Origin of the sequence: Brucella lupini (assembly GCF_002252535.1) — a bacterium.
Lineage (GTDB): Bacteria > Pseudomonadota > Alphaproteobacteria > Rhizobiales > Rhizobiaceae > Brucella > Brucella anthropi.
Map to the genome: position 1 here is coordinate 1 of NZ_NNRN01000053.1, position 115,343 is coordinate 115,343.

Here is a 115,343-nt window from a genome sequence, read left to right on the forward strand (position 1 = left end):
ATATCAGGCCACGCTGGGTCAGTTCTCAGTGGCAATCAACAACAGCCAATACACCAAGTGCAAATGTCGTCATACCGACGACTGTGGATGTCACACTATAACGACGAAGGGATATGGCCTCTCTCATCTCAAAAAGCGCGAGTACTGCTGAAAAAATGCCAAAAAAGCCCGCGATGACCAGTCCGGTATGTCTTCCAGGACTATTTAGATATAACTCAATTGCACCGGATAGTCCGCCGAGCATGCCACATAGGGTAAATGTCCTTAGGCCAGCCGTTCTTTGCCCTGGCATTTCGTCGCGGTCGCGCCAATGGCGTTCCACGCCGACGATTGCACCAATCGCTATAGCAAGACCAAGACGTTCGAAGAGGACAATTGTATCCATTCCAGGGCGCCGGAGCACAAGTTGAAGTTGTTACGTTTATAGCATGAACTTCTGGTCCTGACGCGGAACAAGGCTTGTCCAGCCGAGTTGTCGTTCGATCCTGACCCGCAAGGCGTCAGATGCTTCAGGTTCCCCATGTACGATAAATATTCCTTTTGGCGCTCTTTTAAAACCAGATAGCCACCGTATCAACTCAGTTGCATCCGCGTGCGCCGATAGCATTTCCAATGAAACAACCTCCGCATTGATCGGGATCCAGGAGCCGTAAATCTTCAATTCTCTGCTGCCGTCTCTTAGTGACCGTCCCCGCGTTCCCGCTGCCTGGAAGCCTGCGAGTAAAATCGTATTTCTGGGGTCGGGCCCGAAAGATTTCAAATGATGAAGAACTCGTCCTCCCGTAGCCATTCCAGATGCGGAGATAACAATTTTTGGAAGAGAACTGGCTGTAATAGCTTTCGAACTGTCGACATCGTTGGTATAGCGTGCGATGCTAAAAGCTCTGCGGCAAGCCTGCGGGGACAACCGATGATCGGAAATATGGGCGCTCATCAACTCTGTCGCATCAATGGCCATGGGGCTGTCAAGATAGATCGGTATACCGGCAAGTCGTCCGCTTTCTTTCAATTTCCATAGATGGTAGAGTATTTCTTGGGCCCGACCTACAGCAAAAGCTGGTATAATTAATGTACCCCCACGTTTCAATGTTCGTTCTGCTACATCCCCCAGTGCATCAGTAGCATCAATTTCGGGATGACGACGATCACCGTAAGTGGATTCGATAATTACGTAATCAGCATCCGGAGGAGTCTCCGGGTCTCGCATTATTGGATCATTATATCGACCGATATCTCCCGAAAAAACTATCTTCTTGCCGCCCCAGTCAATCTGCACGTTTGCTGCGCCGAGGATATGGCCCGCATAGCGAAAATGAACTCGCGCACCGTGGTTAAGCAGAGCAGTTTGATTAAACTCAACCCTGGAAAAGTGTTGTAATGCCCTGACCGCGTCTTGCACGGTATAAAGGGGAAGAGCGGGCTTGTGTTTTGAAAGTGAATGTCGATTAAGAAGCTCGGCATCTTTTTCCTGGAGATGAGCGCTATCTTTTAATATTAACTCTGCAACGTCCCGGGTAGCAGGTGTCGAATAGATTTTGCCTCGAAATCCGTCATGAACGAGCTTGGGCAGATACCCACTATGATCCAGATGCGCATGCGTAAGGACCACCGCATCTATCGCGTCTGCGGGAAGGGGAAGGCTGGCCCAGTTAAGCTCGCGAAGATTTTTCACCCCTTGGAAGAGCCCGCAGTCAACAAGGAGGTTGTTGTGGTCGAATGTGAGCAGGAATTTTGAACCGGTAACTGTCCCCGCTCCACCCAAAAACTTCAAAGTTACCAACGATAAGCTCCCTCAATGAAGGGTTAATCGGATCCACTCTGGAAGGTGACCTGCTGTATCATTATGAGAAGATACAGGCCTTCCAATTTTCTCTGTCATGAAGAGAGCGTTAACTTAGAATTAACTCCATTCCGGTTTGTGATCGCCTTTCCAAGTCATCTGCATCGTATTGAACCGCATGAAAACATACCACCAGTCCGACAGAGCACACTTCCAACAGAGCTTTTCTTTTTCCATGCCAAATTCTTGAAAGAGTCGAATACTCCGGTTATCGCAGAACTAAGCTTGGAAAAATGTATTCCGGTACGTTACTTCGTTTTGCCATGAGTAACCTTGGTTTATGATCTCCATCAACGAATATCTTTCGCTAACTCATAACTTATTATTATCAAAGGTGGTCGAGGTGTTACACCACGGTGCCGACGCCTCGACCTGTCCCGTCCGATGGCGCCATTCGGTTTCGTACTACGGAACAAGGAAATGTTAGCAGAGTCCGCGTGAATGGCTTTGATGTGGATCAAAATTTTACCGTGATTTTTTTTGCGCAGTTATCGGTGATTGAAAGCAAGGCTGCTTCAATGCGGTCGAGGCTCCGCACTGGAAAGCAGACGCCTCGACCTACCCCGCCATAGGTACTCGGTGACTTTGCGAGGCAATGTTGAACTTAACAAAACTGAGAAATATGACTTTGACGTAGATCAAGACCGAATCGCTTGACCCGCCGCCATGTATTAGTTCAAGAGCGAAGACGTGGAAGACTTGTCCTCACTGTCGTCGAGCGCCGCTTTGGGCGCAATAATGTTCTGGAAAAGCCTATTTAGCGGCCTACCGATCTGGTTCAAGCTTCATCTCGAATGACGCCGTATTCCTCCTCGAAGTTACTGCAGTGGAACAGTGTTCCGTGCACCAGTGTGCAGACGGCAGCTCCACGCGAGATCCTGAGCCAGATGCTCTAACCTGAGAGCGTCCGCTTTCTAAAAAGGGCAGATCCAGCCGCGGTATGGAGCAAACTCAAAACTTCATAAAATTTCGGGCAAGGTCAGAGCCACAGTCCAATGCTATACATCAAATCATAGGCTCGTCTACTTCGCGAAATCAAATTCCGGGTTATCATTTATCTCTGTATGTCTTTTGTCCTTAGTGCCTCATCGCTGGCGGAAGTGTGGGGTCAGCTATAAGCCAAGGAATCCGGACCTGATCCGTTTCATGCATGCTCTCTCGCGCGCAATGGTATCGCGCCGGTCAGCCCCAACCGTAATGTACGGTATACTATAATCAATTTCATCTGTTAGGGATTGACTGGGATCAAGTCTGATTCAAGACTTTTGTGCAAAGATGAAATGCGAGGTTTTTTCGGTCGTGGAGCGACCATGGCGCCTGGGTGATCCGAGCAATTGACAAAAGTCGAGGTTCTAGTGATGTACACGCGTAATGCCTATATGCCTATAGCCACCTATCCCGAGGTAGTTGCGGACGGGGCGGTGCTGGCGGCTACGAGTTACGCAGCTGTGCTTGGAGGCACACTCCACGTCACGACGTTCGCGGTCGATATTCCTTATATGTCCTCGGGGTTGGGCGACTTTTTTGTCGACGTCCCGGGTCTGGCCCGTGCGGTCGAGCAGAAGAGCAAAGCCGAATGCCATCGTCTGCATGCCCTGGTTCAAGAGCATGCGGGAGAGAGGCTTGATGTTTACTGTACGACTAGAACGGCTGTGCTCGGCGGTGTGCTGGACGCAGCTGCCGGACAAGCACGATATTTCGACGTTGCGTTGCTTCCTTGGTCAGGGGAAACAATGGTTGCTCAAGATATGGCCCAGGCTGTCGTGTTCGGTTCGGGCCGACCGACCATCCTGGTACCGCCGTCCGCCCGCGCTGCTGCCCTTAAACATATCGCGATAGCCTGGGACGGAGGACGGGTCGCTGCACGTGCGCTCGGCGATGCTCTGGCACTGCTAGCTGAAGGCGGCCGCGTCTCAGTGCTGACGGTTCAGGACGAAAAGCCACTGAGTGGGTCAAATCTCGCTGGAACTCTGGCTTCCTCGCTGGAAAATAGGGGGATCCGCGCCAAGCCTATCACAATTACACTGGGCGAAAGATCCGTTGACGAGGCATTGCAGGACGCTGCCTTGACCGAAGGGGCACAGATTCTGGCGATGGGAGGCTTCGGCCATTCCCGTATACGCGACTTCATTCTTGGTGGCGCAACGAGGGGGATATTCACGCAGGTCAGACTTCCCGTTCTGCTTTCTCATTGAACACTGATTGCGAGCCTGAGGTGGTTACTCATGGATAACAGCAATCTAAGTGGGTGACGCAGTTCGGATTTACCTCTTCAACGAAACGCGCAGTATAGGTGATGCGGACTGCAAAAGCGAAACTCGCGAAAAGCAATCTGCGTCTCGATTGATCACGGCCGGAAACATTGCTGTGCGGTATGCCGCAGGCTGATATCCGTGGAACATCTGGCCGTCGGCGCGGGCCTTACTATTCTTTCATTGATCTGCGAGAGCTTGTGTCGCTATGCTTCAATAACTTGTGATCCGTCCAAATGCGCTCACTGGTCAGCCAGGTCTGTCCCGCGAGCAGCGGCAGCATACTGCATCCGATCGCTAACGCCCATCCTTTGGAACCAATGGGCGCAATTTGCAGAGCAGCAGCGAAGACAGGCAACACAACGGCCCCGAGTATGAGGCTGAGACAAAGCAGGAGCGCAAACCAGACGAGGCGGTTTCGTACCACTGCATTCCGCCATGGACCACTGTGGCTGTGGTGCATGTTAAAGACGTGCCAGAGCTGGGCAAACGCGATAGTGAGGAAGGAGATCGTCGTCGCCTCCTGCGCCTCAAAACTGAAGCCCTTGGTCGCGACGATGAGCGCGATTAATGTGCTTACCGCAATCGCCAGACCATAGCCAACGACCCTACGCCACTGTGCGGCCGAAAGCATCGGCTCTTTCGGTGGACGTGGCGGACGGGCCAGGACGTCCCCTTCTCCTTTACCTGTGGCGAGCGCGAAGGCCGGGAAGACATCGGTCAGCAGATTGAGGAATAATATCTGTAGCGGCGTCATTGGCAACGGCAGGCCGGCAAATATGGCAAGCACGATCACCAGCACCTCAGCGAGATTGCAGGAGAGCAGGTAGATCGAGAAGCGACGAATGTTGTCGAAAATGATCCGCCCCTCGCGAACCGCGTGGACAATGGTGCTGAAAGCATCATCGAGCAGCACCATGTCGGCCGCTTCGCGCGCCACGTCGGTACCTCTGCGGCCCATGGCGACGCCGATATTGGCTTTGGCTAGCGCTGGCGCATCGTTAACACCATCGCCGATCATGGCGACCACCTGGCCTTGGCGCTGAAACCGGTCGATCAGATTGAGTTTCTGCTCTGGAGTCACGCGCGCAAAGACGTTGCAGTTGACTTTTTTATCACCTCCGACTTCCGATGTTTCCTCAAGCTGAGGCAGTTCTGTCCCGATTGTCACAACTGCATCGGGTCCTGAAATGCCGACAGCACGGGCGATGCTGAGCGCTGTGCCGGGATGATCGCCGGTCGCCATCACGACGCGGATACCGGCACTGCGCAAGGCAGCCACAGCTTCCGCGATATCGTGCCGTGGAGGATCGCGAAAGGCCACAAGACCGAGAAAGGAGAGACCCCGGGCAACTGGTTTGTTCAGCTCTGCAACCGGATCAATGGCGACGGCGAGCACACGCAGGCCATCGGCCGCCAGACGCTCGGCACGAGCGAACCATACTGCCCGTGTAGTGTCATCCAGTGCCTCCACCTCGATACCGATCCGATCAGCTGACGCCAGCACTTCTTCCGGCGCACCTTTGACGGCTGCCAAGTGGCCATCGTCGTGGCGGTGTATAGTCGCCATTCTCTTTGTCGCCGTGTCGAAGGGTTCTTCAGCGACTTCCGGATAGTCGTCGAGCTGCTCGCTGCGATGGAGGCCTGCAAAACCCCCGGCACGCAGGAGTGCCACTTCCATCGGGTCTCCTGTGCCAGAAGCGCCATGGCGCTCATATTCTGCGTTCGAGCAGAGCACCCCAATCAGTAGTGCGCGCAGCAACCCCTGATCGTTGGCGGGATCGATCGGTTTCTCGTCTTTCAGAAAAATGGCGCGCGAGTGATCAATCATGAACTCGCCCGAAGGGGTTAAGACTCTCTCAACCTCCATCCGGTTCTCGGTCAGAGTACCCGTCTTGTCGGTAAGAATGAGCGTCGTGGAACCAAGCGTCTCCACTGCCGCCAGGTTCTCTACGATTGCGTTGTTTGCAGCCATTCGCAGCATGCCACGCGCAAGTGTCAGTGTGGCAACGATAGGCAGACCTTCTGGGATCGCCGCTACGGCGAGCGCTATCGCCGTTTCCACCATCACAAAGATGGGCTTCCCGGAATAGACCCCGGCCGCAGCCACTACGGTGGCAAGCACGAGTGTGAGCAAGATCAGATGACGGGAGAGGAGCGCCAGTTGTCCCTCCAGTGGGGATTCGCCACTCTCGGCCCCCTCGATAAGATCGGCGATACGTCCGATTTCGGTGGCCTGTCCTGTACCGGTAACAATGGCCACTCCGCTACCGCGCACGACATGCGTGCCTCTGAACAGCACGGCGCTCCGATCGGCGAGCACAGCCAATTCGGGATTGGCATCGACACCTTTGTCTACCGGGAGGGATTCACCGGTGAGTGCAGACTCGTCAACGCTTAATGCTGAACTGCTTGCGCATCGCATATCGGCCGGTACGACATCGCCAGCTTCGAGAATCACTACGTCACCGGGTACAAGCACGTCGGCGGGAACCTGACGGGATTGGCCATCCCTTCGCACGCGCGCGTTGCGTGTCACGAGTTGCCTCAGCGCTTCCATTGAACGCAAGGCCTGTCGCTCCATACAATAGCCTATAGCCGCATTGACCACGAGTACGGCGGCAATTGCCGCGGCCTGTTTCCATTCCGCATATACGAGCGAGAGCACCATCGCGCTCACGAGCAAGACCACAACGGAACTGGCAAACTGTCGCAATATCAGAGCCAAGTCGGTGACGGGCTTGCGCGCAGCAACTTTGTTCGACCCAAAAAGGTCAAGCCGCCGGTCTGCCTCCTCCTGAGTCAGGCCAACTGTCACGTCCACATCAAAATGGTCGGCAACAGCCGCTACCGGGAGGGCGTGCGATCGGAACGGCAGGGTGCCCGCCTTGACGGATACGGGTTCCATAAACAGCTCCACTTTTTGAGCATGGACGCTCGCGACATACTGAAATCCATGGGCCAGACTAACCTGCCTTGAAAGCGGGTTACCTTGACCTGGGTCAAGTGCCACATACCCGCGAACGCAGGCGAAATGATAGTGTCAAGTGTCTCCGGGTACGTACAAACCAGAGCTGAGTCGATGCCGGTCTGTTGAGGCACAGCACTGTAATCGGCGTGACACGGCAGCAATGCTGGCTTTCCCAGTTCTAATGCCACAGTTCGCAGACCCGGTGAATGAATTTGACCAAGCTTAATCCATTCTGTCGGTAAGCCTATTCTTGTCGGAGAGCGGTCGGCCTGTATTGGCGTTCAGAGTTGCACTGGGCTATCTGTTCTTTCCTGCATTTGAGCCAAATCAAGTCCCGATAGCCTTACATATGGAAAAATGCGGAACTGGGCCGTCTCGCGCAAGGAGGAAATGCCCTTGTCCCACATCGTTGTGCTCGGTGCCGGCCTTGGTGGCGTCATGGCCTATGAAATGAAGGAGAAGATGTCGTCGTCCGACAAACTGACGGTCGTCAATCTTGGTTCGGTTTATTCTTTTGTCCCGTCCAACCCACGGGTGGCTGCGGGTTGGCTTAACCCAGAGGTTGGGCGAAATATAGTTTCAATATCAGTCACTTCTACGTGGACAATCGAGCTTCAAATGCTGCCTCACGCTTGAGGGAAAGATATATTTCTGCTGATGTCGGGAAGCACGGCCTAGGAGTTCATTTGGAAAATATGAATTTTGCTTCAAAGCCGTCTTCCTTGCCAAATGCAGGGGAGAATAGTTCTAACCGACCGCCTGCTCCACCTGCAATTGTTCTGGCAATGGCAAGACCAAGCCCCGCACCACGCACCAGAGCCTGGCCGCGCTCGAACGGCTCGCTCAACCGAGCCAGTGTTTCGGGAGGCACGGTGGGGCCGGCATTGATAACACGTAAAACACCTTCGGCGGTTAGGAATACGCTGATCGGCATATTCTGTGCGCCGTGTTTGAGTGCGTTTTCGATCAGGTTTCGCGCCAGTATGGCAAAGGCATCCGCATCTATGCTCTTAAGCACCGGGTAATCAGGGAGAGCCAACTCAATGCGACCGACAGCATCGGTAGATCCGTTGAACTCGCCTACAACTAATCGAAGGATTGCAGCAATATTTACTGGCTTTTCGGCAAGGAGCCGTCCGCCCTCGGCTCTTGCCAACTGCATCAGCTTTTCTGTCAAGCGAGAGAGGCGGCGCAGCGCTGTTTCCATGTCGTGCGCACGTTCGCGCGTGGTGGCATCGGGCGCCTCGATGATCAGTCTTTGCGACTGAGCGAGCGCCGCTGCCAGTGGGGTGCGCAACTCGTGGGCCGACTTGGCCGCAAGACTGCGTTCGGCTTCCAGAGTCAGTTTCAAACGCTCCAACAGCCGATTTACTGCTTTGGCGACAGTGTCAATTTCGGAGGGAAGGCCATAGACGGCGACCGGATCAAGATCTCCGCTGCCACGTGCCTCGATCTGATCGCGAAAACTGCGCACCGGAGCCATGGAAAGACGTACGATGAGCCAGACACCGATCAAGCCAAGGGGGACGGCTAGGGCGAGAGGTACGGCAAGCGTGTATAATATGTGCATCGCCGTTTCGCGCCGGTGGGAGAGGGGTTCAGCGACAGTAATTGTGAGGCTACCCTGCATTGCGGCGTCGGAGTAGAGCCTGTGAGTTGGCGTGCTGCTGAAACCCATTATTGAATAGGGCGGAAAAATGGTCACATCCGCATTATGTGAACGCATCTGTACGGTTCCGGCTGCGTCACGGACCACATAAGTGAAATATTCGTCGTGCTGGCGCAGGGTGGCAACCCGCTGTTCGGTGTCGTCGGCATCGCGTCCCAGTATCTCAAGCGCTGCGACTGGCAGAATGCGCTGCGCCGTTTCTTCCAGGGCGCTGTCAAAGGCCATATTCAGTTCGTGGCGCAGAAGCTGCGCTGTCACAATGGTGGTAATGACCCACAGCAGGGTCGCACCGAGTCCGAGCCAGAGCGAAAGTCTCCATTGCAGGCTCTTCGGTTGTATCATTTCGCGTTTCCAAGCCGATAGCCGATGCCGCGAACCGTGTCGATGATCCCGTGCCCAAGCTTTTTACGGAGGCGGCTGACATGGACCTCAATCGTATTGCTCTCAACTTCCGAACCGAAGGCATAGAGCCGGTCTTCGAGTTGCGACTTGGTCAATGCAATGCCGGGTCGCTGCAAGAAGGTTTCCAGCAGCGCCCATTCGCGGCTGGTCAGTTCAATGGTGCGTCCTCCTTGCCTCACTGTCTTGGCGGCCAGATCGATCTGGAGGTCGCGCATTTCGACCAAAGGGTTGGGATTGCCGCTATAGCGTCGTGCAACAGCGTTCAGTCGCGACGAAAGCTCTGCCAGATCGAACGGTTTGATCAGGTAATCGTCGGCCCCGGCGTCGAGACCTTCGATCCGGTCGGAAATCTGATCCAGCGCCGTGAGAATAATGACTGGCGTGACGCTACCTTTGGCGCGAAGATTGCGCAAAAAATTGATACCCAGCCCGTCGGGAAGCATCAGGTCCAACAGGATTAGGTCGTAGACTGCCGAGCCGACATGCTCGGTTGCGTCGTCGAGGCGGGTCACCCAATCCACGGAATGGTTGACAGCGATATGGTCGCGAACGGCCTTGCCCAGGATTATATCGTCTTCGATCAACAGGACGCGCATCCAATAGCACCTTTTATTCGATAGAAAACGGGAACCCGTGTCGTCTGGTCAGATGCGAACATATTCTAACTGAAGCCGTAAGCTGTCATTCCTCTGACGTCATATCCTTGCCAGCTTCAGCTGTTCGTCAGAAATGGCTGGCATTGTTCTCTTCAAAGCGCATTGATCAGGAACAATGATATGATGGTAAATTACCTTGCGGCAATCTCCTTTTTATTGATCGCAGCAGGAAGCGGCGTGGCGCGAGCCGATGATGACTGCCATGTATCGATGGACAAGTGGCAATCCAGGGACGCGGTTCAGGCCATGGCTACTTCTCGCGGCTGGACCGTGGCGCGGATCAAAATCGATGACGGCTGTTATGAGGTCCGTGGCTCCGACAAAACCGGAATTGCTTTCAGGGCTAAAGTTGATCCGGCTACGCTTGCTATAGTCAAAATGAAACACAAGGATCGCGAATACGATCACGACGATGACCGCCACCGCAAATCAAGACATGACGAAGAACAGCGGTCAGGCGCTGTGCCGGACACGCCCTCCAGCCCCTTGCTCGAGAAAAACTCACTGCCAAATGTCGTCGTGAAATAAGCCATCGCGCTTACCATTGAGAGCGCCTTCATCCAAGGAAAGACTTGTGATGCCTCGCAGTCCTGATCGTTATTCAAAAAGCATGGTTGTGATTCACTGGCTCACCGCCGCGTTGATCCTCGGAGCATGGTTCACGTCGGTGGGTGGACGCAGTATGGCGGAGAATCCGCCTTTCTTGCATTTTTCTCTAGGGCTTGCCGTACTCGTGCTTGTGTTACCTCGTCTCTTTTTGCGGCTTTCCGGTGCAGCGCCGTCAGAATCTCCGGCGCAAGGCACACTTGCCCTTGCGGCAAAGGCGGGCCATGCAATCCTCTATTTGCTGCTGATCGCCTTGCCGCTAAGCGGCTGGTATGCCGCCTCGCGGATGGGAATAGCGATATCCTTCTTCGGTATTTCCGTGCCGGCCATTACGGCCCCAATGCAAGGCTCCCCCGGATTGATCGCCGAATTTCATGAGAATGCCGGCACCATTATTCTTTATCTGGCCGGCCTTCATGCGCTGATAGCGATATGGCACCAGTTCATTCTTCGCGACGGTACACTTAAGCGTATGTCGCTGCACCGATAGCTGGCGGATTTACTGTAAATGCTTGACGCGGCGGACCTGCTGGCAGGTCCGCCGTTTTCGTTTATCGCGGTTTGGAGCGGTTCATTTCTTACAAAGCGCTGAAGCAGAAACCGCATCGGTGTCAGGTGGTGTTCAGCTCTTCTTGCGAGAGTAGCGGGCATAAGCGCGGATCGATCGAGGTCCGCGTGCCGTTTCTTTGAAAGAGGCAGACTGGCATGAAAGCACTTCTTGCAGCATTGGCAATGACCACGGCGCTTACGCTTCCGGATATCGCAATGGCCCGGTCCGTAACACTGACAACGACGCTGAACAGTTATGGCGGTGACGGCGCGTATCTCGCTTATTACATCATGGATGCTGAGGGTAAATATGCCGGTAGCCTTTGGATGGCTGGCGGCAAATCCAAATATTACGAACACCTGTCCGGATGGTATCGTGCAACGGGTGGTAATACGAGCGAGATCAACGGTATCACCGGCGCGAGTGTCGGTGCGGGTCGTACGCTTGAAATCACAGTTGATTTGGCCGACGCGTTTTTTGATGCGGGCTACACATTGCACGTCGACGCTGCTGTGGAAGACATGCGCGACAGTCCCAATGAGGTGGTTATACCACTCACATCCGGCGGTGCGAAAGCTCCAGTCCAAGGACGGCGTTACATCGCAACAGCCGATTATTCTCTATAATCGGTGACCGCCATGTTCCGAGTTATCCATCGTTGGGCGGGACTTCTTCCCGCGTTGCTCCTGATTGTGCTCAGTATCAGCGGTGCAGCCCTGTCGATCTTTCCCGCTGTCGAAAGTGTCTCGTCTCCACAGGGGGAGTTGACACTTTCGACCGCCGATCTGGCGGCGCGTGTTCAAGCGGTCTATCCGCAAGTAGAGCAAATCCGGCGGACGCCGTCCGGCCGGATGACGGCCTATTGGTTTGATAACGGTGCGCCCCGGGCGACGGTCATTGACCCCTCTACTGGTCAGGGTGCCGCGTCCGCCGATCCCAATCCGGTCGAACGTTGGCTGACAAGTCTGCATCGTTCGCTCTTTCTCGATGATAGCGGCCGCATTGTCATGGCTGCTGGTGCTGCCGCCATGCTGGTGCTGAACCTGACCGGGGTGGCGCTTGTCGTACGACGGGTCGGAGGCTGGCAGCGCTGGTTTTCGCGCCTGCGTGGCCCGCTTTCCGGGCGTCTGCATGTTGAAATCGCTCGGCTGGCCGTAGCGGGACTTTTCCTTTCGTCTGCAACGGCCCTGTGGATGACGGCTTCCACCTTCGATCTCTTGCCGGACGGCGCGGTGTCGCCGGTCATGCAGACCGAGGCAAGCGGCCGGACCGGAGCGCTACCGGCTACGATGGAACCGTTGCGGCAGATTCAGGTTGCGCAATTGCGCAGCCTGTCATTCGCCGATCCGTCTGACCCCACGGACATTCTCACCCTCAAGACCGACCGGGGAACCGGTTATATCGATCAAGGCACGGGCGCGCTTCTCGGCTGGAGCGATCTGACTGGGTGGCGACGCCTGTCGGAAACAATCTATATGCTGCATACAGGACGGGGGGCTTCCGTTTTGGGGCTGCTCCTTGGCCTGATGGCTCTTGGCGTTCCGGTCATGGCGGGTACGGGCGTTTTTCTCTGGTCCGACGGGCGTCGCGGAAGGCCGCGCATTCACGAAAACTGTGCAGCAGGACGAGCGGAGACAATCATTCTCGTCGGCAGTGAAGGCGGTAGCACATGGGGTTTTGCAGCAACATTGCATGCGGCGCTGTCCAATTCTGGCCAGACGGTTCACGCTGCGCCGATGTCGGCCTTTGATCCAGGCCGTTATCGGCAGGTCCGGCGCATTATCATTTTGGCCGCTACCTATGGCGAAGGCGATGCGCCCGCTTCGGCCAAGGGGTTCGTTGAAAGGCTCTCGCTTCAGGCAGCGGATTCGGCAATTCCGCTGGTTGTGCTCGGGTTCGGCGACAGTAGCTTTCCTGCCTACTGCGGTTTCGCGCGGGCGGTGACGGAGACGGCGCATGCCGCCGGATGGAGAATGCTCATACCCTTTGACACAGTGGACCGTCAGTCGCCGCAGGCTTTTGCCCGATGGGGGCGGAAACTCGGTGCTGCGGTGGGCATAGACCTGGAACTCACGCACCAGGCCGTTCAACCCGCCGCCGTCCCGCTTACGCTTGTGTCGCGCCGTGATTATGGTGCCGAAGTGCAAGCGCCCGCAGCAATCCTGCGCTTTGCCTTGCCGAGGCTTTCCTTCTGGCAGCAATTGCGTGGCTGCGGACTGGGGCGCTTTGTGGCCGGCGATCTCCTCGCCATCGTTCCTTCGGGATCAACCGTTCCCCGGTTTTACTCACTGGCTTCTGGACGCAACGATGGCTTTGTCGAGATCGTCGTGAGAAAACATCCGGGAGGGCTATGCTCTTCCCAGCTCTTGGAACTGGAGCCTGGAGACACGATCAGCGCTTTCCTGCGTCGCAATCCAGATTTCCATGCGGAGGATAGAACACATACGCCCCTGATATTGATCGGTGCCGGAACCGGAATCGGGCCTTTGGCGGGCTTCATCCGCGCCAATACGCGGCATCGCCCGATCCATCTGTTCTTTGGAATGCGCCGGATGAATAGCGATTTTTTCTATGGCGACGAACTCCGCGAATGGAAGCAGAAGGGGCAAGTTGCGCAGATTAGCTCTTGTTGTTCACGCGGGAAAATGCCGCGCTATGTGCAGCATGCTCTTCGGGAGGAAGCCGATGAAGTCACTCGGCTGATTCAGGAGGGGGCGCGGATCATGGTGTGTGGCGGACGCGATATGGCCAACGGAGTCTCGTCGGTTCTTGTCGACATTCTGGGTTCCACAGGGCAGACATTGGCCAATCTCAAGGCGGAGGGACGTTATGTCGAAGACGTCTACTGAGATGCAACGTTACGCTTTGAGCGGGCCTACCATGGGTACACGTTGGTCGGCATTGTTCTCTCAAACAGCGGGGTTCGATCCCCAACCCGTTCGGGTCGCACTTCAGGCGGCAGTGGACGCAGTGGACGGTGCAATGTCCACGTGGAAGCCCGATAGCAGACTGATGCAGTTGAACGCCGCGCCGGTGGGACGCTGGATAAAGGTGCCGCAGCAACTGCTGGACGTTTTGCGCCTTGCGCTCGACATTGGCCGTGCATCAGGCGGCGCGTTTGATATTGGTATGGGCGACGCCGTGAGCGCTTGGGGTTTCGGGCCTTCGGAGGCTCACCGGGAGCAGATACGGGCAGCGCTTGAGCGCAAGCGCCGACCCGCTCATGAAATCCTGGAACTGGATATCGAGGCAGGAATGGTGCGAAAGACAGCTCCCGTTTCGCTCGATCTCAATGGAATTGCCAAGGGATATGGCGTGGATCGTCTGGCGGATGGGTTGCTGACTTTCGGGATTTCGTCCGGCCTCGTCGGAATCGATGGGGAGGTGCGGACGCTCGGGTTGCGTCCAGATGGCAGTCCTTGGTCGATTGCAGTAGAGGCTCCTGACTATGATCGTCGGGCAGCTCATTCGGTTCTCGCCCTTCAGGATGCGGCGGTCGCCACCTCGGGCGATTATCGGCATTGGATTAATGTCAACGATTACCGCCTGTCGCACACCATGGACCCAAGTCGCGGTGCTCCCTTGATGGGGCCTCCGGCGTCAGTCACCGTCGTGACAGGTACCTGTGCCGAAGCGGATGCATGGGCAACAGCGCTAATGGTGCTTGGTCCGAAGACCGGCGCGGTACTGGCAAGGCGGTTACGCTTCAATGCTCTGTTCTTATTGCGTGCTGGAGGAACAGCAATTCGGTGTGAAGCTGTAGGTGACTTATTCACCAGTTCACATTCTGATTTACCATGACGTCCATTTGCCGATGTTGGGTGAGATTCTCAACGCCCGAAGCGCATTGAGGATGACAGCGACGTCAATTATCTCCTGGAGCAATGCACCCTGAACAGGTTTTAGATAACCGAACGCTGCTACGATCATGGCGATTACAGAAAGACCAATCCCAACCACAACACTTTCGACAGCAATACGCCTTGATCGCTTGGCAATTTCTATCCCGGCGCGAAGTCTGTCTATTCTATCTACGAGAAGAACGACATCGGCCGCTTCTGCCGAGGCCGCCGTTCCCCTCGCACCCATGGCAACGCCGACATCAGCCGCTGCAAGTGCGGGCGCGTCGTTGACCCCGTCTCCGACCATCATCACGGGGCCGTTCTTACGCTCGCTGAGCACGGTCAGTACCTTTTGATCGGGTGAAAGCTCGGAGTAGATGGCATCAAGCCCCAAGCCCTTGGTAATGCGTTTGGCCACTGCAGCACGATCACCTGTCGCCAGCACTAATCGCTTTACGCCGTCCTTGCGTAAGCCGCGTAACGTATCGACCACTTCGCCGCGCAAGGGATCGGCCATAATGATATAACCCGCGATGCTGCCATCTATCGCGACTGCAATCAGTGCCGCTCCAGCTTCTGTATGGGGGATTTCACTCAGTTTCGCATTGACCTGTCTCTCAACGAAGCTGTTTCCGCCGACAACGACGCTTTTGCTATCAACCCTGCCAGCCACGCCATCTCCTGCCAGTTCGCTGACGTCGGTCGGCAATACAAGATTTATACCGCGCCGCTGAGCGGCCAGTACAAGAGCCTGCGCCATCGGATGTTTGGATACCTGGTCTAGGGAGGCGGCGAAACGCAGTAGATCATTTTCGCTCAATCCTGGCTGCGCGTTGATTGAAGTAATTTGTGGGCGGCCGTCTGTCAGTGTTCCAGTCTTGTCCAGCACCAACGTGTTGATACGAGTCATGTTCTCCAATGGACGAGCACCCTTCACCAGTACGCCGAAATGAGCGGCGCGCGATAGTCCGGCAACAAGAGCGACAGGTACCGCCAGGATGAGAGGACATGGCGTCGCCACGACGAGAACGGCGACCGACCTTATCGGGTCTCCCGTGAAAAACCATGCGCAGAAGGCGATTAAGACAGTCACTATCAGAAAGCCGATAGACCATTGGTCTGCCAGCCTCGACATTGGGGCTTTCGAATGCTGGGCCTCTTCTACGAGGCGAACGATGCCAGCGTAGGTGCTATCTTTTGCTTCGTGTCTGGCAACAATATCGAAGGCATCGCCAGCATTCACTGATCCGCTCAACACATCGGCTCCGGATGTAAGCGAAATCGGAAGTGACTCTCCCGTCAAAGCAGACGTGTTTACGAAAGCTTTTACTGAAGTTACACTTCCGTCAACGGGGATGACGTCTCCCTGACGGATCAAAAGGCGGTCACCCGGGCGAATAGTATCAACGGCAATCTCGTCGAGATGGTCATCGATATAACGCATTGTCGTTCGGGGTACACGAGACAGCAAAGCGTGCATCTCACGGCGTGCCCGTCCTTCGGCAAAGCTTTCAAGAAAGGCCCCGCCGGTATACATAAGGGCGACAATCGAAGCTGCCAGCATTTCCCCAAATGCCAGAGCGGCCGACATCGACATCGCCGCGACGATGTCCAGCCCGAACTCCTTTCGCAATAGACTTCGGAGAATTTCGACGAGCAAAGCCGCTAGCACAGGCAGAGTGGCTATAGTCCAACTTAGCCGTGCCCCGTATGAGTAACCGGAGAAATGCAAGCCAAGCCCGATCACAAGTCCGCACAAGGCAAAAATCAAAAGGATTGTCTTTGATCGATCTTCACCCAAGTACCGCATCTTTGTGGTCTTCCAAGCTACAGAATGAGCGTATTATAATGCGCATTGTCCGGCGTCTTGCCAACGATGATCATTCTTCTTGGTAAAACTCGATCCAAAAAGTTTGACAGCGATCATCAGACCGCTGTGCCGACCAGAGCCCCAATACCAGCCGTGATTGCCATGGCCAATGCGCCCCAAAAGGTGACGCGAACGGTTGCCTTAAGCATATTAGCTCCTCCCGCCTTGGCGCCGATAGCGCCTAGAAACGCCAGAAACAACAAGGAAGAGATAGCAACCGCGTAAAGCAAGATGGATGGAGGCGCGATGACCGCCATCAGTAAGGGTAGGGCGGCCCCGATCGAGAACGTGGCCGCTGAGGTCAGCGCGGCTTGCACAGGCCGTGCTTCCATGTGTTCGACAATTCCCAGCTCGTCACGGGCATGCGCTTCCAGAGCATTGCGTGAGGTCAGCTGTACTGCCACCAGCCGCGCCAGTTCCGGGGTTAGGCCGCGATCAATATAGGCTTGCATCAATTCATCGAGCTCTGCTTCGGGCTGAGTTTCGAGTTCCTTGCGTTCTCTGGCAAGATCTGCCAACTCCGTATCGGATTGAGAACTGACAGAAACATACTCACCCGCCGCCATGGACATCGCGCCTGCGACAAGGCCCGCGATGCCAGCGACCACTATCTGCGTCGTTCCCGTCGAAGCAGATGCGACGCCTATAATGAGGCTGGCCGTTGAGACAATACCATCATTGGCGCCGAGTACCGCTGCGCGAAGCCATCCGATCCGGGATACGAGATGGCTTTCTGTATGCAATCGGCTCATTGAGGTACCTCCGGACATTGGATGCATATCATCTTACCTCTATCGAGACCCTTTGCTAGTGGCCTGAAAATTTGAAGTTATAGAATTCTTCTCCGGCGATTGGGCTTTTGCCTTTTTCGTTAGAGTTTCTGCGCAGGTTTTGAGAATCTTCCTTTTCGAGGGAGGCTTGAAAAGCTTAATATTATACATTATAGTATATTATATAATATTAACGTCGGAGGTAGAGATGCCCGTCACCAAAATAACTGAGAAGCTGTCGGTGTCTTCGCAGCCAAACGCGCAAGAACTCAGTGTACTCGATCGAAGCGGCTTCAAAACGCTGATCAACAACCGTCCCGATAATGAAAGCGCAGACCAGCCCGGAAGCCAAGCGGAATGCGATGCAGCCCACCAATGCGATCTCTCTTATGCATATATTCCAGCCACAATGAATACGATCACTGAAGCCGATGTGCGTGCGTTTCAGGCGGCGGTCAGAAAATCTGACGGCCCCGTGCTGGCGCATTGCAAAACAGGTACGCGTTCGCTCAACCTTCATCTTATCGGAGAGGTGTTGGATGGACGCATGTCTGTTGAAGACGTCGTACCATTCGGACATCAGCTCGGCTTTGATACTAGTGTCGCAGCATCGTGGCTCCTACACTTTGCTGACCATCGACCGCAGGTAAAAGGCTTTTTCGACAAGAGAACCTCCAGCGTTCAGTACGTGGTGTCCGATCCGGCAACTGGTATGTGCGCAATAGTGGACCCCGTTCTCGATTTTGATGAAAAGTCGGGGTCAACGGCGACGATCAATGTCGATGCAATTCTCGATTACGTTCGCGATAACAGCCTGACTGTCGAATGGATTCTAGACACCCATCCACATGCCGATCATTTTTCTGCAGCCCAGTATCTGAAGGAGAGAACCGGCGCGAAAACAGCGATAGGTGAGCATGTAACCGACGTCCAGAAGCTGTGGAAGGGAATATATAACTGGCCCGAGCTTGCCACCGATGGCTCACAATGGGATCGGCTGTTTGCCGATGGCGAGACGTTCAGGATCGGTTCCATTGATGCCAGGGTTCTGTTCTCGCCGGGGCATACGCTCGCCTCCATCACTTACGTGGTGGGCGATGCCGCCTTTGTGCATGACACAATCTTCATGCCTGACAGCGGTACGGCACGTGCGGATTTTCCCGGCGGCGATGCGAGAGCACTTTGGAAGTCGATCCAGAACATCCTAGCACTTCCAGATGAGACACGGATATTCACCGGACATGATTACCAGCCGGGGGGGCGTGCGCCGCGTTGGGAAAGCACTGTGGCGGATCAAAAGAAGTACAATTCGCACCTGGCGGGCGCATCGGAAGAGGCCTTCGTTGCCTTACGGACCAAGCGCGACAAAACGCTGCCAATGCCAAAGCTCATCTTGCATGCGCTACAGGTAAACATACGCGGCGGACGACTGCCTGAGCCAGAAGCCAACGGCAAGCGCTACCTGAAGTTTCCACTGGATGCATTGGAAGGAGCTGTATGGGAATGACCAAAGACATAACGGTAATGATGAAGGCCGGACTATCTTCGGCAGAACTGTCCTTGCGGGCGGGCGAAGTGGCTGACTTGCTAAAGACATTGTCCCATCCAGCCCGTCTGATGATTGTCTGCAGCCTGGTGGAAGGCGAATATTCCGTTGGCGAGCTGGAGGAAAAAGTCGATGTTCATCAACCGCATCTATCGCAGCATTTAACAGTGCTACGCAGTTCCTCAATCGTTGAGACGCGTCGGGAAGGAAAGCAGATATTTTATCGGCTCACCGAAGACAAGGCGGCGCACCTGGTCGCCTCCCTTTACGACATCTTCTGCGTGGAGAAGGCAAAATGAGCACATACCTGTCTTCGCTTACTGGAGGAATGTTGATCGGCACTTCCGCCGCGATGCTTCTGATCCTCAATGGCAGGATTGCGGGAATAAGCGGAATTGTCGGACGCCTCGTACAGGGAAGTACACTGTCGACCAACCTCGCCTTTGTTCTGGGGCTCGTATTAGGGCCAATCATATATCTGATGGTGTTCGGTAATTGGCCAGCTGTTCAAACTACTGCCGGGTGGCCGCTGATCATCGTAGCCGGGCTTCTTGTCGGCTTTGGTTCGCGCATGGGATCTGGCTGCACCAGCGGTCATGGTGTCTTGGGGTTGGCTCGTCTGTCACCGCGATCCATGGTAGCGGTTACGACCTTTCTGACAACCGGGGTGATTGCTGTTACAGTGCTGAGAGGTCTGGGTCTATGAACCGCAAGATTTATCAATTCTGCGGGGCTCTTGCCTCAGGTGTTGTTTTCGGCTTCGGACTGTCGTTGTCCGGAATGCTCAACCCCGTCCGCGTCAAGGGCTTTCTCGACATTTTCGGCGCATGGGACCCAAGTCTTGCCTTTGTTCTCGGTGGAGCCGTCATCGTTGCCTTCGTTGGCGTTCAGATAACGAAACGAATGCGGCATCCTGCGTTCGACGACAGTTTTCATGTGCCAACGAACCGGCGTATCGACGCGCCTCTTATCATAGGCTCGGCGCTGTTCGGTCTGGGATGGGGCATTGGCGGCTTTTGTCCTGGTCCCGCTATTGCGTCGCTTGCGGTTGGGCTGCCACAAACCGTTCTGTTCGTCATCGCCATGCTGGTGGGGATGATCGTGCATGATAGAACTGGGAGCAGACGGAGTTGAGTAGCTCTTTCTTTACGGCAGTTGGCTCCGGAGGTGTTGTGGGCTTCATGCTGGGATTGCTCGGTGGCGGCGGCTCAATCCTGGCAACACCGCTACTCTTGTATGTTGTCGGTGTGAGCCAGCCCCATGTCGCCATCGGTACGGGTGCACTTGCTGTTTCGGTCAACGCGTTCGCGAATTTTACGAGCCATGCCCTGAAGGGGAACGTCTGGTGGCGCTGTGGCGCTGTCTTCTCTGCACTAGGCGTTATCGGGGCACTTATCGGTTCCAGTCTTGGAAAAGCTTTAGACGGTGATCGTCTCATCTTTCTGTTCGGCATCCTCATGATCGTCGTTGGACTGTTCATGTTGAAGCCCAAAAAGAGATTGGACGTCGAGCGCCGCCCGGTCGACCTAAGAATGTGTCTCGTTACAGCAGCTATAGCTCTTGCCTCTGGCGCGGCATCCGGATTCTTCGGTATCGGCGGGGGCTTCCTGATTGTGCCCGGTTTGATGTTGGCAACAGGTATGCCGATGATCAACGCAATCGGCACGTCCCTTCTCTCGGTGGGCGCTTTTGGACTGGCCACGGCTTTGAACTATGCCAGTTCCGGTCTAATCGACTGGTGGCTTGCAGCTGAGTTTATCGGAGGTGGCATTATAGGAGGGGTATTCGGAATGATGCTCGCCACGCGATTGAGTGCATACAAGAACGTCTTAAACCGAATATTCGCCACGATAATCTTCATTGTTGCGGCATATATCCTGTATCGCAACGGAGTCAGTTTCGGCTAACCGTATGGCAATTCTTGAAGGTCGGCGAAAAACACAAGGGCTCTTATGCGGCCAACGCCATCACTTTTGAATGAAAATGAACCAATAATCCCAATTGCGGAGACGCCGTGCTGGTCGTTGAAAGCCTTTCGCTACTACCTAACAACGAGCACTGATGTTCTCGCTTGCACAATGATTTCATTGGTTTGGCTGCCCAGAACAAGGCGTTGAACTCCCGAATAACCGTGAGTTGCAACCACAATTAGGTCACAGTGGAGCGAGTCAGCTGCCGTGCTTATTGCATCCGATGGAATGGGATTTATAAGATGCACAACATCGGTTTCAACCCGTAGATCGTTTGCTAAGTCCTTGGCGTGACCCAGAACCTTGGAGGCAAATTTTTCCCAGCTTTGATTATATCTAACGACAATATCCTCATCATCAAGCATACCTCCAAATATGCCCGAATTGCTATATGGTGCTGTTACAGTTACAATAGTTACTTTACATCGCAGGAATTGGGTTTACATCGCAGGAATTGGGCCAATGAGAGCCCTTGGACAACACATCGTTCTGCAAGTTCGGAGCCATCCGTCGCAATAAGAATATGTTTGAACATTCTAGTCTCCTTTAAGAGCGTATGCTTGGCCAACATTCGTTCAGTGAAGAACTGCTTAGAACCACTATAATAGATGCAACCAACGCTTTTCAACTCTATCAACCTGATAGGCTTTATTTTTGCCGCGTACGTTTATTCCAACATACTCGCGGATGCAGAAGCAGCTTCAGAACAGTTTGTCTCCGTTCTTAAGGAGCCAGAGGATTTAATCGTTCTTTGCTGCTTCCGTGGGCCGTTTTGAGGATGATTGGTTCATCTGGTGTAAGGCCATTTCCAATCTCTGATTTCCGGCATGTCCTCGCCATGCTCGCAAACGTATTTCTTATGCAATGTCAGTTTTTCCTCGAAGTTGGCAATCAGAGGTAGCGCTACCTCGTTATTTAATGGCAGACGTCTTATCGCCTCAATCGCCAGATGAAAGCGGTCCAGTTTGTTGAGAACTGCCATATCGAAAGGCGTTGTCGTTGCCCCCTTTTCGATGAAGCTTTGCACGTGGACGTTAGGGTGGTTGGCGGGCTTATAAATAAGCCTGTGAATTAGATAAGGATAGCCATGATAAGCAAAAAGGACAGGACAGTGGGTTGTGAAAATCTGATCAAAATGCTCATCGCAAATACCGTGCGGATGATGCGTAAGCGCGATTTTGGATGCGCATTGACGGCGGTGGCACCGCTAGAGCCGCCTCGCATCGGTAGCGATATCCGGCTCCGTTAGGCGGCGGAGGTTTTCGAGAATTGGCGCTGGTGTCGAGTTGGATGCCAAGCCAAGAGAGGCGTCGGCAAACCAAAGCGCGAATTTCTGGCTGATGTTCCCCAATTCCGGCAGTGAAAATGAGTGAGTCGAGACCGCCAAGAGTGGAAGCAAGACGGGCAATTTCACCAGCTATACGCAGAGTGAATACTTCAAGAGCCTCACAGGCCTGTGGTGTGTTGCATTCAAGGAGATCGCGCGTATCACCGCTTATTCCCGAAAGTTCGAAAAGGCCCGAGCGATGATAGTGCAAATCTGATAGCGCGTCTGGAAGCATGTTCTCTTGTTGCAGAAAATAAAGAAGCAAGCCCGGATCGAGTGCCCCGCAGCGGGTTGCCATCGGAATACCGTCCAGTGTTGGGAAGCTCATGCTTGTATCGATGCTTTTGCCGGCCTTGATGGCGCAAAGATTGGTTCCGCTGCCTAAATGTGCGACTACGATCCTTCCAACAGCAAGCTGTGGCTGTTTCTGGGAAAACTGCCGATTATCGACTTATAGGAGAGGCCATGAAAGCCATATCGCTTTAAATCACGCTCGTGGAATTCACGCGGAAGCGCGAAACGGCGAATGACTTCCGGGGTAGTTTGATCAAACGCGGTATCAAAGGATACGGTTTGCTTGACGTGCGGAAAGAGCTTTTGGATGCCTCTGATTAAAGCGACGCTTTTCGCTTGGTGCAACGGAGCAAAACTTGACAGTCTTTCAATTGCGTTGATGCGCTTATCATCGACCAAGATTGGCTGGATGAATTGGTCACCGCAGCATAAGCCTGAAGGACCAGTTTTGTAGAACGTATATCAAGAGGACTACCGGGACTCGGTCTAGGGTTCAGATGATAAGCCGCAGAACAATATGAGGCCCGGCGATTATTGGTCGCCGTTTCCCTCCCAAAAAATGTTCAACCTCTGCAAGTTTCATTTCGACTTGGCGATTCTTGAAAGCTTGTCAGAAAACGCTTGTCTGTTTCAGGGCTCGGCGGATATTGACTGCTTTGCGCTTTCAATTTGGACGTTCGCGCTTCCTCTTCGAAGGACTAAAAGCCGACGGTCCGCTTCACGGGTTGTCGCGTCCGGAACGCGACGCCCACAAGCGGACGGCGTTTCCAATCGCTCACTTCGCGCCCCCACTTGATTTGACCCCATCGCAAGGTAATGAAGATGAGCCGAATACAGCTAGACCACATCGTCCATAATCAGCGCGCGTCGCTTCTCCATCGCGTATTCTCCGTGCCCAGTTGCCCGCTTCCAAATGCGGGTTTCAATGTACCAAGCGAGCTTCGATCCATCAGGGGCGCGATGCGGAAGGTCCTTGAATTTTGCCTTCTCAAGTTCCGCGATTGCTCCACAACGCGTATGTCCTCCACCGACATACGAAGGCGTCCATACGTCATTCCAAATGCGCGTCCGTGAGAGTATCGCGTCCCTTGACGTAAGCTCCAAGGCTCCAGCCTTCGCCTGGATAATAGCTTCCTCGTTGAGGCAATACGGCGTCACGAGGGGGAGGCCTATAGCAAAGTAGTCAGAACTCCAGAACCCGTATGGCATCGGAAAAAGCGACGAGCATACTGGCACACACCAACCGGCCTTTCCGTCGCGCTTCATGTCATCGGCGTTGACGTCTCGCACCACACCGTCGATTGTTAGCGAGTTCGTTATGAGCGTGAAGTCCATCGGTTCAAACGGTCCGTGGTCTTCTCTCATCTCGAAACCGGGGGAAACGAAATAAGCGCCAACGGTTACGTCGCCGTACTTAGCCAGGTCTAAAGGAGTCGGAGTCTTGAAAGACACGGCAGGCATCTCGACGTTTCGGTTAGCTTCGACCCACTCGGCCAGCACGCCCTCCAGATCGCTTCCGTCTGCAGAAGCCTTTTTAGGTAGGTCGCGCAGGGCTTCGGGCTTTGGGTTTGGATCAAGATCGAATATTCCCCCGACTGCTGGAATATGCTCAAGCATGTAATCGCCTGCCAGCCTTAGCGGCATGCCCCATTCGGAAACTGCGAATGCGAAGGTGCGAATATGCGCGGAGCGAAAGATTTCCGTTTGCCGTTGCAGATACTGTCCCTTCACACCGGACTGAGTCTCGCCGTATTCGTCGAAATAATGCGCATACGACGTAAGACGGGTTCCAAGTCTTTCGCGTAGATTGTGCCACTCCCACGCCCATTGGTGTCTGAGAGGCAGGCCGGTCGAGCGCTCGATTTTTCCCAGCTCGTTGTAAAACGTGGGTGGGATATGCGCCCCTTTGTGATCAAGAAAATACTTGTCCGGCTCGAACCAGCCGGGCGCTTCGCCGGAGTGAGCGCTCTCCCAGCCGCCGAGCTTGGCACCGGGTCCGAACGTTTTCTCAATAAGTATGTCGGCGAGGATCGATGGGCATTTTACCCTTTCGACGACCTCGTCTCGACTCGGCCGGGCTTTGCTCTCGGTTAGGAAAAGCAAGCACAATACCGAGCATACGTCCGATTCCGTCGTGCAAAGATCCAGGAAGTTCAAGAGCTCCGCCGTCATGTCGGCACGCGTCTTGTCCGACTGGAGCAATCCTCTAATCTCGCGGGCCGCTCGCCATCGCACCATCGGCACCGGCCATTTTAGCCGCTGCATGAGGATAGCCATAGTGTGGCGTGCCGTTACCGAAGCCATGTTGCCTCCGGGATAGGCTGGTCTTCGGTCTCCTCTTTGAAAGTCGAAACGAATGCAGCCGTAACTTTCATCGCCTCGGCTATTTGCCCGGCGACCAGCAGATAACGGACTAAATGGTGAAAACCTATCGAGAAACTGGCGCCGCGCCTAGCGAAATATTCCTCCGGCGCCGATGTGTCGCGAATGAAGTCCTTCCAGCGGTCCGGATAAACGCGCGCGGCTGTCTTGAGACGGGCCTCAACTTCCTCATCGGAAGTGTAGTGGCTCGACCACCCATGACGGCGTGTATGAGCTAGGACCAGCCAGGGGTAAGCGGCATCCTTGCCTTCGACCTCCAAGCTCACCTCGAAGGCAACGTCGAGCAATTCATCGAGGCCATACGTCCTTTTCCCCGCGTCGAAATATGCCTTTATCGACGCAAGGGCGTCTCGAGACTTACCCTTGGCATGCCAATGGCGAAGCCAGCGGGAAAGAAAATCCTTCTTCTTGGAATAGTGAAAATGCAGCTCGCCCACGGCATTGGCTATCCCTGCGAAATCGTTCGAAGCGAATGCGGTTGGATCCTGCTCCGTTACCTTTTTCTCTTCAGGTGTCAGCTCTCTGTCAGGTGTCGAATAGCTCCGCTCCCGGGGGGTGTGTAAACCGCCTAGAAACGCCGTTTGCCGCTCCAGAAGCGCTTGCGCCGTGGCGGACGTTTGTGCGCGCTTGCTAAGTTCGTCGAGCGTTCCAGGATCGAGCAACGTCCCTGCGAGCGCAGCCGCTTCAGGACCCTCCAGGTCGGCGATATCAATGAAGCTCTCGAGGCTCTTGTCGGCCAAATACCATTCGTCGGCATCGAGGTGATGCACATAGAATTTCGGCAGCAAGTGCGGCTGCGTTTTCGCGACGACGTCGATGATCTCGCTACGCGCATGCCTTGTTTCGTCGCCGTCCGTGAAGTCGACTATGGCATCGACAATCGGGGCGAGCGTCCCAATCCAGCGTTCGGTTTCGCTCGGATCGTGTGCGTGCATGTCTCGAACGCTATGCAGGACTTCGAAGGCAAAAAGATCCTTACGGTATCCATATCCAAGCAAGCACGACGACGCTCGTTGCATTAGCAATCCTGGATCGCCCACCCTATAGAGATGCGATAGTGAGGCGTACTTGGTCCACCGATCCGCCCTCTCGTTGAACTCGGACAAAGTTTCCGAGAGATTTTGAGTCAACTCTTCTAGAAGGTCGTCAGCCGCTTCTGCGCTGAGATAGCGGATGCGATCTTCTGCATTCACATCGATCCAGACTTCGTCGATCCAGTGCACCGAGCCGCGCGCAGCCGCGAGCTCGTCCGGAGGTATGCCGGGAAAGTTCTTATCGGGTAGGCCCGCAAGATGCACATCCAAGGCGATTACATTGAGAGCACTCCGAAAACCTAGATAGTGAGCATGGACCGACTCGGTTCGACCCGCGAACGGTATGTTCGGAACGTCTGCAGCCATTAAGAATGGCGTCGAAAAGGTCCATGGCATCGCGCCGGAGACGAGACTTTTGGCGCAATCCTCGAGGCAGTCCAGCGCCGTATCTATGAACCCTAAGCCACCGCGTGTGAGACCAGGGTAAGTGAACGGTCCCCCCGGCGAGGCAATCTCGTCGCGAAGCGCGCTCCAGAAAAAGTCAATGTAGAGCCTTTGTAGATCGACGTTGTCAGCGGGTGTAGAACGCTCGCGAAGCGGATCCGCCGGAGGAGGCGGGATCTCGACTTCGCACTTATGTGTCGGAGCCTTGTAGGATAGCATTCCCGCGACGAAGGGAGATTGCTTAAAGCGGCCCTTCTTTATCATTTGCAGGGGGTCGGCGCCGACGAACAATGCGGACCGAAGAATGTGCTCTTGGATTTTTCGTCTGAGCGCTGCCCATCTAGCGCCCTCCAAGGAGTCGCCGACATCGCTCAGAGCTTCCAGGTTATGCACTCGCGCCAGCAGTTCTACGTATCGAGCGACGTAGGGTTCGGGCTTCTTGTAGCCGCGAATGAACTTCATCACCCGCGGCACGCGTTCTGCGCCGGCGAGCGCAGCGACTTCGAGAAATGCCCTCGTGAGCTTTTCGAAATCGTCAAAGGGACGATGACGAAGCACGATCCACGTATTTATTCGCCGGATCAGCTCCGTAAAACAGCCTTCGACAAGCTCATTGCGCAGAGCTCCGGGACCGTGACGAGCGAGCGCTGCCAATTCTTCGTTGGTTAGCTCCTCCAAGTTATCCAAAAGGTTGAGCGACTGTTGCCGATTATCCGCAATCGACAAGGCGGCCCCTCTAAAAGCCCCGAAGTCCCAGGCCTGGTATTCGCGGACGTTGCTCACGCGCGTTTTTAGCGAGCGCAGGCGAACGGTTGCTGCAAAATCGAAGGCTGCAAACGTCACCGCTTCTGCCGCGGCCAAGATGTTTTGAATCTGCGTTTCAGGCCAGCCGCAAGCGAGCGAGTTTACTGCCCAAGCTCTAGTGGTGCCTGTCAGAAGAGGGGTTGTGTTTCCCGCACGAGCCTGTGTGAGCCAAAGCCATCCCCATCTCCAGTACTCGGGGGCGTCTTTCTCGAGCCACGCGACGATTTTCGGCAAAAGGACTTCGTAGCTTTCTTTGTGATCGTCGCGCTCTCGAACCCAGGCAAAGATACTTCCATGGAAGGGAATTATTCCCGAGTTGTGCGGCTCCAGCAGAAAGGCGATCTCGCCGAATTCGCCTATACACTGACGGATGCCCACGCTTGGCCAGAAAAAGTCGGATCCTGCGAGCGCATGTAAAACGGCGCGCGATCGTTCACCGATCCGGATCCACAGACTCTTGTAATAGGTGCGGATATCTCCGTCCGGACAAGGGGGTAGCGCCAAGACGACCTCTTCGTCCAATGGTTCTCCGGACCGAACAAGTCCTTCGAAAGCATATATTAGATGAAGAGGGTGACCCTGGCTGATTTTGAAAAGTGCCGCGCCGATCTTGCCGATCTCTTCCGCGCGGCGGTCGCTCCAACGAACGGCGATCGGCCGGGATCCATCTTGCGTCTCGAGCCAACGCCGGACGGCAACTTCATCCATCCTGGGGATATCAATCCAGTCGGGTGGCGTGGCGTTGAGCAACAGCTTCGAAGGAAGCTGGTCGTCTGCAACCCGCTGCGTTCCGACGATCAACGCGAGATTGTCGGGCAGCGGAAACAGAGCGTTGAAAAGATGATTTAGTTGATCAGTGCGGTGCGTGTCGCGATAAACGTGGTCGAGACCGTCAACGATAAGATATAGACGCTTACCTTCGCGGGCCAGGTTATCGGCAGCGGTCGCAAGACCTTGCCTTAGATTGTTCGGATCCTCTGTCACGCCAGCCGTAGATTCGGGATACCGGCTGAGAAGCTGCTCGTACAGCGACATCGCTATATCGGTGTATGAGGTACGGTTTGCACTCGAGTCTTCCGCCGATAAGAAGTAATGGTGCCGAATGACCGCTTCGCCGGCGGTGTGCAATTCCTGCGAGAGATAGCTCAGGTACGTGCTTTTTCCGCGGCCCGGCGTGCCCCACAAAACTGTCAGCGGAGTGGCAGGATCTGCAACGCGTTTTCGCAGGTCGTTGTCGAAGGTCGGGCTTGGCGGCTCGTACCCTTCGGGCACGAAGAAGTCCTGCCGAAGCGGACGCGGCCTCTTCTTCGAAATTAGCCTAACGACATGCTCTCTTAGGATCTTGCCGTCTGGTGGAGGTTCGCGCTGCAAAATGGCCCAGCGTGTGACCTCATTTCGCAATAGTAGCCAGCCGGCGGAATCAGTGTCGGTCGGAACGAGGTGATCGCGCAGTTGAGCTTCGTAACGGTCTAAGTCGGGAAGGCTAGTATCGAAGGCGAACACATCGAAGAAGTCAGCAGCCGCCGATGCGCCTCCGCACTCGGCTTCGACTAATGCAAGAGTAGTTGTAGGCACTTTCGCAAGATCGATGCGCGGGCCGTTCATGCAACCCGCAAAATCGGGAGAAGGAATACGATTGGTCTTTAGCTGTGCGCTGTGAACGGGTCCGTTTGCCTTCGCGCGAGCGAACGACTTCGCCCACTTGGCCAACATGCTTGTGCCTTTTGCTTTCTTCGAAAGGAGGTAGTCCCAATCGAGTGCATATTCAGTAGGATCTACAGTAAACTTGACTTGAACGTATTCAACTGACCCATCCATGCGCTTGGCCACGACGTCGTCGAGCGATCTGACGCTCGGATCGTCGGATTCAAGTTGCACCCACTCGAATAAAGCTGGATCACGATAATGCCGAATGAGCATTTCGATGCCGACTAGGTCTTGGTACTCGTATCCAGCGCGCGTTATAGCGGTAAATTTTATCGTTCTATTCCCAGCCAAATCCTACCTCGGCGCATTATGCAAAAAAGCAAAATCTATGGAGAATTAAGCCCCCAACATGAGGCTAGTCCACTTGCATATCAATCATCGAAATACAAACTGGATGGCCGTTCCCTGCAAGAGACTTTCGCACGTTAAGCGCCCTTGTACGGGCGGCTTTCCGATCCGCCCGCCTCAAACCTGCCAGTCCGCACACGGCCCCAATCCGGTCATTCAAAACTAAGTGCGGATAGGATGCACGCCCGGCAATTTTTGAGCAGTGTCGTCGGAACACGAGATTCAGGCGTATAGCTTACGACTGCAGACTCCTATTCGGCAACTATACGCGCCGAATACCTGTAAGCAGTGGCTCCGAAATCTAGGTTAAGTGTAGTCCAGGTGTCTTTTTAGCTGACTCCTGTGGCTTGGCGGCGTCAACCAAACGATATCTGGAACAGTGGTTTAGCAGAAATTCGATCCAAGCTGCTTGACAGTATGATAGCTGTGGATAGATTAGTGGTAAGACCACGGTTTGGACACGCGATGACAGAAAAGAAATCAATCCGACGCGAAACGCAGGAAGCTGGTGCACATAACCGTGTCTCTGCATTCCTTCGCGACCAGTTGCTGTCTGGGGAATTGAAGGCTGGCGATTGCCTTTTGCCTGAGCGAGAACTCGCAGCCATGCTTAACGTCAGCCGGCCTGTGCTCAGGGAAGCCCTTCGCGCGCTTTCCATGATCGGCGCCGTTGAGATCAGGCATGGCGTCGGCACGATTGTTAAAAGGCCGGACGCATCGGCACTGGGCGATGTATTTAGCTTCATGCTCGCACATGGCTCGGATATCACGAGTGACATCATGGAGGCCAGAAAGGCCATCGAGCACCACGCCGTCCGTCTGGCGTGTCAGCGAGCGACAGAACAGGATTTTGCGAATATCGCAATTGCGTTGCGGCAAATCATCGAGACGATAGAGAATCCGGATGCGGGCGGCACTGCAGACTTCAAATTCCACGAGGCAATCGTCACTGCGTCACACTCGCCGACGCTGGTCACGATCTATGCCTCGATATCGCAGCTCATGATGCGCTCGCACCTGGAACGCCGCGAGAAGATAATTCAAGTCGAAGGAATCGAGGAGTTCCTGATTGATCATCATCGATTGATCCTCGAGGCCCTTGCCGCCCGCGATCGCGTTCAAGCCGATGATCTGCTGCATCAGCACTTCGAAATCGGAGCCGATTTTCGGCGCCGGGCGAGTCTGTACGAACTGGCAAAGGGAACCAGTGTTTCAGACTAGTTCATTCATTCATCAGGGAGGATATTCATGAATATTGTCGTTGGAAGCGACCATGCGGGCTTTCCGTTGAAAGCTGACGTGATTGAGGTTCTCAAAGAGCTCGGTCATCAGGTGGAAGACATTGGTAGCTTCACGCCGGATCCTGTCGATTTCCCTGACATAGCAGGCCTGCTCTGCAAGAAGGTGCGGGATGGTTCTGCCGAACGTGGCGTTCTTGTTTGCGGGACTGGCGTTGGCGCCGCCATCGCGGCAAACAAGATCAACGGCATCCGCGCAGCCGTCTGCCACGACGTCCATTCCGCGCACCAGAGCGTGGAGCATGATGACGTGAATGTCATGTGCATCGGCGCAAAAATCGTCGGGTCATGGCTCGCTCGCGACTTGGTCGTGTCCTATCTGAACGCTCGGTTCGACCGCAACGAAGATTTCGTCCGCCGTGTCGAAAAACTTTCCGCGTTGGAAAATGCGCATTCAGTCGCGTGACCGAAAGACTGGAGAGCAGACATGGGGACTAGCAACTTTCCAAAGATCGCGTTCATCGGGCTCGGCGTGATGGGTCGGGAGATGGTCCGTCATCTCATCACGGCTGGTTATCCGGTGAAAATCTATGACATTTCGTCAGATGCTGTCTCAGCACTTGCAAAGCAGGGGGGCATTGCTTCGGATAGTGTCGCCACCGCGGTATGCGATGCACAGATCGTAATCTCGATGCTTCCCAACACGCCTCAGGTTGAAGAAGTCGTATATCGGGACGGCATAATCGATCACATGCCTGGTGGGGGAATTTACATCGACATGAGTACGATTTCACCGGAGGCTACACGGGCCATGGCTTCGGCTTTGGCTGCCAAATCCATCTTCATGCTCGACGGCCCGGTTTCGGGGGGGCCGATTGGTGCAAAGAACGCTGCATTATCGATCATGGTCGGAGGCGAGCGGGCTGCTTTCGAACGCGCCGAAAAGGTGTTCAAAGTCATGGGTGCGACCGTGACGCATGTCGGGGCCCCGGGCGCTGGCCAGACCGTGAAGCTTTGCAACCAGCTCGTCTGCGCGGTCAACATCCAGGCAGTCTGCGAGGCTCTTGCTCTCGGTCGTGCCAGCGGCGTCGATCTTGATCAGATGCGAGATGTCCTGCTCGGCGGGTCAGCTTCCTCCTGGATGCTCGACAAGCTCGGTCCGGCGATGATCGCTGGAGATGCCAGCGCTGGGTTCCGCATCGACCTGATGCTCAAAGACCTCCGACTTGTCCTGGAAATGGCGGGACAGAAGGATGTTCCGCTTCCTGCTACGTCGCTTGTCACCTCGCAATATGTCGAGGCGAGGGCGCATGGCGAAGGATCGAACGGCAACCAAGCGCTTTTCAGGGTCTATGACCGGATGACGGGACAGAACCTGCCGCGACACATGGCAGTCAGACCATGACCTTCGATTTCTCAGTCGTCCTCCTCCGCTGGCAAATGCTGGTCGATGGCATGGCGCTGACGGCGCAATTGGCCCTGATCACGACAGTGACCGGCTTCATTATTGGGACAGCATGTGCGATAGCGCGCCGATCCGGCGGACCGGTGTTGCGCAGGTTTGCCACCACATATGTCGAAAGCATTCGTAATACGCCGTTCCTCGTCCAGATATTTGTGATCTATTTCGGCCTGTCCAGCCTTGGGTATTCGTTCGGCGCAATTTTCGTGGCCGTCGTAGCTCTGACAGTCAATGTCGGAGCCTATACCGCCGAGATCATGCGCGCAGGGTTTGATTCTATCCAGAAGGGGCAATGGGAAGCGGGGGAGTGTCTGGGCCTGTCTTCAACGCAGCTTTACTGGCATGTGGGGCTTCGTCCTGCGATGGAGCGGGTTTATCCAGCCCTCACAAGTCAGTTCATCCTGCTGATGCTTGCTTCCTCGGTGACCTCCCAGATTTCTGCCGAAGAACTCACCGCTGCCGGCAACTTCATCCAGTCGGAAACCTACCGACCGTTTGAAACCTATCTCGTCATCGCAGTCATCTACCTCTTCCTTTCCCTCGGGATGCGAGCGCTTTTCTGGGGGCTGGGCATGGCATTTTTCCCGCGCCGCCGCAGGCTCGGGACGCCGTTGTAAGGGAGGCGAGCAGTGACCACCGCATTCAACCACAACCATCTGATGTTCCTTCTCGAAGGCGCTCTTTGGACCGTCATCCTTACCGGAATGGCATTTATCGGAGGAGGAATTGTTGGCTTCATCGTTGCGCTCGGTCGTATCACGCCATCGCGTGCACTCCGCCTCATTGCGGCGACCTATGTCCAGCTCATCCAGGGCACGCCGCTCTTGGTCATCATGTTCATCATCTACTTCGGACTGCCGACACTTGGGTTGTCGATCACGCCATTGTTTGCAGCCGGCATCTCACTGACAATCTATGTCAGCGCCTACCTTGGAGAGATTTGGCGGGGTTGCTTGGAATCAGTACCAAAGGCGCAGTGGGAGGGGGCTGAGTGCCTTGCGCTTTCTCGAACACAGCGCATGTTCAAAGTGATCCTTCCACAGGCGGTTCGGATCGCAACCCCACCAACCGTTGGCTTCAGTGTTCAGATCGTCAAGAACACGTCGCTCGCATCGGTCGTCGGTTTCGTTGAACTGACGAGAGCGGGGCAGCTTATCAACAACTCGATTTTCGAGCCCTTTCTCATCTATCTTATCGTTGCCGCCCTCTATTTCTGCCTTTGCTTCCCTCTGTCAGCATTCAGCCAACGGCTTGAGAACATGGGGCCGAGACGGCGCATTCGAAAAGAGCCGGAAGCACAGGGTACAGCAATCCAGGGAGGGTGATCATGGTCATGATCGCACTAAATCAAGTCAAGAAGAGCTTCGGCGCGGTTCCCGTCCTTCAGGGAGTAAGTTTTTCCGTAGAGAAGGGGCAGGTCGCGGCACTGATCGGTGCAAGCGGCTCCGGAAAGAGTACCGCGCTGCGATGCGTCGATCGTCTCGAAGTGATCGATAGCGGTGAGATCATCGTGGCCAACCACAAGGTTCATGACCCAAAGCTTGATCTCCACAAACTCCGCCTTGACGTCGGCATCGTGTTTCAAAGCTACAACCTTTTCCCACATCTCACGATCGAAGAGAACGTCATGCTTGCGCCGCGCTCGGTGAAGAAAATCCCGAAGGATGAGGCGCGCGAAATGGCGCGGGCTGCGCTCGAACGCGTCGGGCTCGATGAGAAGGCTAACCACTATCCCGAGCAATTATCGGGCGGACAGCAGCAGCGAGGCGCTATCGCGCGATCGCTCGCGATGGAACCGAAAGTGATGCTATTCGATGAGGTCACTTCCGCCCTCGACCCAAAACTGACCGGAGAGGTGCTACGAGTGATCGAAAAACTCGCAGAAAGCGGGATGACGATGATCATGGTTACCCACGAAATGAACTTCGCACGCAAGGTCGCCGATCGTGTGATCTTCATGCACCGCGGGCTCGTTCACGAGGAGGGGGACGCATCGATCTTGAATGCACCCATGACATTGGAGCTCGAGGACTTCTTGAGCCACGATCTATGAGATAAAACAAAATGGAGGAGAATGTAATGTTGAAGAGGTTTCTCGTATTAGGCATCGTAGGGGCGATGCTGACTGCTCAAGGCGTTCCGGCCATGGCCGATACATACGCCGACATCATCGCAGCAAAGAAAATTCGGGTGTCGACGGACTTGGCAATTCCGCCGTCCGGCATGCTTGATGCCAATCTCAAACCCGTGGGTTCCGATGTTGAAACCGCGCAGCTTCTCGCAAAGGACTGGGGTGTTGAGCTGGAGTTCATTCAGACAACGGGCGCCACGCGTATTCCGAACCTCCAAACGAACAAGGCTGACATCGTCATCTCAACGCTGTCGGTAACCCCGGAGCGAGCACAGGTCATAGATTTTTCGAAGCCATATGCGGGACTGGTCTCGGTAATTGCCGCCCCGGCAGCATCTCCGATCAAGGATTGGGCAGATCTGAAGGGACAATCAGTAACCGTAACACGTGGTACGACACAGGATAGTGAACTGACGAAGCTCGCAGGCGAGCATGGTTTTACTGTCACCCGCTACGACGATGACGCGACGATGGTTACGGCAGCTGTGTCAGGTCAGGCCAAGGCGATTGCGACATCAGCCACGCTCGTGAAACAGATTCACGACAAGAATTCAACATTGGCTTTCGAGCCGAAGATAACGATCCGCGTTTTGAACCTTGCAATTGGTGTGAATAAGAATGAACCTGAATTGCTCGCCAAACTTGACGAATGGATTGTGGCAAACCTCCAAAATGGCAAGTTAAACGAGATCTACCAAAAGTATCATGGTACACCGCTTCCAAAAGAAATCGTGGACGCGAAATAAGGCACGTTTGGTGGCCGCGCCGGGTACTCTTATCCGGCGCTTCACATACATATGATGCTTAATGATGCCTTCGCATCCGTAGGCCGCGCAGTTGCATTATCAGCGGTTGGCCATTTGGCGGATTCTGACTGGCAATCAAAGCCGCGATTGCCTGCTTAGCACCTTCATGCCGGTCGCTCGGGTGCTGTGGGTGAAAATCCGAAAAGGGGCGTCCAGTAGGGTCGTGTCACTATACAAGTTGGAAGAGATATCGGATTTAGACCGTTCGTTTACTTGACTGAATTAACGGTTAGAGCGGAATTTATTTCCGATGGAGTACAGGTTGCTACCGAAGTGGGATATGCTGCACGACAATCCCCTGTTGTTATTCAGGGGGTTGTCGGATTTTGCAGATGTTTGGTATTGATTACTTGTAAGCGGAAACCACAATCTCTATCAGCGTATCACCACCCAGATCGGCAACGCCAACAGTTGCACGGGTTGGCAGCAGCGAAGGATCAATCCATTCCTTCCAGACCTTATCCATTTCAGGCTTCTTGTTGAGATCCGTTACGAAGATGGTTGCTGCCAGAAGCTTGGTCTTGTCCGTGCCTGCCTGCGCCAGATAGCTGTCGAGCTTGGCGAGGATTTCGCTGGTCTGACCGGCCATATCCAGGCTTTCGTCATCACAGGTGGTTCCACCGACATAGACAATGCCATTGTGTTCGACGACGCGATGCATAATCGGCGTCTGAATGAAACGCTCATCCATAGTTCAATCCTTTCAGATGGTTGGGGAGTTATCCGGTTGTTCGCCGGTGACGGCGAAAACAGCATCGGGGGTTTGAGGCAGTGCTGCGATTTCGCAGAGCGGCACCGGTTTCACCGGAGCGCGCAGACGATAGAAACCGACCGTTTGAGGTGCACGGTTTTGCACCTCGGCCAATATTTCCGTGACGGTGGAACTGCACATGCGACCCTGACAGGGACCCATACCGCAGCGCAACATGGTTTTAAGCTGGTTGGGACCAGCAATACCGCAGGCGGCTGCATCGCGGATTGCGCCTGTAGTCACTTCTTCGCAACGACAGACAATCGTGTCCCGATTCAAAGGTGCGCGAAATGCTTGTGCAGGCAGATAAAGCGCGTCGATAAAGGATCGCCCGCGTTCGACGCGTCGCGCTTGCGCCTGCAGCTTTACGATTTTTGACGCCAACGCTGTTGCCAGCGCTGGAAAGATATCCTGACAAGCCGCGAGCGCAGCGATACGCCCGCTCTGCTCGGCAACCAATGCACCGCCAATGCCGCTGCCGTCACCAGCAATATAGATGGCCGGTATGGACGAACGCCCGTTGCCGTCGAGTTGCGGCTGAAAGCATTTCTGGCCATCGTTCCAAATCAGAGCGCAGCCCGAAGCATTGGCGAGATTGTTGTTGGGGATCACACCCTGATGCAGGAAGACGCTATCGACAGCAAGCTTGTGCGTTTTGCCTTTGGCCGAAAAGCAGATCGCTTCAGCTTCGTCTTTTCCCTCAATGGCGATATCGGTGACACCGGAATAAACCGGTACCGACTTGCGCACCTTCAAAAGCAGGGAAAGCCCCTTCAAGGCATAGGTGGAGAAAAGGAATGAGAGCAGGTTCGGCACAGCTTTCGCGTAATTTGCGCCGGGCGTCGTATCGAGCAGTGCGGTAACCTTGCCGCCCGCCTGCAACAGCTGCGCGGCGAACATGTAGAGCAGCGGGCCGGTTCCCGCCAGAACCACATTTCCGTTGGGCAGGAGGCCGGAAGCCTTCAACGCAATCTGTGCTGCGCCGATGGTCATAACACCCGGCAATGTCCAGCCCCTGACAGGCATCGGGCGCTCCATCGCACCGGTCGCGAAGATCACGCGGCGCGCTGAAACAATCCCGCTCTTGCCGCTTACCGATACGCGCAGATCAACGCCGTTGTTGTCGCCATCCTGTGGTTCCACACTCCAGACGAGGGCCTGCGGCACATAGGGGGCATTGCTGGCGATAAACGCTTTCAGGACTTCTTTGCCCCGCCAGTATTCGGTGCCGAGAAACGGCCTGCGGGCAGTCGTATTGTGTTCGATGCCACGGTAAATCTGGCCGCCGGCGGCAGGGTTCTCATCGAACAGAACCACATTAGCGCCAGCGGCGCTTGCCTCTGCGGCTGCCGACATGCCTGCTGGTCCCGCGCCGATAATGGCGAGGTCATAAAACGCATTGAGCGCATGAATACTGGAAACTCTCTTGAGCATTGTCGTCATGGTTCCACCCGACGCGCACCGGTCTGGGAAGAAATGATCATTCCATTGGCCACAAGCGTCATGCAAGCCTGGCGGTTCTGAACGCTATCAATGGTGACCAGACATTCAAAGCAGATGCCCATCAGGCAATAGGGCGCTCGCGGTTGATCACCAACGACGCTGTTTCTGAGCCGGTTGATACCCTCTCCAAGCAGCGCTGCGGCGACAGTTACATTGGCAGGTACCGTCAAGGTACGCGCATCGAATGTGATCGTCACGGTTTCCTCTGGTGTCTCAGTTTTAAGGAACATTTTAGGAGACATGAAACCTCCGGCCTGAGAACGCCTCACCAGCAAGTTGTTTGGCATCGGCTGCTATTTCCTGCGCCACGATCAGGGCATGGTTGGCTGCAAGCGTGACGCCGGAATGGCACATGACGGCGTAAGCGCCCGGGTGGCTTTCGGATTGTTCGTAGATCGGCAGGCCGTCCGGTGTCTTGACCCGAAACCCGGCCCAACTGCGAATGACATTGACCTCGGCCAGATGTGGGAATGTCCGCACTGCTCTGTTGGCCAGAACCGCGCTGATGTCCTGATTGGTGGCGATCCGGTCCGTGTGGGTTTCCTGACTGTCGCCGATCATGACGCCGCCTTCATCCGCTTGCCGCAGCGTGGCCGCTGTATAGGGGAAGAAGGGCGCGCATTTCTCCGTTACAAGAATTTGGCCTTTGCTGCGCACAACCGGCGTATCAAGACCGACACTCTTGGCAAGCTCTGCATTGCCGTTGCCCGCAGCAAGAATGACGCGCTCGGTGAAGACCTCACCCCATGCGCCACTTAGGAGAAAGCCGCCGTTTTGCGGGGTGATGGACGAGACTTCGCAATGCGGTTCGTAGGCAGCGCCGAGTTTGATCATGCCCGTATGCAATGCGCGAAACAGGCGTAGCGAATTCACGTCGCCGTCCATCGGCGAATAGATCGAGCCGATCACATCTCGACCGATGGAGGGAACCATTTTGGCCGTTTCCTGATGGTCGAGCACGACATGTTCGGGGGCGTCATCGCCAAGTTCCCGCGCCACTGTCGCGACGTCTTCGGCAAACATTTGAAGCTCGCGCTCGTCGAGGCAGAAGGTAAAGGCACCCGTCTGCTTCAACGCCACATCAAGTCCGGTGATATCCCGCAATTCATCTGCAAAAGCGGGCCACAGGCGTGCAGATTGCATTGTCCAACGGGCATAGTGCGGTGCGCCTACGCCTTTGCCCTGTACCCAGATGAGCGCGAAGTTGGCACGGGATGCGCGCAGGGATAGGTCTTCTCCATCGAGAAGCATTGGACGCAGACCGGATCGGGCGAGACCCCAGGCGATGGCAGAGCCAACCAGTCCCGCTCCGATAATGACTATGTTCTGATCCGGCAATCTGCGCATTCGTAAGTTCAATCTGTTGTCACAGCGTTGTCAGGGGTGGGCCAGATGAGGGTCTGGCCCGATTGTGTTGGCTCAGTTTTGCGGGCTAACGTCCACCTTGAACCACTTCTGGGAAAGCTTCTTCACCGTGCCGTCGGCAATCGCGGCCTGAATGGCTGTATCGAAGCGACCCTTCAGGGTGGTATCTTCCTTGCGCAGACCGACGCCGATCATGCCGAAGACCTTGCCCGAAAACAGTGGGCCAGCCAGCTTCGCGCCCTTCATGTCGTCCTTTTCCAGCGCAGCAGCGAGAACCGTGGCATTGGCGACGACCGCATCCACACGACCGCTGGTCAGGTCGAAATTGTGTTCCTCCGCGGTTTTATACTCGCGTACGTCCGCGCCATCCTTGAAGTACTGTTCCATGAAGGCGGAAGCGGTTGTGGAACCCTGAACGCCGACGGTCTTGCCGTTGATTTTCGCGGCGATTTCCTCGAGCACCGGCTTGGCCGCATCGGAATCGACATTCAGCGGCTTGCCGCTTTCCGGCAAATCGGCGAGGTCGCTGTCATCCATGACTGCGAAGGAGTTGATGGCTGCCGCATAAGGCGACGAAAACGCGATCACTTCCTCACGCTTCGGCGTGATGCTCATGCCCGCCATGATGGCATCATACTTGCCAGCGGTCAGCGATGGAATGATGCCGTCCCAGTTCTGAGCGGTGATTTCGCATTTCGCTTTCAGGCGCTCGCAAAGGTCTTTGGCGAGATCGATCTCGAAGCCTTCCAGCACACCGTTCGGGCCGGAGAAATTCCACGGCGCATAAGCACCTTCGGTCGCGATGCGCACAACATCTTCGGCCTGCGCGGTCGGTGCGACGGCGAGAACGCCGAGGACGGAAAGGACGATTTTCAGTTTCATATGTTCACCTCTATTAGAAAACCGATTGATCGGTTCATGCGTTTTGTTTGGAAATGAATTGCCGGAACCGTTCGCTTTTGGGGTTGCCAAAAACCTCGTCGGGCGTGCCTTCTTCTTCAATCACGCCCTGACGCAGAAACACGACGCGGCTGGAAACATCGCGGGCGAAGCCCATCTCATGGGTCACGACCAGCATTGTACGCCCCTCTGCCGCCAGATCGCGCATGACCTTCAGCACCTCGGCTACCAGTTCGGGGTCGAGCGCGGAGGTCGGTTCGTCGAACAGCATGATCTTCGGACGCATCGCTAGCGCGCGGGCAATCGCCGCGCGTTGCTGCTGGCCGCCGGAAAGATGCGCTGGATAGAAATTGCGCTTATCGGCTATGCCAACCCGCTCCAGCAGTGCTTCGGCTTCGGCAATGCACTCTGACCGGTTTCGCTTCTGTACATACACAGGCGCTTCGATCAGATTTTCCAGGATAGTCAGATGGGACCAAAGGTTGAACGACTGAAACACCATCGTCGCCTGGCCGCGCAGCCGCTGAACCTGTTTCGCATCGGCTGGACGAGGCGCGCGTCCGGACTGTTGGTCGAGCTTGTATGCCTCGCCGTGAATAGCCACGCTGCCTGCATCCGGCACTTCCAGCATATTGATGCAGCGCAGCAGAGTGGATTTGCCTGAACCTGACGCGCCCAGAATGGAGATGACTTCACCGTGGTGGGCCTGCAAGGAAACTGAATGCAGAACCTTGTGCGCGCCGTAACATTTCTCGAGGTTCTTGATCTCGACCGCAGGCGTTTCGAAACGTTGCATTATGAGTTTCCTCCGGCGGCATGCACGATGACAGGCTGACGCTGGGCCGCCGACAGGCGGTATTCCAGCAGTTTGAAGATTCTGGTGACCACGAAGTTCAAGATGAGATAAATCGCGCCTGCACAGATGAAGATTTCGACAGGGCGATAGGTGGCGGAAATCAGCTTGGCCGCCAGCCCCGTTACCTCCATCATGGTGATGGTTGATGCCAGCGCCGTGGACTTCACCATCAAGATGACTTCGTTCGAATAGGCGGGCAGCATCTGTCGCAACGCTTGCGGGGCCAGAATGCGACGGACGAGGGTGAAGCCGCTCATGCCATAAGCGCGCGCCGCTTCGATCTGCCCGGTCGCAACCGACAGAACGCCGCCACGAATGATTTCGGCGCTATAGGCAGCCGTATTGAGTGCAAGAGCCAGCACCGCGCACCAATAGGGTTCTCGCAGAAACGGCCAGAGAAAGCTCCTGCGCAGTTCTGGAAACTGGCTGAGGCCGTAATAGATAATGTAGAGTTGCACGAGCAGCGGGGTGCCGCGCAGCACGAAGATATAACCTCGTGCAATGAGGTCCAGTATCAGATTGCCCGACAGACGCATCGTAGCCAGTATGGTGGCCAGCACGGCTCCGCTGATAACTGATAGCGCCATCAGTTGCAGCGTCAGAGGAATACCGCGACAAAGCTGAAAGAAACTGTCGAACATGAACGGCAGGTCGAGAAAGTTCATACCGCCCTCCGGATGCCGCGCATGGCGCGCTTTTCGGCGTTCTTGAACAGCAAGCCCGATATGAATGTGATGAGGAGATAAAGTAGCCCCGCGGTCAGAAAGAAGGTGAACGGCTTGCGGGTCGATCCAGCGCCGATTTGCGCCTGACGCATCAGTTCAACCAGTCCAACGACTGAAATCAGTGCGGATTCTTTCAAAACGAGCTGCCAGACATTACCGATGCCCGGAATGGCGAAGCGTGCCGCCTGCGGAACCATGATGCGGCGAAACAGCAGACGTGGTGGCATGCCATAGGCTTTGGCAGCTTCGATTTCGCCTTTGGGGAGCGCAAGCACTGCACCGCGATAGACTTCGGCCTGATAAGCGCCCGAAACCACACCGATGGCCAGTGCACCGGTGATGAAGATTGGCGCGCTGACGAAACCTTGCGCGCCGAACAAGGCGCCAATCTGGCCCAACACCGCACTGCTGCCGAAATAGAACAGGTAGATGACCAGAAGATCGGGGATGCCGCGAAGCACTGTCGAATAGCCGTCAGCCGCAATTCTGAGAATGCGCTGTGACGAAAATGACGCGGCAGCGGCAATCATGCCGAACACTGCGCCCGCCGCAAAACCGCAAAAGGCTACCGCGAGTGTTATGCCGGTGGCCCGGAGCATATCATAGCCCCAGCCGTCTTCGGCAAAACCCATTAAGTCCAGATATGCGCTGACCCCACCCAACTGCCTAGTTCCCTTTTTTATATCCGGTGCTTTCGTCGCGCCGATACGTTTATGGGTGTGGTTTGACAGCGGGGCTCAATACAGTCAAATTAGAAATGAAGCCTAGAGCATAACCAAATATTATGGTGAAGCATGAACCTGCGTCAGGTCGAAGCGTTCCGAACTGTCATGCTGACCGGAAAAATGACGGCTGCAGCGGAACTAATGTCGATCACTCAGCCAGCGGTGAGCCGCCTGATCCGCGATTTTGAGATCGACACGAAACTCAAGCTCTTCAACCGGCGGGGAAACCAGCTGATCCCTACACAGGCGGCGATGACACTGTTGCAGGAAGTCGAGCGGGCCTATGTCGGGCTCAATCGCATCCGGAGTTTCGCCGACGAGATCAGCCGTCAGAATGCGGGCATGTTGCGGATCGCTGCCATGCCTGCGCTTGCAAACGGGATCATGCCGCGCTTTCTCGCTCGTTTTCTCAAGGAACGGCCCAATATCCATGCCTCTCTCAATGGCATTCCCTCTGCATTGGTGGTGGAAGCCGTCGCATCTGGTCAGGTCGATCTCGGTTTTGCTGATGGTCCGCTCGACAGACCCGGTTTCGATATCGAAACGAGAGCGATACCGGCCGTCGTTGCGGTTCCATTGGGACACCGTCTTGCAGATTATTCGGAAGTTTCCCCGGAGGATCTCGCCAATGAACGCATGATCACGCTGGAGCCGGGTTCGCTGTTTGCCATGCGTGTAGAGGTTGCGCTTGCACGCATTCCGCGGTCGGCCACCATTGAGACCCGCCTTTCGCACACAGCGCTGACACTCGTCGCTGAAGGTGTCGGCATAACAATCATTGATCCGTCCTCAGCAACGGATTTTCGCGGACGTGGAGTGGCGATCCGACCTTTTACGACCTTTGTCGATGCTGGCTTTCTGGTCATCCGCCGGAGCAACGGCCCTGACAACAGCCTGGCTGAACGTTTTATAGATGAGTTCTGGGCCTATCATGAGACGTTGCTGGCCGATGAATGAGGGGCACGCGTGGCCGCTGTATCAGCGCAGGGGAGGCTTGTATCCTTGCAACAGCGTGCATGCGTTGAATTTGGCAGAACAAACTGAGATTGCGCGGGTGCACCAGCCGCACGAGGCGGCGGGCAAGATCAGGGCGATCAATCGTGGTATTGAAGAAGAATCTCAGCGCCGATACTACACTGTTCATCGTCGGCACCGGGACGTCCTCGCTTTGCTGCCATATCTGGAACCGGCGCAAATCATCCACGGACGCGGTATCGGGAGGCCTCGCGAGAAAGCTGGCAAGTCGTCCGATGTCGCGCAGATAGTTGCGTTGAGTCTCGTCCCCGAAGTGGCGCAGGTTCATGTCGTCGATCAGGCGTTGACGAAGCGGGCTGATCGCGGGCGAATTCGGTTGGTTGTGCACGGTCAGGCTCCTTGTTGAAAAAACCCGTCATTCTCTGCTCGCTCCGAGCGGCACTCAATGCAGAGCGCGATGGTCGCTCTGTGCCTTCTACCTTAGTCGCACGCGCCTTCCCGCGAAGCGGGTTCGTTCCGACCTCGTTCAGGTCATTCAAAAGTTAGGTGAGGATGGACGGGGCGTCCAGCTAGGTTCGAGGGTGCCGCTGGGCACGCGCGTTTCAGTCGCACTGCCCATGACAATACTGAGAGGCTAATACTTGAACATCGTGTATCTATGGGGGCTTCGATGCGTAAGGCCATCGTATTGGGCGGATACGGGCTCATCGGCAGAGCGTGCATGGGAGCTTTGGAGAATGCAGGATTTGAAGTTGTCGGCGTAGGACGGTCGCGTCATGCGGCGCTTGCCGCTGATGCAAACGCGACATGGTTGATCCGTGACATACCAACCATCTCGGTCCACGAATGGCGATTGCTGCTGGGCAATGTCGATGTCGTAGTAAACGCTGCCGGAGCACTGCAAGACGGCGCGCGTGACGGTCTTGAAACCATCCACGTCGCGACGGTAGCTCGTCTGGTTGAGGCAACGAAGGACATTCCCTTACGGATTGTCCAGATTTCGGCGGCTGGCGTTGGAGCTGAAGCATCAACGGAGTTCTTTCGGTCAAAAGCGCGCGGCGACGAAATACTGGTGAGGAGCGGACGAGATTGCGTGATCCTGCGTCCAACGCTTGTTTTGTCGCCAGATGCCTACGGTGGCACAGCGCTTTTACGTGGCGTTGCTGGTTTACCGTTAGTTTTGCCGCGTGTTTTGCCTCATGCTCAGGTGCAAACTGTTCATATCGATGATGTAACAGAGGCAGTAGTGGCAGCGGCGAGGAGAAAACTGCCATCCGGGCTTATTGCCGATCTCACCGAACCCGAAGTTCAAAGTTTTTCCGAACTCGTTGACCGCTTCAGGCAATGGCAGGGATTTTCGTCTCCGTGGTTGCGCCCGAAAGTGCCCGCACCGGTGCTGAAATCAGTGGGGAAGTGCGCTGATCTGCTCGGCTGGCTGGGGTGGCGATCACCGATGCGCAGCACTGCGTTACAGGCGCTTGCCGATGGGATACGAGGCGATCCGAGCGCGTGGCTTGAGGCGGGCGGTTACCCCTGTCGTTCGCTAGTTTCGACACTGAGAAGTCTGCCGTCCACGCGACAGGAACGGCTTTTCGCCCGGATGTATTTCATGCTGCCACTGGCCATCGCCACGCTTGCGCTGTTTTGGTGCGTGTCGGGCCTATTCGCTTTATTATCTCCGATGCGTGCTGTGGCAGTTCTCGAAGGACATGACGTCCCGGCATGGGTGGCAAGCATCACAGTGTATGGCGGCGCATTTGCAGATATCGGATTGGGCCTGGGAATCCTTTGGCGTTCGGCAACGCGCATTGCGGCAGTCGGAATGATAGTGCTTTCGGCCTGCTATCTCTTCGGTGGTCTGGTGGTTGCGCCAGATCTGTGGCTTGATCCACTTGGACCGATGGTCAAAGTGGTTCCAGCTATTGTTTTGGCAGCTATCGTTGCGATGATGCTGGAGGCGCGATGACCTATGATATTCTCCGTTTTCTGCATGTGATCGGTGCAACGGTCCTGCTTGGCACCGGCGCGGGTATCGCGTTTTTCATGGTCATCTCCAATCGCTCAGGAGACCCGCGGTCGATTGCCCATGTCGGTGGCATCGTCGTGTTGGCTGATACGGTTTTCACTGCAACTGCTGCCATTTTCCAGCCAGTCACCGGCTATTTGCTTGCACGTGAAGCAGGATGGCCTGTCCTGTCCGGTTGGGTTGGGCTTTCGTTGGCGCTCTACATCTTTGTTGGTGCATTCTGGCTGCCAGTTGTCTGGATGCAGATCCGGCTACGGAACATAGCGCGTCAGGCTGTTGTTGAAGGAAAACCGCTGCCGTCGGCCTATCACCGTCTCTATCGCTGGTGGGTTGCTTTTGGTTTTCCGGCATTTGCAGCAGTATTGGCCATTATATGGCTGATGCTGACCAAGCCTTCAATTTAAAGACCGGCATCCCGATAGAGATGCAACGGGCTCTGCCATCTCGCCAGTCATCAAGGTCTGCGCCAATCCGGAAACCTGTCGCAAGCTAGCGGGAGACATGGATGTCGACGCTGGCAGAATCCTGGAGGGTCGAGCCACCCTAGACGAGGTCGGTAACGAAAGACTAGATCTCATAAAGAACGTGGCGCGCGGTGTAACAACCAAGTCGGAGCATCAGGGCCACCACGAGTTTATCCTGACCTACAAGATCTTTGAGCCGGTAGGCCCTGCTTGCCTGCCTACGATCGCGGCAAGGATGTAAGAGTGGCGGCTGAACCTCTCAAAAAGCGCCTAATTGTGGATTGAATCTCATGAGACTTGGCACAAGCCATAGAAACATCACACTCAATTTGCATGGTTTGCTACAAAAGCCTGCGGGCGGGACCGACCTGCTGCGCTCTTAGATGCCATCGTGTTCCTGATCGTGGGGCTGTGTTATGAAGACATTCGACGCCATATTCATCGGCGCAGGCCAAGCGGGGCCTTTTCTTGCTGCTCGCATGGCAGCTCAGGGTCGCAAGGTCGCACTTATCGAACGAAAATACCTCGGTGGCACCTGCGTCAATGCCGGATGCATGCCGACCAAGACGCTGGTCGCGAGCGCTAGAGCCGCGCATGTCGCCAGCCGAGCAGCGGAATTCGGTGTGACAATCGTCGGACCCGTCGGCATTGATATGAAAACCGTTCAGGCAAGAGCCGAGAAAGTCATATTGAACGCGCGCAACAATCTCAAAACGTGGTTCGACGGACTCGATACGTTGACTGACGGTCAGGAGAACATTGTGGCAATCATGTTCGTGCGAGCGCAGATGATCAGCAGGGGAGCGGGGCGCAACATCATCTCGGCTGCCGCCTATCGTCACCGCACCCGGATGAGAGACGAACAGACCGGAACCTTGTTTAACTATCGCGGCGGCGACGATGATTTGGTCCATGAAGAACTGGCGTTGCCGGAAGATATTCCAGCGTGGCTGAGGTCAGCAATCGAAGGCAAGACTGTCGCTGCGGCAAGCGAGACACTGTGGAATGCGGTTGACGCATTTGAGACGCGTGTGAACGCACAGTTTGCCCGTGAACTGATTATTGCTCTGCCGGAGGAACTGACGCTTAAGGAAAACATCGCCCTGGTCCGTGAGTTCGTGAGAGACCAGCTGACCGCAAGGGGCATGATCGCCGACTGGGTTTATCACGACAGGGACGGTAATCCGCATGTACATGTTCTGACAACGCTTAGGCCCCTGACAGCGCAAGGGTTCGGCCTCAAGGTCATGCCTGTCCCCGGCGATGACGGAAAGCCACTTCGTGTGGCGGCAGGGGACCAGCCGAAGGGCAGGATCGTCTACACAGTCTGGGCGGGTAACAGGGATACGATGAAGGCGTGGAAGATCGCCTGGGCGCAAACAGCCAGCCGGTATCTGGCGCTCGCTGGCCGTGACATCCGCCTTGACGGTCGTTCCCATGCCGAACAGGGACTTGAGGGGATTGCCCAGCGGCATCTGGGACCCGGAAAGTCGGCGATGATGCGCAAGGGCGCCGAGATGTATTTTGCACCCGCCGATCTGGCACGCCGGCAGAAAATGACCGCCCGGCTGCTTGCCGATCCGGGGCCTCTCCTCAGGCAGCTTGGCAATGAACGCTCCACCTTTGACGAGAAGGATATCGCAAGGGTCATCCACCGCTATGTCGATGATCCGGCAGACTTTGCCAATATCCGTGCACGACTGATGGCCTCTCCCGATCTGGTGCTCCTGAAACCGCAGCAGGCCGGCCCGCTGACTGATCCGATGACTGGTCGTGTGAATGGCCGGGTGACTGGCGAGGCAAGGGAACCGGCAATCTTCACCACCCGCCAGATCCTGCGCACCGAACATGACATGATGCGTTCAGCCGATGCCCTGTCGAGGAGGAAGGGGTTCGGGATTTCGGACGCAGGACGCGCAGGCGCAGTGCGTTTCGTCGAAGGGGACAATCCGCTGAAGCCGTTCAGGCTGGACCCCGGGCAGATTGAAGCCATTCGGCATGTGACGGACGACAGCGGCATCGCTGCCGTCGTCGGTCTTGCCGGTACGGGCAAGTCGACATTGCTTGCAGCTGCGCGCCTTGCCTGGGAGAGCGGGCATCACCGTGTCCTTGGCGCGGCCCTTTCCGGCAAGGCTGCCGAGGGGCTGGACGAGAGTTCCGCCATCAGATCGCGAACGCTTGCCGCGTGGGAGCATGCCTGGAATAACGGGCGTGACCGGCTGATGCGCGGTGACATCCTCGTCATCGACGAGGCAGGCATGGTCTCCTCGTTGCAAATGGCGCGTGTGCTGGATGCTGCAGAAAAGGCTGGCGCAAAGGTTGTTCTGGTCGGTGATGCCATGCAGCTTCAGCCGATCGGGGCCGGTGCGGCTTTCCGGACAATAGCGGAACGGATCGGTTCAGCCGAACTTGCCGGTGTGCGTCGCCAACAGGACCAATGGGCCCGCGATGCCTCAAGTCGCCTCGCTCGCGGCGACACCGCGGGCGGACTGGAGATCTACGCCGGACGCGGGCATCTGGTCGAGGCGGAAACCCGGGATGAACTGGTCAGCCGTCTGGTCAGGGACTGGGCCGATGCGCGGCGGAAAATGGTCATGCCATCACAGCCGGGAGGGGGCGTGCGGCCAGGGACGGGGATCGCGGCGCTAAACGGTGGCGGCCGGCTACGGGGTGATGCGTTGCTGGTGCTGGCGCACACCAACAGGGATGTCCACAGGCTGAATGAGGCCTTGCGCAAGGTGATGCGGGAGGAGGGAGCGCTCGGTGCCGCGCGCAGCTTCCGGACAGAGCGGGGCATGCGGGAGTTTGCTGCTGGCGACCGGATCATCTTTCTTGAGAACGCCCGTTTCCTTGAACCGCGTGCAGGGGGAAACAATCCGCAATACGTCAGGAACGGCATGTTCGGCACGGTGGTCTCGACCGGCAACGCATTCCGCGCGCTGCTGCTTTCTGTCCGGCTCGACAGCGGCAGCGAGATTGTTCTGAGCGAGGACAGCTACCGCAACATCGATCACGGCTATGCGGTGACAATCCACAAGTCGCAGGGCGCGACTGTCGACCGGACCTTTGTGCTTGCCAGCGGCATGATGGACAGGCACCTGACCTATGTGTCCATGACCCGTCATCGTCACAGGGCTGATCTTTATGCTGCGCGCGAGGACTTCAGGCCCGGGCCCGGACGGGAGGACAGGGCCCCTGTTGACCACGCGAAGGGGGTCACCGGCGAACTGGTCGAAACCGGGGTGACAAAATTCCGGCCCGGGGATGAGGATACGAATGACACGCCCTATGCTGATGTGAAGGTTGAGGGCGGGAAGGTCCATCGCCTCTGGGGTGCCGGTTTGCCGGCGGCCCTGTCGGCTGCGGGAGCTTCCAGAGGGGATATGGTTACGCTTCGCAAGGATGGCGTCGAGACCGTGAAGGTAAAGGTTGCAGTTCCTGATGCGCAAGGCGGTGAAAGGCACTTTGAGGAGCGCACGGTCGAACGCAATGTCTGGACGGCCAAGCTGCATGAAGCCACAGATGTCCGCCGCAAAAGGGTTGCAAGCGAAAGCCACACGCCGGAATTGTTCCGGCAACTGGCCAAACGCCTCGGGCGTTCGGGCGCCAAAACCACGACGCTGGATTTTGCTGGTGAGGCGGGCTACCAGGCACATGTCCGGGACTTTGCCCGCAGGCGTGGCATCGACACACTTGCCGGGATTGTCGCTGGCACAGGGGCAGGAGCAAGACGCCAGCTGGCGTGGCTGGCGCAAAAGCGCCAGCAGGTGGCAAATCTCCGGGAGAGGGCAGGTGCGGCGCTCGGTTTGGCAATCGATCGGGAACGCAGGATTTCTTATCATGAGAGGCAATCCGGAAGATTCCCCATACAGAATCCGACAGCCCCGATGTCCCTGGATCGAAATTCTCCGGGTTCGTCCCACACCCGGCCGACTGACAATATCGGGCAGGGCTCGAAAGCTTGCAACATACCGCCGCTGCTTGCCGCCGTGACAGAGTTTACAACCCCGGTGGAGGTTGAGGCGCGCGCGAGGGCATCCGCGGCAGCCCACTACCGCCATAACCGAACAGCACTTGCCAAAACGGCCTCTCATCTCTGGCGGGAACCCACCAGTGCCGTCGATACGATCGAGGCACTGATCCGGAAAGGCATTGCCGGTGATCGGATTGCGGCAGCCATTGCCAATGATCCTGCGGCCTATGGCGCCCTGCGCGGCTCCAGTCGGCTGAGGGACAGGCTTCTGGCCGTTGGCCGCGAGCGAATGACAGCACTGGAAGCCGTGCCGGATGTGCAGGCAAGTGTCCGCTCGCTGGGATCGGGCTGGGCCTCAGCCCTGAAGGCTGCAACAACAGCAGTCACGGCAGAGCGTCAGCAGATGGCAACCGCCATTCCAGGATTGTCAGAAGAGGCTGGCGAACAACTCCGTCGCATCACAACTGCGATGCAAAAGAAGCACGCGCGGCTTGATGCCCTCGCCGGTTCACTCGAACCGCATATTCGTCGGGAGTTTACAAGCGTCAGCCGCGCCCTTGATCTCAGGTTCGGGCGCAACGCAATCCTGCGCGGCGACCGTGACAACGTCAGTCGCGTGCCTCCCGCACAACATTCCGTCTTCGAGGGGCTTCAGGACAAGTTGAAGATTTTGCAGCAAACAGTTTCGACCGCCAGGGCCCAGGAAATTGCAGCGATACGTCAGAGCCAGAAACTCGACCGCGGTCAAGACTTCCGGCACTAACCTGTTTGCGAAGTCCAGAGCCGATCCATTTCGTGCCGTTTGCCCCGGACTGTTGCAACATATGAACTGTGTCGACGGGATCGGGTTCTGCATGAGGTAAAATTCGACCGTGTGACAAATCTCTTCACTTTGATCTATCTTGACATTCAACCTACTGGAAGGTAGGTACTGAGTATGAGCAATTTGTCCACCACTTCCGATGATATTCTCGCTTGCGCCAAAACCTTGATCATGTCGGGTGGGTATAATGGATTCAGCTACGCGGATATCGCCAGCGTCGTAGGCATTCGCAAGGCCAGTATCCATCATCACTTCCCGAGCAAGGTCGATCTGGTAAAGGCACTAATCGTGCGGCATCGTGAAGATACAGAAGCAGGTTTTGCCAATCTCGAGAGCAAAGTCGATGATCCGCTGGAGCAACTGCAGGCTTATACTCAATACTGGAGTGCGTGTATCACAGACGGGAGTGCGCCATTCTGTGTAGGGGCGCTTCTGGCAAGCGAAATTCCTGTATTGCCACAGGAACTTGCTTCTGAGATTCAAAACTATTTCAGATCGTTATCGAGATGGTTGACATCAGTCCTCACACGCGGCGCAAGACAGGGCCGCATTCGCTTGATCGACTCCCCTGACATCGAGGCAGAAGCCTTTGCTGCTACCGTTCACGGAGGGATGTTGTCAGCGAGAGCCCACAGCGATCCGAAGATGTTTTCGCTTATAGTTGAACCAATGCTTCGCAGACTGGCTGCGGCACAGTGATTTCGATCAAAGCCTGATCATGCTCGGTAGTCAGGCTATCAATTGGCAGGGAGGTGAATGCGGCGACCCCGTTATCCAGCTTGCAGCCATCACCGCATTGATATTTCGAAACATGCCGGGCGCAGGCAATGCCTGGAATGAATATCGAAATGTTGCGTGCCTGTTTCTGGAATGTCGCTGTCACGACGGTGCTTCTCGTCGGCCAGTTGTCGGAACGCCGAGCGAATTTTGGGAAGGATGACAGTGGTGAATGTGGATGGATGCAATCAGTATGGCTGGAATGGTTAATCGACCGTCCTAATCAATGAACGGGTTTACCCTCAAACCTATCTACTAGTAGGTTGTTATCTTTACAGGAGCTTTGGTTATGTTTGGAATTTCCCCGCTCGGCTGGGTGCACACGATCGGCAGTTTGCCTGCCATTCCCCTGGCCATCTACATGTTCGTCCGCTACGGGCGCATTTTGCCCCGGTCAAAATCCGGCGGCCTTTATTTTGTCTCGATGCTTATAGGTGCTGGCACAACATTTCTCGTTGCACGCCAGCAGGTCAGCTATGTTATCGGTGCTGCGACGATGGTTCTGCTGATTGCCGGCTATGCAATCGGTTACAGTTCAGTCTTCGGTCGTGCGACCCGCTATCTGGAAACAGTCTTTCTAAGCTTGACTGCCTTCCTGCTAATGGTGCCGGCGGTAAGCGAGGTATTGCGGCGCGTACCAGATGGTCATCCATTTGTGACCGATCTCAAATCCCCGTTGTTGCTGGGCGCGCAGGGCAGTCTTTTGATCATCCTCATCACAGGACTGACAGCTCAGCTTATCTATCTGAAAAAACAAAACAATCGGTGATCGCGTGGATGGCATGTTTCTCCTATCCACGGAATGAGGTTCAAAGACCACGCGGAATAATGAGCTCTGTCGGTATCATTTCGGGTGGGTTGTTCGTTTGAACGGACTCGTCCAGAAGTTCAAAGGCGCGTTCGATCATTGCCTGAACATTTTGCCGGACCATCACAACCGGGAAGTGGAGAACTTCGATGAAGGGGTCCCAGTCGAAACATCCGATGGAGCACTCCCGGACCTCGTCAACCGGCAGCGTCTTGAGAAAACTGACGACGCCCTCAAAAGGGCTCGTCGAGTTGACGAACAGTGCCTCTGGCAATCCATTCAATTTTTTATAAATATCGCGGATGGTTCTCGCGGCGGCATCGGGACCATAACCATTCGTGATTATGGCGTCGGAGTGAACGGGGAAGTTCAGCGCAGCCAGTTCATCCTTATACCCGCGCACACGTGCGCGGGTGTTGTGGTCACTATCCACGCCACCGATGAAGTAGAAGCTGTTTTCCGTTCGATGAGACCTGCGGCTGGCAATCTGATGCGTCAGTACGCGGGCACCGTCATAGTTGTCACTGATTACGGATGCGCCATGCTTTCCGGGAAGATCCACGTTTATATGTTTCAGATGAGCCTTTTCGCAGAGTTCGGCGACACTGTCCGGATCGGTTGCGCCCGCGATCAACAAGGCGTCGACATTGTGGGCAATCAATGTTTCCACGGTGCTGCGTTCCTGCTGCGGGTCGCGTAATGTGCTGGCTACAACGGGGATAAGATTGCGTGAGCGCGCCACCGTCTCAAACGATGCGGCCATGGAGCTGAAGTATCGGTTGTCCAGCATAGGCAAGATCATGCCGATCATGCCGGAATTGGATATGCGCAACCCGCGTGCCTGAAGGTTGGTGGTATAACCGAGTTCGCTCGCTATTACTCGAATTCTGTCGGCTGTTGCTTTGGTAATTCTTCGATTTTCCCATGAACCATTCATAACCGAAGCAACGGTCGACGCGGATACACCAGCGCGCTCCGATATATCGTAAATGGTTACTTTCCGGGGGATGCTCATCAGGCCTGCTTTGCGTCTGGGTCGGGTCCCGATCTTAGCGGTGCGATAGCGTTTGCTGCAAGTAGGGGAAGGCGTAATCCAATCTATTCCTCTGTCATTTTCCTCTTGACCAGATGCAGGATGTTGAGCGATGGTTATGTTGCACTATCGATGGTGCAACATGATTGTATGCCGAGAGGAGCGGTGCACACATGCCGAAGCCAGGAACGGCTTCCCATCATGCGTCACAAGCCCCGTCAGCATTGCTCGATTTGATTGGTGCGCCGCAAAGCAATGCGGCGCCAAAATGCCGGAACTCCAGGGAACTGGAGGTCGCTATAGGGAGAACATATGGGGTGGAGTAGCGATATAAAGTTTGTCTGCAAGATTGTGTAAAATACAAAATTGAAAACCCAATGGGAGTGAGACATGAAAAATATGTTTGGTAAGGCAGCCTTTGCTGCGGTGGTGCTATCGTCGTTCGCTGGCAATGCTCAGGCGGAAGTGAAGGACGCAGTGGTCGGCTTTTTAATGCCAGACCAGGCATCGACGCGCTATGAGGAGCGCGATTATCCGGGCTTCGCTGCCGAGATGAAGAAAATCTGTGAAAGCTGCAAGGTGCTTTATCTCAATGCCGATGGTGATGCGAGCAAGCAGCAGCAGCAGTTCAACTCGGTCATATCGCAAGGTGCAAAAGTGATAGTGCTCGACGCGGTCGATACGGCAGCGGCAGCCTCGCTGGTCAAGCTCGCCCAGTCGCAGGATATCAAGGTCATTGCCTATGACCGTCCGATCCCGGATGCGACGTCTGATTTCTACGTGTCGTTCGACAATGAAGCCATCGGCAAGTCGATTGCGGAATCGCTGGTAAAGCACCTGAAGGACAAGGGTGTCGCGGGTGACAAGGGCGGCGTTCTGCAGATCAACGGTTCGCCAACCGATGCCGCTGCCGGTCTCATCAAGAACGGTATTCACGCCGGTCTGAAGGACAGCGGTTACAAGACGCTCGCCGAATATGACACGCCTGAATGGGCGCCGAGCAAGGCTCAGCAGTGGGCTAGTGGCCAGATCACCCGCTTCAATGACCAGATCGTCGGCGTTGTCGCTGCCAATGACGGCACTGCAGGCGGTGCGATCGCAGCCATGAAGGCGGCAGGCATCGATCCGCTACCACCGGTTACCGGCAACGATGCGACGATTGCAGCACTTCAGCTGATCATTTCGGGCGATCAGTACAACACGATCAACAAGCCATCTGAAATTGTTGCCGCAGAAGCCGCGCGCGTCGCGGGTCAGCTTCTGAACGGCGAAACTCCGAAGGCCGAAGCCACGCTTTATAACACTCCGTCGAAGCTTTTCGTTCCAGTGGTGGTGACCGCCGAAAACCTCAAGGCTGAAATTATCGACAAGAACATCGTTTCCGCAGAAACGCTTTGCGTCGACCGTTATGCTGACGGCTGCAAGAAGCTTGGCATCACCAACTGACCAACGACGCGCCCGGCCGGTTATCCGGTCGGGCAGTTTGATGTGCAATGGCATATCCTGCAATATGCCAGGGAAAGTGAGATCATGTCCCAAGATCACGAAGCCGCTGCGTCGTCGCGGCAGCCAGTGCTGCGTCTAAGCGGCATATCCAAGAATTTCGGTGCCGTTTCAGCGCTGACAGATATCGATCTGGAAGTCTTTCCGGGCGAAGTTGTCGCTCTTGTCGGTGATAACGGAGCAGGAAAGTCCACCCTGATCAAGACACTGGCAGGTGTCCATCAACCGACATCCGGCAGTATCGAATTTAATGGTGAGAAGGTTGTGCTTTCGTCGCCGGGCGTTGCGCTCGATCTCGGCATTGCGACAGTCTTTCAGGATCTGGCGCTGTGCGAGAATCTCGACGTGGTCGCCAATATTTTCCTTGGCCGCGAAATGAGCCCCTATCGGCTTGATGAAGTGTCCATGGAGATCAAGGCGTGGAAGCTTCTGAACGAGCTTTCCGCCCGCATCCCGAGTGTACGCGAGCCGGTCGCCTCCCTTTCTGGTGGCCAGCGCCAGACGGTTGCGATCTCGCGCTCGCTGTTGCTTGATCCCAAGCTCATTATGCTCGACGAACCGACGGCAGCACTTGGCGTTGCGCAGACTGCTGAGGTTCTCGATCTTATCGAGCGCGTCCGTGACCGTGGGCTCGGTGTCTTGATGATCAGCCACAATATGGAAGACGTTCGTGCTGTCGCGGACCGCATCGTCGTGCTGCGGCTTGGCCGAAACAATGGTGTTTTTTACCCGGATTCCTCAAACGAGGAGCTGGTCGCAGCCATCACCGGCGCAAGCAGCAATTCCGTTTCCCGCCGTGCCGAACGGCGTCAGGCGCAGCATGAAACCGGTCAGGCCCATGATCGGGGAGAAGCATAATGAACCAGGCAACCGGAAATACCCCTCTCGATCGCCAGGACACTCGCGTGCGCCATGATGAAGGCGTTTCGGGCGCGCTGCGCAATTTCTTCGACCGTGTCCGGTCGGGCGATCTTGGATCGCTGCCGGTCATCATCGGTCTCGTCATCATCTGGACCGTTTTCCAGACGTTGAACCCGGTTTTTCTGTCGAGCAACAATCTCGTAAACTTGCTGTTCGACTGTTCGACTATCGGCGTGATTTCGCTGGGTATCGTCTGCATTTTGATGCTGGGTGAAATCGACCTTTCGGTCGGTTCGGTTAGCGGACTTGCGTCAGCCATTGTCGGCGTGCTTTGGGTCAATCATGGCTGGCCTGTTGGCGTTGCAATGCTGGCGGCGCTGTGCACCGGCGCGTTGATCGGCCTGCTTTACGCGTTCCTCTATAATCGCTTCAGCATGCCAAGCTTTGTTTCCACACTGGCCGGTCTGTTGGCGGCGCTTGGCCTTCAGCTTTATCTGCTGGGCAATACCGGCTCGATCAACCTGCCTTATGGTTCCTGGCTCGTGAGTTTCGGCCAGCTTCTGGTTATGCCGCGTCCGCTGTCCTATGCGTTGGTGCTGATTGCCGGACTTGCGATCTTCTTCACCGGGTTCCGCTCTGCGCAGCGCCGCCGTGAAGCCGGTCTGTCAGCGCCGTCGTCGCTCGGCATAGCGCTCAAGGCCATCGTCATCACAGTCATAGTCGGCGGTGCTGTGTTTTATCTCAACCAGTCGCGTGGTGTGCCATGGATGTTCGGCCTGTTCGTGGCGCTGGTCATCGCGATGAATTACGCACTCACGCGTACCCAGTGGGGGCGCGCGATGCAGGCAGTCGGCGGCAACCGCGAAGCCGCACGCCGTGCTGGTATCAATGTGAAATTTATCTATATGTCGGCTTTCATGACCTGTTCGGTTCTGGCTGCAGCAGGCGGCATTCTGGCCGCAGCTCGCCTTGCTTCTTCCAGCCAGCAGGCAGGCACTGGCGACGTCAACTTGAACGCGATTGCAGCAGCGGTCATCGGCGGCACTAGCCTCTTTGGCGGACGTGGTAGCGCCTGGTCGGCTCTACTTGGCATTATCGTCATCCAGTCGATTGCCAGCGGTTTGACGCTGCTCGATCTGTCATCGTCGCTTCGCTACATGATTACTGGCGCTGTGCTCGCCATCGCCGTGATTGTCGACTCCCTCGCCCGCCGCTCGCGCCAGTCGCACGGTCGCGCCTAAAACTTTAAGGACTGAAAAATGGCTCAGGATCTCAATGGAAAAGTCGGCGCCGTTACCGGTGCTGCCTCTGGCATCGGCTTCGAATGTGCAAAGCACATGTTAGAAGCGGGAATGACGGTGTTTCTCGTCGACCGTGACGAGAAGGCGCTTAATGCAAAATGCGCCGAGCTTGGCGATAAAGCCAGACCGCTGGTCATTGATCTGCTCAATCCGGCATCAGTCGCCACCATGATGCCGCAAATACTCGACCAAGCGGGCAAACTCGACGTATTTCACGCCAATGCGGGTGCCTATATTGGCGGACCTCTTTGGGAAGGTGACCCGGATGCATGGGACCGCATGCTGAACCTCAACATCAACGCGGCTTTCCGCACCATTCATGCGGTTCTGCCACATATGATGGAACGAAAGACCGGGGATATCATCATGACAAGCTCTGTCGCAGGTGTCGTGCCGGTCATCTGGGAGCCAATCTATACCGCATCCAAACATGCCGTTCAGGCTTTCGTTCATACGGTTCGCCGTCAGGTTGCGCCGCACGGTATCCGCGTTGGTGGCGTTCTGCCTGGTCCGGTGGTTACCGCACTTATTAGCGACTGGCCGAAGGCAAAGCTGGATGAAGCGCTGGCTAATGGCAGTCTGATGGAACCGAAGGAAGTCGCGGAATCGGTGATGTTCATGCTGACCCGCCCGCGCAACATTACCATTCGCGATCTGGTCATCCTTCCACAAAGCCTCGATCTGTAAATGGGAGCGACCATGACCAGCTATTATCTGGGCGTCGATGTCGGCACCGGCAGCGCTCGCGCCGGTCTTTTCGACGCTAGCGGTACCATGCTTGCTTCGGCCAAGCGCGATATCACCATCTGGCGTGAGGCGGGCAGCATTGTCGAGCAGTCGAGCGTCAATATCTGGCAGGCTGTTTGCGAAAGCGTGCGCGAAGCCGTCAAGACTGCCGATATTGATCCGACGGACATTGCCGGTATCGGCTATGACGCGACATGTTCGCTGGTTGTGCTGGGCGAGGGTGGCAAGTCGCTTGCAGTCGGTCCGTCCAACGATCCAGCGCGCGATATTATTGTGTGGATGGATCATCGCGCTGTTGGCCAGGCAGAACGCATTAATGCGACCAAAGCCAAGGTTCTCGACTACGTTGGCAGCACCATTTCCCCCGAGATGGAAACGCCGAAGCTGTTGTGGCTCAAGGAAAACAAGCCGGAAACCTTCGCTGCTGCATGGCAGTTTTTCGATCTTACCGATTTTCTCACATGGAAATCTTGCGGCAGCCTTGCCCGTTCGGCCTGCACGGTCACCTGCAAATGGACCTATCTCAGTCACGAAAAGCGCTGGGATGAGACCTTTTTCCGTGAAGTAGGCCTTGGCGAACTGGCGGACGAAAATTTTGTCCGCATCGGCACGGACGTTCGACCCGGTGGCGAGAGTCTTGGCGGCTTGAGCGAACAGGCCGCGGCAGAACTCGGTCTTATGCCGGGCACAGCTATTGCCGCTGGCCTGATCGACGCTCATGCGGGCGGGATCGGTACGGTCGGAGCACGCGGTCCGGAGGGCCGGATATTGTCGCGCATGGCCTATGTGTTTGGCACGTCGGCCTGCACCATGACGACCACCGAACAGCCGGTTTTCGTGGATGGTGTATGGGGTCCTTATTATTCGGCGATGGTTCCGGGCCTGTGGCTTAACGAGGGAGGACAATCGGCAGCGGGTGCCGCTATCGATCATCTGATCCACATGCATCCTTTCGCGAAGGAAGCGGAGAAGCAGGCAACCGCCCAAGGCAAGGGACTGGTCGACATTCTTGCTGCAGAAGTCGATGCGAGGGGAGGCCCTGAAGAGGCAGCTGCCATCATTGGCGACATTCATGTCGTGCCGGAGTTCCTCGGTAATCGTGCACCGTTCGCGGACCCTGATGCGCGCGCAATCATTGCCGGGCTAGATCTCGATGCCGGGATCGACAGCCTTACTGCACTTTATTTGGCCGGGCTGTGCGGCCTTGGCTATGGTGCGCGGCAGATCGTGGAGGCCCAGAAAGCAAAGGGTATCGCGACCGATACTATCGTCGTCTCGGGTGGGGCTGCACGGTCGCACCTGGTGCGACAGGTGCTTGCCGACACGACCGGTCTTGTCATCGCCGCCTCGACTTCGCCCGAACCTGTTCTGCTCGGCTCTGCAATGCTGGGTGCGGTCGCGTCGGGGGCTTACCCTGATCTTGCATCGGCCATGGACGCCATGTCGGAACTTGGAGAAGTTAACAGGCCGGATGCCGGGCTGGCCAGGTGGCACGACCAGCGTTTCGAGGCTTTCACACTTTTGCAGGCAACCGCTCGCAAAATCCGCGTGGTTCAACTGAGCTAGATTGTTCCCGGCACGTAGGCAGTTCCGGTTGCATGATCTGCGGTCGGGTCTGACAGCCCCGACGACAGCGAACATTGAAGACTGTACACGCAGAAATGGATGCTTCTTCACGTTCAGGGCTTCGACAGCAGGCTGTCTGTCTTGCGGGGCTGCTTATGCAACTCAGGTCGCTTCTCAATGATCTTGGCTATGCCAGGCGCATTGCCAAGGGACTGAACAATCTTCTTGAGATACGAAAGCGTTTCAAGGATGACTCGCTGCGAAGCCTCTTGGAGATGTTTGACGAGGATACTGCGCTGGTGGCCATCTAAGGCAGGACGGAAATGCCGATTTCAGTTCGAGCCATGGCTGGATTTCAACCATCGCCAATTTCCCAGACTGCAGCACCGGCAATCATTCCAGCACCGGCGGCCGAAAGAAGCAGCCGTTCGCCTGACTGAAAAGGCTGCGATTTCGATGCCAGTGATAGCGATAGCGGGATTGTCGCCGCCGACGAGTTGCCGAACAAAGCAATCGATCTGGCGGTAATGGAGGCAGGCAGGTGCAACTGGTCGCAGACCGTGTCGGTGATCCGCGCATTGGCCTGATGGGGAAAGAACCTGTTCACATCGGTGGCACTAAGCGCTGCCCGTTCAAGCGCGTCGGTTGCGCAACGCGACATCATACGAACGGCCTGCGTAAAGACGGCCTTGCCGTCTCGCATGGTCATTCTTGTCTCGGCAGCGGGAATGGAAATCAGCCCGTAATTTCCGCCATCGGACATGAGCGCCGATCCACGCAGTCCAGCATGTGGATCGTTCGATGGTGCAAGCAGGACTGAACCAGCGGCATCGGCAAAGAGAATTGCTGTGTTGCGCTCCTCCATACTGATCCGGCGGCTCAATATATTGGCTGCCACGACCAGAACCGGCTTGCGGAAGTTTTTGACAAAGCCGTCTGCCAGAACAAGCGCATAAAGGAACCCGGAGCAAGCGCCTGCAAGATCGATCCCGCCGCAGTTTTCCAGCCCCAGCTTGTGAGCGAGAAGCGGCGCGGAAGGTGGCAGGAGATGATCGGGCGTTGATGTCGCGAGAATGACAAGCGCCACCGAATTGTGCGGAACACCGGCATCCTGGAGAGCCATTTGTCCCGCCTTCATCGCCATGTCCGTAAGAGTTTCATCCGGTGCCGCCCAACGCCGTTCGCGAATGCCGGTGCGCCTTTCGATCCAGCCAGTATCCAGTCCGAGACGCTGCTCCAGTTCATCATTTGCAACTCGGCGGTCTGGCACGTAATGGCCGAAACCCGCCATACGGCTCGAAATACTCATCGCGCTGCCGTCTCGATCATATCAGCCGCCGCATGAATCGCGTCATAGGCAAGGTCCAGATCAAGTGGCGTTACGCAATAGGGGGGCATCAGATAGATCACGTTGCCGAGCGGACGCAGAAGCACACCCCGTTTTCGGAAGAAGGATTTCAATTGCGGCCCAGCATCGGAAAGGTAGCCGGTTTTTTCGACCGCGAGGTCAAGGGCGGCGATGGTTCCTTGCTGGCGAACATTGGTGAAACGAGGATCATCCTGAAAACGCGATAGCCTTTCCGAGTGCAATTGCCCCAATGTCCTGATGCGATCCGCGACGGGTTCCGTTTGCCAGACTTCTATATTTGCACGTGCTGCCGCGCAGGCAATCGGATTGGCCGTGTAGGAACTGGAATGAAAGAATGTGCGGCTGCGATCATTCGAAAAATGCGCATCGAAGATTTCAGCCGTGCTGAGCGTTGCGGCCAGCGGAAGAGCGCCGCCGGTAATGCCTTTGGAAAGGCAAAGAATATCCGGCGAGGTGGATGCCTGTTCGCAGGCGAACATGGTGCCCGTGCGTCCCCATCCTGTCATCACTTCATCGGCGATCAGCAGTGTTCCGTATTGTTGCGTGATCCGCCGGAACTCGGCGAGCAGGCGAGGAGGATAGATTTTCATTCCGCCTGCACCCAGAACAAGCGGTTCCAAGAGCAGAGCGGCAACCTTGCCACTCCGGCAGAAGTGCTCCAGCGCATCGAGTGCTTCCTGCTCCCGCCCCACCGATGGAAACGGAATGGTGTCGACCTGAAACAGCAGGGGGGCATAGGCGGAGTTGAACACACCGCGCGCACCGGTGGACATGGTGCCAATCGTATCGCCGTGATAGCTATGCTCCAACACTGCGATGCGTGAACGCGGTTTGTTTCTATTGTGATAGAAGCCGAGCGCCATCTTGATAGCGACTTCGACTGCTGTGGAACCGCTGTCGGAATAGAACACATGGGCGAGGCCTTGCGGGGTGAGTTTGACCAGTTCTTGCGCCAGCTTTTCTGCCGGTTCGTGAGTGAATTCGGCAAAGATGATCTGATCGAACTGGTCCAATGCGTCCCGGATCGCCGCCATGATCTTTGGGTGACGGTGCCCATGTGTAATCACCCACCATGACGATATGGCATCGAGCACCGAACGACCGGTTTCATCCTGCAAATAGGCACCGTCAGTTTTGACGATCCTGCGGAAAACCGGTTCTGTGGCATGCTGGGTGAAGGGATGCCAGACAGGAGACGAACGTCCGTTCATTCGGAAGCCTCGTAAAAAGCGCTCATATTGAAATGCTCGCGAAACGCATGGCGGAGCGTGTCCGGGTCAAGTTTCGCAAGGTGGGGCAGTCGCCCCAGTCTGCGAACGCCGCTCAGTTCCGGGATGATCTGCTCGGTATCCGGTTGAGGATCGCCGATGAAGGCAATACCGAGCACGGGAATATTGCGCCGGTTCAATGCTTCAAGCGAAAGCAGTGTATGATTGATGGTTCCGAGGCTGGTTCTTGCACAAAGGATGATCGGCTTTTGCCAGCGTGCAAAGACATCAATGAATGTCGTGCGGCGTGTCAACGGTACATGCAATCCGCCTGCGCCTTCGATTACGAGAGGTGCATGGACCGATGGAACATCCAAGGCGTCCGCATCAATTTCCACTCCGTCGATCTGTGCTGCAAGATGCGGCGAAGCGGGCGTATTCAAGCGCCAGCACTCCGGAATGATGTTCTGGCGTGAGAGCCCGGTAAGCTGGACAACCGTTTCGCTATCGGTTGTTTCTTCCAGCCCCGACTGAACCGGTTTCCAGTAATAAGCACTGAACGCATCTGCGAGAGCTGCGGAAAAGACGGTCTTGCCGATACCCGTATCGGTGCCGGTAACGATCAAAGTGCAGTTCATATCAATTTCTCCGCCATGATCGTGGCAAGGTATTCGAACATGCGCGTTATCGTGGGTTCATCGACATTGAGCGTGATGGTGATGCGCAGGCGCGCCGTGCCGACAGCCACTGTTGGCGGGCGTATGGCGCGTATGTCGAAGCCCTTGGCTTGCATGCGATGTGCGATACGCAAGGTGCGGTCGGCATCGCTAATGACGAGCGGCAATATCTGCGTTCCGCTGCCGGCTTTGCCAAAGTGATCGGCGAATTGCGCATTGGCAAATGCGATAAGCCGGTGCAATTCACGCCGACGATATTGTTCGGCGATCATGGTTTTCAGCGCAATCCGTGTTGCGGATACTTGCAAGGGCGAAGGCGCAGTCGAATAGATGAATGGCCGTGCGCGATTGACGAGAAAATCGCGAAGGACCGGATGTGCTCCAACCAGCCCGCCGGAGCTGGCCATTGCCTTGCCGCAGGTATGCAGCGTGATAATGTTCTGTCGGCCTTCCAGTCCGGTAGCAAAACCGCGTCCATCTGGCCCGTGCACGCCCGTCGCGTGGGCTTCGTCGATGAAAAGAAAAGCGCCGTGGTGGTCTGCTATCTCGATGAGATCGGAAAGCGGCGCGATGTCACCATCCATAGAATAGAGGCTTTCCACCACAATCCACGGCGTGCCGCGTCCGCCCTTTTTGCGCCATGTGCAGATTGCTCTATCGAATGCATCCGCATTGTTATGCGGGATGGAAACGGTTTCGGCCTTTCCGGCCCGCATGCCTTCACGTGCGCTGGCATGGATCAGTTCGTCATAGGCAATCAGATCGCCGCGTAACGGCAAAGTCGAGAGAACTGCTAGATTTGCCGTATAACCGTTATTGAAATACAGCATTGAAGGTGCACGAAAACAGAAAGCAGCTTCAGCCTCCAGAAGTTCGTGTTCCGGGTGATTGCCGCGCAACAGCCGGGAGCCGCCAGCCCCGGTGGCAAGGCCGTTTTCCAGCTCGGCTATCAATGCATTACGGATCGACGGCGATGCGGCAAGACCCAGATAGTCATTCGAGCTGAAATCCGCACCTCTGTTATCGGCAAGTGCGCGCAGATGCTGCCGCCGCTGTAAGTTTTTCAACTTCGCAGCGTAACGGGCCAACGGGTTGGTGCTCATGCATGGGCATCCAGTGCATCGGCGGTCAGGCCAAGCCGTCGCATGAGGCTTGTGTCGCGATCTTCGCCCGGATTGGCGGCGGTCAGCAGCATGTCGCCAATAAAGATCGAATTTGCGCCTGCGAAAAAGCAGAGTGCCTGCATTTCATCGCTCATCGAACTGCGCCCCGCTGTCAGCCGGACATGCGATTGCGGCATCATCATGCGGGCAAGGGCGATGATGCGGACAAAGGCGATAGGATCGACGGGCGATGCTTTCTCCAGCCGTGAACCGGGCATCGGGATCAGCATATTGATTGGCACGCTTTCCGGTGGGATGGGCAAATTTGCCAGCGTCACCAGCATTTCGATGCGATCGTCTTCGGTTTCTCCAAGGCCGAGAATGCCGCCGCTGCAAACCTTGATCCCTGCTTCCCGGACATGGGTGAGCGTTTCCAGTCGATCATCGAAACTGCGCGTCGTGATGACCTGCGGATAAAACCGCTCCGACGTATCGATATTGTGGTTGTAATAATCGAGCCCAGCCTCCGCAAAGGTCTGCGCCTGATCCGGGTTCAACATGCCCAGTGTCATGCAGGTTTCCAGACCAAGCGCTTTCACCTGTTTGACCATCTCGACAATCGCGGGCTCATCCCGCGTCTTCGGGCTGCGCCAGGCCGCACCCATGCAATAGCGGGTTGCGCCGCTATCCTTTGCCTTTTTCGCTTCCTCGAGGACTGTATCCAGACTCATCAATCTGGAAGCTTTGAGACCCGAAGCGTGATGTGCCGACTGGCTGCAGTAGCCACAATCTTCCGGGCAGCCGCCCGTCTTGATGTTGAGCAGTTTGCTGAGCTGAACGCGGTTCGGATCGAAATTGGCACGATGAACGCTTTGTGCCTCCAAAAGGAGATCGTTGAACGGAAGTTCATAGAGCAGACGCGCGCTTGCGAGCGTCCATGCATCCTGTTCCGATTTGGACGCCGTTTTCTCAGCGCCCTCCGGGTTCGATTGCACCGTATTGAGCATGCTTTCTCCATTTTATCTATAAAAATAGAAAGAATCTATGAAATATAGATTATCTGCATGAGTATCGGTGACTCAAGCTAAAATATTATAGATAATTATGGATTGCGCATAATGATGCACTGCGTTGTGACTGTGCCAGAACGCAAAACGCCGCGATCATTGGATCGCGGCGCTATGAAATCAGCGGGTTGGAGAAGTCTGCAAAAGCCTGTTGCGGCACAGCCGGTTATCCGTCTGAAGGCGCAAGCTGCGTTTCAAGGTGCTCATCACGGAGGCGATGACGCCCCAAAGGCAGCATGATCGGTCGACCGGAAGTTGGATCGGTCATGATACGGCTTTCGAGATGAAATACCTCACGAACATTTTGTTCTGTCAGCACGTCGTCCGGCGTTCCGGTTGCGTATAGTCGTCCGTTAGCCATTGCGACCAGAAAATCCGCATAGCGGGCGGCAAGATTGAGATCGTGCAAAACCATGACGACTGTGGTTCCGCGCTTCTGGTTGAGATCTGTGAGCAGATCCAGAACTTCAATCTGGTGACTGATGTCGAGAAAGGTTGTCGGTTCATCCAGCAGGAGAATATCGGTCTGCTGCGCCAGTGCCATCGCAATCCATACGCGCTGGCGCTGGCCACCTGAAAGTTCATCCACTGGCCTGTCGGCCAGTTCGGTCGTCTTGGTTGCTTCAAGTGCCGTTGCGATTGCTTCGTCATCTGCCCGCGTCCATTGCGAGAATACGCCGTGATAGGGGTTTCGACCTCGACTGACCAGATCGGCAACCAGTATGCCCTCCGGCGCTGTCGGCGATTGGGGCAGCAGGCCGAGCGTTTGTGCCAGTTGCCGGGAGGGAAGCGTGTGGATCGACTTGCCGTCAAGCAGTACTTCCCCGTGTCGTGGTGCCAGAAGTCGCGACATAGTGCGCAGCAAGGTAGATTTCCCGCAGGCATTCGCTCCAACGATTGCTGTTACCTTGCCGGAAGGCACCTCAAGATCGAGACTATCCAGCACAAGCCTGTCACCATAGCCAGTGGTCAGCTCACGCGCGATGAGGGTGTGATCGGTCATAGGGATGCCCCGCTGCGGTTGGCGCGTATGATGAGGTAGATGAGATAAGGAGCGCCCAGAACTCCGGTGACGACGCCGACCGGATAGCGGCCGGGGAGCAGGAATTGTCCGCAATAATCGCCGGCGAGGACTAGTATGGCTCCGATCAGGGCAGACGGGACGAGCAGGGAACCGTTATTACCGATGATGCGTGCCGCAATGGGGCCGGACAGAAAGGCAACGAAAGCAATGGGGCCGGAAACGGCCGTGGCAAAAGCTATCATGCCGACGGCGGCAATGATTATGACAATCCGGGTTCGCCCGACATTGGTTCCCAATGCTGCGGCGCTGTCGTCGCCCAGCCGCAATGCTTCGAGATCGCGCGACCGGCTCAAAAGCAAACTGCCGAAAACGACCAGCGCGACCAGAAGAGGAAACATCTGGTCCAGCCTTGCGCCGTTGACGCTGCCGGTAAGCCAGCGCATGGCTTCCTGCAGGCTCCAGGCGGGCGCGTTTGAAAGAATATAGGCAATGACACTTTCGAGCATCGCCGAAACACCGATGCCAACGAGGATAAGACGGGTTCCGGCGACCCCGTTCCTGAAGGAAAGACCATAGACGGCAAGTGCTACGACGAGCCCGGCCACAACGGCAAAGATTGAAACAACGGGGCCGCTTAGCGAGAGCACAACGATTGCAAAAACAGCCGCAGCACTTGCACCGGAACTGATTCCGATAATGTCAGGGCTTGCGAGCGAATTGCGCAGCATAAGCTGGAATGCGACACCGCCGAGGCCGAAGCTCAGCCCTGAAAGCACGGACAGGACGGCGCGCGGCAGGCGCAACTTCCCGACCGTGAAACTTGCACCCTGAACGTTTTCGCCCAGGAGTACCCGGACGACATCTTTTGGCGGCGTGAACGATTGGCCCAGCATCAAAGTGAGGAGGAAGAGGGCGACGAGAATGACCAGAAGAAGACCGATGACAAGATTGCGCTTGCGGGTGCGACTGCGACGGTTCCAGGCGATAAGATCGGCGGTGGAATGCAGCATGATCACAACTCGCGAACCCGTTGGCGCCTGACAATCCAGATGAAGAACGGCGCACCGATCAGGGCGGTGACGATCCCGACATCGAGTTCGGCAGGGCGGGCAACGAGGCGTCCGGCAATATCGGCAGCAAGCAGCAGGCAGGCTCCGCTGAGGGCCGAGAATGGCAATAGCCAGCGGTGATCGACCCCGACCAGGAGGCGGCATACATGCGGCACAACCAAGCCCACGAATCCGATGGGGCCGCAGATGGCGGTGGTTGCACCACACAGCAGAATTGCGCCGAGCGCCGCAACAGCACGTGCAATGGCGACCTTTTCTCCGAGCCCGGCGGCAAGTTCATCGCCGAGTGCCAGGGAGTTCAGTTTGCGCGCCGATAGAAGGCTGACAATGAAACCGACACCGAGAAATGGCAGCACATAAGCGAGCCGGTCGAAAGTCGCACCTCCAACGCCGCCGATCTGCCAGGCGCGAATGCCGCCGGCAATATCGTTGCGGGGCAGCACGATGGCGATAACCAGTGAGGAAAATGCTACCGACGTGGCTGCACCGGCCAGCGCGAGCTTGAGCGGTGTCGCGCCACCACGGCCAAGCGATCCGACCATATAGACGAAGACGGCGGCGCAACCGGCACCGAATATGGCTGCCCAGATATAAGCTGGTGCGGAAACGATGTTGAACCACGCAACGCCGATGACGACGGCAAGCGATGCACCCATATTGACGCCCAGAATGCCGGGGTCTGCCAGCGGATTGCGGGTAATGCCCTGCATAATGGCACCTGCCAGCCCGAGCGCTGCTCCGGCGAGAAGCGCGAGCAAGGTGCGCGGAATGCGCATGGCGACGGCGGCCTGTCCGACGGTGTCCATATGACCACGCAGCGCCGCAACAATGTCAGGCCATGGCACTTCACGCGTGCCGAGCGACACGGACAGAACACAAAGGGTCGCGAGGAGAAAGACGACCGCGCCGAGCCAGCCGGTCTTCGCTCTGTTGGACCGATATATGGTGATTGGCTGGCTTGAACGCCGGATGCGGGCGACGATCATTTTGCTTTATCGGCTGCGCCGGCAAGAAGGGCGACATAGTCCTTCAACACCCAGGAAATGGAAAGTGGTGTGGGATTGGCCGCTGTCCCGAGAGGGTTTCTGCCCAGCATGACCACTGCATTGTTTTCGACCACTGGCATGCTGGCGAGAAGTGGATTGCGCTTCAAGGCATCCAGCAATTCCTGACTGCCATAGGTTACGACCATGTCCACGTCATCGAACATGTCGACACGCTCGGCGCTGATGGAGCCGGAGAACTGGCCCGGTTTGGAGGCGTCGACCACACTTTTGGGTGAGTTCAGGCCAAGGTCCGTGAAGAATCTCACCCGCGTGTCGTTAGTAGTGTAGAAATTGACCGTGCTCAGGTCCGTCGTATCGAGATGCGTGACGAACATAGCCGACTTGTCTTTGAGATGCGGATACTGGCTGACCGTCTCGGCAATCTCGCCTTCGATCTTTGCAATCAGCGCTTCACCTTCTTCCGCCATGCCCATGCCGACGCTATTGAGACGGATCATGTCGCGCCAGTCGGTGGACCAGGGCGCTTCGGGATAGGCAACGACGGGGGCGATCTGGCTGAGTGTATCGTAGTCGGACTGGCTCAGGCCGGAATAGGATGCGAGGATGACGTCGGGCTGCGTTTCCGCCACCGCCTCGAAATCGATCCCGTCCCCTTCATCGAAAAGCACAGGCGTATCGGCGCCGAGTTCCTTCAACTTTGCGGCTACCCATGGCAAGAGACCATCATTGTCGTCATCGCCGAAATTGGCTCGCGCAAACCCAACCGGAACCACGCCGAGTGCAAGGGGAACCTCATGGTTTGCCCAGGCAACGGTGACTATCCGTTCCGGCTTTTTTTCTATCGTTGTCGTTCCAAAAGCATGTTTTATAACAATCGGATAGGTTGTTTTTTCACCAGCTAGAACCGCTTGCGGCGCAATCATCGCCAGGCAGCACAGGGCAGCGAAAACGAGAGAGCGAATGGACCAAGTCATCCGGCGCATTCTCCTTGTGTATAAAGTGGCCTTTCACTCTCAAGTTAAACCCACCGCGTCAAGGCCGAAGCTCACACCTTGATAAAGGTGTTGCGAATTAACCGTGATTTCCTACAAAAAAGCAGTTTTCTACAATACTGGACAAAGGTTCTCAAGTTAGTGGCGATCCGGGGACCATTTCAGTTTCTTGATTGCTTCGATGATCGGGCTCATCCGGTCGTTGATCGTAAGGCTGTCGATGTCTCCACGATTTGAAACCGTCGCTAAAAGCGATCGCCGCAAACTGCTTATCGGACCTGACCATGGACATTGAAGAGACCGCTGAGATGAAGAAAACCACCCGGGTTCGCTACCGCAGGGCAATTCTTCTGGGGTGCACGGCGCTTGTCGTATCCATGCCGGATCTGACTTTGGCGCAGCAGGCGACAACAACGGAAGAGCCGACAGTGCTCAAGACCATTACGGTTGATGGGTCTGGTGGACGCGACGACGATTCCAGGTCGATTGTCGCGACGAGAACCACCGGCGGCGGCAAGATGGCGACGGACATCATGGATACGGCAGCCTCCGTATCGGTGATCACCGCCAAGGAAATACAGGAGCGCAACGCCCAGACCGTCGAGCAGGTGCTGCAATATACTGCAGGTGTTTCCACCAATTTTTACGGGTCGGATGACCGGTTTGACTTTTTCCAGATCCGCGGTTTCGATGCCAACACATATCGCGACGGGCTGTCCCTTGGCCGTCCCTTTGGCGGTATACGCGAGGAACCCTATGCATTTGAACGGATTGAAGTTCTGAAAGGCGCGAGTTCCACGGCTTTCGGCGTCTCCGATCCAGGTGGTATGGTCAATTACGTGACGAAGCGGCCGAAGCGCGAACGCTTTGGCGAAGCCTATGTCACGGGCGGTTCGTTCAACCACAAGGAAGTCGGCTTCGATTTCGGTGATAATCTGACCGGCGACGAAACGCTGTCCTATCGCCTCACCGGCAAGTTCAAGGATTCCGACGCCGAATATGACTATTCGCGCGACGACGAAAAGTTCATCATGGGCGGGCTGACGTGGCGCCCGAGCGATGCGACCAATTTGACGGTGATCTTCGATCATCTTCACCGCAATGGCGTGCCCGGAAGCGGCGGCCATCCGGTCGGCACCGATTTCAACCGAAGCCGCTTTTTCGGAGAGCCGGATTTCAACTATCGCGGCACTGACAGAAATACTGTCAGCGCCATGTTCGATCATGATTTTGGCAATGGTTTGAGCATGAGCGCCAACGGGCGTTACAGCAAGCAGGACACCGATTTCGGCTATGCCTATATTTCGGCCACACCGACCGATGGCTCCACGATTGCCAAGCGCGACTTCTTCGGCAATGAAGCCTCAGCCGAGAATTTCGTGGGTGATGTGAACCTGAAATATGAGACGAGTTTTGACCGGTTCGAAAGCCGGACGATGGCGGGCGTCGAATACAATAACTATTCGGCCACCAACAAGACACTCTGGGGCCCGGCACCGGGCATCGACTGGACCAATCCGGTCTTTACCGGTGCTCCGGTCAATCTGCCTCTTATCGGCAGCACATCTACCAGGCAGAAAACCAAGGCGATTTATTTCCAGCAGGATCTGACATTCGCGGAAAAGCTGATTGCCAGTGTGGGCCTGCGCAATGATTGGCTCGACCTGTCGCAGACGAACAATCTCAGCAACAAGACGACAGATGGTGATCTGAGCGAGTTCACCAGCCGCTTCGGCCTCACCTATCGGGTGACTGATGAATGGGCGGTTTATACGAGCTATGCTGAATCGGTCGCCCCCCCGGCCATCGGCGTCGATCCTGAGCGGGGTGAACAGATCGAAGTCGGCGTGAAATACCAGCCGACCGCATTTCCGGCCCTGTTCACCGCTTCTGTTTACGACCTGACCAAGAACAATATTTCAGTCAACGATCCCATTACGCTTCAGCCATCCACGATTGGCGAGGTTCGCGTTCGCGGTATTGATCTGGAAGCCAAGGCCGAACTGACGAACAATCTCAACCTGATCGCGGCCTATTCCTATATGGACCCGGAGATCGTCGAGAACGGCACGGGCGGCAATGAGGGCAACCGTCCGCAGTTTGTTTCCAGGCACCTCGCTTCGCTTTGGGCAAACTACAAGATCGAGGGCAGCGGTCGCCGCGGTGACATGACAATCGGTGTCGGCGGTCGTTATATCGGTTCATATTACTTCACGCCGGCCAATACGTCGGGCACCAGCGGCAATGTGGTGTTTGATGCGGCATTCACCTACGAGTTCCTGGACAACTCGGCGCTTCAGGTCAATGTCAGCAATCTGTTCGATAAAAAATACGTCGCCTATGGCGGTTTCGGAGCGGATTTCTACAATCCCGGTCGCGAGATCACGGCAACGCTTCGCCGCACATGGTAGGATGAGCCGCTCCGCCGGAAACAGGAGGCGGAGCACGTAATCCGAAATTGGTCAGCGGTTTGACTGGAAACGTCGCCATGCGGCTGGCGTTTCACCCACCACCTGACGAAAAGCCTTGGTCAGGTGTGCCTGATCGGTGAAACCGAGCTGTGCTGCGATGCCGGCGACGGTCAGGTCGCTATCAGCAAGCAGTCGTTGTGCCAGATCGATGCGCTTCGCCATTTGCCATTGTAGCGGGGTCTTTCCGGTTGTCTGCTTGAAGACATTGGCGAACCAGCTTTCCGACAGGCCCACCGCTGCCGCCATTTCGGCGACACTCAACCGACGATCACCACAGCTGTCGAACCGTGCGTTCAGCTTGTTCATCTGCGCCATAGTGAGGCGGCCATATCCCTGCTTGTTGTCCTCACCCGGTAAATCGAGAAGCCCGGTCAGAATGCTGCCGATGAGGTTTTCCGCATAAAGCGCGTGTTTCATCGGACTGGCTGTTTCATCCACGATCAGGCGGGCAAGCGTTTCTATGGCGCCAAGGTCCTGAATTTCTACCGGACTGCGCATGGCGGCCACGGCCATGGAAGTGCCGAGTGTCGGGCTTAGATATCTGAGCAGCCGATCCTTGTGAAAATGCAGGTTCAGGTGCGAAAACCGGTGGAGCGAAACTGTATTCGTCCACATTGGTACGCCGGCGGGTATATAGATTGCACGCGTCATCGGGCGGTGATGCTGAGTAAGGACGCCGCTATCGTTCGATATGCGAATATTGGACGATACATCCTGGAAAAAGATCATGATACGGGGATCATGCGACAGGAAATAGCCATTGGCCCCCGTCTGGCTTTCAGCCTCCCAGTAGACACTGACCAGCCCGTCCAGCACGCGCCATTGAACCGGCGCAACCACCCGGATGCCTTCGGCTTGCCAGATCATCGAATGCCAGAAGCCCAAAACGTTCCGATCCGTATGTGACAGCGTTTCATTGAAATTCCGGCTTCATTGCCAGGAATGTTTCGTAAGAAATGCGTCGGGATATCGTCGCATTAATATGACTAAAATTATCATCTTTGAGCGTTAAGACAAGACAATTCTGTAAAATGCAGGGGGGCACGCATTGTGCCCCGTTTCACTCGAGGTCTTCCTGCTCAAAATGCCGGGTAACGTGAATATCGGTTGTTTCCAGACGCCCAGGGCCCAGATTGATGAACTTGTGTGGTATGTTTGCCGGACCGAAGACAACCTGTCCCTCCGTCACCTCGATCTGTTCATCGCCAACAATGAACAGGGCATTTCCCTGACGGACGATGAAAATCTCGTCATAAGGGTGCCGGTGCAGTTTGGGACCATGCCCTACAATATCGGTCGAGAAGAATATGATCGACGCATCGGTATCAAATCTCTTGCCTTCGACGCGCCCAGACCAGGCATCATCACGTCTCGCCCATTCTTCTCTTTTCAAGACAACGGCTTGTTTCGTCAAAACGGTTCTCCCGGCTTTTCAAGGCACTGGAATTTCGACCCTGCTGTTGGCATTTCCCGATCGGGAACGGAAGGTCAAATTCTAACGAGACCTGAGCGCTTCAACAACCCCATCAGGACCAGGGGCAAAAGCGTGGTGATGAGAATGGCGATGAATGCCATGGCCATGCCGAGGCCGACCGAGCCTTGCTCGAACTGACGCCAGATGAAGATCGAGATGGTTTGCATTCCAACCGGAGCCACCAATATCGATGCGACGAGTTCACGTGTGGCCACTGCAAAAACAAGTAACATCGCCGTTATCAGGCTGGGGGCGATCAGCGGTAGCATGACGCGCCGGAAAGCGGTGAAGCTGTTTGCGCCGCAAACACGTGCCGCAGCTTCTAGATTGTCGCCGATCTGGTGGAAGGCAGCCGATGCATAGCGGATCGGCTGCGGTAGAAGAATGCAACAATAAGCAAGCAGAAGGATCAGCGGCGTATTGTAGGGCGAGATGGGTAGCGAGGGCTGGTTCCATGCCAGAATGAGGCCGACCGCGACGACAACGCCGGGCAAGGCATTTGGCAGGACGGTCAGTATGTCGAGCCAGAAGCGCCCGTGAAAGCGCATCTTCACCACGGCATAAGCGGCAATCGCGCCAAGCAGTCCCGTGAGGAGAGCGCTTGCAACGCCGAGCGACAGGCTGTTGATCAGCGCGCGCATGCCGCCTGCGCTGTTTTCGGCAATTGCAGCAAAATTGTCGAAGCTGAGGTTCGATGGCGTCAACCCGCCAGACACGGTTTTGGACAGAGCGGTCGCCAGAATGGCCAGCAGGGGAATACCGGTCGCCGCAAAGGCGATGACAGCGAACAGAACCACGACGGGAATTGTGAGGGCTCCAAGTGGGCGCTTGTCCTTTGCCTGTGGTTTGCCGCCAGTCGTCACATAGGAACGACGCGTCAATATCCAGCGTTGGACCAGAAAAGCGGCGAGCGACAGGCAGACAAGCGCCAGCGAAAAGACGGCAGCACCCGCAAGGTCGATGGGCCAGTCGGAGATGCGGAGATCAATTTCCGTTACCAGAACTTCAAAGCCGGAACGGCGTCCAAGGGCTGCGGGCGTACCATATTCCTCGATGGCTGCCGCGAAAACGAGCAGAAGGCTTGCCGCGAGGCCAGGCGTCGCCAGCGGCAGGGTAATACGGAAGAAGGAGCGCCATGGGGAAGCCCCGAATACGCGTCCGACATCTGAATAGCGCGCGCCAACTGCTTCAATCGTGCGCGACACCGCAAAATAGACAAGCGGAAACGTGTTCAGCGCCATGACAAAGCTCATGCCTGCGACCGAGAACAGGAAGGGAGCCAGATTGAATCCGACAAGCTGTTCGAGATAGCCGCGTGGCTGCAAGGTCATGATCCAGCCGAGCGTTGCAATATAGGGCGGGATCATGAAGGGCACGAGCATCAGCACATCCCACAGCACGGCGAACGGCACTTTGTAGAGTGCCCGGAAAACCGCTAGCGGCACGGCAATGAATGCGGAAAGAGCTACCACGGAAAGACCGAGCAGAACGGTATTGCCGCTCATGCGCAAAAGCTTCGGGTCTTCAAACAGGGCCGAGAGATGCAGGAAAGGCTCGGCCAGCGAGCCTCTCCCCAGTTGTGGAAAGATTGCCTGAAGGACGATGAAGACAAACGGCACTGCGACGATGAATGTGAGCCCGGCGACTGCAACGAACCCGAGCGGATTGCCAGCCGCCGCACTGCCTGTCTTCATCTCTGTCTGTCCCTCAGATATTAGTTGCTGGCTGCGAAAGCGGCGCCGAATTCCTTCAGCGTTTCGTTGCGCTTGCCATAGACTTCCCTGGCGTCGATCGGCAGGATTTTCAGATCGCCGATCAACGGGCGATTGGCCGGAATGTCGGTGCGCGACGGCATCAGATAGGTGTCGGCAACCATTTTCTGACCTTCGTCGGACAGCATATAATCGATGAACTGCTTGGCCTCGTCCTGGTTCTTCGACCATTTGAGGATCATTGCGGGGCGTGGCGCAATCACGGTGCCGGATGTCGGGAAAATAACGTCGATGGATTCGCCCTTGGCCTTGCCCGCGAGCGAGATGTAATCGACGGCACCGAACACGGCGGCCTTGGCACCCTGAAGAACCGGGTTCAACGCTTCTGCATTGGCACCGGCGACAGTTGCGCCATTTTCGTGCAGGTTCCGGAACAGATCCCAACCCTGCTGCGCCTGAAGGGCGGCAACGAGTTCGAAGGTCGCGCCCGATTGTGCCGGGTCCGGCAGATTGACGAGGTCCTTGTATTCAGGCTTGGCGAGATCCGCCCATTCGGCGGGCTTGGGCGTCTTGCTGGCAGGGTTCCACGCGATGCCGAGCGCGGAGACGCCTTGCGCAACCGCCGTTTCATTCTTGAGGAAATCCGGTACTTTTTCGGCGTTCGGGCTGGTGTAGGCGACAAGCCAGTCACGCTTGGCAAAATCGGTTGCCGTATCCCACGAGGCCGAGATCAGAACGTCGACAACCGGATTGGCGGCTTCCGCTTCGATGCGGGCCATGACCTTGCCGGTCGTTGCCTGAAAGACATTGACTTTCGCACCGGTCTTTGCGGTGAAGCCTGTCGCAAGCTTTTCGATCAGGCTGCCCGGGCCGGCCGAATAAACCGTGATGTCTGCATAGGCTGCCGTGCTGGCCAGCAAAGCGGTTACAAGCGCAAGCCCCGCGCCGAGAATGGATTTCTTCATGTTTGCCTCCTGAGATATTGCCTGATGAAATGGTCTTATTTTGAGAACCAGCGCAGTTGGCTGGCATCGATTGAGATGCCGACAGGAACGCCGGGTGAAAGGCGGATGCTGTCGAGATATGTCAGTTCGTGGCCGTCCTGCTGCGAGCCGATGCGCACTGTGGTCAGATGACCGTCGCCGCGAAATTGTGAGCGCAGGACCGTTGCTGGAATCGCTGCTTTGCTTGCGGGCACGCTGCGAACCGAACGCGACGGCAACAAGACGTGTGTTGCCTGCTCAGCGGTGGACCCATGGGCGATGTGGATTTCGGTGCACGCAATCCTGTAGGCGTTGTCACGCTGCTCCACCGGGACGACACAGCCGAGCCTCAGAAAATCTGCGACTTCCGGTGTCATCGGTTCTGCGACAAGTGCTTCGGGTGCAGCCAGTTGTTCGATCACACCGGCGCGCATGACGGCTACCTGATCGGCAAGCGAGAAAGCTTCGCTCTGGTCATGGGTGACATAGATCGCGGTCAGGCCGAGATTGGCGACAAGCTGCCCGATCTCGGTGACCATGTTTTCGCGCAGTTCGCGGTCAAGATTGGAAAGCGGCTCGTCGAACAGTACCAGTCCCGGCTCGGCAACGATGGCGCGGGCAATGGCGACACGCTGCTGCTGGCCGCCTGACATATCGCTGATCGCGCGCTCGCCGAAGCCCGACAGGCCGACGCGATCGAGTGCCGAGACAACGCGCTTTTCGCGCTCCGCACGACCGAGGCCACGCATTTCGAGCGGAAAGGACACGTTGCCGAAAACGGTCATATGCGGCCAGAGCGCATAATCCTGAAACACCATGCCGAGATGGCGCTTCTCAGGCGGAATGAACGACCCTGTCGAGGCATCTGCAACGGTGACGTCGTTGATTGTGATTGAACCCTTCGTTGGGGCGAGAAGGCCAGCCACGAGACGGAGCAGCGTTGTCTTGCCGCAACCGGATGGCCCGAGCAAAGCGAGCGTCTGTCCCTTCGGCAGTGAAAGATCGATATTCTTCAATATAGTGGCAGGGCCATAGGCCAGATTCAGCCCATCGGCCCGAACGGCGATATCCGCTTTAATATTCGAGGAATGCAACATTTTCCCACAATCCAAATAGATTGGGAGCTTCTATTCCGATTGCATGACAGTGGCATGACGCTGGGGAAGCCTGCGTCCTTCAGGGTTCGGAACCAATTGTCATCACATCGGTTTGTCCCTTCATGCGATAAAGGAAGGGAAGACGATGAGATTTGGAAAACTTGCTCTTGGTCTGACGGGATTGGCGGTGGGATATGCGCTGACGCGGGTAAGTTCGCCACAGATTCCAAAGGGTATCGTGCCGGTAAAACCCTTCGATCTCACGCGTTATATCGGCAAGTGGTACGAGATCGGGCGGCTTGAAAACCGCTTCGAGCGCGGTTTGACGCGGACGACGGCGGAATATTCACTGAACCCCGATCAAACTGTCAAAGTGGTCAATCGCGGCTTCGATCCATGGAAAGCGCGTTGGACACAAGCCACAGGAACCGCCAGTTTTGTGCGATCCGCCGACGAAGGTGCGTTGAAAGTTTCATTCTTCGGACCCTTCTACGGGGGCTATAATATCGTGGATATCGATGAAGACGATTACCAGTGGTCGATCATTGTCGGTTCGACGCGGAGCTATTTCTGGATACTTTCGCGCGAGCCCGAGGCAAGCGGAGATCTAAAGGCGCGAGCAGTCGCACAGGCACTGCTGTTGGGGATCAATCCAGATACTATTTTGTGGGTTCCGCAATAAGCGCGAAAACCCTGCATCAAAAGGCCCGCCGAAGCGGGCCTTTTGGTTCTGATCTATGCCCCGTATGGCACCCAGATGTTTTTCACCTGAATGGCACGGCGCAGATAATCCCGGCCCTGTCCTTCGGTTTTGTTGAACCAGTTCGGCAAGCGGCCATTGCTGACCCACGTGGCCTTGAGATTGCCTGCTGACGCCTTTTCGGCCATTGCGCTGCCTTCGCGTGAACCAAAATACCACAGCGCTGCAACGTCATCATGTTCGGCAAGTGTCTTCGTCAGAAGATCGCGTTCACCGGTGACGATATTGACCACGCCGCCCGGCACGTCGGATGTGTCGAGCACCTGATAGAAATCACTTGCGATCAGCGGGTGACGGCTTGAAGGCACCACCACCGTGCGGTTGCCCATGGCGACTGCAGGCAAGACCAGAGACACAAGCGAAAGAAGCGGCGTTTCATCAGGGCAGACGATGCCCATCACGCCCCACGGTTCATTCATCGCCAGTGTCACATGACGCGACTTGGTGGAATGAACCGCCCCGTCAAACTTGTCGGCCTGTGCGGCATAATAGAAAATGCGGCGCAGTGAGGTTTCAAATTCCTCTTCAGCCTTTTTCTCGCTGACGCCCGTGCTTTCGATCAGCCGTGCCACGAAATCCGTGCGGCGTGCATCGAGGTTTTCGCCAAGATAATAGAGCACCTGAGCCCGGTTATGCGCCGTGGCTGCGCCCCAGCTTCCGGCCTTGCTTGCAGCTTCCACGGCATTACGGATGTCCTTCCGGTTGCCGATGCCAGCCTGGCCAATGACCGCACCGCCCTTGCCAGTGATCGAATAGCTGTAGCCGCCATCCGGGCGGGACTGCTTGCCGCCAATATAGTTCTTCATCGTGCGGTCGATGCCGTCGATGGTGATCTTGTCATCGTCAGAAGGCGAAGCCGATGGCACGAAGGCATCCGCAACTCTGGTCGGGGGGAGTGCTTTCTCCCAATCGGAGACGAGATATTCGTACATGCCTTCGCGCGCGCCCTCGCGACCGAACCCGCTTTCGCGATAGCCGCCAAAACCTGCGCCCGCATCCAGCATGTTGGTGCAGTTGATCCAGACGACACCGGCCTTCACCCGCGCGGCGAGATCAAGCGCGATATTGATGTTTTCAGACCAGATCGACGCGGCGAGCCCGTAGCGCGTATTGTTGGCGAGCGAGACGGCTTCATCCGGCGTGCGGAAGGTTGTTGCTGCCGCAATCGGCCCAAAAATTTCCACCTGACAAACGGTTGAAGCCTGATCCACATCGGTGAAGAAGCCGGGGGCGATATAATTGCCTTTTGCGGGCAGCGGGTTCGGTGTCTGCCAAAGCTCGCCGCCTTCCTCGATGCCTTTCCGGATGAGATCGGAAATGCGTTTCACCTGACCGGGTGAAACAATGGCGCCGACATCGGTGGATTTGTCGAGCGGATCGCCGACGCGCAAGTTTTCAAGGCGCTTTCTGAGCTTGGCATAGAAGCGGTCGGCAATGCCTTCCTGCACGAGCAGGCGCGACCCGGCGCAACAGACTTCGCCCTGATTGAACCAGATGGCATCGACCACGCCTTCGACTGCGGCATCGAGATCGGCATCTTCAAAGACGATGAACGGCGATTTTCCGCCTAGTTCCAGTGACAGCTTCTTGCCCGATCCGGCCATCTGCTCGCGGATGATGCGGCCAACCTGTGTCGAACCGGTGAAGGCCACCTTGTCCACGCCGTCATGACCGCAGATTTCCGCGCCAGTGGTGCCATCGCCCTGCACGATGTTGACGACACCGGCGGGCAGGCCGACTTCATGGCAGATTTCGGCAAAGGCAATGGCCGAAAGCGGCGTCAGATCGGCAGGCTTCAGAACAACTGTATTACCGGCGGCCAAAGCTGGCGCGATCTTCCAGGCAAGCATGAGAAGCGGGAAATTCCACGGAATGACCTGACCGCAGACGCCAACGGGCGAAAAGCCCTTAAATTCATCTTCCACCATCTCGGCCCAGCCTGCATGGTGATAGAAGTGACGGGCGGCGAGCGGAATGTCGATGTCACGGGTTTCGCGGATCGGCTTGCCGTTATCCATGCTTTCCAACACGGCCAGAAAACGCTCGCGCTTCTGAATATGGCGCGCGATGGCATAGAGATATTTGGCGCGCTCATAGCCCGAAAGTTTGGACCATTTGCCGAAAGCGGTGCGGGCGGCTTTCACCGCCTGATCGACATCTTCCGCATTGCCGCAGATGATTTCAGCAAGCTTGTCACCATTGGCCGGATTGGCAACCGCAATTGCCTTGCGGCCTTCCAGTTTGACAAAGGTCCCGTTGATATAGTGGCCGAAAGAACGGCCATGCTGTTCCAGCCACAGGTTCACATCGCCGTTTGCTTCGGGGGAAGGTCCATATTCCATGGTCTTCAGGATGTCCTTGATGGGTCGCATTTCAATTTTCCTTACGCAGCAGCGTGACGGTTGGCGGCGGAGTAGCGCCCGGTCACGAAGTGCTCCAATTGCCGTTCGATATCGCCAAGCATCGACGATGCGCCGATGCGGAACAGATCGGGCTCCAGCCAGCGATTGCCGAGTTCTTCCTTCATCAGTGTGAGCCAGGCGAGCGCATCCTTGGCGGTCTTGAGGCCGCCTGCAGGTTTGAAGCCGACACTTCGGCCGGAAAGCTCCCCATAATCGCGTAGTGCCCGCACCATGGTCAGGCTCACCGGCAGGGTCGCGTTCACATCTTCCTTGCCGGTTGAGGTTTTGATGAAATCGGAGCCTGCCTGCATCGCCACCATCGAGGCGCGATAAACATTGGTCAGCGTATTGAGATCCCCGGTGGCAAGGATTGCCTTCATATGTGCATCCCCGCAGACTTCGCGCATGGCAGCAATCTCATCGTAGAGGGCCGACCAGTTCTGTGTCAGCACATGCTCGCGCGTAATCACGATGTCGATTTCATGCGCGCCCTGTTCGACGGCATAGGTGATCTCAGCAAGACGGAGCGGCAGCGGCGTCAGCCCGGCGGGAAAGCCCGTCGCCACCGAGGCAACCGGAATGCCGGAACCTTCAAGCGCCTTCACGGCATGGGGCACCATGGTGGGATAAACGCAGACCGCGCCTGTGGTGATGCCCGCATCTGCAAGGCCGAGCGCTTCCAGAATATCCTCGCGCACCGGGCGGCGCGCCTTGGCGCAGAGCCTGCGCACGCGGCCCGCCGTGTCGTCGCCTGCAAGCGTCGTCAGGTCTATGCACTGGATGGCGCGGATGAGCCACGCCGCCTGATATTCCTTTTTCACCGAACGGCGGGCGCTAATCGTAGCGGCACGGCGCTCGGAAGCGCTGCGATTGACGGATACATCCTCAAACCATTCCGGCTTGAGCGGTGTCCCGTTATTGCGGGGGAGGGCTTCGGTCATTTCATTGTCCGTTCGTGGGTTCAATTACGTTCAAGTGCGATCAGGCGCGTTCGGTCAATGGGGCGTGATCGCGGCAGAACGTTTCGAATTCTTCCTGGCTGGCATAGGCTTTCTGCGTGCCCGGCCGGGTGATGGAATGGGCCGCATAAAGAGCGGCCTTGCGAAGCGAGGCTTCCACATCGCCGGTCCCGGCGTAGAAGCGGGCAAAGGAACCGATAAAGGCATCGCCTGCGCCGGTGGTATCTTTTGGCGTGACCTTGACTGGTGGAATATTGACGATTTCGCTCGCGGTAATCATGCGCGCGCCGCGTCCGCCGAGCGTGACGATGACGGTGCGGATGCCGCGCACGATGAGCGAACGCGCTGCGGTGACGATTTCATCGTCCGTGCTGGTCGGCAGGCCGGAGAGGATCGCAAGCTCGCTCTCGTTCGGCACGAGAAAAGTCACCTGCCGGATCAGTTCGGGATCAAGGTCGGCGGCGGCAGGCGCAGGGTTCAAAATGGTTTCGATGCCGTTTTCCGTGGCGAAAGCGATGGTGTGGTAGACGGTCTCGACCGGAACTTCCATCTGCATCAGGATGAGGCTGCACGTTTTCAGATCGTCTGCAGCCTTGTCGACTTCGGCAGGCAGAAGGTCGGCATTGGCGCCCTTGACGATCAGGATCGAGTTTTCACCCGATGGCTCGACGAAGATGGGTGCTACGCCGCTCGACTTGCCGGGAACCTTGCGCACATGGCGCGTATCGACGCCGAACTCGTTCAGGTTGCGGATGGTATTGTCGGCAAAAATATCGTCGCCTACACGGGTGACCATCATTACATCTGCGCCAAGGCGCGCAGCAGCGACGGCCTGATTGGCACCTTTGCCACCACAGCCGATTTCAAATGTCGGGGCTTCCAGCGTTTCGCCAGGGCCGGGCATACGGTTCACATAGGTGATGAGATCCACCATGTTGGAGCCGACCACTCCGATCTTTCTGGTCATGAGATGTTCCTTTGAAATTTCAGAGTGCCTTGATCGTGACTTCAAACTGTTCGGCGGCGGCTGTATCGAGATAGCCGACACGCACGGGGAAAACGGCGCGCTCACCCGATGCCAGCACCTGCACATTGTTCTTGGCTTTTTCCGCCAGATAACCTTCCGGCTCGCAGGTCGAGGGCAGGGCAAAGGCTGCAACCTGTGCATCCCCGTTCACGAGAATCCAGCGCACGGTCTTGGGGAAGATTTCGGTCGGGTAGGAAATGCCAACCCCGTCGCCCTCGGGAAGTTGCATCATCAGATGCGTGTTGCCTTCGGCATCTTTCGGTAGTCCACGAATATAGAAGACCTGCTCGGGATCGTAGCGCTCCGGTTCGTCCAGCACTTCCATCGCGGCTGGATCGGTGGACAGTTCGTCGATCAGCGACAGGTAGTCATCATTGGGTGTAACGTGGCCGGGAACGGCTGTTCGCACCTGCACGTGATCCGGCGTATAGGGCACCGGCTGGACGATCCGCGCGCCTTCTGCATAAGCGAAATTGACGTGGCACATATACATTAGCTCCATTGGAGCGGATGAAAGGTTCTCGACATCCATGGTGATGTCGAAAAGTGTTTCATCGGCATGAAGCCGCACGCTTGGCCGTGCCAGATAATGCGCGCCGAAGCCCATCACATATTCATATTCACCGGTGATTTCGACAAAGGCGCCGCGCTCGTCATGGCCGAAGAGAAGACCGGCCTTGTCCATCTTCGCGCAGGCCATTTCGCCATGCAGAAGATGATTGTCCTGAGGCGAAGGACAGCCATTGCGCAGGATGCCGCTATGGAACGCAAAGCAGCCATAGGTCTCGACGATGGTGGTTGCCGGACGCGGCATGGAGAAGCTGTTGCCCATGGTCAGATCAACGCCGTCAAACTCCGCGCCCCAGATCATCTGCCCCATGAACGGGAGAACAATGATGTTGCCGCGTTCGTTCTCGACCAGCAGCGCCTCGATGCCACTTGGATAGCGAAAGGCGGTGACGCTGAGGCCATAGGTATTGGCGATGACATGCGGCTGTTGGACAAAGTCCTGACGGCGAAGATGAAATTCGATGTCCTGCATATGGGATCACCTGCCCTGATTGCGCGACGCGTTGATCGCGATGACGAGAATAAGGAAAGCGCCCCAGATGAAATCGATGAGGTGGTTGGAGAACCGCATCATCTGGAAGCCGGAGGAAAGCAGCATCAGAGCAATCAGCGCGATGGCGACGCCCAGAACACGCCCCTTTCCACCCGCCGGATTGGTGCCGCCGAGAACGGCGATCAGTACCGCCTGCAGCAGATAGGATGCGCCATAGTCCGACTTGGCGGCATTGGTGCGGCCCGAAAGGATGATCCCGGCTATGGAAGCAAGTACGCCGGTGAGCATGTAGGAATAGAGGACCATGCGATCCTTGCGGATACCGGCAAAGACCGCAGCACGCGGATTGGTGCCGATCAGCATGAGATTGATACCGAGCGTCGTGCGTGTCAGGAGAATTGCCACGACAATGCACACCGCGATGAAGAGCAGGAAAGGCGTGGCGACGCCGAACAGCTTGCCGTTGCCGACCCAGTTCCATGCGTCGGGAAAACCGACGATGGCCGGGCCGCCTGTCAGAACCAGAGCAAGCCCCATCAACACCTGTCCGGTGCCGAGTGTTGCCAGGATTGGCGTGATGCGGAGCTTGGCTATCAGCAGGCCGTTGACCAGTCCCGATACCAGCCCGATCAGCACTGCCAGCAATATGCCAATGATGGTGTAGAACAGTATGCCGGAACCGGACGTCTGCGCTGCCTGCACCATGGAAGAATGGAAATAGACGCCAGCGATGATGCCCGCCAGGTTGGCGATACCAACAACCGAAAGGTCAATGCCTCCCGTCAGCATGGCAATCATCATAGCTACGGAGAGGATGCCCAGCTCCGGCATGATGTAGCTGATGGATTCAAAGTTGTAATAGCGCAGGAACTTGTCCGGATTCATCCAGGTCATCAACGCGAAAACAAGCACCGTGATCACAATGAGCTGGATGATGTTGTTGTCTCCGCCAAGGATGCGGCGCATGTCAAAGGACTGTTTCATGTCGCGTTCTCCCCTCAGGCGATGCTTTTGCGGTCACGCCATGCGGTGATGGCTGTGGCGATGATGATGATGAGGCCGACAACGACGCGCTGCCATGTGGTGTCCACCTTCATGATGATGAGCGAGTTCTTGACCATGACGAGCATGAAGACGCCCATCAGCGTTCCAAGAACCGTGCCGCGTCCGCCGAAGATCGACGCGCCACCCAGAACCACGGCTGCGATCACGTCCAGTTCAAGCCCGACGAAATCGCGTGGATTGGCAAGCCAGATCATCGAAGAATGCAGAAGGCCCGCGAAACCTGCGAGCGCTCCGGCCACGCAATAGACGAAGAAGATCGTGCGGCGTGTGTTGAAGCCGACGCGCTTTGCCGCTTCCGGCGAGCCGCCATAGGCGTAAACACTGCGCCCGATCATCGTATAATTGAGGATCAGGTGGATCAGCAGCGCCAGCGCCAGATAGACGAGGAACATCGCGGTCAGGCTAAAGGCGGTTCCGGCGGCATTGGTCAGCGAAACAACATCTGTCTTGCCAAACTCGATCAGTTCCTTCGGCATCTTGTTGATGTTGACGGTGCTTGTACCCACCAGACCAAGCACCAGCCCGCGTACGATGGAACCGGTGCCGAGCGTCACGATCAGCGGGATCATCTTGAAGCGATGGATGATGAAGCCATTGAACGCGCCGAGCAGCAGGCCGATCAGTGTCGCCGCCACGAACGGAATGAACACGCCGTCATAGCCGAGATAGACCATGGCGCGAACGGTCAGATACATGGCCGCGATGGCGAAAGCAGTAAACGATACGTCGATGCCGCCGGAAATCATCACCAGCAGAACGCCAAGCGCCATGATGCCGATGACGACATTGGAGCGCAGAAGGCCGAAGATATTGTCCAGCGACCAGAAAGCCGGATTGATGAGGCCGATAATGACCATCGCCGCGAATAACACGCAGGCAATGATGAATTCGGTACTGCGAAAAAACTTCATGTGCCGGTTCCTCAATTCAGCGTCTTGAGCCGGTCATTGACGGCATCTTCGGTCATGCTTTCACCGGAAAGTTCGTCGACGAAACGTCCGCGATGCATCACCAGCACACGATTGCAGTTCTGCACCAGCTCGGGCACATCGTCGGAAATCATCAGGACGGCGAGACCTTCATCACGGGCAAGCTTGCGGATGATATTGTGGATCTGCGCCTTGGAGCCGACATCGACACCGACAGTCGGCCCGTTGAGGATCAGCACTTTCGCGCCTGTCAAAAGCCAGCGTGCCAGCACCACACGCTGGGCATTGCCGCCTGACAGGTGATTGACCGGCGTATGCGGACCGGGGGCAACGATATGCATCGCCGAAAACATGTCGCGTGTCGTGGTGTCAGCTTTCTTGCGGTCGATGAAGAGGCCACGCACGAATTTCTCAATCGATGTGACGATGATGTTGCGCTCGATCGATTGCGTCAGGAACAGGCCTTCCGTCAGGCGGTCTTCCGGCACATAGGCGACGCCGCAGGCAATCCCTTCCTGAACTGTTTTCGGATGGACGTGCTTGCCATCGATACGAACAGTGCCGGTGAAATCCGGCTTCATGCCGAAGAGTGCCAGTGCCAGTTCCGTACGGCCTGAGCCGATCAGCCCGGATATGCCGACGATCTCGCCCGCATTGAGAATGAGGCTGGCATTTTCCACCGAGCCTGGAACAGATAGATTCGTGATTTCGAGGGTCGGATTGGCCGAAGCGCCTTCACGCGGGGTCCAGTGATAATGGCCCGATGTGAGTTCCTGACCGGTCATCGCCCGGGTGATCGACGGTTCATCGAAATCGGAAATCGGGCCTTCGGCAACCTTCTTGCCATTGCGGAAGACGGTCAGCCTTTCGCTGATTTCCAGCATCTCGCGCATCTTGTGGCTGACGAAGAGTACTGCGATGCCCTGTGCCTGAATATCGCGCACGATCTTGAACAGCGCGTCGACTTCATGCCGCGTCAGCGCGGTGGTTGGCTCGTCCATGATAATGAGGCGGGCGTCAGCCATGACGGCGCGCGCAATCGCCACGATCTGCTTGCCTGATGTCGGCAGGCTGTCCACATCCGCATCGAGGTCGATGCTTACGTCGAGCCGCGCCAGCGCCTTCTGTGCCAGGTCACGCACGCGCTTCCAGTCGACGCCCTTGCGGCCTTCGATGAGAAAAGTATTGATTACCAGATTTTCAGCAACCGTCAGGTTCCCGAACAACGAGAAGTCCTGATAGATAACCTGAATACCGTGATGAACCGACTTGACGGGGTCGAGCTTGCCGACTGATTTGCCGTCGATCAGTATCTCGCCGTCTTCCGGCGTGTAGACACCTGACATGACCTTGATGATGGTGGATTTGCCGGAGCCGTTTTCACCTGCGAGGCAGTGGATTTCGCCGGGCTTTATGGCAAAGGAAACGTCATCCAGTGCCCTGACACCACCGAAGCGTTTTCCGATATGGCGCAGTTCAATCAGGTTTTCACTCATGAGGGGCCTCGTGCAAGGCTGGAATGCAATTTGCCGGATGGGAGGGGCGTGAAGCTCCTCCCATCGAACATCCATGGATATTAGAAGTCGTACTTATCCATGTTTTCCTTGGTCACACCGACCCAGCCTGCACCATAGAGCAGGTTTGGCTTGGCAGCGTCCGGTGCCAACAGGCTTTCATAGCCCGGCAGACCGAGATTGAGACCGGCCTTGATCTGGTCGTTCTTCTTCTCAAGCGCTGCGACGGCCAGCATGTTCATGGCATAGCCTGCAACGGCTGGGTCCCAGAACTGGATGTACTGGACGTCGTCGTTCTTCAGATATTCACCAGCCACCGAAACGAGACCCGTACCTGCGAAGAAGACCTTGCCCTTGAGGCCGCCTTCGGCGATCAGGCGTCCGGCACCGGCAGAGGTCGGCATTGGCGCACCAAGAATGCCCTTGATGTCCGGATAGGCGGTCATCGCCTCCTTGAGCTTGTTATAGTCGGTGTTGGCATCGTCATAGGTTTCGAGACGGCCAGTTGCTTCTGACATTTCCGGGAAGTTGGCCTTCTGGTATTCAACGGCACCGTCGATCCATTCCATCTGCGACTTCGAGGTCAGGCTGCCGACGGTCGTGACATACTTCCCCTTGCCGCCCATCGACTTGCCGAGTTCCTTCATGAGGTTGGCGCCATAGGCCTTGTTGTCGAAGGCTTCAATGTCGTAATCGACGTTCTGGATGTTGGATGCTTCGTGGCTGATGACCACGATGCCACGTTCACGTGCCTTCTTCAGAACCGGTTCAACGGCTTCGACCGAGAACGGCACGATGGCGATGGCGTCAACGCCCTGCGCGATCAGGTTCTCGACGATCTGGACCTGTGCCGCGGCATCCGCCTGGCTTGGACCGACCATCCAGACGTCATTGCCGGTATCTGCCTTGAACTGGTCGACGCCGTCACGCATACGGTCGAACCAGGCAATGCCATCGACCTTCACGACGGTCGCAATGGTGTACTTCTTGTCATTGGCAGTGGTGATCAGTTCCTTGTTGATCTTCGACGTATCAACGACGCCTTCTGCAAAAGCGTGCGGAATGGCCACGGACATGGCAATCGCCACGGATGCTAGAAATTTTTTCACCGGTGTTTCCTCCCTGGGAATTCTTTGGTCGCCTGCCCTTGATGGTTCAGACAACACAATTGTTGCTACGCTGACGCATCTCAGGAACGGTGAGTGCGTCGGCGTTTTCCTCCATGCCCGGCTTCCCGGCCGGGCGAAAATTCAATCTGGTTTCCCGCCTGTCTGACGTCCTCGAAGAATGGAATTCTGTTCGAGGCGTGCAATACCCTGTTGTCATATCCTCCCAACAATGCGAATTATAATGTTACAATCCAATCATTATGTTTGGATCGTTTCACATTTATGTTCAGCCTGTCAAGATCGGATGATCGCGTTGCGTGAAATGTGACGGACGTATAAACGGGGTGATCGGACCGGAAAAATGGGGACAGCGTGAGCAGAATCAGCCGTAAAGAAGAGCGGATTGCCGAGCTGGCGGCGTTGGTCGATGAAGCTGGTGTGCTTCGCCTGCGCGATGCGGCAGCGCGTCTTGGCGTTTCTGAAATGACGATCCGCCGAGATATCGGCAGTGACGGCGGGATGCTGAATTGTTTGGGTGGTTACATTATTCCCACACAGGACGGTATGAATGGCGATTATGTCTTTGATTTTGAAAAAGACAGCCACGCCAATGCCAAAGCACAGGCTTGTGCCGCAGCCGCAGCGTTGATCGAACCCTATGATACGGTTTTCATCGATTGCGGCACGACGATGCCACACCTTGCTCACCGCATCCCGCAGAACCAGCACATTACGGTTGTCTGCTACGCTCTCAATATAGCGGAAATCCTGTCGCAGCGCAGCGATGTGCGGCTTATCGTTCTCGGTGGGCTCTATCACCCGGAAGCGGCGTCATTTTCAGGAGATGAGGGGATCGACGTCCTGAAGCGCGTCAACATCAACAAGGCATTTCTGTCGGCTGGCGGTGTCGATGAGCAGCACGGTATCACCTGCTCGCACTTTCATGAAGTGCCAATCAAGCAGATGGCCATGCAGCGCGCTGTTGAAAAACATCTGGTCGTCGACAAGAGTAAATATGGCAAGGTCCGTGCCGCGCGCTTCGCGGGCATGTCCGACTTTACGTCGATTGTGTCGGGCTGAGACCAGCCCGCTGAACCAGAGTGCAAACGTAATGAAAGGGCGGCATATGCCGCCCTTTCATCTTCACGACCTCTGGACCAGATCGCATAGCCCCCGCGCAACTTGATATTGGGCAATATCAGCCGAACGCGCCGCGCCGACCGGAAGAGATGGATGGCAAAAAATAGCGGTTGGGGCCTACGGCCAGACGCATGGAACCTGCATGATCCTGCGAGGCTGCCGGTTGGCTTTCGGTTTTGCTGGTGGTCGGCGTCGCAGCAAAAGCTCCTGTTACGAGCATTGCAAACGCTGCCGCAGAAATCAAAGTCGTCTTCATATCGTCCTCCAAATGCGTGGGCTGGTATGCGCCCACATGGTCACCACGAACGATAGTTGGAGGACTGCCGCACAAACAATACGGCACATGTCGTATTTCGAAAGGTGCTATTCCACCGGCAGGCCGAGGCGAACCGCATAGGCGGTCAGTTCGGCACTGTTGTGCTTCCCAAGCTTGCGCATCAGGTTCTCACGGTGTTTTCTCGCAGTGGGAACGCTGATGCCCAGCCGCTCCGCAATCTCCCTTGTCGTGCTGCCACGTGGAATCAGCGCCAGAAACTGCATTTCTCTGCGGGTCAGGGCGACAGACATCGGCAGTTCGACGGCGGGAAGCGGATTACCTGCAGGGTGTTTCTCTGGGTGATGGGAAATCGTGGCTGGGACACCGTCCAGTTTTGCATTGCGTAACGAGCGGACTGCAGCTACCAGTTCGTCGGGATTGCCGTTCTTGGTGAGGTACAGATCCGCTCCGGCTTCGAGTGCCTTTTCGATGGACTGCCGGTCGGAACTGGCTGACAATATGATGATGTTTAATCGGCGGTAAGCCGTTCGGATTTCTTCGATGAATGCATAGCCCAGAAATCCTGGCATTCCGAGGTCCAGAACAAGTAGATCGCAAGGGCATCGCTTCAGCTCAAGTAACAGTGTGCCGTAATCCCTTGCTTCTCCCACGATTGAAGTGTCTTCTATCGTTGATAAAAGCATCTTCAGACCTTCCCGGACAACACTATGGTCATCGGCAAGTACGACTCTGTAAGTTCCGGACATGAACTTCCCCCGCGGCAACAATCCGGCTTCAATATCACATGACGATCCATCCCGCACAAATAAATAGCTCCGTCGATACGCCGCGGAAACTCGATGAAACCAGAATCCGTGAGGAACTGACCGGCATGCTCTACAAGCATTCAGCGGGTGTCCTCCTGACAAACCTGTTGGTGCCGGTGCCCGCATTCATCGTTTTCTGGGGCAAAGTTCCAGACTGGTGGCTTTGGACCTGGGCAGCTTCGGTCTACCTTCTGTCCATTATCCGGGTATTCGTGACGCGGGCCTTCTTTCGTCGGAAACAACCGATCCTCAATTCCGACCGATGGGCCTGGCTGGCTGCAGGTTTTTCCTGGTTGTCCGGGCTGAACTGGGGCATGCTCGGCTGGATCGGCTTCATGTCCGGCGAACCACATCTCCTCGCTTTCTCGATCATTGTCATGACCGGGCTTGCCTGTGGCTCGGTTCCTACGGGCTCGGCTTTCCCGCCCTCCGTGATTGGCTCACTGTTCACCACAGTGCTGCCGGTAACGATCTTCTGCCTGCAGGCGGGTGGTGGTGTTTATAATGCCTATCTCTTTCTCATCGTGTGTCTGGTGGCGATCAATCTCCAGCACTGTCGGGTGACCTATCGCGATCTCTGGGAAACCATTCGTCTGCGTTTCGAAAACTCGGCGCTTGTGGACGAACTGAGAAGCGAAAGAGACAGGGCTTCGGCGGCCGATCAGGCGAAGACGCGATTTCTCGCTGCGGCAAGCCATGATTTGCGCCAGCCGGTCCATGCGCTGGGGCTGTTTAACTCCACACTTGCCGCACTTGCGTCCAGGGAGACGGTTGCCGCAACTGCAGCGCGACAGATTTCGGATAATATCAAGCGCGTCGTGGGCAGCCTGAGCGATCTCCTCAATGCGCTGCTCGATGTTTCACGACTGGATGCACAGCTCGTCGTGCCCAACAGGCAGGCGGTTTCGATCAACCGGATTTTTGAAGAAGTGCAGCATGAATTCGCAAGTGAAGCGGCTGAAAAGAAGCTCCACCTTCGTATCGTGCCGACTTCGCTTTCCTGTGACAGCGATCCCACGCTTTTGAAGCAGATTCTCGCCAATCTCCTTTCCAACGCAATCAAATATACCGATCAGGGGCGCATCCTGGTCGGCTGTCGGCACCGGGGCCGTGAAATCGAAATTCAGGTGCTCGACACAGGCATCGGAATTCCACAAGAAAAGCATGGTCTCATTTTCGAGGAATTCGTGCAGCTCGATAATTTCGAGCGCAATCGCGACAAGGGACTAGGGCTTGGACTGTCCATCATCAAACGAACGGCGGCACTTTTGCGCCATCCAATCCGGCTTGTCTCAGGGTTCGGGAAGGGATCGTTGTTTTCTGTAACGGTGCCCCGCGCCGAAAAGGTGGGAGAGCGGACAACATCGTCAACTGCGCAGGGAGGTATCCGCAATATCATAGTCATCGATGACGAGCCTGCCGTTCTGGATGCGCTTTGCGGGTTGCTTTCGGTGCTTGGACATAGGGTTCATGCCGGGCCGACTGCGGCGGCGGCCTATCGATCCTATCAGACATCTGAAGTGGCTGGGGAGCCAGATCTGTTGATCGTGGATTATCGGTTGCAAGGCCAGACGACCGGAACAGAAGCTGCGGGCGAAATATTCGCTCTGCTGAAGCGGGCCTTGCCGGTGATCATCCTGACAGGCGATACCTCGCCGGAAAGACTTCGCGAGGCATCTGCCAGCGGCTATCTGCTGCTGCACAAGCCGATTGACCCCGAAAGACTGGTTGCAGCTATTCGCGAAAGGGTCAGGGACTGACTTTCACTTTTCCTGCCGGATCAGCAGACCTTCCAGAAACGTCCGGAACGCCTTGACCGCCCTCTTCGATGTGGTTTCCGGATCGTCTGAATTGGCAATCCATTGTGCCGCAGCACTGCTCGCCGCATTGATCAGCCGCGCGGCGGCTTCCGGGTCAATATCAACAATGACACCATCTTTTCGTAGGGCGTCGAGACCTGTGGTGATCGTGCGGATACAGCCGTTGGCACTCGGCCAACTGGACGGATCGCCGAAAACCGCCGGCCCGTCGCGAAACATGATCCGCTGGATTTCCGGTTCGAGCGCCATCTCGATATAAGCCGTATTCTCTTCGACAAACCCCTGCCAGTGGTCGGGCGCTTTGGCAGAAATCATGCACAATCTCGCGGCCATCTCGCAATCAATTTCGTTGATCACGGCCTGCAGAAGGCCCTTCTTGTCACCGAAATGATGATAGAGCGCGCCGCGTGTCAATCCGGCGGAGGCGGTAAAATCATCCATCGAAGCTTCGGCATAACCAACGTTTCCAAAAGCCTTGCGGCCCGCAGCCAACAGCTTCGTCCTCGTTTCAGCAATCATTTCGCTTCGCGGTTTACGCATCATGATTCCTTTTATTTGCATACGCTGCGTATATTAGTTGACATACGCCGCGTATCAATTATTTAATTAACATACGGACCGTATGCAAGTGTTGTAATTTCCCCTTTCAAGGACCCACTCCGATGTCCAATCCATATAGAGAAATTTTCAGCGCCCCAGGCGCTATCGGCTTTTCGGCGGCGGCCTTTTTCGCCCGTCTTCCCATCGCGATGGCCCCTGTCGGCATCGTGGCCATGCTTGCGCAAACGCACGGCGAATATTGGCTGGCGGGCGCGGTGTCTGCCACTTTCGCGCTCACGAATGCATTCATAGCGCCGCAGATTTCACGCCTTGTCGACCGTTACGGACAAAGCCGCATCGTCATGCCTGCCACGGTCGTTTCGGTGATAGCCTTCGCCTTTCTGCTCGTAGCGACAAATCAGGGCTGGGCAAACTGGACATTGTTCGTCTCGGCATTTTTTGCCGGTGCCATGCCCAGCATCCCGGCCATGGTAAGGGCAAGATGGACGGAAATTTTCCGCAACCGCCCCGAACTGAACACCGCTTTCGCGTTCGAGTCGGCGGCGGATGAACTGGTCTATATTTCAGGCGCGTCCCTTTCCGTGGCGCTTGCGGTGTCCCTGTTCCCCGAAGCGGGGATGCTGATCAGCACGGCTTTTCTGGCCGTGGGCACGATCGCCTTCCTCCTGCAGCGTTCCAGTGAACCGCCGGTTCGTGCGCTCGATCAGGATAGCCCGCAACGTTCCGCTATCTGGTCGCGTCCCGTTCAGATCATCACGCTGGCACTTATCTTCGTCGGCTCGACCTTTGCGACAGCCGAAGTCAGTGCTGTAGCGATCACGAGCGAGCTTGGTCAGCCCGGTGCGGCCAGCCTTGTGATCGGTGTCTATGCCATCGGTTCGTTTCTTGTGGGGATAACACTCGGTGCATTGTCGCTTCGTATGCCCCTGCAGCGCCAGTTGATGATTGCCGTCAGCGTGCTGGCACTGACTGCCTTGCCATTACCCTTCGCGGGCACATCGACCACGCTTCTTGCCGTGGCGGTGTTCGTCAGCGGCGTTGCGATTTCTCCGACATTCATCACGGCCTTCGGCCTTATCGAACGCCGCGTGCCTGAGACGATGCTGACGGAAGGCATTACCTGGGTCATGACCGGCATCGGCATCGGAATGGCGTTTGGTGCGTTCGTTTCCGGTTGGGTGGTCGACAATTTCGGTGCAGCAAACGGCTTCTGGGTTTCTGTTGTCGCCAGCCTGAGCGCGGTTGCAACCGTCGCGCTTGGTCAAGTCAGCCTGTCCGGCATGCGGGAAGCAGCCGAATGCGACGCGCTGTGTGCAGCAGAAGCGGCAGAGTAGCTAGATAGGGACGAGCGGGTAAGGCCCGCTCGTCAATCTCCGTAAATACGGTTTTCCAGCGGTGTGGAAGCGATCAATCCCTTCAATCCGGCCAGCATGGCTTTCTCGGCCTTGTTGAGATTGGTTTCCGGATTGTGGATCAGGAAAACATCGATAGCGGGCGGGTTATCGTAAGGCGGCAAACGCCAGAGAAGGCCGTCATCAATCTCGCGTCGCGCCACGTGCAGCGGAAGCGGACCGATGCCAAGGCCGGTAATGATCATCCGGCGCACTTCTTCAAGGCTCGACGAGGTGCCGACGACATCCGGTGAAAGCCGCGCCTCACTGCGCAGCAGAGCTACCGGGCGCAGCGCGTCAGCAATGTGGTCGGTCTGGAATGAAACCGACGGTTCTCCCTTCAGATCGGCAAGCGTCAGTCCGGACTGGCCGAACATCCGGTGTCGGGGACCGCAGAAAAAACCGAAGAATTCACGATAGACCATGGTGTAGTCGAGCGCCGGATCACGATTGCTCACCAGCCCAAGACCGAAAGAAGCGCGCTTCTCTCGAACCAGTCGAGCAACTTCGGTGCTGGCGGATACATTGATTGTTAGCGTCGCTCGCGGATGCTGTTCATGAAAAAGCCCAAGTGCTCGGTCGAAGATCGGCGAAACAATGTGACTGGCCACCGATATGGTGACATGGCCGGTGACATCGTCACCGACCCCACGCACAAGTTGCGGCAGTTGCGAAATAGCGCCGAAGACTTCGATGCTCTGTTCATAGAGCAGTTTGCCGACTTCGGTCAGCTCAAAATGGGTGGCGTCACGCTCCACCAGTCGCTGGCCGATGCGGTCTTCCAGCCGGCGCAGCGCATTGCTCACACTTGGTTGCTTGAGATTGAGCCGTTCCGCAGCGCGGGTGATGCTTTTCACTTCAGCAATCACCACGAAACTGCGCAGAAGGTTCCAGTCCAGATCCCAGACAAGGCGCTCGGGGCGGTGCAGCGACATGGCTTTATCCATTCATGAAATCTATGCAATCCATTCCCATTATCTATTTGCGAAATGTATCCATAAAAGCAATCATGAAAATTGGGAGGCATCAAATAGCCTCAAGAAAAACAAACAAGAGGAAGTCGGGAACAGCATGTTTAACAAATTCACGGGTTTCATTGCCGCTGCTACGATTGCCGCCAACGCAGTTTTTGCGGTTGCACCCGCACTGGCGGATGATCTTGAAAAGATCAAGGCATCGGGCGAACTGAAGATCGCCATGAGCGGCCAGTACCCGCCGTTCAATTTCGTCAATGAGAAGAACGAAGTCGTGGGTTTCGATGCCTCCATCGGTTCGGCGATTGCCGAGCGCATGCAGCTGAAGCCGCAGCTCATCACCACGGCCTGGGACGGTATCGTTGCCGGTCTACGGGCGGGCAAGTTCGATACGGTGGTCGGCTCCATGACGATCACGCCGGAACGCGAGAAGGCAGTGGACTTCGTGGGACCATATTATCACGCGGGCCGCGCGGTTTTCGTGAAGGAAGATTCCGCTGTTCAGAAGCTCGACGATCTCAAGGGCAAGACACTGGGCGTGACGCTTGGTGAAACCCATGAGAAGTGGGCGCGTGAACAGGGTGGCTGGACCATTCGCACCTATAAGGGTCTGCCGGAACTGATGCTTGAACTGAATTCGGGTCGTGTCGACGCCATTGTCGTCGACAACATCCCGGTCATGGTGGCGATCAAGGAAACCGGACAGAAAGTCCGCAAGCTCGATACGCCGGACATTGAAGGCGGCAGCGTTGCAATCGGTATCGCCATTCGCAAGAACAATCCCGAGCTGAAGGCAGCGATGCAGAAAGCTCTCGACGAGATCATGGCCGATGGCACCTACGAGAAGATCTCGATGCAATGGGTCGGCAGCGACATTCGCTGATATGTCGTCATCCCGGCCCGGCACATGTCCGGGCCGGTTGAGAACCGATTGACCGGAGTTTTCCGATGGATTTTGCGTTGATGCAGCGCGTCCTCCCGTTCTTTCTGGAGGCGGCATGGGTAACTGTGCAAATTTCCGCGCTGGCCCTGATCCTGGGCCTTGCGGTGGCTGCAATACTCGTGGCGGGCCGCCTGTCCCGCTCCCCTATTTTGCGGGGACTTGCAGCTGCCTATGTCAGTGTCTTTCGCGGCACGCCTTGCCTTGTGCAGCTCTTCATTCTCTATTTCGGCGGTCCGCAGATCGGCATCAATCTGGAACCGTTTGCTGCTGGCGTTATCGGACTTGGGCTGAACATCGGCGCCTATATGTCGGAATCGATCCGTGGAGCGATCCAGAGCGTCGATCGCGGCCAGAGCGAAGCCGCGCGCTCCATCGGCTTCGGGCGTGGCCAGACCATGCGGTTCGTCGTGCTGCCGCAGGCCGCTCGCCTCATGATCCGTCCACTGGGCGTCAACGCTATTGCCCTTTTGAAGGGTTCGGCGCTGGTCTCGACCATTTCGGTGGTTGAGCTGACTTATACGGCGCAGCGTTTCATCGGTTCGACCTACAAACCGTTCGAGATTTTCGGCGTTGCAGCCGTTCTCTACATGATCATCATCTATATCGTGGCGCGCGGGGTCGATCTCCTCGACAAGCGCTTCGCGGCGCAGTGAGGGAGGACTGGATGCAAGCTCTCGATTTCAGCATCGTCACTCCCTATACGGATCTGCTTCTGACCGGCCTTTGGTGGACGCTGGTTCTGACCGTCGCCTCCGCATCCTTAAGCTTCGTGCTCGGGATCGCATTTGCGCTGGTGGTGCTTTATGCGCCTGCCATTCTTGCATGGCCGGTACGGTTCTTCATGTGGCTGTTCATGGGAACGCCGCTTCTGCTGCAACTGTTCCTGATCTATTTCGGACTGGTTCAGATCGGCATCAATATTCCCGCCCTCGGCGCCGGCATTATCGGCCTTAGCCTGCATTTCGCGGTCTATAATGCCGACATCATCCGGGCAGGCATTGTGGCTGTCGATCCCGGCCAGATGGAAGGCGCCCGTTCCATCGGTTTCAGCCACGGTCAGGCTTTGCGTTATGTTGTCATTCCGCAGGCGATCCGCAACACGATCCCGCCCATTGGCAACAACATGATCGTTCTTCTGAAGGACACGTCGCTGGTTTCGATCATCGGCATTGCTGAACTGGTGCACAGCGCCCAGCTTGCCATCAGCGAAACCTTCAGCCCGTTTGAATTCTATATCACCGTCGCGGCCATCTATTATGTGGTCAATCTCGTCCTCGAGGCAGGCCTGCGGCGCATTGAAAGAAAAGTGGAGGGCACGCGATGAGCAGCTCCAAATCTGCAAAACCGATGGTCGAAGTAAAGGATGCCCGCAAGGCTTACGGCGCGCTGGAAGTCCTGAAAGGCATCGACCTTTCAGTGGCGCGCGGCCAGATCGTGGCGATCATCGGTCCCAGCGGTTCCGGCAAAAGCACGCTTCTGCGTTCGATCAACCACCTGGAAACACTGAATGGCGGTGAAGTCTGGCTCGACGGCGTGCAGGTCAACCAGCCACTGGCAGGACAGGCATTTGAAAAGCACATCAATGCGGTGCGTCAGCAGATGGGCATGGTGTTTCAGCACTTCAATCTGTTCCCGCATCTGACGGTGCTGGAAAACATCACGCTCGGTCCGATCAAGCTGAAAGGCATGGGCAAGGACGCGGCCCGCACACTGGCGCTGGAGCTTTTGTCGAAGGTGGGGCTTGCCGACAAGATCGACGTCTACCCTTCGCGCCTGTCGGGCGGTCAGAAGCAGCGCGTGGCCATTGCGCGAGCGCTCGCCATGCAGCCGAAGGTGATGCTGTTCGACGAGGCTACTTCGGCGCTCGATCCCGAGCTGGTGGACGAAGTCAATGCCGTCATGAAGCAGCTTGCCGCCGAACATATGACGATGCTGATCGTCACGCACGAGATGCGCTTTGCGGGTGAGGTTGCCGACCGCATTCTGTTCATGGATGGCGGCGTGGTGGTGGAAGAGGGACCGCCGGATCAGATTTTGAGCAATCCGGTGCAGGAGCGTACCCGCTCCTTCCTCAAGAAATATCTGGCTGCCTGAGGTATCAGAATGAGCGAGAGACACCTCAACGAATTTCCCGATTTCGGGCTGACCCCGGCCCAGCGGCGTGAAGCCGTGCTTGGCCATTATTACGAATATCCTGGCATGGACGGGCCTCGCGGCGAAATCTGGTGCTATACCGATGCCTATTCCTATCTTCCGGGTGCGACGGTTCATCTACAGGTGAGCGCAACCGCCTCGCGTTTCGATATCGAGATTGTGCGGGATGGGGCGGTGGAAACGCCGGTCTTCTCCAAACGCGGGATCGACTGCACATGGCAGGAAACACCAGCGCAATGTTCGGTTGTCGGTTGCGGATGGGAGACGACATTTGCCTTCCAGACGGATGAGAACTGGCCTTCCGGCGCTTATCGCATCACGTTGAAGGCGCATGGCAATGACGGTCAGCCGATCCATTGCCATCACCTGTTCATTCTACGACCCGCAGCGGGCCGTAAGTCGGGTCGTATCCTGCAGGTGGCTGCAACCGGCACATGGACGGCCTATAATACCTGGGGCGGTTCCAACCATTATCAGGGCATCACCGGACCGAATGGCGATCAATATGCGACAACGGTGAGCATCGAGCGCCCGTTCTGCCGTGGCTTTGTTGTCCTGCCGTCCGATGCGCCTCGTGTTCCGCTGGAAATTGTGACGCCGCCTGCCGCGCCGCCGCGCTATCCGCATATGGAATGGGCCTATGCCAACGGTTATTCCAAGAAATATACCTCTTCCGGCTGGGCAAGTTATGACAGCCTGTTCTTCCGCTGGGCCGAGCGGGAAGGCTATGCGGTCGATCTTGCCAGCCAGCATGAGCTGCATTTCTCGCCGGAAATCCTCGAGGGTTATGACTGCGTTGCCTTTGTCGGTCACGACGAATACTGGACGTGGGAAATGCGTGATGCCGTCGATAATTATGTCGATGGCGGTGGTCGTGCGGCCCGTTTTGCGGGCAATTTCATGTGGCAGACACGGCTTGAGGACAATGGCAAGCGCCAGACCTGCTATAAATATCGCGCCCGCGCCGAAGACCCGGTCTATCGCTCCGCTGATCCGCGTCGCACCAGCGGGTGCTGGGAAGCGACTGAAACCGGACGGCCTGCTGCCGAAACTTTCGGCCTTAATGCGTTGCGCGGGCTTTATGTCGGCTGGGGTGGTTGCGCCCCGCGCGGCGTGCGCGGTTTCCCGGTCTATCGCCCCGAGCATTGGGCCTTTGCAGGAACCGGCATCTATTACGGTGATCTTCTGGGCGCGGAAGGCCATGCCTTCGGCTATGAGGTTGACGGGCTCGACTATGTGATCCGGGGAGGATTGCCGGAGCCGGAGGAGGGCAGTGGCGCTCCCGATGGATTGCAGATTCTGGCGCTCGGCATGTCGTCTCTCAAGGAGGAGAGTGCGGATATTCCAGCCGACGACCAGTTCCTCTCCGATGCCGATGCCAAATTCGTTGCCGATACGCTGATCGGCGACAATGGTGATACAGCCGTCGAACGCATTAAGCGCGGCTGCGGCATGATCGTCAATTTCCCACGCGGCAAGGGCGAGGTCTTCCACGCCGGAAGCTGCGAGTGGGTAGCGGCTCTCAAACGCGGCGACCGCATGGTCGAGCGTGTGACCGCCAATGTTCTCAACCAATATCTCAAGCGCTGACAGAGTAACGCCATGCTCAACACAAAAACACAGAACGAACGCCCGGCATCGCATCTTTTTTACCAGTCACGCCTGCGCAGGCCGCTGGTGGATCGTGCCGAAGGCATCTATATCTGGGATCAGGACGGACGCCGTGCCATCGACGGGTCGAGCGGCGCGATGGTGGTCAATATCGGCCATGGCAATCGCAGCGTGCTCGATGCCATGAAAGAGCAGATGGACCGCGTGACCTTCGCCTATCGCCTGCACTTTGAAAACGAACCGGCGGAAGATCTGGCACGCATGGCCGCCGAGCGTATGCCGGAGGGGCTGGACAAGATTTTCTTCGTTTCCGGCGGTTCGGAAGCCGTCGAATCCTGCATCAAGCTCGCCCGCCAATGGGCGGTCGCAACCGGGCAGGGCGAGCGCTGGAAAGTGATTTCGCGCTTTCCATCCTACCACGGCGGCACGCTTGGCGCGCTGGCTGTCACGGGCTATGCGGCACTGAGCGAACCTTTCGCACCCATCATGCGCGAAATGCCGAAAGTCCTGGCACCGACCGCCTATCTCGACCGTGATAATCTCACGATGGAACAACGCGGCCAGAAATATGCCGACATGCTGGAGGAGAAGATTCAGGAAGAAGGCCCCGAAAGCGTGCTTGCCTTCATCATGGAGCCGATCGGTGGCGCATCCACCGGCGCGCTGGTCGCGCCCGACAGCTATTATCCGCGCATCCGCGAAATCTGCGACCGTTATGGCATCCTTCTGATCCACGACGAGGTGATGAGCGGTGCCGGGCGCACCGGCAAGTTTCTCGGCGGCGATCACTGGAACTGCAAACCCGACCTTATAGCGCTTTCCAAGGGCTTTGCCTCCGGCTATTGCCCGCTTGGCGCCATGGCGGCGCCGGCCCGCATCGTCCAGCCGGTTCTGGATGCAGGTGGCTTCCTGCACGGCTTCACCTATGCCGGCAATCCATTGGCCTGTGCGGCGGGCAAGGCCGTATTGCAGGAGATTGATCGTCTCGATCTGGTTGGCAACGCCGCTCGCATGGGTGATGCACTGAAGGGCGAACTGGAGGGGCTTGCGAAACGCTTCCCCTTCATCGGCGACGTGCGCGGCAAAGGCCTGCTGCTGGCTGCAGAATTCGTTTCTGACCCCGAAACCATGAAGCCGCTGCCGAAGGAACTGAACGCCCATCAGCGCATGGTCGATCTCGCCTATGAACGCGGGCTCATCATCTATTCGCGTCGCACGCGCGGCGGTGTCGAGGGCGACCATTTCCTCGTTTGCCCGCCGATGATTGTGAGCCGCGAACAGGTCGGCGAGATCACCGCCATTCTCGGTGACACGCTGGAGGTTCTGGCGCGTGAACTCAAACTGCCTGTGAATGCGTAAGGAAACCGGATCATGACCGACAAGAAGAAGACGCGTCGCAAGGTGATCATCACCTGCGCGGTGACAGGCTCCGTCCATACGCCCTCCATGTCGCCGCATCTGCCGGTGACGCCCGACGAGATTGCGAGCGAAGCCATTGCGGCGGCGGAAGCGGGCGCATCCATCCTGCATCTTCACGCCCGCGATCCACGCGACGGCAGGCCGTCCGCCAACCCGGACCTGTTCATGCAGTTCCTGCCGCGCATCAAGCAATCGACCGCGGCGGTGGTGAATATTTCTACCGGCGGCTCGTCGCTGATGACACTGGAAGACCGGCTGGCGGCGCCGCTTAAGGCGCAACCGGAAATGTGCTCGCTCAACATGGGCTCAATGAATTTCGCGCTGTTTCCGGCGCTCGACAAGCCGCGCGAGTGGAAACATGCGTGGGAACCGGAACTGCTTGAAGCCACGCGTCATTCGATCTTCAAGAACACATTTGCGGATATGGAAGGCATTCTGACCAGTCTTGGGCAGGGCTGCGGCACGCGCTTCGAGTTTGAATGCTATGATGTCGGCCATCTCTATTCGCTGGCGCATTTCCGCGACCGGGGGCTGGTGTCCGGCCATCTGTTCATCCAGTTTGTCTTCGGGGTTCTGGGTGGTATCGGGGCCGATCCGGACAATCTCATGCATATGAAACGGATCGCCGACAAGCTGTTCGGGGACGACTATTCCTTCTCCGTGCTGGCGGCAGGACGGCACCAGATTCCGATGATTACTATGGCGGCGGCGATGGGCGGCAATGTCCGCGTCGGGCTGGAAGACAGCCTTTATGACGGGCGCGGCCAACTGGCCAAGAGCAATGCCGATCAGGTTCGTCGCATCCGCAGCATCCTTGACGGCCTGTCGCTGGACGTTGCAACGCCTGACGAGGCGCGTGAATATCTGGGTCTCAAAGGTGGAGACAGGGTGGCGTTCTAGAGCATGTCTCCCGAAAGTGGGAACCGGTTTCGGGATAAAGACATGCGTAAAAACAAAAGGATCGAGAGTTTCCACTGATTCAATCAAAACAGGAAATGCTCTGATGCCGAAGATCGTGTTGGACAGTAAAACCGGCGTCGTGGTTCGGCTTGGCGAACTTGCCGATGCCGAACAGATTCACGCAGCAATCTGCACGATGGGCGCAGGACTTGGCGCTGCGGGAAAAATCTCCAGCACGGTTGAGGATTTCCGTCGTTACGGCTTCGGTCCCTATGCTGCTTTCACCAGCCTGATTGCCGAGGTGGACGATAGGTTTGCCGGTCTTGCCCTGTTCTTCCCGATCTTCTCGACATGGTTGGGCAAACCCGGCGTCTACGTGCAGGACCTCTATGTCGACGAAACCTTTCGCGGCAAGGGGATCGGCGAGATGCTTTTGCGTCATGTCGCCTCCTGGTCGATGGCGCGCGGCGGTGTCTATCTGCGGCTGGCCGTGGACCGGGACAATGTCGCAGCGCAAAGATTTTATGACCGGCTGGATATCGGCTGGATTGAAGCCGACCGCGATCACGGTGCCTATGGCGATGATTTCGCCCGTCTGGCGCGCATCAATCAAATCAGGGAGTAATCATGAAAGCCTTTTACGCCGTTGAGCAGAAGCGTCACGACCCGAAAGCCTTTCTTTCCAGCGGTGCGCCGCAGCCTAACCCCGAACAGCCGGAGCGTGTTGAGCGCCTGCTCGCCGGTGCGAAGGCCGCAGGCTACGAAATCATCCGTCCGCAAAATCATGGTCTGGGCCCGATTGCAGCCGTGCATACGCCGGAATATCTTGAATTCCTGCAGCACATTTATGCCCGTTGGCGGCGCATCGAGGAGGCTTCGGAAGAGGTGATCCCGAACATCCACCCGCTGGCGCGTGACGGTCGCTATCCGGCGTCTGCCGTGGGGCAGGTCGGCTATCACATGGCTGATACGGCGTGCCCGATTGCTGAACATACTTGGGAAAGCGTGTGCTGGAGCGCATGGGGCGCGGTCGATGCCGCCGATGCGGTGCTTGCAGGCGAGGTCGCGGCCTATGCGCTTTGCCGTCCGCCGGGGCATCATGCCTTCGCCGATGTGGCAGGCGGTTTCTGCTTCGTCAACAATTCAGCGGTCGCAGCCCAGCGCCTGCGCTCGAAAGCGGAGCGCGTGGCAATCCTCGACGTCGATCTGCATCATGGCAACGGGACGCAGGGGATATTCTATGCCCGTCCCGACGTACTGACCGTCTCGATCCATGCCGATCCGGTGCGCTTCTATCCATTTTTCTGGGGCCATGCTGATGAGCGCGGCGAGGGTGCGGGGCTTGGTTACAATCTCAACCTGCCACTACCGCGCAAATCCGGCGATGCCGAATTCCTTGCGTCACTCGACACGGCCTTCCGCCGTATCGAAGCCTTTGCGCCGGATGCGCTGGTGGTGGCGCTTGGCCTTGATCCGTTTGAAGGCGACCCGTTCGGCGGATTGTCGGTCACCACTGGCGGTTTTGGCCGGATTGCCGAAGCAATCGCGAAGCTTCGGCTGCCAACCGTTATCGTGCAGGAAGGTGGCTATCTTTGCGATGCGCTGGGCGATAACCTCACGGCTTTCCTCGGTGGCTATCAATCGGTGGCGCGATGAGTGGTCTTGTTACCTTTGTTGGCGTCGCGCATCCGTGGATGTGCGATGTCATGGGACACATGAATGTCCGGCATTATGCCGGGATGTTCGATGATGCGAGCTTTCAGCTTTTGGGCCATATCGCCGGGAAAATTCCCGATGACAGCTTCGGCTGGGCAGATGTGCGCGCGACAACCGAATACAAGCAGGAAGTGCCAGCCGGAGACCTTTTGACGATCCGTTCGCATGTGCTGAAAGTCGGGCGCTCATCGATCATCTTTCGCCAGATGATGGTGGGTTCGCTGGACGGCGAACTGCGCGCGGTCAACGAGACGACTACGGTTTGTTTCGACAAGATTGCGCGACGTTCGACCGAGCTCGGACCGGACATGCGTGTCAGGGCCGAAAAGCTGCTTGCGGATTATCCCGCTGGCTGACACGAAAAACGCAGCACGCTTTTCGTGCAATCGCATTCAAGGTCGCGCAACAGGCCATCTTTGAGGCCGTAAATCCAGCCATGCACGACGATATCCTTGTTCTGTTTCCAGGCCGATTGCAGAACCGGCGTGCGCGACAGGCTTTCCACCTGCGAGGCCACGGTCAACTCGCAAAGCCGGTTCAGACGTTCTTCGGGATCAGCAAAACCGTCCAGCTCCTGCTCGTTTGCCTGCGCAATATCGCGAACCGGCTGGAGCCAGTTGTCGATGATGCCGTGGCCATATCCGGCCATGGCAGCACGCACGCCACCGCATCCGTAATGGCCGCAGACGATGATGTGTTTAATCTCCAACACCTCGACGGCAAACTCAAGCACCGACAGAAGGTTCAGATCGGCGCGATGGACGAGGTTGGCGACGTTGCGGTGCACGAAGACTTCGCCCGGCTGCAATCCGGTGACAACATTGGCCGGAACACGGCTGTCCGAACATCCGATCCAGAGATATTCCGGACGCTGCATCGATGACAGCCGGCTGAAATATTCAGGGTCTTCCTGGCGCTTTTCTGCTGCCCATTGCCGGTTGTGTTCGAAAAGGTCTGATAACATGAGCCCGTCTCATCCGGATGATCTTCGTTCACAGACATAGACGAATATAAAAATACAGTAATTGATGTCGATCAAGTATGAGCTGTTTCAGCATGGAAGGAGCGGGACAAGTGCCCGCTCCCCTTTGTCTTATGCGGCAGGCTTCTCGCTGCGAGCAATGCCGAGCAGTTGGTAGAAGACCAAGGCTGCAAGCGTTGAGGTGGCAATACCGCCAAGAGCGAAATCGCCGATCTTCAGCGTGAAGTCGCCAGCGCCGAAAATCAGTGCCACGCCAGCGGTGAAGAGGTTGCGGGAATCCGCGAAGTCCACCTTGTTGACGATCCAGATGCGGGCCATTGCCGAGGCGATCAGGCCGAACACTGAAACGGCAAGACCCGCCAGAACCGGGGCAGGGATGGTCTGCAGGATCGCGCCGAATTTCGGCGACATGCCGAGGATCAGTGCCATGACGGCCGCAATGACGAAGATCAGTGTCGAATAAACTTTGGTCATCGCCATGACGCCGATATTTTCGGCATAGGTGGTGACGCCGGTGCCGCCGCCTGAGCCGGAAATCATGGTCGCGATGCCATCACCGAGGAAGCCGCGACCGATGTAGCGATCCATGTTCTGGCCGGTGATGGAGCCGAGTGCTTTGATATGACCGAGATTTTCAGCCACCAGAACGACGGCGACCGGCGCGATGAGGGTGATCGCCTGCCAGTTGAATTCCGGCGTGGTGAAATGCGGCAGGCCGAACCAGGCTGCATTGTTGACGGCGGTGAAATCGATGCCGGGCACGATGCCGAGACCGTTGCCGAGGATCAGGACCAGAAGATAGCCGAACAGCAGTGCGAAGAGCACCGACAGGCGCTTGGTTCCACGCGGTCCATAGGCTGCGATCATCGCCATGCAGAGAACAGTGAGCAGCGCGATGGTTATATGCGTGCCGCTTCCTTTCAACTGGCCGACGGCGACCGGCGCAAGGTTGAGGCCGATGGAAACGCCGATGGCGCCGGTGACGACTGGAGGCATCAGTCGTTCGACCCAGCCTGTGCCGATGGCCATGACTACAAGGCCGATAAGGGCATAGAGCGCGCCGCAGGCAATGATGCCGCCGAGCGCGATGGCGATATTGGGATTGGGGCCGGAACCGCTATAGCCGGTTGCGGCGATCACGACCGCGATGAATGCGAAGGACGAGCCGAGATAGCTTGGCACACGACCTGCCGTCAGCACGAAGAACAGAAGCGTGCCGATACCGGAGAAGAAAACGGCCACATTGGGATCGAAACCCATCAGCAGCGGAGCGACGATGGTCGAGCCCGACATTGCGAGAAGATGCTGCACGCCCATCGGTATGGCGGCGGCGGCTGGCAGGCGCTCGTCAGGAAGCACGACGGCGTTTGATGTCAAACGCCAACTTGGAAAATAGCCCATGATGTCCCTCTGGAAAATATTATCCTGTTGCCTTTATCGCCTCATGGCGGCGATTTCCAGAGAAGAAAGGCCCAAACGGCAAGCGAGCTGTTGATGAGCCGACTCAACAATTCCTATCCTGTCACCGTCACGCGGCCTGCATCGTCTGTCACCTTTCCGACGATGCGGGCAGATGGATAACCGGCGCCGCGGATGCTGTTCAAAAGCCTTTCGGCTTCCTCCGGTGCGCAGGATATCAGAAGCCCGCCGGAGGTCTGCGGGTCGGTCAGCAATTGCTGTTTCCAGAGCGGATAATCGTCTGGCAACTGCACATCATGTCCATAGCTTGCCCAGTTGCGGGTGGAGGCTCCGGTCACGAAACCGCCTTGCGTCAACTTTTCGGCGTGCTTGAGCAACGGCAGCGCAGCATAGTCGAGGCTGATACCTGCATTCGAACCGCGCGCCATTTCGAGTGCATGTCCGAGAATGCCAAAGCCGGTGACGTCGGTGACTGCGTGGACGGCGTCATCCTTGCCTAGCTCGGCGCCAACCCGGTTCAGCAAGGTGACGGACGCCATCATTTCATCGTAACCGGCGCTGTCGAGTTCCTGCTTCTTGAAGGCAGCGGAATAAATACCGACGCCGATTGCCTTGGTCAGGATCAACGTGTCTCCGGGACGTGCGCCGCTGTTCTTGCGCAGGCTGGAAAGCTTGCAGGTGCCGATGACGGCCAATCCGTAGATCGGCTCCGGCGCGTCGATGGAATGTCCGCCCGCGACCGGAATGCCAGCTTCAGCGCAGATGCTGGAGCCGCCTTTCAGGATTTCGCGGATCATTTCGGCGGGCATCTTGTTCACCGGCATGCCGAGGATCGCCAGCGCCATGATCGGTGTTCCGCCCATGGCATAAACGTCGGATATCGCGTTGGTGGCTGCGATGCATCCGAAATCGAACGGATCGTCCACCATCGGCATGAAGAAGTCGGTGGTGGCGATCACGCAGTTTTCGTCATCGAGCTGCCAGACGGCGGCATCGTCGCCGGTTTCCGTTCCGACGAGAAGCTGGCTGAAAGGCTGCATGGTCGGTTGGTCGGCCAGCAGATCCTGCAGGACGGCGGGAGCAAGCTTGCAGCCACAGCCGCCGCCATGGGCAAGCGTGCTGAGACGAATAGGCGATGCGATATCCATGCTATTTCCTCAAGCTAAATTGTTATTTCGCGCGCGGTCATCGTGTAGCGGAAAGCATCCGCATCGAGACAATCCAGACGGGCGCTGGCAACTTCGGCCTGCGGATACATCAGGAAACCGAGTTCCGGGCCATGAGCAGAAGGCAAGGCGATATCGCTGCCATCATTGAAGGCGATCCAGTTGCCTTCCCATGAACCGAAAAGCTTTTGCCGCACGGCTGCGACACGTGGATCGTCGGCGGTCAGGCCATCCTTTTCCTCTTCCAGCATCACCTTGCGCACATCCGCCGGATCGGTTGCGACCCAGCCAATGCCGTCAAGATAGATTTCGGCGCGGCAGTGCTGGGCCTTGGTGATGACTTCGTTCTTCGCGCCAAGGCTCTTGTAGCCGAAGGCGGAAGGCGCAACGCGCACGCCATAAAGGTCGCGGGCCGGAATTCCCGCCGCCCTGATCAGAGCGACGAACAGCGGATTGAGGTCGGCGCATTTGCCGCCGAGATCGCCGCTGTCGAGCATGGCGACGATATTGCCGTCGCCACAGCCTCGTGTCGAGGCGCGCCGGTAGGTGTTGGCGACGACCCAGTCATAGATGAGGCGCGCCTTTTCCTGATCGGTGGCGGCACCCGCAATGATCTTGTCGGAGGTCTGTTTGACGATACCATCAACGGGTGCAAGGCGTGTCCCGGCCAGATAGCGTTCGCGTTCGGCACGGGTCAGCGGCACGGCCTTTGCTGACGCATCGAGATTGCTTGCACGGTCTCGGGTGGAGATGAGGCTGATGACCTCGGCTTGCGGTTTCGCTTCGTTTGCGTCCCATTCGAGGTAAAGCAAGCCGGTGCCGCTGGCCGGATCGCGATCGAGCCGCGCGACCTTGGCGTTTGTCGTCCAGCGATTGCCTTCGGGACGGTTCCAGTCATTGCCATTGAACCCGGCCATCGGAACCCAGACACGAATGACTTCCCCCGAAGCGGCGGGCGTGATGCTGGTGGTAATCTCGAAGCTGCGCCAGCCCGACGGTTGCGGTGCGAATGTGTTACCGGCTGCAGATGCAAAATTCGGCAGCATGCTGAAAGCGGCGCAGGCCGCACCGGATTTAAGAACTTCCCGACGGTTCATGACGATCCCCTTTTTGCTTTGAATTGTTGTTGTTGCGATTGCGCGAGAAACATCGTTCCGCCGCCTTCAGTTCGGAAAGCGGCAGGTATGCAGCGATTGCAGGAAATCTGGATGCAGCTTTGCTCGATTGAAGAGAGCCTGAGCTGAGGGCCGCACAACACCGTCGCACCGGGTCAAAGAAGCCGACGCGAGGCAAGAGCCACTCAAAATTCAGGCCCCGAAACTCGGGAGCAACAAAAGAAGCCACGACATCAGTCTGGCGTTTTTACACAGGAACGTCAATCAGCCAGCGCGTTTTCAAGTCATTCTCGTAATGAAGTCCATGTATTAATACCTGACAATTAAAGTCATGTTATTGATAAATGCACCTTATTGTTAATTTTTTTAGCCTGCTGTTCGGTTGACAACTTGGTTTTATTGCGGTGAACTGATGTCAGGCAAGTCCAATTTAAAGAAGAATATGCTTCGGCGTTTTTCTTCTGACGATCAGGGAGGTGCAGCGCAATGAATGTGGAGCTCTCACGCCGCCAGTTTCTGGGCGGAACGGGGGCGGTAGTGGCGGCTTCGGCGCTTGGGTCCTTCGGTTTTGGTGCAGTGGAAAGCGCCTATGCCGAATCCATTCGCCCATTCAAGTTGACCAACACGGCCGAAACCCGAAATACCTGCCCTTACTGCTCGGTCGCCTGCGGTATTATTCTTTATTCCAAGGGTGATGTCAGGAAAGGCGAAAAGGCCGAGCTGATCCACGTTGAAGGTGACACGGATCACCCGACCAATCGCGGCACGCTTTGCCCCAAGGGCGCGGCACTGAAGGATTTCGTCAAGGCGAAGACCCGTCTGCAATATCCGCAGGTACGCGAACCGGGTTCGTCCGAGTTCAAACAGATTGCCTGGGAAGATGCGCTTGACCGCATCGCGCGGCATCTGAAAGACGACCGCGACGCCAACTTCATCGCGAAGAACGCGGCAGGCACAACGGTCAACCGCTGGACCTCGACAGGCTTCCTTGCGGCTTCGGCGACCACCAATGAAACGGCGTTTCTCACCTACAAGGTGGTGCGCAGCACAGGCATAGTTGCATTCGATAACCAGGCACGCGTCTGACACGGCCCGACGGTGGCGAGTCTCGCCCCAACATTTGGCCGCGGAGCAATGACCAACTCCTGGACCGATATCAAGAACACCGATCTCGTCGTCGTCATGGGCGGCAATGCGGCGGAAGCGCATCCTTGCGGCTTCAAATGGGTGACGGAGGCCAAGGCCAACCGCGGTGCCCGGCTGATCGTCGTCGATCCGCGATTCACGCGCACGGCTTCCGTGGCGGATTTCTACGCGCCTATCCGGCAGGGCTCGGATATCGCCTTCCTGCTCGGCGTCATCAATTACTGCATCCAGAATGACAAGGTGCAGTGGGATTATGTGAAGCATTTCACCAATGCCAGCTACATCATCAAGGATGGCTTCGAATATAAGGACGGGCTGTTTACCGGCTATGACGAGGAAAAGCGGGATTATGACCGCTCGAGCTGGGACTATGTGATCGGCGATGACGGCTATGCGGTCGTCGACGATACGCTGCAGAACCCCCGTTGTGTGTGGAATCTGCTGAAGCAGCATGTTTCGATCTTCACGCCGGAAATGGTGGAACGCATCTGCGGCACGCCGAAGGAGAAATTCCTGAAAGTGGCCGAGATGATGTCCGAATGCTCGGCGCCCGACAAGACGATGACGTCGATGTATGCGCTCGGCTGGACGCAGCATTCCAAGGGGTCGCAGAATATTCGCTGCATGGCGATGCTGCAGCTGATCCTCGGCAATATCGGCGTGCGTGGCGGCGGCATGAATGCGCTGCGCGGTCACTCCAACATTCAGGGGCTGACCGATATCGGTCTGATGTCCAATCTTCTGCCGGGCTATATGAATATCCCGGTTGAAAAGGAAACCGATCTCGAAATCTATATGTCGACACGCGGTTTCAAGCCGCTGCGCCCGAACCAGACGAGCTACTGGCAGAACTATCGCAAGTTCTTCGTCAGTTTCCAGAAGGCGATGTGGGGCAGTGCCGCAACTGTCGAAAACGACTTCGTCTATGACTGGCTGCCGAAGCTGGACGTGCCGAATTACGACATGCTTCGTATCTTCGACATGATGTATGAAGGCAAGGTCAACGGCTATGTCTGTCAGGGCTTCAATCCGCTGATGGCGGTGCCGAACCGCAAGAAGCTGACCGATGCTTTGTCGAAGCTGAAATTCCTCGTGACGATGGACCCGCTGGAAACGGAAACCTCTCGTTTCTGGGAAAACCACGGTGAATTCAACGATGTGGATTCGGCTTCCATCCAGACGGAAGTGTTCCAGCTGCCCTCCACCTGCTTTGCAGAGGATGAGGGTTCGCTCACCAATTCCGGACGCTGGCTGCAATGGCACTGGCCTGGTGCTACACCGCCCGGCGACGCGAAGACCGATAACTGGATCATGGCGCAGATATATCTGCGGCTGAAGGAGCTTTATCGTAAGGAAGGCGGTGCTTTCCCCGATCCGATCCTCAATCTCGTGTGGGATTACAAGGATGAGGGCGAACCGACGGCTGAAGAACTGGCCAAGGAACTGAACGGTCGTGCGATTGGCACGGTGACCGATCCAACCGATCCGACCAAGGTGGTTGCCGAGGCTGGCAAACTTCTGTCCGGCTTTGCGGCATTGCGCGACGACGGTTCGACCGCATCGGGATGCTGGATTTATTCCGGTTGCTTCACCGAGGCTGGCAATAATATGGCTCGCCGCGACAACCATGATCCGGACGAGACAGGCGCCTATCTCAACTGGTCTTGGTCGTGGCCTGCAAACCGTCGCATTCTCTATAACCGCGCCTCCGCCGACCTCAACGGCAAGCCGTGGGACCCGAGCCGCAAGCTCATCGAATGGGACGGTTCGAAATGGACGGGCTATGACGTGCCGGACATCGCGCCGACCGCCAAGCCGAACGAGGTCGGTCCGTTCATCATGAATGCGGAAGGCTCTTCGCGCCTGTTCAGCCGCGGCATGATGCGTGACGGTCCGTTCCCGGCCCATTACGAGCCGTTTGAATCGCCTGTCGCCAATGTGATCGCGCCGAAGGTTCGGGGCAATCCGGTGGCACGCGTCTTCAACGACGACTTCAAGCAGTTCGCGGAAACGGCCTCGGAGGAATTCCCCTATGCGGCGACTTCCTACCGCCTGACCGAGCATTTCCACTACTGGACGAAGCACGTCACAGTGAATGCCGTTCTGCAGCCGGAATTCTTCGTGGAAATCTCGGAAGAGCTGGCGAAGGAAAAGGGCATTGCCAAGGGCGACTGGGTGCGGGTGTGGTCGAAGCGCGGCTCGGTCAAGGCCAAGGCCGTGGTGACCAAGCGCATCAAGCCGCTCATCTGCGACGGCAAGACGGTGCATGTGGTCGGCATCCCGCTCCATTGGGGCTTCATGGGGGCCGCCCGCAAGGGCTTCGGTCCGAACTCGCTGACACCTTTCGTCGGCGACGCGAACATTGAAACGCCGGAGTTCAAGGCGTTTCTGGTCAATATCGAGCGCTCAAGCGCGCCTGTAGCTTAGGAGGGACTAGAGATGTTTCCACCCGTTCCCAATCCTAGCGTCCAGCCGCAACAGCCGCGTTTCGGTGACAAGGACCTGATCAGGCGGTCGGCGTCGAATGTGACGCCGCCTGCCGAGCGCCAGACCGAGGTGGCGAAGCTCATCGACGTGTCGAAATGCATCGGCTGCAAGGCCTGCCAGTCGGCCTGCGCCGAATGGAACGACACGCATGAGGAGGTTGGCATCAATGTGGGTGTCTATGACAATCCGCACGATCTGACGCCGAACACCTTCACCTTGATGCGCTTTACCGAGTGGGACAATCCCGACACCGGCAATCTGGAGTGGCTGATCCGCAAGGACGGCTGCATGCATTGCGAAGACCCCGGCTGCCTCAAGGCATGTCCGGCGCCAGGCGCAATCGTGCAATATTCCAACGGTATCGTCGATTTCATCCACGATAACTGTATCGGCTGCGGCTATTGCATCAAGGGGTGCCCGTTCAACATTCCGCGTGTTTCGGAAGTAACCCACAAGGCTTATAAGTGCACGCTCTGCTCCGACCGCATTGCGGTGGGACAGGGACCGGCCTGTGCCAAGGCCTGCCCGACACAGGCCATCGTCTATGGTACCAAGGACGAGATGAAGGAATGGGCCGATGGCCGCATCAAGGATCTGAAATCGCGCGGCTTCGAAAATGCCGGGCTCTACGATCCGCCGGGCGTTGGCGGCACGCATGTCATGTATGTGCTGCAACACGCCGATAAGCCGGAAATCTACGCCAACCTGCCGAACAATCCGCGCATCAGCCCGGTTGTCGAAGCGTGGAAGGGTGTGTCCAAATATGCAGGCATGGCCGCAATGGGGCTGGCTGCGGCAGCAGGTCTGCTGCATTATATCTTCAAGGGTCCGAACGTCGTGACAGAGCATGACGAGGAACAGGCCGAAAAGCTCACGGGAGAGAAAAGCTCATGAGCAAGACCGACTTTGACGATGTTGAACGCGGTGACGGGATAGAACTCGGTAAGCCCGTCAAGGTGCATCGCTATTCCGGTGGCGCACGCATCAATCACTGGATCACCGCCATCAGTCTCGTGCTGCTGGCCCTGTCCGGCCTTGCGATGTTCCACCCATCGCTGTTTTTTCTGTCGGGCCTGTTCGGCGGCGGACAATGGACACGCGCCATCCATCCATGGATTGGCGTGGTGCTGTTCTTCAGCTTTCTGGGGCTTTTCGTACGTTTCTGGAGCGCCAATCTGTGGAAGCGCGAAGACAGCCAATGGCTCGCACATGCCAATGACGTGATTTCCGGCAATGAGGAAAAGCTGCCTGAAGTAGGCAAATATAATGCCGGTCAGAAGCTCGTTTTCTGGTCCATGTCCTTGCTGATCATCATCCTGATTGTTTCCGGCGTGATGATATGGAACGAATATTTTGGCTCCTATACCAGCATCAATCAGCAGCGTTGGGCCCTGCTTGTCCATTCTATGGCGGCGGTGGCGGCGATCTGTGTCTGGATCGTGCACGTCTATGCCGCGATCTGGGTCAAGGGCACGATCAATGCGATGACACGCGGCACGGTTACCGGTGGCTGGGCTTGGCGACATCACCGCAAGTGGTTGCGCGAACTGACATCGAAGCAGAAAGTGAAGCAAGGCGGCAGCAAGCCTGCCGCCTGAACTTACTCGGTGTCCTAGAGGGTAATAATATTCCGTGGTTTACGTGACCCGTTGGGTTCGTGAGGAGTGACATGGCAGGCAAGAAAGATCTGGTGCCGGACCCGACGGTCATCGGCGAAATATCGGCCCCACCCTTCGTGCAATTGCCGGACCCCGGCGCGCTTTTTGCCAGAAGAGCAGAGCGTCTGCGTTTTCTGGGTTCGGTCAGCCCGCTGAAACCTTATCTGGAGTTCATTGCCGACCTGAGCGAGGCACAGTCTGAAATAGCGGCTGGTCTCGGTCCTGTCGCCGCGCGACACGGCGACGACCGGGGACGGGAATTCGGCATGCCAGCGATCGATCGTGCGGATGCCATATCGGAATCAGCACTCGGGACTGTCTTCGACCGGCTGTTCGAGCACGCCCGCACGATCGCCAAACCGCAAGATGCCGCCGATGCGCTGGAACGTGTGGCGAACAGCGATGCGGGTGCGCGTTGCCGAATGATCGAGGCAGTTTTCGCCGGTATTCTGCCGCCGGAAGCAATTGCTGAACATATCTATGTCTGGGCAGGCTTGCAGCTCCATTTCACGCGGCTTGCAGCGGCGCTTGACCCGAAGTCGCTGAAACCCGTTGCCGATGGCGTCTGCCCGACTTGCGGCAGCATTCTGTCAAGCTCGATGGTCGTGGGCTGGCACGGTGCGCATGGCGCGCGTTTCTGCTCCTGTTCCGTCTGCAACACGCTCTGGCACTATGTCCGGGTCAAATGTGTGTGCTGCGGCTCGACAAAGGGTATCGGCTACAAGGAAGTCGAGGAAGGTGGCGGCATTATCAAGGCTGAAACCTGCGACGAATGCCAGCGCTGGGTCAAGATCATCTTTCAGCAGCTATCGGCGGATGCCGATCCTATGACCGACGATGTTGCGAGCCTCGGCCTTGATATATTGATGCGTGAGACGCCTTACAGACGAGGCGGCTTCTCGCCGCTTCTTGCCGGACTGTGAGGAAGCATGGACCAGATCAAGTCTTCGCTGCGCCACCTGCCGTCCGTGGATGCCATCCTGCAAATGGCGGAGCTTTCCGGGGCATTGGAGAGTCTTGGCCGTGCGTCGGTGACTGAGGCTATTCGCAAGGTTTTGAGCGACGAGCGCGAGGCGGTGAAATCCGGCGCCTCGCTCTCCAGTAACACGCATTTGGCTGAGCGGGTTCTCCATTTGCTTGAAGCGTCAGGGCGATCGAGCCTGCGTCCGCTGTTCAATCTGACCGGAACTGTCCTGCACACCAATCTGGGGCGAGCCATTCTTGCCGAAGCCGCCTTCGAGGCTGCCACACAAGCCATGCGGCAGGCGGTTTCGCTCGAATTTGACCTGTCATCGGGTGGGCGTGGCGAGCGCGATGATCATCTGCGGGCGCTTGTCTGTGAGCTGACGGGAGCGGAAGATGCCACCGTCGTCAACAACAATGCTGCTGCTGTACTTCTGGTGCTGAATAGCCTTGCTGCAGGTAGGGAGGCCATTGTATCGCGCGGCGAACTGATCGAGATCGGCGGCGCATTCCGCATGCCGGATATCATGACCCGCGCCGGTACGCGACTTGTCGAAGTGGGCACCACCAACCGCACCCATCCGCGTGACTACGAGAATGCAATCAACCCCGATACAGGGTTGGTACTGAAGGTCCACACGTCAAACTATCGGATTGAAGGCTTTACGCGGGAAGTCTCAGCGGCGGAACTGGCCGCTATTGCGCAGGCCAAAGGCGTGCCGCTGGTCAATGACCTTGGCTCCGGCACACTTGCCGATCTGACTTCCTTCGGTCTCGCACACGAGCCGACAGTGCGCGAAGCGGTCGCCGAAGGTGCAGATATCGTCACCTTTTCCGGCGATAAGCTTCTCGGTGGACCACAGGCGGGCTTCATTGTCGGGCGACGCGATCTGATTGCCCGTATTAACAAGAACCCGATGAAGCGTGCTTTGCGGGTGGACAAAATCAGGCTCGCAGCACTTGAAGCGACGTTGAAACTTTATCGTAATCCGGAACGACTTTCTGAAAAGCTGCCGACTATTCGCTATCTGGCGCGTCCGCAGACCGAAATTGCCGCGCAGGCGGCACGGCTCAAGCCGGGGCTGGAGAGAATACTCGGCCCGGCTTTCATTGTGGCGGTGACAGATTGCGCCAGCCAGATCGGTTCTGGCGCATTGCCGCTCTCGACCGTTCCAAGCGCGGGATTGTCGATTGTGCCTAAAGACGGTAGCGGCTCCGTGCTGACAGCGCTCGGCGGTTCATTGCGTGCGCTGCCTTTGCCGGTCATCGGGCGGATCGAAAAGGGTGCACTCGTGCTCGATCTGCGCTGCCTTGATGACGAGACCAGTTTTGTTCGGAACCTGTCATCCTATGCGGCTCGCTGATCTTTTCACCCGCAAGCCCAAGCCGGATACGACAGCTCAAGCGCTGGAAAAGGCGCTTGTCGCTGCAAAGGCGGGTGATTACGCAGCGGCGCTTTCCATCTGGGAGCCGCTGGCGCGTGCAGGCAATGCCCGCGCGCAGAACAATATCGGCGCCTGCTTTGCGGGCGGCATGGGCGTTGAGAAAGATGTCGTCCTTGCGCAACGCTGGCTGGTCCTTTCAGCCGCGGCCGGCGATGCTTCCGGCCAACGCAATCTGGCTTCGCTGCTGTTCAAGGGCGAAGATATCGAAGCCGACTATCCGGAAGCTGCAAGGCTGTACCGGCTTGCCGCAGAACAAGGGGACCCGCAGGCACAGGACATGCTGAGCTGGATGCTCATGGAAGGGGAGGTAATGACCGCCGACCCGGTTGAGGCGCGTGAATGGGCGTTGAAGGCGGCGGAAGGCGGCATAGCCGCAGCCATGACGCGGCTTGGCATGATTTATCATAATGCTCTCGGGGTGCCGCGCGATCCCTCTCAGGCCGTTTACTGGTGGCGGAATGCGTCCGCTGCGGGCGATCCGGATGGCGAAGCCATGCTCGGCGCGGCGCTGCATCTTGGCATGGGTGTGGAACGCGATCCTTCATCGGCTTACGAACATCTGCTG

Annotated in this window: 103 protein-coding genes and 4 pseudogenes (1 of these 107 running past the window's edge); 54 read left to right on the forward strand and 53 right to left on the reverse strand. The window is 56.7% G+C overall.

Annotated features, from left to right (window positions below; translation table 11 throughout):
* Positions 1–25 precede the first annotated feature (25 nt).
* Together CES86_RS16900 and CES86_RS16905 are read right to left on the reverse strand one after the other, a co-directional pair.
* Positions 26–385 (reverse strand): MgtC/SapB family protein, encoded by a 360-nt coding sequence (locus CES86_RS16900; protein ID WP_094514956.1) that lies wholly within the window; start codon positions 383–385, stop codon positions 26–28.
* 36 nt (positions 386–421) lie between these two features.
* The gene (locus CES86_RS16905) at positions 422–1,780 is read right to left on the reverse strand and encodes an MBL fold metallo-hydrolase RNA specificity domain-containing protein (RefSeq protein WP_094514957.1); all 1,359 of its coding nucleotides are present in this window, start codon (positions 1,778–1,780) and stop codon (positions 422–424) included.
* 1,418 nt (positions 1,781–3,198) lie between these two features.
* Between CES86_RS16905 and CES86_RS16910 the strand changes: the two genes are divergently transcribed.
* Positions 3,199–4,035, forward strand: coding sequence for a universal stress protein (locus CES86_RS16910; protein ID WP_094515066.1), 837 nt, complete (start codon positions 3,199–3,201; stop codon positions 4,033–4,035).
* Between the two features lie 229 nt (positions 4,036–4,264).
* Here the strand turns inward: CES86_RS16910 and CES86_RS16915 are convergent, their stop codons facing one another.
* A complete protein-coding gene (locus CES86_RS16915; RefSeq protein ID WP_094514959.1) occupies positions 4,265–7,000 on the reverse strand; it encodes a cation-translocating P-type ATPase in 2,736 nt (911 codons plus the stop codon).
* A gap of 459 nt (positions 7,001–7,459) precedes the next feature.
* On the opposite strand from CES86_RS16915, the gene CES86_RS16920 reads away from it, so the two are divergent.
* Positions 7,460–7,699, forward strand: coding sequence for a hypothetical protein (locus tag CES86_RS16920; RefSeq protein WP_143851086.1), 240 nt, complete (start codon positions 7,460–7,462; stop codon positions 7,697–7,699).
* Between the two features lie 46 nt (positions 7,700–7,745).
* Here CES86_RS16920 and CES86_RS16925 read toward each other — a convergent pair whose 3' ends face one another.
* Both CES86_RS16925 and CES86_RS16930 read right to left on the reverse strand, forming a co-directional pair.
* Complete coding sequence (locus CES86_RS16925; protein ID WP_094514960.1) at positions 7,746–9,074, reverse strand: ATP-binding protein; 1,329 nt, start codon at positions 9,072–9,074, stop codon at positions 7,746–7,748.
* A complete protein-coding gene (locus CES86_RS16930; protein ID WP_036586921.1) occupies positions 9,071–9,730 on the reverse strand; it encodes a response regulator transcription factor in 660 nt (219 codons plus the stop codon). Before CES86_RS16930 ends, CES86_RS16925 begins: the two co-directional genes overlap by 4 nt.
* Positions 9,731–9,910: 180 nt before the next feature.
* On the opposite strand from CES86_RS16930, the gene CES86_RS16935 reads away from it, so the two are divergent.
* The 5 genes from CES86_RS16935 (at position 9,911) to CES86_RS16955 (ending at position 14,747) form a co-directional block, all read left to right on the forward strand.
* Complete coding sequence (locus CES86_RS16935; protein WP_235819934.1) at positions 9,911–10,318, forward strand: PepSY domain-containing protein; 408 nt, start codon at positions 9,911–9,913, stop codon at positions 10,316–10,318.
* A 49-nt stretch (positions 10,319–10,367) separates the two neighbouring features.
* Entirely contained in the window at positions 10,368–10,886 is a 519-nt protein-coding gene (locus CES86_RS16940) for a cytochrome b (RefSeq protein WP_094514961.1), read from the forward strand.
* A gap of 215 nt (positions 10,887–11,101) precedes the next feature.
* On the forward strand, positions 11,102–11,572 hold the full coding sequence (locus CES86_RS16945; protein WP_094514963.1) for a DUF2271 domain-containing protein: 471 nt from the start codon (positions 11,102–11,104) through the stop codon (positions 11,570–11,572).
* A gap of 12 nt (positions 11,573–11,584) precedes the next feature.
* On the forward strand, positions 11,585–13,795 hold the full coding sequence (locus CES86_RS16950) for a PepSY domain-containing protein (RefSeq protein ID WP_094514964.1): 2,211 nt from the start codon (positions 11,585–11,587) through the stop codon (positions 13,793–13,795).
* The gene (locus CES86_RS16955) at positions 13,776–14,747 is read left to right on the forward strand and encodes an FAD:protein FMN transferase (protein WP_063620596.1); all 972 of its coding nucleotides are present in this window, start codon (positions 13,776–13,778) and stop codon (positions 14,745–14,747) included. Before CES86_RS16950 ends, CES86_RS16955 begins: the two co-directional genes overlap by 20 nt.
* Here the strand turns inward: CES86_RS16955 and CES86_RS16960 are convergent.
* On the reverse strand, positions 14,739–16,598 hold the full coding sequence (locus CES86_RS16960; protein ID WP_094514965.1) for a heavy metal translocating P-type ATPase: 1,860 nt from the start codon (positions 16,596–16,598) through the stop codon (positions 14,739–14,741). The genes CES86_RS16955 and CES86_RS16960 overlap by 9 nt on opposite strands.
* Positions 16,599–16,714: 116 nt before the next feature.
* Positions 16,715–17,410, reverse strand: coding sequence for a VIT1/CCC1 transporter family protein (locus CES86_RS16965; protein ID WP_094514967.1), 696 nt, complete (start codon positions 17,408–17,410; stop codon positions 16,715–16,717).
* Positions 17,411–17,636: 226 nt separating this feature from the next.
* Between CES86_RS16965 and blh the strand changes: the two genes are divergently transcribed.
* The 5 genes from blh to CES86_RS16990 are packed head-to-tail and all read left to right on the forward strand — an operon-like array spanning position 17,637 to position 20,881.
* Positions 17,637–18,935, forward strand: coding sequence for a bifunctional sulfur transferase/dioxygenase Blh (blh, locus tag CES86_RS16970; protein ID WP_063620593.1), 1,299 nt, complete (start codon positions 17,637–17,639; stop codon positions 18,933–18,935).
* The gene (gene bigR, locus CES86_RS16975) at positions 18,926–19,273 is read left to right on the forward strand and encodes a sulfite-sensing transcriptional repressor BigR (RefSeq protein ID WP_094514968.1); all 348 of its coding nucleotides are present in this window, start codon (positions 18,926–18,928) and stop codon (positions 19,271–19,273) included. The genes blh and bigR overlap by 10 nt, the downstream gene beginning before the upstream one ends.
* Positions 19,270–19,680: a YeeE/YedE family protein gene (locus CES86_RS16980; protein WP_063620592.1), complete on the forward strand. Its 411-nt coding sequence runs from the start codon at positions 19,270–19,272 to the stop codon at positions 19,678–19,680. Before bigR ends, CES86_RS16980 begins: the two co-directional genes overlap by 4 nt.
* Complete coding sequence (locus CES86_RS16985; protein WP_063620591.1) at positions 19,677–20,108, forward strand: YeeE/YedE family protein; 432 nt, start codon at positions 19,677–19,679, stop codon at positions 20,106–20,108. The genes CES86_RS16980 and CES86_RS16985 overlap by 4 nt, the downstream gene beginning before the upstream one ends.
* Entirely contained in the window at positions 20,105–20,881 is a 777-nt protein-coding gene (locus CES86_RS16990) for a sulfite exporter TauE/SafE family protein (RefSeq protein ID WP_094514969.1), read from the forward strand. The genes CES86_RS16985 and CES86_RS16990 overlap by 4 nt, the downstream gene beginning before the upstream one ends.
* 134 nt (positions 20,882–21,015) lie before the next feature.
* Here the strand turns inward: CES86_RS16990 and CES86_RS16995 are convergent, their stop codons facing one another.
* From CES86_RS16995 to CES86_RS17015, 5 genes and pseudogenes are all read right to left on the reverse strand, one after another.
* Entirely contained in the window at positions 21,016–21,375 is a 360-nt protein-coding gene (locus CES86_RS16995; RefSeq protein ID WP_094514971.1) for a universal stress protein, read from the reverse strand.
* Positions 21,376–21,731: 356 nt separating this feature from the next.
* A pseudogene (locus CES86_RS17000) lies at positions 21,732–22,106 on the reverse strand (phosphoketolase family protein); the annotation flags it as partial.
* Between the two features lie 106 nt (positions 22,107–22,212).
* Positions 22,213–22,988: pseudogene (locus CES86_RS17005) on the reverse strand (acetate/propionate family kinase); the annotation flags it as partial.
* A gap of 414 nt (positions 22,989–23,402) precedes the next feature.
* On the reverse strand, positions 23,403–24,869 hold the full coding sequence (locus CES86_RS17010) for a hypothetical protein (protein ID WP_094514972.1): 1,467 nt from the start codon (positions 24,867–24,869) through the stop codon (positions 23,403–23,405).
* Positions 24,857–29,149 carry a P-loop domain-containing protein gene (locus tag CES86_RS17015; protein WP_143851087.1) on the reverse strand — a complete coding sequence of 1,431 codons (4,293 nt, stop codon included), beginning with the start codon at positions 29,147–29,149 and terminating at the stop codon, positions 24,857–24,859. The genes CES86_RS17010 and CES86_RS17015 overlap by 13 nt, the downstream gene beginning before the upstream one ends.
* 600 nt (positions 29,150–29,749) lie before the next feature.
* Between CES86_RS17015 and CES86_RS17020 the strand changes: the two genes are divergently transcribed.
* Genes CES86_RS17020 through CES86_RS17050 form a run of 7 tightly spaced genes read left to right on the forward strand, consistent with a single transcriptional unit; the run spans position 29,750 to position 34,861 of the window.
* On the forward strand, positions 29,750–30,505 hold the full coding sequence (locus tag CES86_RS17020; RefSeq protein ID WP_094514975.1) for a FadR/GntR family transcriptional regulator: 756 nt from the start codon (positions 29,750–29,752) through the stop codon (positions 30,503–30,505).
* 27 nt (positions 30,506–30,532) lie between these two features.
* On the forward strand, positions 30,533–30,988 hold the full coding sequence (rpiB, locus tag CES86_RS17025) for a ribose 5-phosphate isomerase B (RefSeq protein WP_094514976.1): 456 nt from the start codon (positions 30,533–30,535) through the stop codon (positions 30,986–30,988).
* 21 nt (positions 30,989–31,009) lie between these two features.
* Entirely contained in the window at positions 31,010–31,927 is a 918-nt protein-coding gene (locus tag CES86_RS17030) for an NAD(P)-dependent oxidoreductase (RefSeq protein WP_094514977.1), read from the forward strand.
* Complete coding sequence (locus tag CES86_RS17035; protein ID WP_094514979.1) at positions 31,924–32,601, forward strand: amino acid ABC transporter permease; 678 nt, start codon at positions 31,924–31,926, stop codon at positions 32,599–32,601. Before CES86_RS17030 ends, CES86_RS17035 begins: the two co-directional genes overlap by 4 nt.
* A gap of 12 nt (positions 32,602–32,613) precedes the next feature.
* On the forward strand, positions 32,614–33,309 hold the full coding sequence (locus tag CES86_RS17040; RefSeq protein WP_029928371.1) for an amino acid ABC transporter permease: 696 nt from the start codon (positions 32,614–32,616) through the stop codon (positions 33,307–33,309).
* Between the two features lie 2 nt (positions 33,310–33,311).
* Positions 33,312–34,037: an amino acid ABC transporter ATP-binding protein gene (locus tag CES86_RS17045; protein ID WP_094514980.1), complete on the forward strand. Its 726-nt coding sequence runs from the start codon at positions 33,312–33,314 to the stop codon at positions 34,035–34,037.
* Between the two features lie 26 nt (positions 34,038–34,063).
* Entirely contained in the window at positions 34,064–34,861 is a 798-nt protein-coding gene (locus CES86_RS17050) for a transporter substrate-binding domain-containing protein (protein WP_094514982.1), read from the forward strand.
* A gap of 406 nt (positions 34,862–35,267) precedes the next feature.
* Here the strand turns inward: CES86_RS17050 and CES86_RS17055 are convergent, their stop codons facing one another.
* From CES86_RS17055 to CES86_RS17090, 8 genes are all read right to left on the reverse strand, one after another.
* Positions 35,268–35,612 carry a RidA family protein gene (locus tag CES86_RS17055; RefSeq protein WP_094514984.1) on the reverse strand — a complete coding sequence of 115 codons (345 nt, stop codon included), beginning with the start codon at positions 35,610–35,612 and terminating at the stop codon, positions 35,268–35,270.
* Between the two features lie 12 nt (positions 35,613–35,624).
* Entirely contained in the window at positions 35,625–37,115 is a 1,491-nt protein-coding gene (locus CES86_RS17060) for an FAD/NAD(P)-dependent oxidoreductase (RefSeq protein WP_094514986.1), read from the reverse strand.
* Positions 37,112–37,405: a (2Fe-2S)-binding protein gene (locus CES86_RS17065; protein WP_010660306.1), complete on the reverse strand. Its 294-nt coding sequence runs from the start codon at positions 37,403–37,405 to the stop codon at positions 37,112–37,114. The genes CES86_RS17060 and CES86_RS17065 overlap by 4 nt, the downstream gene beginning before the upstream one ends.
* Before the next feature lies 1 nt (position 37,406).
* The gene (locus tag CES86_RS17070) at positions 37,407–38,522 is read right to left on the reverse strand and encodes an NAD(P)/FAD-dependent oxidoreductase (RefSeq protein WP_010660305.1); all 1,116 of its coding nucleotides are present in this window, start codon (positions 38,520–38,522) and stop codon (positions 37,407–37,409) included.
* A 72-nt stretch (positions 38,523–38,594) separates the two neighbouring features.
* Positions 38,595–39,422 carry a lysine/arginine/ornithine ABC transporter substrate-binding protein gene (locus CES86_RS17075; RefSeq protein ID WP_025091614.1) on the reverse strand — a complete coding sequence of 276 codons (828 nt, stop codon included), beginning with the start codon at positions 39,420–39,422 and terminating at the stop codon, positions 38,595–38,597.
* A 34-nt stretch (positions 39,423–39,456) separates the two neighbouring features.
* Positions 39,457–40,236, reverse strand: coding sequence for an ABC transporter ATP-binding protein (locus tag CES86_RS17080; protein ID WP_094514988.1), 780 nt, complete (start codon positions 40,234–40,236; stop codon positions 39,457–39,459).
* Positions 40,236–40,961, reverse strand: a complete 726-nt coding sequence (locus CES86_RS17085) for an ABC transporter permease (protein ID WP_094514989.1) — start codon at positions 40,959–40,961, stop codon at positions 40,236–40,238. Before CES86_RS17085 ends, CES86_RS17080 begins: the two co-directional genes overlap by 1 nt.
* Positions 40,958–41,653, reverse strand: coding sequence for an ABC transporter permease (locus CES86_RS17090; RefSeq protein WP_010660301.1), 696 nt, complete (start codon positions 41,651–41,653; stop codon positions 40,958–40,960). The genes CES86_RS17085 and CES86_RS17090 overlap by 4 nt, the downstream gene beginning before the upstream one ends.
* Before the next feature lie 162 nt (positions 41,654–41,815).
* Between CES86_RS17090 and CES86_RS17095 the strand changes: the two genes are divergently transcribed.
* On the forward strand, positions 41,816–42,703 hold the full coding sequence (locus tag CES86_RS17095; RefSeq protein WP_010660300.1) for a LysR substrate-binding domain-containing protein: 888 nt from the start codon (positions 41,816–41,818) through the stop codon (positions 42,701–42,703).
* On the opposite strand, the gene CES86_RS17100 is transcribed toward CES86_RS17095, so the two are convergent.
* On the reverse strand, positions 42,654–43,049 hold the full coding sequence (locus CES86_RS17100; RefSeq protein WP_094515068.1) for a phage integrase N-terminal SAM-like domain-containing protein: 396 nt from the start codon (positions 43,047–43,049) through the stop codon (positions 42,654–42,656). The two genes, CES86_RS17095 and CES86_RS17100, sit on opposite strands and share 50 nt — an antisense overlap.
* 342 nt (positions 43,050–43,391) lie before the next feature.
* Here CES86_RS17100 and CES86_RS17105 point away from each other — a divergent pair, with 342 nt between their 5' ends.
* From CES86_RS17105 to CES86_RS17130, 7 genes and pseudogenes are all read left to right on the forward strand, one after another.
* Positions 43,392–44,687: an SDR family oxidoreductase gene (locus tag CES86_RS17105; protein ID WP_051129051.1), complete on the forward strand. Its 1,296-nt coding sequence runs from the start codon at positions 43,392–43,394 to the stop codon at positions 44,685–44,687.
* Positions 44,684–45,151 (forward strand): DUF2269 family protein, encoded by a 468-nt coding sequence (locus CES86_RS17110; protein ID WP_010660297.1) that lies wholly within the window; start codon positions 44,684–44,686, stop codon positions 45,149–45,151. Before CES86_RS17105 ends, CES86_RS17110 begins: the two co-directional genes overlap by 4 nt.
* 34 nt (positions 45,152–45,185) lie before the next feature.
* A pseudogene (locus CES86_RS17115) lies at positions 45,186–45,452 on the forward strand (UxaA family hydrolase); the annotation flags it as partial.
* 175 nt (positions 45,453–45,627) lie between these two features.
* Positions 45,628–49,947 (forward strand): Ti-type conjugative transfer relaxase TraA, encoded by a 4,320-nt coding sequence (gene traA, locus CES86_RS17120; protein ID WP_094514992.1) that lies wholly within the window; start codon positions 45,628–45,630, stop codon positions 49,945–49,947.
* A gap of 174 nt (positions 49,948–50,121) precedes the next feature.
* Positions 50,122–50,706, forward strand: coding sequence for a TetR/AcrR family transcriptional regulator (locus tag CES86_RS17125; RefSeq protein ID WP_029928293.1), 585 nt, complete (start codon positions 50,122–50,124; stop codon positions 50,704–50,706).
* Positions 50,707–50,843: 137 nt separating this feature from the next.
* Positions 50,844–51,014, forward strand: coding sequence for a hypothetical protein (locus CES86_RS27560; protein WP_155243279.1), 171 nt, complete (start codon positions 50,844–50,846; stop codon positions 51,012–51,014).
* A gap of 59 nt (positions 51,015–51,073) precedes the next feature.
* Positions 51,074–51,553 carry a hypothetical protein gene (locus CES86_RS17130; protein WP_029928289.1) on the forward strand — a complete coding sequence of 160 codons (480 nt, stop codon included), beginning with the start codon at positions 51,074–51,076 and terminating at the stop codon, positions 51,551–51,553.
* A 40-nt stretch (positions 51,554–51,593) separates the two neighbouring features.
* Here the strand turns inward: CES86_RS17130 and CES86_RS17135 are convergent, their stop codons facing one another.
* Both CES86_RS17135 and CES86_RS28175 read right to left on the reverse strand, forming a co-directional pair.
* A complete protein-coding gene (locus tag CES86_RS17135; RefSeq protein WP_235819941.1) occupies positions 51,594–52,403 on the reverse strand; it encodes a substrate-binding domain-containing protein in 810 nt (269 codons plus the stop codon).
* Positions 52,404–52,499: 96 nt separating this feature from the next.
* Positions 52,500–52,607 (reverse strand): annotated as a pseudogene (locus tag CES86_RS28175) (LacI family DNA-binding transcriptional regulator); the annotation flags it as partial.
* Positions 52,608–53,024: 417 nt separating this feature from the next.
* On the opposite strand from CES86_RS28175, the gene CES86_RS17140 reads away from it, so the two are divergent.
* The 6 genes from CES86_RS17140 (at position 53,025) to CES86_RS27565 (ending at position 58,914) form a co-directional block, all read left to right on the forward strand.
* Positions 53,025–54,071 carry an ABC transporter substrate-binding protein gene (locus CES86_RS17140; protein ID WP_235817422.1) on the forward strand — a complete coding sequence of 349 codons (1,047 nt, stop codon included), beginning with the start codon at positions 53,025–53,027 and terminating at the stop codon, positions 54,069–54,071.
* A gap of 84 nt (positions 54,072–54,155) precedes the next feature.
* On the forward strand, positions 54,156–54,986 hold the full coding sequence (locus tag CES86_RS17145) for an ATP-binding cassette domain-containing protein (RefSeq protein ID WP_029928283.1): 831 nt from the start codon (positions 54,156–54,158) through the stop codon (positions 54,984–54,986).
* Entirely contained in the window at positions 54,986–56,230 is a 1,245-nt protein-coding gene (locus tag CES86_RS17150) for a sugar ABC transporter permease (protein ID WP_036582542.1), read from the forward strand. The genes CES86_RS17145 and CES86_RS17150 overlap by 1 nt, the downstream gene beginning before the upstream one ends.
* 18 nt (positions 56,231–56,248) lie before the next feature.
* Positions 56,249–56,977 (forward strand): SDR family oxidoreductase, encoded by a 729-nt coding sequence (locus tag CES86_RS17155; RefSeq protein ID WP_029928279.1) that lies wholly within the window; start codon positions 56,249–56,251, stop codon positions 56,975–56,977.
* Between the two features lie 12 nt (positions 56,978–56,989).
* Entirely contained in the window at positions 56,990–58,603 is a 1,614-nt protein-coding gene (locus tag CES86_RS17160; protein WP_010660776.1) for an FGGY-family carbohydrate kinase, read from the forward strand.
* A gap of 155 nt (positions 58,604–58,758) precedes the next feature.
* Entirely contained in the window at positions 58,759–58,914 is a 156-nt protein-coding gene (locus CES86_RS27565) for a hypothetical protein (protein WP_155243308.1), read from the forward strand.
* A gap of 44 nt (positions 58,915–58,958) precedes the next feature.
* On the opposite strand, the gene CES86_RS17170 is transcribed toward CES86_RS27565, so the two are convergent.
* From CES86_RS17170 to CES86_RS17210, 9 genes are all read right to left on the reverse strand, one after another.
* A complete protein-coding gene (locus CES86_RS17170) occupies positions 58,959–59,912 on the reverse strand; it encodes a beta-ketoacyl-ACP synthase III (protein ID WP_080641737.1) in 954 nt (317 codons plus the stop codon).
* Complete coding sequence (locus CES86_RS17175) at positions 59,909–61,183, reverse strand: adenosylmethionine--8-amino-7-oxononanoate transaminase (RefSeq protein WP_036582533.1); 1,275 nt, start codon at positions 61,181–61,183, stop codon at positions 59,909–59,911. Before CES86_RS17175 ends, CES86_RS17170 begins: the two co-directional genes overlap by 4 nt.
* A complete protein-coding gene (gene bioD / locus CES86_RS17180) occupies positions 61,180–61,818 on the reverse strand; it encodes a dethiobiotin synthase (RefSeq protein ID WP_010660779.1) in 639 nt (212 codons plus the stop codon). The genes CES86_RS17175 and bioD overlap by 4 nt, the downstream gene beginning before the upstream one ends.
* Positions 61,815–62,960 carry an 8-amino-7-oxononanoate synthase gene (locus CES86_RS17185; protein WP_094514995.1) on the reverse strand — a complete coding sequence of 382 codons (1,146 nt, stop codon included), beginning with the start codon at positions 62,958–62,960 and terminating at the stop codon, positions 61,815–61,817. Before CES86_RS17185 ends, bioD begins: the two co-directional genes overlap by 4 nt.
* Positions 62,957–63,967, reverse strand: coding sequence for a biotin synthase BioB (gene bioB, locus CES86_RS17190; RefSeq protein WP_010660781.1), 1,011 nt, complete (start codon positions 63,965–63,967; stop codon positions 62,957–62,959). The genes CES86_RS17185 and bioB overlap by 4 nt, the downstream gene beginning before the upstream one ends.
* A 226-nt stretch (positions 63,968–64,193) precedes the next feature.
* On the reverse strand, positions 64,194–65,030 hold the full coding sequence (locus tag CES86_RS17195; RefSeq protein ID WP_010660782.1) for an ABC transporter ATP-binding protein: 837 nt from the start codon (positions 65,028–65,030) through the stop codon (positions 64,194–64,196).
* On the reverse strand, positions 65,027–66,061 hold the full coding sequence (locus CES86_RS17200) for a FecCD family ABC transporter permease (RefSeq protein ID WP_010660783.1): 1,035 nt from the start codon (positions 66,059–66,061) through the stop codon (positions 65,027–65,029). Before CES86_RS17200 ends, CES86_RS17195 begins: the two co-directional genes overlap by 4 nt.
* Before the next feature lie 2 nt (positions 66,062–66,063).
* Complete coding sequence (locus CES86_RS17205) at positions 66,064–67,107, reverse strand: FecCD family ABC transporter permease (RefSeq protein ID WP_010660784.1); 1,044 nt, start codon at positions 67,105–67,107, stop codon at positions 66,064–66,066.
* Positions 67,104–68,102: an iron-siderophore ABC transporter substrate-binding protein gene (locus CES86_RS17210; protein ID WP_010660785.1), complete on the reverse strand. Its 999-nt coding sequence runs from the start codon at positions 68,100–68,102 to the stop codon at positions 67,104–67,106. The genes CES86_RS17205 and CES86_RS17210 overlap by 4 nt, the downstream gene beginning before the upstream one ends.
* 302 nt (positions 68,103–68,404) lie before the next feature.
* On the opposite strand from CES86_RS17210, the gene CES86_RS17215 reads away from it, so the two are divergent.
* Complete coding sequence (locus CES86_RS17215; RefSeq protein ID WP_094514997.1) at positions 68,405–70,531, forward strand: TonB-dependent siderophore receptor; 2,127 nt, start codon at positions 68,405–68,407, stop codon at positions 70,529–70,531.
* 51 nt (positions 70,532–70,582) lie between these two features.
* On the opposite strand, the gene CES86_RS17220 is transcribed toward CES86_RS17215, so the two are convergent.
* From CES86_RS17220 to CES86_RS17240, 5 genes are all read right to left on the reverse strand, one after another.
* Positions 70,583–71,476 carry a helix-turn-helix domain-containing protein gene (locus tag CES86_RS17220; RefSeq protein ID WP_010660787.1) on the reverse strand — a complete coding sequence of 298 codons (894 nt, stop codon included), beginning with the start codon at positions 71,474–71,476 and terminating at the stop codon, positions 70,583–70,585.
* Positions 71,477–71,651: 175 nt separating this feature from the next.
* Positions 71,652–72,005, reverse strand: coding sequence for a cupin domain-containing protein (locus CES86_RS17225; RefSeq protein WP_010660788.1), 354 nt, complete (start codon positions 72,003–72,005; stop codon positions 71,652–71,654).
* Positions 72,006–72,079: 74 nt separating this feature from the next.
* Positions 72,080–73,759: an ABC transporter permease gene (locus CES86_RS17230; RefSeq protein ID WP_094514998.1), complete on the reverse strand. Its 1,680-nt coding sequence runs from the start codon at positions 73,757–73,759 to the stop codon at positions 72,080–72,082.
* 20 nt (positions 73,760–73,779) lie between these two features.
* A complete protein-coding gene (locus tag CES86_RS17235) occupies positions 73,780–74,742 on the reverse strand; it encodes an ABC transporter substrate-binding protein (protein ID WP_043061831.1) in 963 nt (320 codons plus the stop codon).
* A 35-nt stretch (positions 74,743–74,777) separates the two neighbouring features.
* Positions 74,778–75,857, reverse strand: coding sequence for an ABC transporter ATP-binding protein (locus tag CES86_RS17240; RefSeq protein WP_094515000.1), 1,080 nt, complete (start codon positions 75,855–75,857; stop codon positions 74,778–74,780).
* Positions 75,858–76,002: 145 nt separating this feature from the next.
* Between CES86_RS17240 and CES86_RS17245 the strand changes: the two genes are divergently transcribed.
* Complete coding sequence (locus tag CES86_RS17245; RefSeq protein ID WP_010660792.1) at positions 76,003–76,539, forward strand: lipocalin family protein; 537 nt, start codon at positions 76,003–76,005, stop codon at positions 76,537–76,539.
* 53 nt (positions 76,540–76,592) lie between these two features.
* Here CES86_RS17245 and CES86_RS17250 read toward each other — a convergent pair whose 3' ends face one another.
* From CES86_RS17250 to CES86_RS17285, 8 genes are all read right to left on the reverse strand, one after another.
* Positions 76,593–78,989, reverse strand: coding sequence for an aldehyde dehydrogenase family protein (locus CES86_RS17250; protein ID WP_167387122.1), 2,397 nt, complete (start codon positions 78,987–78,989; stop codon positions 76,593–76,595).
* A gap of 11 nt (positions 78,990–79,000) precedes the next feature.
* Entirely contained in the window at positions 79,001–79,960 is a 960-nt protein-coding gene (deoC, locus tag CES86_RS17255) for a deoxyribose-phosphate aldolase (RefSeq protein ID WP_094515001.1), read from the reverse strand.
* Between the two features lie 40 nt (positions 79,961–80,000).
* Complete coding sequence (gene rbsK, locus CES86_RS17260; protein ID WP_094515003.1) at positions 80,001–80,945, reverse strand: ribokinase; 945 nt, start codon at positions 80,943–80,945, stop codon at positions 80,001–80,003.
* A gap of 19 nt (positions 80,946–80,964) precedes the next feature.
* Positions 80,965–82,047: an aldose 1-epimerase family protein gene (locus tag CES86_RS17265; protein ID WP_094515004.1), complete on the reverse strand. Its 1,083-nt coding sequence runs from the start codon at positions 82,045–82,047 to the stop codon at positions 80,965–80,967.
* A gap of 6 nt (positions 82,048–82,053) precedes the next feature.
* Positions 82,054–83,052 (reverse strand): ABC transporter permease, encoded by a 999-nt coding sequence (locus tag CES86_RS17270; protein ID WP_094515006.1) that lies wholly within the window; start codon positions 83,050–83,052, stop codon positions 82,054–82,056.
* A gap of 14 nt (positions 83,053–83,066) precedes the next feature.
* The gene (locus CES86_RS17275) at positions 83,067–84,044 is read right to left on the reverse strand and encodes an ABC transporter permease (RefSeq protein WP_010660798.1); all 978 of its coding nucleotides are present in this window, start codon (positions 84,042–84,044) and stop codon (positions 83,067–83,069) included.
* An 11-nt stretch (positions 84,045–84,055) separates the two neighbouring features.
* Positions 84,056–85,558, reverse strand: coding sequence for a sugar ABC transporter ATP-binding protein (locus CES86_RS17280; protein WP_094515007.1), 1,503 nt, complete (start codon positions 85,556–85,558; stop codon positions 84,056–84,058).
* An 80-nt stretch (positions 85,559–85,638) separates the two neighbouring features.
* Complete coding sequence (locus CES86_RS17285; RefSeq protein ID WP_010660800.1) at positions 85,639–86,685, reverse strand: autoinducer 2 ABC transporter substrate-binding protein; 1,047 nt, start codon at positions 86,683–86,685, stop codon at positions 85,639–85,641.
* Positions 86,686–87,057: 372 nt separating this feature from the next.
* Here CES86_RS17285 and CES86_RS17295 point away from each other — a divergent pair, with 372 nt between their 5' ends.
* Positions 87,058–87,765, forward strand: a complete 708-nt coding sequence (locus tag CES86_RS17295; protein ID WP_029376190.1) for a DeoR/GlpR family DNA-binding transcription regulator — start codon at positions 87,058–87,060, stop codon at positions 87,763–87,765.
* A 118-nt stretch (positions 87,766–87,883) separates the two neighbouring features.
* Here CES86_RS17295 and CES86_RS17300 read toward each other — a convergent pair whose 3' ends face one another.
* On the reverse strand, positions 87,884–88,081 hold the full coding sequence (locus CES86_RS17300) for a hypothetical protein (protein ID WP_010660802.1): 198 nt from the start codon (positions 88,079–88,081) through the stop codon (positions 87,884–87,886).
* A 107-nt stretch (positions 88,082–88,188) separates the two neighbouring features.
* On the reverse strand, positions 88,189–88,848 hold the full coding sequence (locus CES86_RS17305) for a response regulator (protein WP_094515009.1): 660 nt from the start codon (positions 88,846–88,848) through the stop codon (positions 88,189–88,191).
* A 38-nt stretch (positions 88,849–88,886) separates the two neighbouring features.
* Here CES86_RS17305 and CES86_RS17310 point away from each other — a divergent pair, with 38 nt between their 5' ends.
* Positions 88,887–90,668 (forward strand): ATP-binding response regulator, encoded by a 1,782-nt coding sequence (locus CES86_RS17310; protein WP_051517829.1) that lies wholly within the window; start codon positions 88,887–88,889, stop codon positions 90,666–90,668.
* Positions 90,669–90,671: 3 nt separating this feature from the next.
* On the opposite strand, the gene CES86_RS17315 is transcribed toward CES86_RS17310, so the two are convergent.
* Positions 90,672–91,268: a TetR/AcrR family transcriptional regulator gene (locus CES86_RS17315; RefSeq protein WP_036582448.1), complete on the reverse strand. Its 597-nt coding sequence runs from the start codon at positions 91,266–91,268 to the stop codon at positions 90,672–90,674.
* Positions 91,269–91,390: 122 nt separating this feature from the next.
* Here CES86_RS17315 and CES86_RS17320 point away from each other — a divergent pair, with 122 nt between their 5' ends.
* Positions 91,391–92,623 (forward strand): MFS transporter, encoded by a 1,233-nt coding sequence (locus CES86_RS17320; protein WP_094515011.1) that lies wholly within the window; start codon positions 91,391–91,393, stop codon positions 92,621–92,623.
* Between the two features lie 32 nt (positions 92,624–92,655).
* Here CES86_RS17320 and CES86_RS17325 read toward each other — a convergent pair whose 3' ends face one another.
* Positions 92,656–93,615 carry a LysR family transcriptional regulator gene (locus CES86_RS17325; RefSeq protein WP_094515013.1) on the reverse strand — a complete coding sequence of 320 codons (960 nt, stop codon included), beginning with the start codon at positions 93,613–93,615 and terminating at the stop codon, positions 92,656–92,658.
* Between the two features lie 136 nt (positions 93,616–93,751).
* Between CES86_RS17325 and CES86_RS17330 the strand changes: the two genes are divergently transcribed.
* The 10 genes from CES86_RS17330 (at position 93,752) to CES86_RS17375 (ending at position 102,753) form a co-directional block, all read left to right on the forward strand.
* The gene (locus tag CES86_RS17330) at positions 93,752–94,537 is read left to right on the forward strand and encodes an ABC transporter substrate-binding protein (protein WP_094515071.1); all 786 of its coding nucleotides are present in this window, start codon (positions 93,752–93,754) and stop codon (positions 94,535–94,537) included.
* A 65-nt stretch (positions 94,538–94,602) separates the two neighbouring features.
* A complete protein-coding gene (locus CES86_RS17335; RefSeq protein WP_010660809.1) occupies positions 94,603–95,250 on the forward strand; it encodes an amino acid ABC transporter permease in 648 nt (215 codons plus the stop codon).
* Positions 95,251–95,261: 11 nt separating this feature from the next.
* Entirely contained in the window at positions 95,262–95,921 is a 660-nt protein-coding gene (locus CES86_RS17340; protein ID WP_094515014.1) for an amino acid ABC transporter permease, read from the forward strand.
* Positions 95,922–95,944: 23 nt separating this feature from the next.
* Positions 95,945–96,691, forward strand: a complete 747-nt coding sequence (locus tag CES86_RS17345) for an amino acid ABC transporter ATP-binding protein (protein WP_010660811.1) — start codon at positions 95,945–95,947, stop codon at positions 96,689–96,691.
* Between the two features lie 9 nt (positions 96,692–96,700).
* Complete coding sequence (locus CES86_RS17350) at positions 96,701–98,341, forward strand: N,N-dimethylformamidase beta subunit family domain-containing protein (protein ID WP_094515015.1); 1,641 nt, start codon at positions 96,701–96,703, stop codon at positions 98,339–98,341.
* Positions 98,342–98,353: 12 nt separating this feature from the next.
* Entirely contained in the window at positions 98,354–99,721 is a 1,368-nt protein-coding gene (locus CES86_RS17355; RefSeq protein WP_094515016.1) for an aminotransferase family protein, read from the forward strand.
* 12 nt (positions 99,722–99,733) lie between these two features.
* Entirely contained in the window at positions 99,734–100,681 is a 948-nt protein-coding gene (locus tag CES86_RS17360; RefSeq protein WP_010660814.1) for a BKACE family enzyme, read from the forward strand.
* A gap of 103 nt (positions 100,682–100,784) precedes the next feature.
* Positions 100,785–101,306: a GNAT family N-acetyltransferase gene (locus CES86_RS17365; RefSeq protein ID WP_036587099.1), complete on the forward strand. Its 522-nt coding sequence runs from the start codon at positions 100,785–100,787 to the stop codon at positions 101,304–101,306.
* 2 nt (positions 101,307–101,308) lie between these two features.
* On the forward strand, positions 101,309–102,337 hold the full coding sequence (locus CES86_RS17370) for a histone deacetylase family protein (RefSeq protein ID WP_094515017.1): 1,029 nt from the start codon (positions 101,309–101,311) through the stop codon (positions 102,335–102,337).
* Positions 102,334–102,753 (forward strand): acyl-CoA thioesterase, encoded by a 420-nt coding sequence (locus tag CES86_RS17375; protein WP_036587101.1) that lies wholly within the window; start codon positions 102,334–102,336, stop codon positions 102,751–102,753. The genes CES86_RS17370 and CES86_RS17375 overlap by 4 nt, the downstream gene beginning before the upstream one ends.
* Here CES86_RS17375 and can read toward each other — a convergent pair.
* The 4 genes from can to CES86_RS17395 all read right to left on the reverse strand — a co-directional run bounded on the left by can (position 102,738) and on the right by CES86_RS17395 (position 107,061).
* Complete coding sequence (gene can, locus CES86_RS17380) at positions 102,738–103,361, reverse strand: carbonate dehydratase (protein ID WP_011982607.1); 624 nt, start codon at positions 103,359–103,361, stop codon at positions 102,738–102,740. The genes CES86_RS17375 and can overlap by 16 nt on opposite strands.
* A 129-nt stretch (positions 103,362–103,490) precedes the next feature.
* Positions 103,491–104,780 (reverse strand): solute carrier family 23 protein, encoded by a 1,290-nt coding sequence (locus CES86_RS17385; protein WP_094515018.1) that lies wholly within the window; start codon positions 104,778–104,780, stop codon positions 103,491–103,493.
* A gap of 113 nt (positions 104,781–104,893) precedes the next feature.
* Positions 104,894–105,946 carry a selenide, water dikinase SelD gene (selD, locus tag CES86_RS17390; RefSeq protein ID WP_094515019.1) on the reverse strand — a complete coding sequence of 351 codons (1,053 nt, stop codon included), beginning with the start codon at positions 105,944–105,946 and terminating at the stop codon, positions 104,894–104,896.
* 14 nt (positions 105,947–105,960) lie between these two features.
* A complete protein-coding gene (locus tag CES86_RS17395; protein WP_094515020.1) occupies positions 105,961–107,061 on the reverse strand; it encodes a transglutaminase-like domain-containing protein in 1,101 nt (366 codons plus the stop codon).
* A 504-nt stretch (positions 107,062–107,565) separates the two neighbouring features.
* On the opposite strand from CES86_RS17395, the gene fdnG reads away from it, so the two are divergent.
* From fdnG to CES86_RS17435, 6 genes are all read left to right on the forward strand, one after another.
* Positions 107,566–110,652, forward strand: coding sequence for a formate dehydrogenase-N subunit alpha (fdnG, locus tag CES86_RS17410; protein WP_080728145.1), 3,087 nt, complete (start codon positions 107,566–107,568; stop codon positions 110,650–110,652).
* A gap of 12 nt (positions 110,653–110,664) precedes the next feature.
* On the forward strand, positions 110,665–111,606 hold the full coding sequence (fdxH, locus tag CES86_RS17415) for a formate dehydrogenase subunit beta (RefSeq protein ID WP_010660824.1): 942 nt from the start codon (positions 110,665–110,667) through the stop codon (positions 111,604–111,606).
* Complete coding sequence (locus CES86_RS17420) at positions 111,603–112,310, forward strand: formate dehydrogenase subunit gamma (protein ID WP_010660825.1); 708 nt, start codon at positions 111,603–111,605, stop codon at positions 112,308–112,310. Before fdxH ends, CES86_RS17420 begins: the two co-directional genes overlap by 4 nt.
* Before the next feature lie 71 nt (positions 112,311–112,381).
* Positions 112,382–113,293, forward strand: coding sequence for a formate dehydrogenase accessory protein FdhE (gene fdhE / locus CES86_RS17425; protein WP_094515021.1), 912 nt, complete (start codon positions 112,382–112,384; stop codon positions 113,291–113,293).
* Between the two features lie 6 nt (positions 113,294–113,299).
* Positions 113,300–114,697, forward strand: a complete 1,398-nt coding sequence (gene selA, locus CES86_RS17430; protein WP_029928185.1) for an L-seryl-tRNA(Sec) selenium transferase — start codon at positions 113,300–113,302, stop codon at positions 114,695–114,697.
* A protein-coding gene (locus CES86_RS17435) for a tetratricopeptide repeat protein (RefSeq protein ID WP_094515022.1) crosses the window boundary here: on the forward strand, positions 114,684–115,343 show its 5' portion. It continues 78 nt past the right edge of the window; the window shows 660 of its 738 coding nt (coding positions 1–660); it begins with the start codon at positions 114,684–114,686; its stop codon lies off the right edge, out of view. The genes selA and CES86_RS17435 overlap by 14 nt, the downstream gene beginning before the upstream one ends.

What these genes read in the sequence shown, in the direction of transcription:
- CES86_RS16900 (WP_094514956.1), bottom strand. Translation starts at nt 385, where the DNA reads ATGGATACAATTGTCCTCTTCGAACGTCTTGGTCTTGCTATAGCGATT.
- CES86_RS16910 (WP_094515066.1), top strand. Translation starts at nt 3,199, where the DNA reads ATGTACACGCGTAATGCCTATATGCCTATAGCCACCTATCCCGAGGTA.
- CES86_RS16915 (WP_094514959.1), bottom strand. Translation starts at nt 7,000, where the DNA reads ATGGAACCCGTATCCGTCAAGGCGGGCACCCTGCCGTTCCGATCGCAC.
- CES86_RS16925 (WP_094514960.1), bottom strand. Translation starts at nt 9,074, where the DNA reads ATGATACAACCGAAGAGCCTGCAATGGAGACTTTCGCTCTGGCTCGGA.
- CES86_RS16930 (WP_036586921.1), bottom strand. Translation starts at nt 9,730, where the DNA reads ATGCGCGTCCTGTTGATCGAAGACGATATAATCCTGGGCAAGGCCGTT.
- CES86_RS16935 (WP_235819934.1), top strand. Translation starts at nt 9,911, where the DNA reads ATGATGGTAAATTACCTTGCGGCAATCTCCTTTTTATTGATCGCAGCA.
- CES86_RS16940 (WP_094514961.1), top strand. Translation starts at nt 10,368, where the DNA reads ATGCCTCGCAGTCCTGATCGTTATTCAAAAAGCATGGTTGTGATTCAC.
- CES86_RS16945 (WP_094514963.1), top strand. Translation starts at nt 11,102, where the DNA reads ATGAAAGCACTTCTTGCAGCATTGGCAATGACCACGGCGCTTACGCTT.
- CES86_RS16950 (WP_094514964.1), top strand. Translation starts at nt 11,585, where the DNA reads ATGTTCCGAGTTATCCATCGTTGGGCGGGACTTCTTCCCGCGTTGCTC.
- CES86_RS16955 (WP_063620596.1), top strand. Translation starts at nt 13,776, where the DNA reads ATGTCGAAGACGTCTACTGAGATGCAACGTTACGCTTTGAGCGGGCCT.
- CES86_RS16960 (WP_094514965.1), bottom strand. Translation starts at nt 16,598, where the DNA reads ATGCGGTACTTGGGTGAAGATCGATCAAAGACAATCCTTTTGATTTTT.
- CES86_RS16965 (WP_094514967.1), bottom strand. Translation starts at nt 17,410, where the DNA reads ATGAGCCGATTGCATACAGAAAGCCATCTCGTATCCCGGATCGGATGG.
- blh (WP_063620593.1), top strand. Translation starts at nt 17,637, where the DNA reads ATGCCCGTCACCAAAATAACTGAGAAGCTGTCGGTGTCTTCGCAGCCA.
- bigR (WP_094514968.1), top strand. Translation starts at nt 18,926, where the DNA reads ATGGGAATGACCAAAGACATAACGGTAATGATGAAGGCCGGACTATCT.
- CES86_RS16980 (WP_063620592.1), top strand. Translation starts at nt 19,270, where the DNA reads ATGAGCACATACCTGTCTTCGCTTACTGGAGGAATGTTGATCGGCACT.
- CES86_RS16985 (WP_063620591.1), top strand. Translation starts at nt 19,677, where the DNA reads ATGAACCGCAAGATTTATCAATTCTGCGGGGCTCTTGCCTCAGGTGTT.
- CES86_RS17010 (WP_094514972.1), bottom strand. Translation starts at nt 24,869, where the DNA reads ATGGCTTCGGTAACGGCACGCCACACTATGGCTATCCTCATGCAGCGG.
- CES86_RS17015 (WP_143851087.1), bottom strand. Translation starts at nt 29,149, where the DNA reads ATGCTCATTCGGCATTATCGTGATCCAGCTTTATTCGAGTGGGTGCAA.
- CES86_RS17020 (WP_094514975.1), top strand. Translation starts at nt 29,750, where the DNA reads ATGACAGAAAAGAAATCAATCCGACGCGAAACGCAGGAAGCTGGTGCA.
- rpiB (WP_094514976.1), top strand. Translation starts at nt 30,533, where the DNA reads ATGAATATTGTCGTTGGAAGCGACCATGCGGGCTTTCCGTTGAAAGCT.
- CES86_RS17030 (WP_094514977.1), top strand. Translation starts at nt 31,010, where the DNA reads ATGGGGACTAGCAACTTTCCAAAGATCGCGTTCATCGGGCTCGGCGTG.
- CES86_RS17035 (WP_094514979.1), top strand. Translation starts at nt 31,924, where the DNA reads ATGACCTTCGATTTCTCAGTCGTCCTCCTCCGCTGGCAAATGCTGGTC.
- CES86_RS17045 (WP_094514980.1), top strand. Translation starts at nt 33,312, where the DNA reads ATGGTCATGATCGCACTAAATCAAGTCAAGAAGAGCTTCGGCGCGGTT.
- CES86_RS17050 (WP_094514982.1), top strand. Translation starts at nt 34,064, where the DNA reads ATGTTGAAGAGGTTTCTCGTATTAGGCATCGTAGGGGCGATGCTGACT.
- CES86_RS17055 (WP_094514984.1), bottom strand. Translation starts at nt 35,612, where the DNA reads ATGGATGAGCGTTTCATTCAGACGCCGATTATGCATCGCGTCGTCGAA.
- CES86_RS17060 (WP_094514986.1), bottom strand. Translation starts at nt 37,115, where the DNA reads ATGACGACAATGCTCAAGAGAGTTTCCAGTATTCATGCGCTCAATGCG.
- CES86_RS17065 (WP_010660306.1), bottom strand. Translation starts at nt 37,405, where the DNA reads ATGTTCCTTAAAACTGAGACACCAGAGGAAACCGTGACGATCACATTC.
- CES86_RS17070 (WP_010660305.1), bottom strand. Translation starts at nt 38,522, where the DNA reads ATGCGCAGATTGCCGGATCAGAACATAGTCATTATCGGAGCGGGACTG.
- CES86_RS17075 (WP_025091614.1), bottom strand. Translation starts at nt 39,422, where the DNA reads ATGAAACTGAAAATCGTCCTTTCCGTCCTCGGCGTTCTCGCCGTCGCA.
- CES86_RS17080 (WP_094514988.1), bottom strand. Translation starts at nt 40,236, where the DNA reads ATGCAACGTTTCGAAACGCCTGCGGTCGAGATCAAGAACCTCGAGAAA.
- CES86_RS17085 (WP_094514989.1), bottom strand. Translation starts at nt 40,961, where the DNA reads ATGAACTTTCTCGACCTGCCGTTCATGTTCGACAGTTTCTTTCAGCTT.
- CES86_RS17090 (WP_010660301.1), bottom strand. Translation starts at nt 41,653, where the DNA reads ATGGGTTTTGCCGAAGACGGCTGGGGCTATGATATGCTCCGGGCCACC.
- CES86_RS17095 (WP_010660300.1), top strand. Translation starts at nt 41,816, where the DNA reads ATGAACCTGCGTCAGGTCGAAGCGTTCCGAACTGTCATGCTGACCGGA.
- CES86_RS17100 (WP_094515068.1), bottom strand. Translation starts at nt 43,049, where the DNA reads ATGAACCTGCGCCACTTCGGGGACGAGACTCAACGCAACTATCTGCGC.
- CES86_RS17105 (WP_051129051.1), top strand. Translation starts at nt 43,392, where the DNA reads ATGCGTAAGGCCATCGTATTGGGCGGATACGGGCTCATCGGCAGAGCG.
- CES86_RS17110 (WP_010660297.1), top strand. Translation starts at nt 44,684, where the DNA reads ATGACCTATGATATTCTCCGTTTTCTGCATGTGATCGGTGCAACGGTC.
- traA (WP_094514992.1), top strand. Translation starts at nt 45,628, where the DNA reads ATGAAGACATTCGACGCCATATTCATCGGCGCAGGCCAAGCGGGGCCT.
- CES86_RS17125 (WP_029928293.1), top strand. Translation starts at nt 50,122, where the DNA reads ATGAGCAATTTGTCCACCACTTCCGATGATATTCTCGCTTGCGCCAAA.
- CES86_RS27560 (WP_155243279.1), top strand. Translation starts at nt 50,844, where the DNA reads ATGAATATCGAAATGTTGCGTGCCTGTTTCTGGAATGTCGCTGTCACG.
- CES86_RS17130 (WP_029928289.1), top strand. Translation starts at nt 51,074, where the DNA reads ATGTTTGGAATTTCCCCGCTCGGCTGGGTGCACACGATCGGCAGTTTG.
- CES86_RS17135 (WP_235819941.1), bottom strand. Translation starts at nt 52,403, where the DNA reads ATGATCGGCATGATCTTGCCTATGCTGGACAACCGATACTTCAGCTCC.
- CES86_RS17140 (WP_235817422.1), top strand. Translation starts at nt 53,025, where the DNA reads ATGTTTGGTAAGGCAGCCTTTGCTGCGGTGGTGCTATCGTCGTTCGCT.
- CES86_RS17145 (WP_029928283.1), top strand. Translation starts at nt 54,156, where the DNA reads ATGTCCCAAGATCACGAAGCCGCTGCGTCGTCGCGGCAGCCAGTGCTG.
- CES86_RS17150 (WP_036582542.1), top strand. Translation starts at nt 54,986, where the DNA reads ATGAACCAGGCAACCGGAAATACCCCTCTCGATCGCCAGGACACTCGC.
- CES86_RS17155 (WP_029928279.1), top strand. Translation starts at nt 56,249, where the DNA reads ATGGCTCAGGATCTCAATGGAAAAGTCGGCGCCGTTACCGGTGCTGCC.
- CES86_RS17160 (WP_010660776.1), top strand. Translation starts at nt 56,990, where the DNA reads ATGACCAGCTATTATCTGGGCGTCGATGTCGGCACCGGCAGCGCTCGC.
- CES86_RS27565 (WP_155243308.1), top strand. Translation starts at nt 58,759, where the DNA reads ATGCAACTCAGGTCGCTTCTCAATGATCTTGGCTATGCCAGGCGCATT.
- CES86_RS17170 (WP_080641737.1), bottom strand. Translation starts at nt 59,912, where the DNA reads ATGAGTATTTCGAGCCGTATGGCGGGTTTCGGCCATTACGTGCCAGAC.
- CES86_RS17175 (WP_036582533.1), bottom strand. Translation starts at nt 61,183, where the DNA reads ATGAACGGACGTTCGTCTCCTGTCTGGCATCCCTTCACCCAGCATGCC.
- bioD (WP_010660779.1), bottom strand. Translation starts at nt 61,818, where the DNA reads ATGAACTGCACTTTGATCGTTACCGGCACCGATACGGGTATCGGCAAG.
- CES86_RS17185 (WP_094514995.1), bottom strand. Translation starts at nt 62,960, where the DNA reads ATGAGCACCAACCCGTTGGCCCGTTACGCTGCGAAGTTGAAAAACTTA.
- bioB (WP_010660781.1), bottom strand. Translation starts at nt 63,967, where the DNA reads ATGCTCAATACGGTGCAATCGAACCCGGAGGGCGCTGAGAAAACGGCG.
- CES86_RS17195 (WP_010660782.1), bottom strand. Translation starts at nt 65,030, where the DNA reads ATGACCGATCACACCCTCATCGCGCGTGAGCTGACCACTGGCTATGGT.
- CES86_RS17200 (WP_010660783.1), bottom strand. Translation starts at nt 66,061, where the DNA reads ATGCTGCATTCCACCGCCGATCTTATCGCCTGGAACCGTCGCAGTCGC.
- CES86_RS17205 (WP_010660784.1), bottom strand. Translation starts at nt 67,107, where the DNA reads ATGATCGTCGCCCGCATCCGGCGTTCAAGCCAGCCAATCACCATATAT.
- CES86_RS17210 (WP_010660785.1), bottom strand. Translation starts at nt 68,102, where the DNA reads ATGACTTGGTCCATTCGCTCTCTCGTTTTCGCTGCCCTGTGCTGCCTG.
- CES86_RS17215 (WP_094514997.1), top strand. Translation starts at nt 68,405, where the DNA reads ATGGACATTGAAGAGACCGCTGAGATGAAGAAAACCACCCGGGTTCGC.
- CES86_RS17230 (WP_094514998.1), bottom strand. Translation starts at nt 73,759, where the DNA reads ATGAAGACAGGCAGTGCGGCGGCTGGCAATCCGCTCGGGTTCGTTGCA.
- CES86_RS17235 (WP_043061831.1), bottom strand. Translation starts at nt 74,742, where the DNA reads ATGAAGAAATCCATTCTCGGCGCGGGGCTTGCGCTTGTAACCGCTTTG.
- CES86_RS17240 (WP_094515000.1), bottom strand. Translation starts at nt 75,857, where the DNA reads ATGTTGCATTCCTCGAATATTAAAGCGGATATCGCCGTTCGGGCCGAT.
- CES86_RS17245 (WP_010660792.1), top strand. Translation starts at nt 76,003, where the DNA reads ATGAGATTTGGAAAACTTGCTCTTGGTCTGACGGGATTGGCGGTGGGA.
- CES86_RS17250 (WP_167387122.1), bottom strand. Translation starts at nt 78,989, where the DNA reads ATGCGACCCATCAAGGACATCCTGAAGACCATGGAATATGGACCTTCC.
- deoC (WP_094515001.1), bottom strand. Translation starts at nt 79,960, where the DNA reads ATGACCGAAGCCCTCCCCCGCAATAACGGGACACCGCTCAAGCCGGAA.
- rbsK (WP_094515003.1), bottom strand. Translation starts at nt 80,945, where the DNA reads ATGACCAGAAAGATCGGAGTGGTCGGCTCCAACATGGTGGATCTCATC.
- CES86_RS17265 (WP_094515004.1), bottom strand. Translation starts at nt 82,047, where the DNA reads ATGCAGGACATCGAATTTCATCTTCGCCGTCAGGACTTTGTCCAACAG.
- CES86_RS17270 (WP_094515006.1), bottom strand. Translation starts at nt 83,052, where the DNA reads ATGAAACAGTCCTTTGACATGCGCCGCATCCTTGGCGGAGACAACAAC.
- CES86_RS17275 (WP_010660798.1), bottom strand. Translation starts at nt 84,044, where the DNA reads ATGAAGTTTTTTCGCAGTACCGAATTCATCATTGCCTGCGTGTTATTC.
- CES86_RS17280 (WP_094515007.1), bottom strand. Translation starts at nt 85,558, where the DNA reads ATGAGTGAAAACCTGATTGAACTGCGCCATATCGGAAAACGCTTCGGT.
- CES86_RS17300 (WP_010660802.1), bottom strand. Translation starts at nt 88,081, where the DNA reads ATGAAGACGACTTTGATTTCTGCGGCAGCGTTTGCAATGCTCGTAACA.
- CES86_RS17305 (WP_094515009.1), bottom strand. Translation starts at nt 88,848, where the DNA reads ATGTCCGGAACTTACAGAGTCGTACTTGCCGATGACCATAGTGTTGTC.
- CES86_RS17310 (WP_051517829.1), top strand. Translation starts at nt 88,887, where the DNA reads ATGACGATCCATCCCGCACAAATAAATAGCTCCGTCGATACGCCGCGG.
- CES86_RS17315 (WP_036582448.1), bottom strand. Translation starts at nt 91,268, where the DNA reads ATGCGTAAACCGCGAAGCGAAATGATTGCTGAAACGAGGACGAAGCTG.
- CES86_RS17320 (WP_094515011.1), top strand. Translation starts at nt 91,391, where the DNA reads ATGTCCAATCCATATAGAGAAATTTTCAGCGCCCCAGGCGCTATCGGC.
- CES86_RS17325 (WP_094515013.1), bottom strand. Translation starts at nt 93,615, where the DNA reads ATGTCGCTGCACCGCCCCGAGCGCCTTGTCTGGGATCTGGACTGGAAC.
- CES86_RS17330 (WP_094515071.1), top strand. Translation starts at nt 93,752, where the DNA reads ATGTTTAACAAATTCACGGGTTTCATTGCCGCTGCTACGATTGCCGCC.
- CES86_RS17335 (WP_010660809.1), top strand. Translation starts at nt 94,603, where the DNA reads ATGGATTTTGCGTTGATGCAGCGCGTCCTCCCGTTCTTTCTGGAGGCG.
- CES86_RS17340 (WP_094515014.1), top strand. Translation starts at nt 95,262, where the DNA reads ATGCAAGCTCTCGATTTCAGCATCGTCACTCCCTATACGGATCTGCTT.
- CES86_RS17345 (WP_010660811.1), top strand. Translation starts at nt 95,945, where the DNA reads ATGGTCGAAGTAAAGGATGCCCGCAAGGCTTACGGCGCGCTGGAAGTC.
- CES86_RS17350 (WP_094515015.1), top strand. Translation starts at nt 96,701, where the DNA reads ATGAGCGAGAGACACCTCAACGAATTTCCCGATTTCGGGCTGACCCCG.
- CES86_RS17355 (WP_094515016.1), top strand. Translation starts at nt 98,354, where the DNA reads ATGCTCAACACAAAAACACAGAACGAACGCCCGGCATCGCATCTTTTT.
- CES86_RS17360 (WP_010660814.1), top strand. Translation starts at nt 99,734, where the DNA reads ATGACCGACAAGAAGAAGACGCGTCGCAAGGTGATCATCACCTGCGCG.
- CES86_RS17365 (WP_036587099.1), top strand. Translation starts at nt 100,785, where the DNA reads ATGCCGAAGATCGTGTTGGACAGTAAAACCGGCGTCGTGGTTCGGCTT.
- CES86_RS17370 (WP_094515017.1), top strand. Translation starts at nt 101,309, where the DNA reads ATGAAAGCCTTTTACGCCGTTGAGCAGAAGCGTCACGACCCGAAAGCC.
- CES86_RS17375 (WP_036587101.1), top strand. Translation starts at nt 102,334, where the DNA reads ATGAGTGGTCTTGTTACCTTTGTTGGCGTCGCGCATCCGTGGATGTGC.
- can (WP_011982607.1), bottom strand. Translation starts at nt 103,361, where the DNA reads ATGTTATCAGACCTTTTCGAACACAACCGGCAATGGGCAGCAGAAAAG.
- CES86_RS17385 (WP_094515018.1), bottom strand. Translation starts at nt 104,780, where the DNA reads ATGGGCTATTTTCCAAGTTGGCGTTTGACATCAAACGCCGTCGTGCTT.
- selD (WP_094515019.1), bottom strand. Translation starts at nt 105,946, where the DNA reads ATGGATATCGCATCGCCTATTCGTCTCAGCACGCTTGCCCATGGCGGC.
- CES86_RS17395 (WP_094515020.1), bottom strand. Translation starts at nt 107,061, where the DNA reads ATGAACCGTCGGGAAGTTCTTAAATCCGGTGCGGCCTGCGCCGCTTTC.
- fdxH (WP_010660824.1), top strand. Translation starts at nt 110,665, where the DNA reads ATGTTTCCACCCGTTCCCAATCCTAGCGTCCAGCCGCAACAGCCGCGT.
- CES86_RS17420 (WP_010660825.1), top strand. Translation starts at nt 111,603, where the DNA reads ATGAGCAAGACCGACTTTGACGATGTTGAACGCGGTGACGGGATAGAA.
- fdhE (WP_094515021.1), top strand. Translation starts at nt 112,382, where the DNA reads ATGGCAGGCAAGAAAGATCTGGTGCCGGACCCGACGGTCATCGGCGAA.
- selA (WP_029928185.1), top strand. Translation starts at nt 113,300, where the DNA reads ATGGACCAGATCAAGTCTTCGCTGCGCCACCTGCCGTCCGTGGATGCC.